General features: G+C 62.2%; 89 protein-coding genes, 1 tRNA gene and 7 pseudogenes (1 of these 97 running past the window's edge). 49 read left to right on the top strand and 48 right to left on the bottom strand.

The window, feature by feature from the left end; all coding sequences use genetic code 11:
* The 15 genes from DFO68_RS02410 to brxL (DFO68_RS02335) form a co-directional block, all read left to right on the top strand.
* Positions 1 to 902 carry the 3' portion of an MFS transporter gene (locus DFO68_RS02410; protein ID WP_133481674.1) on the top strand. The gene continues 691 nt to the left of window position 1, outside the view, so only the last 902 of its 1,593 coding nucleotides appear in the window; the start codon falls outside the window, past its left edge; the stop codon is at positions 900 to 902.
* Positions 903 to 1,085: 183 nt separating this feature from the next.
* Positions 1,086 to 2,438, top strand: coding sequence for an MFS transporter (locus tag DFO68_RS02405; protein WP_133481672.1), 1,353 nt, complete (start codon positions 1,086 to 1,088; stop codon positions 2,436 to 2,438).
* A gap of 146 nt (positions 2,439 to 2,584) precedes the next feature.
* Positions 2,585 to 3,025, top strand: coding sequence for a DUF4870 family protein (locus DFO68_RS02400; protein WP_133481670.1), 441 nt, complete (start codon positions 2,585 to 2,587; stop codon positions 3,023 to 3,025).
* 316 nt (positions 3,026 to 3,341) lie between these two features.
* Positions 3,342 to 4,193, top strand: a complete 852-nt coding sequence (locus DFO68_RS02390; protein ID WP_133481668.1) for a cyanophycinase — start codon at positions 3,342 to 3,344, stop codon at positions 4,191 to 4,193.
* Complete coding sequence (gene cphA / locus DFO68_RS02385) at positions 4,190 to 6,850, top strand: cyanophycin synthetase (RefSeq protein WP_133481665.1); 2,661 nt, start codon at positions 4,190 to 4,192, stop codon at positions 6,848 to 6,850. The genes DFO68_RS02390 and cphA overlap by 4 nt, the downstream gene beginning before the upstream one ends.
* Complete coding sequence (gene iadA, locus DFO68_RS02380; protein WP_243726390.1) at positions 6,850 to 8,022, top strand: beta-aspartyl-peptidase; 1,173 nt, start codon at positions 6,850 to 6,852, stop codon at positions 8,020 to 8,022. Before cphA ends, iadA begins: the two co-directional genes overlap by 1 nt.
* Positions 8,023 to 8,257: 235 nt before the next feature.
* Entirely contained in the window at positions 8,258 to 8,452 is a 195-nt protein-coding gene (locus tag DFO68_RS02375) for a helix-turn-helix domain-containing protein (protein ID WP_133481661.1), read from the top strand.
* On the top strand, positions 8,445 to 9,269 hold the full coding sequence (locus DFO68_RS02370) for a hypothetical protein (protein ID WP_208107343.1): 825 nt from the start codon (positions 8,445 to 8,447) through the stop codon (positions 9,267 to 9,269). Before DFO68_RS02375 ends, DFO68_RS02370 begins: the two co-directional genes overlap by 8 nt.
* The gene (locus tag DFO68_RS02365; protein WP_133481659.1) at positions 9,256 to 9,807 is read left to right on the top strand and encodes a BREX protein BrxB domain-containing protein; all 552 of its coding nucleotides are present in this window, start codon (positions 9,256 to 9,258) and stop codon (positions 9,805 to 9,807) included. The genes DFO68_RS02370 and DFO68_RS02365 overlap by 14 nt, the downstream gene beginning before the upstream one ends.
* Positions 9,808 to 9,862: 55 nt before the next feature.
* Complete coding sequence (gene brxC, locus DFO68_RS02360; RefSeq protein ID WP_133481656.1) at positions 9,863 to 13,297, top strand: BREX system P-loop protein BrxC; 3,435 nt, start codon at positions 9,863 to 9,865, stop codon at positions 13,295 to 13,297.
* Positions 13,298 to 13,306: 9 nt separating this feature from the next.
* Positions 13,307 to 15,025, top strand: coding sequence for an RNA-binding domain-containing protein (locus DFO68_RS02355; RefSeq protein WP_133481654.1), 1,719 nt, complete (start codon positions 13,307 to 13,309; stop codon positions 15,023 to 15,025).
* 71 nt (positions 15,026 to 15,096) lie between these two features.
* Entirely contained in the window at positions 15,097 to 18,627 is a 3,531-nt protein-coding gene (locus tag DFO68_RS02350; RefSeq protein ID WP_208107342.1) for an Eco57I restriction-modification methylase domain-containing protein, read from the top strand.
* Positions 18,624 to 20,306, top strand: coding sequence for an AIPR family protein (locus DFO68_RS02345; RefSeq protein WP_133481652.1), 1,683 nt, complete (start codon positions 18,624 to 18,626; stop codon positions 20,304 to 20,306). Before DFO68_RS02350 ends, DFO68_RS02345 begins: the two co-directional genes overlap by 4 nt.
* Complete coding sequence (pglZ, locus tag DFO68_RS02340; RefSeq protein WP_133481650.1) at positions 20,293 to 22,644, top strand: BREX-1 system phosphatase PglZ type B; 2,352 nt, start codon at positions 20,293 to 20,295, stop codon at positions 22,642 to 22,644. The genes DFO68_RS02345 and pglZ (DFO68_RS02340) overlap by 14 nt, the downstream gene beginning before the upstream one ends.
* A 44-nt stretch (positions 22,645 to 22,688) precedes the next feature.
* Positions 22,689 to 24,749, top strand: coding sequence for a BREX system Lon protease-like protein BrxL (brxL, locus tag DFO68_RS02335; RefSeq protein WP_133481648.1), 2,061 nt, complete (start codon positions 22,689 to 22,691; stop codon positions 24,747 to 24,749).
* Between the two features lie 60 nt (positions 24,750 to 24,809).
* On the opposite strand, the gene DFO68_RS02330 is transcribed toward brxL (DFO68_RS02335), so the two are convergent.
* The 15 genes and pseudogenes from DFO68_RS02330 to DFO68_RS15625 form a co-directional block, all read right to left on the bottom strand.
* Positions 24,810 to 25,028, bottom strand: coding sequence for a hypothetical protein (locus DFO68_RS02330; protein WP_243726389.1), 219 nt, complete (start codon positions 25,026 to 25,028; stop codon positions 24,810 to 24,812).
* Positions 25,029 to 25,069: 41 nt separating this feature from the next.
* Positions 25,070 to 27,016: a nitric oxide reductase activation protein NorD gene (locus DFO68_RS02325; protein ID WP_133481644.1), complete on the bottom strand. Its 1,947-nt coding sequence runs from the start codon at positions 27,014 to 27,016 to the stop codon at positions 25,070 to 25,072.
* A 163-nt stretch (positions 27,017 to 27,179) separates the two neighbouring features.
* Entirely contained in the window at positions 27,180 to 27,992 is an 813-nt protein-coding gene (locus DFO68_RS02320) for a CbbQ/NirQ/NorQ/GpvN family protein (RefSeq protein ID WP_133481642.1), read from the bottom strand.
* Between the two features lie 72 nt (positions 27,993 to 28,064).
* Positions 28,065 to 29,420, bottom strand: coding sequence for a cbb3-type cytochrome c oxidase subunit I (locus DFO68_RS02315; protein ID WP_133481641.1), 1,356 nt, complete (start codon positions 29,418 to 29,420; stop codon positions 28,065 to 28,067).
* 51 nt (positions 29,421 to 29,471) lie between these two features.
* On the bottom strand, positions 29,472 to 29,924 hold the full coding sequence (locus DFO68_RS02310; protein ID WP_133481639.1) for a c-type cytochrome: 453 nt from the start codon (positions 29,922 to 29,924) through the stop codon (positions 29,472 to 29,474).
* A 187-nt stretch (positions 29,925 to 30,111) separates the two neighbouring features.
* The gene (locus DFO68_RS02305) at positions 30,112 to 30,840 is read right to left on the bottom strand and encodes an amino acid ABC transporter ATP-binding protein (RefSeq protein ID WP_133481945.1); all 729 of its coding nucleotides are present in this window, start codon (positions 30,838 to 30,840) and stop codon (positions 30,112 to 30,114) included.
* Positions 30,841 to 30,898: 58 nt separating this feature from the next.
* Positions 30,899 to 32,008 (bottom strand): amino acid ABC transporter permease, encoded by a 1,110-nt coding sequence (locus DFO68_RS02300; protein ID WP_208107341.1) that lies wholly within the window; start codon positions 32,006 to 32,008, stop codon positions 30,899 to 30,901.
* Position 32,009: 1 nt separating this feature from the next.
* Positions 32,010 to 33,188 (bottom strand): amino acid ABC transporter permease, encoded by a 1,179-nt coding sequence (locus tag DFO68_RS02295; RefSeq protein WP_133481637.1) that lies wholly within the window; start codon positions 33,186 to 33,188, stop codon positions 32,010 to 32,012.
* Positions 33,189 to 33,269: 81 nt separating this feature from the next.
* Complete coding sequence (locus DFO68_RS02290; RefSeq protein WP_133481635.1) at positions 33,270 to 34,298, bottom strand: amino acid ABC transporter substrate-binding protein; 1,029 nt, start codon at positions 34,296 to 34,298, stop codon at positions 33,270 to 33,272.
* Between the two features lie 128 nt (positions 34,299 to 34,426).
* Positions 34,427 to 34,744 (bottom strand): carboxymuconolactone decarboxylase family protein, encoded by a 318-nt coding sequence (locus tag DFO68_RS02285; protein WP_133481633.1) that lies wholly within the window; start codon positions 34,742 to 34,744, stop codon positions 34,427 to 34,429.
* A gap of 73 nt (positions 34,745 to 34,817) precedes the next feature.
* On the bottom strand, positions 34,818 to 35,204 hold the full coding sequence (locus DFO68_RS02280; protein ID WP_133481940.1) for a SirB2 family protein: 387 nt from the start codon (positions 35,202 to 35,204) through the stop codon (positions 34,818 to 34,820).
* 87 nt (positions 35,205 to 35,291) lie between these two features.
* Positions 35,292 to 36,506, bottom strand: coding sequence for an NnrS family protein (locus tag DFO68_RS02275; RefSeq protein ID WP_133481631.1), 1,215 nt, complete (start codon positions 36,504 to 36,506; stop codon positions 35,292 to 35,294).
* Between the two features lie 72 nt (positions 36,507 to 36,578).
* A pseudogene (locus DFO68_RS02270) lies at positions 36,579 to 37,328 on the bottom strand (cytochrome D1 domain-containing protein); the annotation flags it as partial.
* A 131-nt stretch (positions 37,329 to 37,459) separates the two neighbouring features.
* Complete coding sequence (locus DFO68_RS15630) at positions 37,460 to 37,660, bottom strand: hypothetical protein (protein ID WP_208107340.1); 201 nt, start codon at positions 37,658 to 37,660, stop codon at positions 37,460 to 37,462.
* The gene (locus DFO68_RS15625) at positions 37,657 to 38,010 is read right to left on the bottom strand and encodes a hypothetical protein (RefSeq protein WP_208107339.1); all 354 of its coding nucleotides are present in this window, start codon (positions 38,008 to 38,010) and stop codon (positions 37,657 to 37,659) included. Before DFO68_RS15625 ends, DFO68_RS15630 begins: the two co-directional genes overlap by 4 nt.
* Before the next feature lie 53 nt (positions 38,011 to 38,063).
* Between DFO68_RS15625 and DFO68_RS02255 the strand changes: the two genes are divergently transcribed.
* Positions 38,064 to 38,705, top strand: a complete 642-nt coding sequence (locus DFO68_RS02255) for a cytochrome D1 domain-containing protein (protein ID WP_133481627.1) — start codon at positions 38,064 to 38,066, stop codon at positions 38,703 to 38,705.
* A 52-nt stretch (positions 38,706 to 38,757) separates the two neighbouring features.
* Here DFO68_RS02255 and DFO68_RS02250 read toward each other — a convergent pair whose 3' ends face one another.
* Complete coding sequence (locus DFO68_RS02250; protein WP_133481625.1) at positions 38,758 to 40,083, bottom strand: sensor histidine kinase; 1,326 nt, start codon at positions 40,081 to 40,083, stop codon at positions 38,758 to 38,760.
* Complete coding sequence (locus tag DFO68_RS02245) at positions 40,080 to 40,739, bottom strand: response regulator transcription factor (RefSeq protein WP_133481623.1); 660 nt, start codon at positions 40,737 to 40,739, stop codon at positions 40,080 to 40,082. The genes DFO68_RS02250 and DFO68_RS02245 overlap by 4 nt, the downstream gene beginning before the upstream one ends.
* 185 nt (positions 40,740 to 40,924) lie before the next feature.
* Between DFO68_RS02245 and DFO68_RS02240 the strand changes: the two genes are divergently transcribed.
* From DFO68_RS02240 to DFO68_RS02230, 3 genes are all read left to right on the top strand, one after another.
* Complete coding sequence (locus tag DFO68_RS02240; protein ID WP_133481620.1) at positions 40,925 to 41,332, top strand: PepSY domain-containing protein; 408 nt, start codon at positions 40,925 to 40,927, stop codon at positions 41,330 to 41,332.
* A 164-nt stretch (positions 41,333 to 41,496) separates the two neighbouring features.
* Positions 41,497 to 41,973: a DUF2271 domain-containing protein gene (locus DFO68_RS02235; protein ID WP_133481618.1), complete on the top strand. Its 477-nt coding sequence runs from the start codon at positions 41,497 to 41,499 to the stop codon at positions 41,971 to 41,973.
* 22 nt (positions 41,974 to 41,995) lie between these two features.
* Positions 41,996 to 44,224, top strand: a complete 2,229-nt coding sequence (locus DFO68_RS02230) for a PepSY domain-containing protein (protein WP_133481616.1) — start codon at positions 41,996 to 41,998, stop codon at positions 44,222 to 44,224.
* Between the two features lie 163 nt (positions 44,225 to 44,387).
* On the opposite strand, the gene DFO68_RS02225 is transcribed toward DFO68_RS02230, so the two are convergent.
* Together DFO68_RS02225 and DFO68_RS02220 are read right to left on the bottom strand one after the other, a co-directional pair.
* The gene (locus DFO68_RS02225) at positions 44,388 to 45,140 is read right to left on the bottom strand and encodes a ribonucleoside-diphosphate reductase (protein WP_133481613.1); all 753 of its coding nucleotides are present in this window, start codon (positions 45,138 to 45,140) and stop codon (positions 44,388 to 44,390) included.
* 174 nt (positions 45,141 to 45,314) lie between these two features.
* A complete protein-coding gene (locus DFO68_RS02220; protein ID WP_133481611.1) occupies positions 45,315 to 48,557 on the bottom strand; it encodes an LAGLIDADG family homing endonuclease in 3,243 nt (1,080 codons plus the stop codon).
* A gap of 660 nt (positions 48,558 to 49,217) precedes the next feature.
* On the opposite strand from DFO68_RS02220, the gene gdhA reads away from it, so the two are divergent.
* Positions 49,218 to 50,570 (top strand): NADP-specific glutamate dehydrogenase, encoded by a 1,353-nt coding sequence (gene gdhA / locus DFO68_RS02215; RefSeq protein WP_133481609.1) that lies wholly within the window; start codon positions 49,218 to 49,220, stop codon positions 50,568 to 50,570.
* A 79-nt stretch (positions 50,571 to 50,649) separates the two neighbouring features.
* On the opposite strand, the gene hemN is transcribed toward gdhA, so the two are convergent.
* Positions 50,650 to 52,035, bottom strand: coding sequence for an oxygen-independent coproporphyrinogen III oxidase (gene hemN, locus DFO68_RS02210; RefSeq protein ID WP_133481607.1), 1,386 nt, complete (start codon positions 52,033 to 52,035; stop codon positions 50,650 to 50,652).
* Between the two features lie 355 nt (positions 52,036 to 52,390).
* Here hemN and DFO68_RS02205 point away from each other — a divergent pair, with 355 nt between their 5' ends.
* From DFO68_RS02205 to DFO68_RS02195, 3 genes are all read left to right on the top strand, one after another.
* Positions 52,391 to 52,843 carry an Rrf2 family transcriptional regulator gene (locus DFO68_RS02205; RefSeq protein ID WP_133481605.1) on the top strand — a complete coding sequence of 151 codons (453 nt, stop codon included), beginning with the start codon at positions 52,391 to 52,393 and terminating at the stop codon, positions 52,841 to 52,843.
* Between the two features lie 74 nt (positions 52,844 to 52,917).
* Positions 52,918 to 53,124: a c-type cytochrome gene (locus tag DFO68_RS02200; protein WP_133481603.1), complete on the top strand. Its 207-nt coding sequence runs from the start codon at positions 52,918 to 52,920 to the stop codon at positions 53,122 to 53,124.
* Between the two features lie 110 nt (positions 53,125 to 53,234).
* Positions 53,235 to 53,789 (top strand): hypothetical protein, encoded by a 555-nt coding sequence (locus tag DFO68_RS02195; protein WP_133481601.1) that lies wholly within the window; start codon positions 53,235 to 53,237, stop codon positions 53,787 to 53,789.
* Between the two features lie 86 nt (positions 53,790 to 53,875).
* On the opposite strand, the gene DFO68_RS02190 is transcribed toward DFO68_RS02195, so the two are convergent.
* Positions 53,876 to 54,667, bottom strand: coding sequence for an EAL domain-containing protein (locus DFO68_RS02190; RefSeq protein ID WP_133481599.1), 792 nt, complete (start codon positions 54,665 to 54,667; stop codon positions 53,876 to 53,878).
* 198 nt (positions 54,668 to 54,865) lie between these two features.
* Here DFO68_RS02190 and DFO68_RS02185 point away from each other — a divergent pair, with 198 nt between their 5' ends.
* Positions 54,866 to 56,980 (top strand): sensor domain-containing diguanylate cyclase, encoded by a 2,115-nt coding sequence (locus DFO68_RS02185; protein ID WP_133481597.1) that lies wholly within the window; start codon positions 54,866 to 54,868, stop codon positions 56,978 to 56,980.
* Between the two features lie 85 nt (positions 56,981 to 57,065).
* On the opposite strand, the gene ahpF is transcribed toward DFO68_RS02185, so the two are convergent.
* Positions 57,066 to 58,619, bottom strand: coding sequence for an alkyl hydroperoxide reductase subunit F (gene ahpF / locus DFO68_RS02180; RefSeq protein ID WP_133481595.1), 1,554 nt, complete (start codon positions 58,617 to 58,619; stop codon positions 57,066 to 57,068).
* 166 nt (positions 58,620 to 58,785) lie between these two features.
* Positions 58,786 to 59,349 (bottom strand): alkyl hydroperoxide reductase subunit C, encoded by a 564-nt coding sequence (gene ahpC, locus DFO68_RS02175; protein WP_166637510.1) that lies wholly within the window; start codon positions 59,347 to 59,349, stop codon positions 58,786 to 58,788.
* Positions 59,350 to 59,743: 394 nt separating this feature from the next.
* Here ahpC and DFO68_RS02170 point away from each other — a divergent pair, with 394 nt between their 5' ends.
* The gene (locus tag DFO68_RS02170) at positions 59,744 to 60,319 is read left to right on the top strand and encodes a biliverdin-producing heme oxygenase (RefSeq protein ID WP_133481593.1); all 576 of its coding nucleotides are present in this window, start codon (positions 59,744 to 59,746) and stop codon (positions 60,317 to 60,319) included.
* 173 nt (positions 60,320 to 60,492) lie between these two features.
* Here the strand turns inward: DFO68_RS02170 and DFO68_RS02165 are convergent.
* Positions 60,493 to 60,723: pseudogene (locus DFO68_RS02165) on the bottom strand (2Fe-2S iron-sulfur cluster-binding protein); the annotation flags it as partial.
* A gap of 114 nt (positions 60,724 to 60,837) precedes the next feature.
* On the opposite strand from DFO68_RS02165, the pseudogene DFO68_RS02160 reads away from it, so the two are divergent.
* A pseudogene (locus tag DFO68_RS02160) lies at positions 60,838 to 61,335 on the top strand (SRPBCC family protein); the annotation flags it as partial.
* Between the two features lie 119 nt (positions 61,336 to 61,454).
* Here DFO68_RS02160 and DFO68_RS02155 read toward each other — a convergent pair.
* The 4 genes and pseudogenes from DFO68_RS02155 to DFO68_RS02140 all read right to left on the bottom strand — a co-directional run.
* Positions 61,455 to 61,838: a hypothetical protein gene (locus tag DFO68_RS02155; protein ID WP_133481592.1), complete on the bottom strand. Its 384-nt coding sequence runs from the start codon at positions 61,836 to 61,838 to the stop codon at positions 61,455 to 61,457.
* 396 nt (positions 61,839 to 62,234) lie between these two features.
* Positions 62,235 to 65,087, bottom strand: a complete 2,853-nt coding sequence (gene fdhF, locus DFO68_RS02150; RefSeq protein ID WP_208107338.1) for a formate dehydrogenase subunit alpha — start codon at positions 65,085 to 65,087, stop codon at positions 62,235 to 62,237.
* An 11-nt stretch (positions 65,088 to 65,098) separates the two neighbouring features.
* On the bottom strand, positions 65,099 to 66,814 hold the full coding sequence (locus tag DFO68_RS02145; protein ID WP_208107337.1) for an NADH-ubiquinone oxidoreductase-F iron-sulfur binding region domain-containing protein: 1,716 nt from the start codon (positions 66,812 to 66,814) through the stop codon (positions 65,099 to 65,101).
* 252 nt (positions 66,815 to 67,066) lie between these two features.
* Positions 67,067 to 67,631: pseudogene (locus DFO68_RS02140) on the bottom strand (formaldehyde dehydrogenase, glutathione-independent); the annotation flags it as partial.
* Positions 67,632 to 67,772: 141 nt separating this feature from the next.
* On the opposite strand from DFO68_RS02140, the gene DFO68_RS02135 reads away from it, so the two are divergent.
* A complete protein-coding gene (locus tag DFO68_RS02135; RefSeq protein WP_133481588.1) occupies positions 67,773 to 68,306 on the top strand; it encodes an invasion associated locus B family protein in 534 nt (177 codons plus the stop codon).
* A 63-nt stretch (positions 68,307 to 68,369) separates the two neighbouring features.
* Here DFO68_RS02135 and DFO68_RS15910 read toward each other — a convergent pair whose 3' ends face one another.
* On the bottom strand, positions 68,370 to 68,504 hold the full coding sequence (locus DFO68_RS15910; RefSeq protein WP_279512791.1) for a hypothetical protein: 135 nt from the start codon (positions 68,502 to 68,504) through the stop codon (positions 68,370 to 68,372).
* 456 nt (positions 68,505 to 68,960) lie between these two features.
* Positions 68,961 to 69,286 (bottom strand): annotated as a pseudogene (locus tag DFO68_RS15750) (helix-turn-helix domain-containing protein); the annotation flags it as partial.
* Positions 69,287 to 69,411: 125 nt separating this feature from the next.
* Here DFO68_RS15750 and putA point away from each other — a divergent pair.
* Positions 69,412 to 73,077 (top strand): bifunctional proline dehydrogenase/L-glutamate gamma-semialdehyde dehydrogenase PutA, encoded by a 3,666-nt coding sequence (putA, locus tag DFO68_RS02120; RefSeq protein WP_133481586.1) that lies wholly within the window; start codon positions 69,412 to 69,414, stop codon positions 73,075 to 73,077.
* Between the two features lie 140 nt (positions 73,078 to 73,217).
* Here putA and DFO68_RS02115 read toward each other — a convergent pair whose 3' ends face one another.
* Entirely contained in the window at positions 73,218 to 73,913 is a 696-nt protein-coding gene (locus tag DFO68_RS02115) for a hypothetical protein (RefSeq protein ID WP_133481584.1), read from the bottom strand.
* Between the two features lie 82 nt (positions 73,914 to 73,995).
* A complete protein-coding gene (locus DFO68_RS02110; protein ID WP_133481582.1) occupies positions 73,996 to 74,361 on the bottom strand; it encodes a hypothetical protein in 366 nt (121 codons plus the stop codon).
* Between the two features lie 194 nt (positions 74,362 to 74,555).
* On the opposite strand from DFO68_RS02110, the gene DFO68_RS02105 reads away from it, so the two are divergent.
* Together DFO68_RS02105 and DFO68_RS02100 are read left to right on the top strand one after the other, a co-directional pair.
* Positions 74,556 to 75,212, top strand: a complete 657-nt coding sequence (locus DFO68_RS02105; protein ID WP_133481580.1) for a response regulator — start codon at positions 74,556 to 74,558, stop codon at positions 75,210 to 75,212.
* Positions 75,212 to 76,654: an ATP-binding protein gene (locus DFO68_RS02100; protein ID WP_208107336.1), complete on the top strand. Its 1,443-nt coding sequence runs from the start codon at positions 75,212 to 75,214 to the stop codon at positions 76,652 to 76,654. The genes DFO68_RS02105 and DFO68_RS02100 overlap by 1 nt, the downstream gene beginning before the upstream one ends.
* 154 nt (positions 76,655 to 76,808) lie before the next feature.
* Here DFO68_RS02100 and DFO68_RS02095 read toward each other — a convergent pair whose 3' ends face one another.
* The 3 genes and pseudogenes from DFO68_RS02095 to glyA all read right to left on the bottom strand — a co-directional run.
* Positions 76,809 to 77,459 (bottom strand): sarcosine oxidase subunit gamma, encoded by a 651-nt coding sequence (locus tag DFO68_RS02095; RefSeq protein WP_133481576.1) that lies wholly within the window; start codon positions 77,457 to 77,459, stop codon positions 76,809 to 76,811.
* Positions 77,452 to 77,649: pseudogene (locus DFO68_RS02090) on the bottom strand (glycine cleavage T C-terminal barrel domain-containing protein); the annotation flags it as partial. The pseudogene DFO68_RS02090 and the gene DFO68_RS02095, both read right to left, overlap by 8 nt.
* A pseudogene (glyA, locus tag DFO68_RS02085) lies at positions 77,642 to 77,851 on the bottom strand (serine hydroxymethyltransferase); the annotation flags it as partial. The pseudogenes DFO68_RS02090 and glyA, both read right to left, overlap by 8 nt.
* 857 nt (positions 77,852 to 78,708) lie before the next feature.
* On the opposite strand from glyA, the gene DFO68_RS02075 reads away from it, so the two are divergent.
* Together DFO68_RS02075 and thpD are read left to right on the top strand one after the other, a co-directional pair.
* Entirely contained in the window at positions 78,709 to 79,185 is a 477-nt protein-coding gene (locus DFO68_RS02075; protein WP_133481574.1) for a hypothetical protein, read from the top strand.
* A 26-nt stretch (positions 79,186 to 79,211) separates the two neighbouring features.
* Entirely contained in the window at positions 79,212 to 80,195 is a 984-nt protein-coding gene (gene thpD, locus DFO68_RS02070) for an ectoine hydroxylase (RefSeq protein ID WP_133481572.1), read from the top strand.
* Between the two features lie 320 nt (positions 80,196 to 80,515).
* Here thpD and DFO68_RS02065 read toward each other — a convergent pair.
* A tRNA-Arg gene (locus tag DFO68_RS02065) sits at positions 80,516 to 80,592 on the bottom strand.
* Between the two features lie 224 nt (positions 80,593 to 80,816).
* Between DFO68_RS02065 and DFO68_RS02060 the strand changes: the two genes are divergently transcribed.
* Positions 80,817 to 81,260, top strand: a complete 444-nt coding sequence (locus tag DFO68_RS02060) for a c-type cytochrome (RefSeq protein ID WP_133481570.1) — start codon at positions 80,817 to 80,819, stop codon at positions 81,258 to 81,260.
* A gap of 143 nt (positions 81,261 to 81,403) precedes the next feature.
* Here the strand turns inward: DFO68_RS02060 and rep are convergent, their stop codons facing one another.
* The 3 genes from rep to pyrE form a co-directional block, all read right to left on the bottom strand.
* Positions 81,404 to 83,452: a DNA helicase Rep gene (gene rep / locus DFO68_RS02055; protein WP_133481568.1), complete on the bottom strand. Its 2,049-nt coding sequence runs from the start codon at positions 83,450 to 83,452 to the stop codon at positions 81,404 to 81,406.
* A complete protein-coding gene (gene trmL, locus DFO68_RS02050) occupies positions 83,452 to 83,970 on the bottom strand; it encodes a tRNA (uridine(34)/cytosine(34)/5-carboxymethylaminomethyluridine(34)-2'-O)-methyltransferase TrmL (protein WP_133481566.1) in 519 nt (172 codons plus the stop codon). The genes rep and trmL overlap by 1 nt, the downstream gene beginning before the upstream one ends.
* A gap of 97 nt (positions 83,971 to 84,067) precedes the next feature.
* Positions 84,068 to 84,730 carry an orotate phosphoribosyltransferase gene (gene pyrE, locus DFO68_RS02045; protein WP_133481934.1) on the bottom strand — a complete coding sequence of 221 codons (663 nt, stop codon included), beginning with the start codon at positions 84,728 to 84,730 and terminating at the stop codon, positions 84,068 to 84,070.
* A gap of 142 nt (positions 84,731 to 84,872) precedes the next feature.
* Here pyrE and DFO68_RS02040 point away from each other — a divergent pair, with 142 nt between their 5' ends.
* The gene (locus DFO68_RS02040; protein ID WP_133481564.1) at positions 84,873 to 85,640 is read left to right on the top strand and encodes an exodeoxyribonuclease III; all 768 of its coding nucleotides are present in this window, start codon (positions 84,873 to 84,875) and stop codon (positions 85,638 to 85,640) included.
* A 107-nt stretch (positions 85,641 to 85,747) separates the two neighbouring features.
* Here DFO68_RS02040 and rph read toward each other — a convergent pair whose 3' ends face one another.
* Positions 85,748 to 86,485, bottom strand: coding sequence for a ribonuclease PH (gene rph, locus DFO68_RS02035; protein ID WP_133481562.1), 738 nt, complete (start codon positions 86,483 to 86,485; stop codon positions 85,748 to 85,750).
* 146 nt (positions 86,486 to 86,631) lie between these two features.
* Here rph and DFO68_RS02030 point away from each other — a divergent pair, with 146 nt between their 5' ends.
* Positions 86,632 to 87,495: a YicC/YloC family endoribonuclease gene (locus tag DFO68_RS02030; RefSeq protein WP_133481560.1), complete on the top strand. Its 864-nt coding sequence runs from the start codon at positions 86,632 to 86,634 to the stop codon at positions 87,493 to 87,495.
* A 185-nt stretch (positions 87,496 to 87,680) separates the two neighbouring features.
* Positions 87,681 to 88,922, top strand: coding sequence for a tyrosine-type recombinase/integrase (locus tag DFO68_RS02025; RefSeq protein ID WP_133481558.1), 1,242 nt, complete (start codon positions 87,681 to 87,683; stop codon positions 88,920 to 88,922).
* Between the two features lie 9 nt (positions 88,923 to 88,931).
* Here the strand turns inward: DFO68_RS02025 and DFO68_RS02020 are convergent, their stop codons facing one another.
* Genes DFO68_RS02020 through DFO68_RS02010 form a run of 3 tightly spaced genes read right to left on the bottom strand, consistent with a single transcriptional unit; the run spans position 88,932 to position 91,103 of the window.
* Positions 88,932 to 89,174 carry a helix-turn-helix transcriptional regulator gene (locus tag DFO68_RS02020; protein WP_133481556.1) on the bottom strand — a complete coding sequence of 81 codons (243 nt, stop codon included), beginning with the start codon at positions 89,172 to 89,174 and terminating at the stop codon, positions 88,932 to 88,934.
* Positions 89,167 to 90,891, bottom strand: coding sequence for a DUF927 domain-containing protein (locus DFO68_RS02015; RefSeq protein ID WP_133481554.1), 1,725 nt, complete (start codon positions 90,889 to 90,891; stop codon positions 89,167 to 89,169). The genes DFO68_RS02020 and DFO68_RS02015 overlap by 8 nt, the downstream gene beginning before the upstream one ends.
* 11 nt (positions 90,892 to 90,902) lie before the next feature.
* Positions 90,903 to 91,103: a helix-turn-helix transcriptional regulator gene (locus DFO68_RS02010; RefSeq protein WP_133481552.1), complete on the bottom strand. Its 201-nt coding sequence runs from the start codon at positions 91,101 to 91,103 to the stop codon at positions 90,903 to 90,905.
* A gap of 737 nt (positions 91,104 to 91,840) precedes the next feature.
* On the opposite strand from DFO68_RS02010, the gene mobI reads away from it, so the two are divergent.
* The 13 genes from mobI to brxL (DFO68_RS01945) all read left to right on the top strand — a co-directional run bounded on the left by mobI (position 91,841) and on the right by brxL (DFO68_RS01945) (position 111,378).
* Complete coding sequence (gene mobI / locus DFO68_RS02005) at positions 91,841 to 92,443, top strand: conjugative transfer protein MobI(A/C) (RefSeq protein WP_133481550.1); 603 nt, start codon at positions 91,841 to 91,843, stop codon at positions 92,441 to 92,443.
* Between the two features lie 249 nt (positions 92,444 to 92,692).
* Entirely contained in the window at positions 92,693 to 92,902 is a 210-nt protein-coding gene (locus tag DFO68_RS02000; RefSeq protein WP_008174223.1) for a helix-turn-helix domain-containing protein, read from the top strand.
* A complete protein-coding gene (locus DFO68_RS01995) occupies positions 92,899 to 93,513 on the top strand; it encodes a DUF1819 family protein (protein WP_022988852.1) in 615 nt (204 codons plus the stop codon). The genes DFO68_RS02000 and DFO68_RS01995 overlap by 4 nt, the downstream gene beginning before the upstream one ends.
* On the top strand, positions 93,510 to 94,121 hold the full coding sequence (locus tag DFO68_RS01990) for a DUF1788 domain-containing protein (protein WP_022988851.1): 612 nt from the start codon (positions 93,510 to 93,512) through the stop codon (positions 94,119 to 94,121). Before DFO68_RS01995 ends, DFO68_RS01990 begins: the two co-directional genes overlap by 4 nt.
* A gap of 43 nt (positions 94,122 to 94,164) precedes the next feature.
* Complete coding sequence (brxC, locus tag DFO68_RS01985) at positions 94,165 to 97,746, top strand: BREX system P-loop protein BrxC (RefSeq protein ID WP_133481548.1); 3,582 nt, start codon at positions 94,165 to 94,167, stop codon at positions 97,744 to 97,746.
* Positions 97,747 to 97,786: 40 nt separating this feature from the next.
* The gene (locus tag DFO68_RS01980; RefSeq protein WP_133481546.1) at positions 97,787 to 99,460 is read left to right on the top strand and encodes an ATP-binding protein; all 1,674 of its coding nucleotides are present in this window, start codon (positions 97,787 to 97,789) and stop codon (positions 99,458 to 99,460) included.
* A gap of 84 nt (positions 99,461 to 99,544) precedes the next feature.
* Positions 99,545 to 103,042, top strand: a complete 3,498-nt coding sequence (pglX, locus tag DFO68_RS01975; protein ID WP_133481544.1) for a BREX-1 system adenine-specific DNA-methyltransferase PglX — start codon at positions 99,545 to 99,547, stop codon at positions 103,040 to 103,042.
* A gap of 10 nt (positions 103,043 to 103,052) precedes the next feature.
* Positions 103,053 to 104,333 carry an AAA family ATPase gene (locus DFO68_RS01970; protein WP_133481542.1) on the top strand — a complete coding sequence of 427 codons (1,281 nt, stop codon included), beginning with the start codon at positions 103,053 to 103,055 and terminating at the stop codon, positions 104,331 to 104,333.
* Entirely contained in the window at positions 104,330 to 104,971 is a 642-nt protein-coding gene (locus tag DFO68_RS01965) for a retron system putative HNH endonuclease (RefSeq protein ID WP_022988844.1), read from the top strand. Before DFO68_RS01970 ends, DFO68_RS01965 begins: the two co-directional genes overlap by 4 nt.
* A gap of 61 nt (positions 104,972 to 105,032) precedes the next feature.
* Positions 105,033 to 106,145 carry an AAA family ATPase gene (locus DFO68_RS01960; protein WP_022992172.1) on the top strand — a complete coding sequence of 371 codons (1,113 nt, stop codon included), beginning with the start codon at positions 105,033 to 105,035 and terminating at the stop codon, positions 106,143 to 106,145.
* Positions 106,142 to 106,819 (top strand): DUF4276 family protein, encoded by a 678-nt coding sequence (locus DFO68_RS01955; RefSeq protein ID WP_022988842.1) that lies wholly within the window; start codon positions 106,142 to 106,144, stop codon positions 106,817 to 106,819. Before DFO68_RS01960 ends, DFO68_RS01955 begins: the two co-directional genes overlap by 4 nt.
* On the top strand, positions 106,816 to 109,314 hold the full coding sequence (gene pglZ / locus DFO68_RS01950; RefSeq protein ID WP_133481540.1) for a BREX-1 system phosphatase PglZ type A: 2,499 nt from the start codon (positions 106,816 to 106,818) through the stop codon (positions 109,312 to 109,314). The genes DFO68_RS01955 and pglZ (DFO68_RS01950) overlap by 4 nt, the downstream gene beginning before the upstream one ends.
* A 12-nt stretch (positions 109,315 to 109,326) precedes the next feature.
* A complete protein-coding gene (gene brxL / locus DFO68_RS01945) occupies positions 109,327 to 111,378 on the top strand; it encodes a BREX system Lon protease-like protein BrxL (RefSeq protein ID WP_133481538.1) in 2,052 nt (683 codons plus the stop codon).
* Positions 111,379 to 111,410: 32 nt separating this feature from the next.
* Here the strand turns inward: brxL (DFO68_RS01945) and DFO68_RS01940 are convergent, their stop codons facing one another.
* From DFO68_RS01940 to DFO68_RS01920, 5 genes are all read right to left on the bottom strand, one after another.
* Complete coding sequence (locus DFO68_RS01940) at positions 111,411 to 111,761, bottom strand: DUF7673 family protein (protein ID WP_133481536.1); 351 nt, start codon at positions 111,759 to 111,761, stop codon at positions 111,411 to 111,413.
* 312 nt (positions 111,762 to 112,073) lie between these two features.
* Entirely contained in the window at positions 112,074 to 112,706 is a 633-nt protein-coding gene (locus tag DFO68_RS01935) for a recombinase family protein (protein WP_133481534.1), read from the bottom strand.
* 120 nt (positions 112,707 to 112,826) lie between these two features.
* Positions 112,827 to 113,216 (bottom strand): hypothetical protein, encoded by a 390-nt coding sequence (locus DFO68_RS01930; protein WP_133481532.1) that lies wholly within the window; start codon positions 113,214 to 113,216, stop codon positions 112,827 to 112,829.
* 69 nt (positions 113,217 to 113,285) lie between these two features.
* A complete protein-coding gene (locus DFO68_RS01925) occupies positions 113,286 to 113,699 on the bottom strand; it encodes a hypothetical protein (RefSeq protein WP_133481531.1) in 414 nt (137 codons plus the stop codon).
* Positions 113,692 to 114,540, bottom strand: a complete 849-nt coding sequence (locus DFO68_RS01920) for a hypothetical protein (protein ID WP_133481529.1) — start codon at positions 114,538 to 114,540, stop codon at positions 113,692 to 113,694. The genes DFO68_RS01925 and DFO68_RS01920 overlap by 8 nt, the downstream gene beginning before the upstream one ends.
* Positions 114,541 to 115,343 lie beyond the last annotated feature (803 nt).

Below are 115,343 nucleotides of genomic sequence, written 5' to 3'. Positions count from 1 at the left end.
CCTTCGCCGGCTGGTTCGGCATGAACAACATCCGCGCCATCACCCCCAACCCCGGCTCTCCCCTGCAGGCCTTCGGCAAGATCCTGGGCCTGTACGGGGTGGGGCTGCTGACCTCGATCCTCGGTGTGGTGGCGCTGGGCTGGCTCAACATGTGGCTCGCCCTGCCGCTGACCATCGTGCTGACCCTGTTCCTGCTGCGCCTGATCCCCGGTGACATCAAGCCCAACATCCACAAGCAGTTCGCCATCTTCTCCAACAAGCACACCTGGGCGATGACGGTGCTTTACATCGCCACCTTCGGCTCCTTCATCGGCTTCTCCGCGGCGCTGCCGCTCTCGATCAGCGTGATCTTCGGCAACATGATGGAAGTCGCCGCCGACGGCAGTATTTCCCGCGTCGCCAACCCGAATGCCCCCAGCGCCCTCACCTGGGCCTGGATGGGGCCCTTCGTCGGTGCGCTGATCCGCCCGGTGGGCGGCTGGATCTCCGACAAGGTCGGCGGCGCCATCGTCACCCAGGCGATCTCCGTGGTAATGGTGCTGGCCTCCGCCGCCGTGGGCTACGTGATGATGCTGGCCTACAACGCCACCGATCCCAACCAGTACTTCTGGATGTTCCTTACGCTGTTCATCGTGCTGTTCGCCGCCAGCGGCATCGGCAACGGCTCCACCTTCCGCAGCATCGGCTTCATCTTCGACCTGCAGCAGAAAGGCCCGGTGCTGGGCTGGACCTCCGCCGTGGCCGCCTACGGTGCCTTCATCGCCCCGCGAGTGATGGGCGAGCAGATCAAGGCCGGCACCCCGGAGCTGGCCATGTACGGCTTTGCCGTCTTCTACGCGCTCTGCCTGGTCGTCAACTGGTGGTTCTACCTGCGCAAGAACGCCTACGTGAAGAACCCCTGAGGAACCACACCACCGGGCCTCGGGGCCCGGTGGTGGCTAGCCACTCCCCACAGCTTGCCAGAAGGGGGTAAGGCTTAGCACAGCGGTGGTATCGGCGGCAGGTGCCTGATGCAAGTCAAGGTCTTCCGCCGGGTCTCCACCACACTGAACAGCACCATTCATGCTTCGTCTGAGGGGAATACCATGAAACATCTCGAGGGGGTCACCCGTCCCCAGCAGTACCGGGCACTGGGGCTCAGCACCCTGGCCTTTACCACCTGCTTCGCGGTGTGGACGATCTTTTCCATCATCGGCGTGCAGATCCAGCGCGACCTGGGGCTCAACGAGACCCAGTTCGGCATCCTGATCGCCACGCCGATACTGACTGGCTCGATCAGCCGCATCTTCCTGGGCATCTGGACCGAGCAGTTCGGCGGCCGACGCGTCTTCAGCCTGCTGATGCTGATCACCGCGGCCTGCGTCTTCATGCTCTCCTATGTCGAAACCTACGCCATGTTCCTGGTCGCGGCGCTCGGCGTGGGCCTGGCCGGGGGCTCCTTCATCGTCGGCATCGCCTACACCTCCTACTGGTTCGAGAAGGAGAAGCAGGGCACCGCACTGGGCATCTTCGGCGCCGGCAACGCGGGGGCAGCGGTGACCAACTTCGGCGCGCCTTTCCTGCTGCTGGCGCTGGGATGGGAGCAGACCGCGGTGGTCTACGCCATCGTGCTGACGGTGGTTGCCGTGGGCTTCTGGGTGTTCTCCAAGGAGGACCCGCTGACCCGCGCCCGGCGCGGCCAGGGCGGCAAGGGGTCCTCCACCCGGGAACAGCTGGAGCCACTCAGGCACCTGCAGGTATGGCGCTTCGCCCTCTACTACTTCTTCGTGTTCGGCGCCTTCGTCGCCCTGGCTTCCTACCTGCCACGCTACTATGTCGGTGCCTATGACGTCAGCATCGCCGTGGCCGGCTCGCTGGCGGCCCTCTATACCCTGCCGGCCAGCGTCTTCCGCGCCCTCGGCGGGTGGATGTCCGACCGCTATGGTGCCCGGGCGATCATGTACCTGACCTTCATCGCCTCGCTGGTGTGCCTGTTCTTCCTCGCCTATCCCGAGACCCGCTACGTCGTCCAGGGCAAGGAGGGCGAGATCGCCTTCACCCTGGCCATGCCGTTGTGGGGCGTGGTGATGCTCACCGTGCTGCTGGGCTTCTTCATGTCGCTGGGCAAGGCCGCCGTCTACAAGCATATCCCGGTCTACTATCCGGAGAACGTCGGCTCGGTGGGCGGCCTGGTCGGCATGATCGGCGGCCTGGGGGGCTTCTTCCTGCCGATCCTGTTCGGCGTGGTGCTCGATCTCACCGGCATCTGGACCAGCTCCTACATGGTGCTGTTCGTACTGGTGGCAATCTCACTGACCTGGATGCACGGAGCCATCCGCCGCATGGAGCGCCGCCGGGTTCCCGAACTCGGCGAGGAGCGCTATCGCTACCTGCCGGAGATCCAGGAACCGGCCGAAGCGTATGCCAAACACAAGCGGACACACCAGACCCAGGAGTGAGCCCGCGTCATGTTGAACGCGACGGCCACCTGCGGGTGGCCGTCGCGTTTTCGACCGGGGGTCTTGATCCAGGCCAGGAAAATTCGCTGCATCTGCCGCTATAGTGGTATCTTAAATACATTAATTAGCCGTATACGAGGTGTTCCATGTCCCACACCCTGGCCCACCAAGGGTCCGTCAACGCCGACAAGGCCGCCCGTGGCCGCGGTGCGGCGATCATCGTCTACATGCTCTTCCTGGGCAGCGTGCTCACCGTGGTCACCGCCCCCATCGGCGTGCTGATCGCCCACCTCAAGCGCTGCCATGCCGAGCCCTGGGTACAGAGCCACCTGCAGTTCCAGATCCGCACCTTCTGGCTGGGCGTGCTGGGCGGTGGGCTCTTCGTCGCCAGCTGGCAACTGTTGGGGCTGCTGGGAGTTCCCCCCATGGCTCCCTGGGCGCTGGGCTACGTCTACTTCACCGCCTGTTTGATCTGGATGGTGGCACGCTGCGGGGTGGGCATCACTCGCCTGACATCCAACCAGCCGGTGGCTAACCCGCGCAGCCTGACCTTCGGCGGTGCCCGGGTGACGCTGGCAGACGGATGAGCGAGCGCGATCTGCCCAACCCCGGCTGGGGGCCGCTCTCGGCACTCCCCGGCAACCCGCTGATGGGGGGTGCTGATCTTGAGCGAAAGTCGGGTCTTGAGCGCCTTCTTTGCCCTGTAGGGCGAACGGCATAGGGCGGCGATACTGTCGATCGTTGCAAGCGCGACAGCAAGCACGTGCCCCGTGCCGAGATGCCTGTTATAAGTGAAAGCCAAAGCGGCACGCAGCCTGCCATTCGGCGGATATTTCACGCAGAAGTGATTCTGCATCGGCGCCAAGGCGTCACTGCAAGGCGTCACTGGGAGACGAATAGGTTATGGATTCCCCACACTCCATGGCACCCGGCCACATCGTAGCCATCGGCGGCGCCGAGGACAGGACCTCCGATCTCGAGATACTGAGACGGGTCTTCGCCCTGGCCCCTGAAGGCCGTGACGAAGTCGCCGTTATCGCCACCGCGAGCGGCATTCCCGACGAAGTGCTGGCCGATTACGAAGGGGCCTTCTCGCGTCTGGGCGCCAGCCGCGTGCATTCACTGAGCATCCGCGATCGCCGCCAGGCGGCTGAAGCCGATACCCTTCGCCGCATCGAGCAGAGCGGCGTCATCTTCTTCACCGGCGGTGACCAGCTGCGCCTGACCAATGTGCTGGGTGGCTCCCCGGTGCTGAACACCATTCGCCAACGCCTGCAGGAGGGCGCCGTCGTGGCCGGAACCAGTGCCGGTGCCGCGGCCATGCCGGGTACCATGATCTACAACGGCGCCGCCGCCGATGCCCTGCGCAAGGGGGCCGTCAACATGACCTTTGGCCTGGGCTTCGTCGATGGCCTGGTCATCGACAGTCACTTCCTCGAGCGCGGACGCTTCACGCGACTGATGGAGGTCGGGGCGAGCAACCCCGAGTACCTGGGCGTGGGGCTGGGCGAGGATGCCGCGGTGATCATTCACCCGAACAGGGTGCTAGAAGCCATCGGCACCGGGCATGTCATCCTGGTCGACAGCCGCGACCTGGCGAGCTCGAACATCGCCGAGCTATCGATGGGCGAAGCGGTGGCCATCGAGCACCTGATCCTGCATGCGCTGGTCAGCGGCCATGGCTTCGACATCGAGGAGCGTCGTTATCTTGCCCCCGACACCCTCGCCGCCGCCACCCGGGGAGAATCCGCATGAAGATCCTCGAACACCGCGCCTTGCGTGGTCCCAACTACTACAGCCGCTACCGCGCCATCTTCATGCGCCTGGACATCGAAGAGCTGGAGGAGCGACCCAGCGACACCGTTCCCGGCATCGTCGGGCGCCTCACCACCCTGATCCCCAGCCTTCAAGAGCATCGCTGCTCGGTGGGCCGGCCCGGCGGCTTCCTGGAGCGCCTGGAGCGCGGCACCTGGGCCGGCCACGTGGTCGAGCACGTGGTCATCGAACTGCAGAACCTGATCGGCTTCTCGGTCGGTTACGGCAAGACCATCGACTCCTACGAGACCGGTATCTACAACGTCGTCTACCGTTACCGCGACGAGGCCTGCGGACTGGCGGCAGGGGTCGAGGCAGTGGACCTCGTCGCACGGCTGTTCAACGACGAGCCGATCGACATGGAGCCGATCCTCGAGCGCCTCAGGCAGGTGCGCGACGACCACATGCTGGGCCCCTCCACCGCCTCCATCGTCGACGCTGCCGTACGCCGCGACATCCCCTACACCCGGCTCAGCGAGGAGAGCAGCTACATCCAGCTGGGTCACGGCCACCGCCAGAAGCGCATCCAGGCCACGGTAACCTGCCAGACCGACCTGATCGGCTACAGCATCGCCGACGACAAGGACTGGACCAAGCAGATCCTCGGCGACGCCGGCATCCCGGTGCCCCAGGGCCAGGTGTGCGGCTCCTTCGAGGAGGCGCTGGAGGCGGCGCGCTACATCGGTTATCCGGTGGCGACCAAGCCCCTGATCGGCAACCACGGCCGCGGCGTGAGCACCAACATCGAGGATGACCACGCCCTGCGCGAGGCCTTCGAGATCGCCTCCCACCGCAACCCCTCGGTGATCGTCGAGCAGTATGTCCGCGGCGAGGACCATCGCCTGCTGGTCATCGACGGCAAGCTGGTGGCCGCCGCCCGGCGCCGTCCGGCCCATGTGATCGGCGACGGGGCCACCACCCTGCAGGCCCTCGTGGAAAGGGAGAACCGCGACCCGCGCCGCGGTGTCGGCCACGAGAACCTGCTCACCCAGATCGTGCTCGACGAGCAGTCCGAGCGGATGATCGACCAGCAGAACCTGACCCTGCAGAGCGTGATTCCCGCCGGCGAGATGGTCTACCTCAAGCCCACCGCCAACCTGAGCACGGGGGGCACGGCCACCGACGTGACCGACGACGTCCACCCCGAGGTGAAGTACGCGGCGGAGCGCATCGCGCGCCTGGTGGGCCTTGATATCATCGGCATCGACCTGCTCGCCGAGACCCTGAGCCGGCCGCTGGAGGAGCAATCCGCCGGCGTGGTGGAGGTCAATGCCGGCCCCGGCTTTCGCATGCATATCTCGCCCACCCACGGCAGCGGTCGCGATGTCGGCCACCATGTGGTCGACATGCTCTTCCCCGACCCCGAGAGCAATGCGCGCATTCCCATCGTCGCGGTCACCGGCACCAATGGCAAGACCACCACGGTGCGCCTGATCTCCCACCTGCTGCGCCATGCGGGACGCAACGTGGGCATGGCCTGTACCGGCGCCATCGAGATCGACAACCACGTCATCATGCGCGGCGACTACAGCGGCCCCCAGGCGGCGGCCATCGTGCTGCGCGAGCCCACCGTCGAGACCGCCGTCCTCGAGGTCGCCCGGGGCGGCATCATGCGCCGCGGGCTGGGCTTCGACGAATGCGACGTGGGGGTGCTGCTCAACATCGCAAGCGACCACCTTGGCGAGCACGAGATCCACACCCTCGACGAGCTGGCCCGCTGCAAGACGGTGGTGATCGACGCCGTGAGCAAGAGCGGCACCGCCGTGCTCAATGCCGACGACCCGCGGGTCCTGGCCGGCCAGGAGTGGGCGCGGGGCGAGACCATCTTCTTCACCATGGACCCCGACTCGCGGCCGGTCCGCCAGCATGTCCGCGAACACGGGATGGCCTTCACCGTCCACAACGAGCGCATCGTGATGCGCCAGGGGCATGTCGAGGCCGAGGTGATCCCGGTGGTGGACGTGCCGATCACCTTCGAGGGCCACGCCCGCTTCAACGTCGCCAATGCCCTGGCCGCCAGCGCCGCGGCCTATGCCCTGGGGCTCTCCATCGCCGACATCCAGATGGGCCTGCAGACCTTCCATCCCAGCCCGGGGCAGAACCCCGGCCGCACCAACCTTATCGAGGCCGAGGGCATGAAGGTGCTGATCGACTACGGCCACAACGTGCCGGCGCTGGAGGCATTGAGCGAACTGGTGAGCGCGATCCCGGCCGGGCGGCGCATCGGCGTGGCCAGCGCCCCGGGCAACCGCCGCGACGAGGACCTCGTCAGCCTGGGCACACTGCTCGCCCGCATGCACGACATCGTCTACATCTACGAGACCGATTCCCGCGGGCGCCCCCCCGGCGAGGCCGCCGGCCTGCTGCGCGACGGTGCCGAATCCGTGGCGGGCGCCTGCCGGGTGGAGATCATCATGGAGGAGGCCCAGGCCGTCGACAGGGCCTTCGACGAGGCGAGCCAGGGTGACCTGCTGGTGCTCTTGATCGATGACATCGCCGGCGCCATCGAGCGCTTCCGGGGCCGGCGCTTCTCGCCGCCAGCGCCGACTGCCTCCACTGATGCTGCCCCCATTGATCCCATTGATAAGGCGCCATGATGTCCCTCGATGATCCACATGCCCCCCTGCTGACCCTGCTGCGTGTCGGGCGCATCTTCGCCCCGGAACCTCTCGAGGCGACCGAGCTGCTGATCGCCGATGGACGAATCGCCGCCCTGGGGCGCGACCTCGAGGTTCCGGTAGGCTGGCCGGTCGAGGTAGTCGAGGCGCGCGAGCTGATCGCCGTGCCCGCCTTCATCGACCAGCACGTCCACGTGACGGGGGGTGGCGGCGAGGGCGGCTGCGGCAATCGCTGCCCCGAGATCACCGCCGAGGAGATCGCCGCCATGGGCATCGCCACCGTGGTAGGGGTGCTGGGCACCGACGGCATCAGCCGTTCCCCGGCGGACCTGCTCGCCAAGGTCCGCGGGCTCAGGGCCGAAGGTATCGCGGCCTACATGTACACGGGGTCGTATCGCGTGCCACCCCCGACCCTGACCGGCGACCTGCAGCGCGACCTGGCCTGGATCCCCGAGGTCATCGGCCTGGGCGAGCTGGCGATCTCGGACCACCGTTCGAGCCAGCCGCGCCAGGACGAGATCGAGCGACTGGTCAGCGAGGTACGCGTCGGTGCCATGCTGGCCGGCAAGCGCGGCATCTGCCACTTCCATGTCGGTGACGGCAGGCGCGGCCTGGAGCCGTTGCGCCGGCTGCTCGCCGAGACCGAGATCCCCGCCGACCAGGTGATCCCCACCCACGTCAATCGCCATCGCGCCCTGCTCGAGGAGGCCGCCGACTATGCACTGGGATTCGAGGCCTGCGTGGACGTCACCGCCTTCGACGAGGTCGGCGAGGAGGATATCTCCGCCTTCGAGGCGGTGTCGTACCTGCTCGAGCGAGGCGTGCCGGTCGAGTTCATCACCATGAGCTCCGACTGCAACGGCAGCCTGCCCGAGTTCGATGCCAAGGGCGCCTACCTGGGCATGCGGGTGGCCCGCAACACCGCCCTGATCGGCGACTGGCAGCGCCTGGTCCGCGAGCAGGTGCTGCCACTCGACCAGGCCCTGGGCCTGATCTCGGGCCATGTGGCCCGGGTGCTGGGACTGCAAGAGCGCAAGGGCCGCCTGGCCGTCGGTTTCGACGCCGATGTGACCCTGCTCGATGGCGAGCTCCAGCCACGACAGACCTTCGTGGCCGGGAAGCGACTCTATGCCAGCGATGGCTCGGCGTAGTCCCGCGGGCGCCTCACAGCGATACCTCAATCCGCTGATGAGTGGGCCCAGTTCCCTGGGGCCTGGTGATCCTGACGCTGGCGCTGATTGCCGACGGCTAGCCGATCACACGCTTTGCCTGGGATCTACCGCCCACCTTCCAAGAGCAAGATCGACTCCAACGGTTCGATAATCGACCAAGCTCGGCTAGACTCGCTTAAAATGGGTTTAATCTTATAGCCGGGACCACCCCACCATGGAAGACCGTTGGCTCTCCGTCGATGAGATCGGCGAGTACCTTGGCGTGAAGCGCGACACCGTCTATCGCTGGATCTCCGAGCGGGCAATGCCCGCCCACCGCATCGGGCGGCTGTGGAAGTTCAAGCGCGGCGAAGTGGATGACTGGGTCCGTAACGGCGGTGCCAGCGAGGGCAGCAAGACCGATGCGTGATCAGGCCACCCTCAAGCGGCTGGGGTTCATGACCCAGCAGGGCAGCACCCATACCGCTCGCACCATCATGCTCAGCGAGCTAAGCACCCTGTTCGACCATGTCCCCGAAGCAGCTGGCAAGGATGCATACCTGGCCGCCATCCGCGATGCCAACTGTCTGGCCAAGCGCTCCGGTCGCAGTCGCCAGCTGACGGCCAGCCACCTGGCCGATCTCTATGGCCTCGACCCCGCCAACCCGATCCACGCCGGCCTGCGCTATTTCTGGTCACGGGATGAAGATGCACGCCCCCAGCTCGCCCTGCTGGCAGCGGCTGCCCGAGACTCTCTGCTCAGAGACCTGGCCCCGGCCATTCTCGCCAAGCCGCTCGGTACCTCGATCACCCGTGAATCGGTCGAGTCGGCCATCGAGCAGCGTTGGCCGGGGCGCTTCAGTGATGTCACTCGGGAGTCCATCGCTCAGCGTGTCAACAGCAGCCTGGTCCAGGTGGGCTACTTACTTGGCCCCGTCAAGAAGGTGCGTGTTCATCTGGAACCTGCGACAGGCGCCGTCGCCTACGCCCTCTACCTTGCCTGGCTGCAGGGCGGTCGAGGTGAGCTGCTGCTGCAGAGCCCCTGGTGCAAGCTGCTGGACGCCAACCAGGAACGTCTGTTGGAACTGGCGGCACAGGCCTCAGCCAAGGGCTGGATGGTTCTGCGCCGGGTCGACAACGTGATCGATATCGACTTCCCGGCCCTGGCCCAGGTGGTCACCCAGGCCTTGAACCCCTCTGAACCCGCGACTGCCGCCCAGCAGGAGATCTTCCATGAGCAAGGTTAAGCGCCTGATCGACTCCTACGGCCGCTTCATCGCCCTCCCATGGCGCGACGATGCCGCGGCCGCCCAACGGGTGGTCTTTTGCATCTACCCGGAAACGGAAGAACTGCGCCTGCGTGCCAACCTGGGCGAGTTCGAGCTGATCACCCGTCAGAACGGCCACGAGTGGATGGCCTTCGACCTGACCGACACCTTCGCCCTGTGGATGGCCGAGCAGAAATATGCGAAGGGGTACTTCAGGTCGCCGGCCAAGCTGGCTACTGTGATACATCGCTACCTGGACTGGCTGGAAGCACGCTTCAAGGCAGAGCTGAACGCAAAAGAAGCAAGCAGCAACCATGTGGTAACGCTCTACGGCGTCGGCAGCCTGTTCGGCCTGCTGAAGGTCAAGGAGGTCGTAGACCGCCTCGCGCCCCATGTGCCGGGTAGGTTAGCGGTGCTGTTCCCGGGCAGCTTCGAGAATAACAACTATCGGCTGCTGGACGGCTACGACGGCTGGAACTACCTGGCCACGCCCATCACCGCCGACGGGGCTCGCTAAGCCGGCGCTATCACTCATTTCACGATAAAGATCGAAGCCGCACGGGAAAGGACGCATGCGCAACCGCGATATCTACGCCAAGGACCCAGCCGAGCAACGCCTGGAAAACCAAGGTGTTGCCTACGTCAACGACGACACCAGCAGCCGAGGCCAGAAGGTGCTGCGCTACGAGCTGGAGACCTTCGTCTGCGACGGCCAGTACGCCAGGGGCATGCAGGACATCCTGGACACCTACCTGCGCAACCTCGGCAGCGGTGCCTCCCAGCAGCCCGGCGTATGGATCAGCGGCTTCTTCGGCTCGGGCAAGTCACACATGGCCAAGATGCTGCGCAACCTGTGGGAAGACGTCAGTCTCGACGACGGCGCCACCGCACGCGGCCTCGCCCACCTGCCCCAGGAGATCCAGGACCTGTTCAAGGAGCTCTCCACTCAGGGCAAACGCCACGGCGGCCTGTTCGCCGCCTCCGGCACCCTGGGGGCGAGCTCCCGCGACAAGAGCGTGCGCCTGGCGCTGCTCTCGGTGATCTTCCGCGCCGCCGGTCTGCCCCAACACTATCCAGTAGCCCGCTTCGTGATGTGGCTGCGCGACGAGGGCATCCTCGACCAGGTACGTGACGACCTCATAAGCCGCGGCGACGACTGGCAGGAGGAGCTCGACAACTTCTATGTCGCCGAGTCGCTGCACGAGGCCCTGGTCCAGGCCAAGCCGAAGATCTTCAGCAGTGTCGAATCCTGCGCCGAGACCCTTAGCCACCTCTACCCCCACGTCAACGACATCAGCAGCGACGAGATGCTCAAGGCCATCCGCCAGGCGCTGAGCCATGACGGCAAGATGCCGCTGACCCTGGTGGTGCTGGACGAGGTGCAGCAGTACATCGGCACCGATGGCCAGCGCTCCATCGACGTCCAGGAAGCCGTGGAAGCCTGCTGCAAGGAGATCGGCAGCCGGCTGATGTTCATCGGTACCGGCCAGACCGCCATTACGGGCACCAGCAATCTGGCGCGCCTGCAGGGCCGCTTCACCACCCGCATCGAGCTCTCCGATGCCGACGTCGATGCCGTCATCCGCCAGGTGGTGCTGGCCAAGAAGCCAGAGGCCAAGGCGCCCGTCACCGAGGTGATGGAAAGCAACCTCGGCGAGATCTCCCGCCACCTGGCCGAGACCTCCATCGCCCACCGCCAGGAGGACACCCGCCACTTCGCCCAGGACTACCCCATCCTGCCGGTGCGCCGCCGCTTCTGGGATGCCGCCCTGCGCGTGCTTGACCAGACCGGTACCGACAGCCAGCTGCGCAACCAGCTCAGCATGATCCACAAGGCGATTCAGACCAATCTGGACGCGCCGCTGGGCAACATCATCCCCGGCGACTACCTCTACTTCGACGCCACCGACAAGCTGCTGCAGTTCCGCATGCTGCCGCGCAAGCTCCACGACGCTACCCAGCAGTGGCGCAGCGGCAGCGACGATGAGCGGCTGATGGCCCGCGCCTGCGCCGTGGTATTCCTGATCAACAAGGTAGCCAGCACCAACACCGAGCTGGGCCTGCACCCCACCCTGGCCAATATCGCCGACCTGCTGGTCGATGACCTCAAGGCCGGCAGCAGCTCGCTGCGCAGCCGCCTGCCAGGCCTTCTCGACGCGTGCGAGTTCATCATCAAGGTGGGTGACGAGTACCGCATCCAGACCGAGGAGAGCGCAGCCTGGAACGACGCCTTCCTCTCCCACAAGAGTATTCTGGGCAACGCCACGCACCAGATCGAGACCGAGCGCGACGATCTGATCCGCCAGCACTTCGCCAAGCAGGTCGGCAACCTCACGGTGAATCACGGCGAGTCCAAGGTCCCGCGCCCGCTCTCGCCGGTCTTCGACATGACGCTGCCCCGCGATGCCGCCGAGAGGCTCTATGTCTGGGTGCGTAATGGCTGGTCGGACGACATCAGCCAGGTGCGCGCCGATGCGCGCCAGGCGGGGTCGGAGTCCCCCACCCTGTTCGTGTTCATTCCCAAGCGCTCCGCCGATGAGCTACGCAACCAGCTGATCGAGTTCAAGGCCGCCAGCGCTACCCTGGAGACCCGCGGCACCCCCGGCACTCCCGAAGGGGAGGAGGCGCGAGCCGCCATGCAGACCACCCGCGACGCCGCCCAGCGGCGCATTCGCGAGCTTCTCGACGAGGCCTTCAACGGCGCCCAGGTGTTCCAGGGCGGCGGTAACGAGATCGTCGGTGCCACCCTGCGCGAGGCCATTCAGGAAGGCGCCGAGAATGCCCTGGCTCGCCTGCACCCCAAGTTCCACCTGGCCGATCATGCCGGCTGGGACAAGGTCTACGCCAAGGCCAAGCAGGGTGCTCCCGATGCCATCAAGGCCGTTGGCTACGACGGTGATCCGCAGAGCCACGCTGTCTGCAAGGCGATCCAGAGCTACCTGGGCAACGGCAAGAAGGGCAGCGAGATCCGCGACCACTTCGAGCATGGCGATTACGGCTGGCCCCAGGACGCCATCGATGGCGCCCTGCAGGTACTGCTGGTCGCCGGCCAGATCCGCACCACCGACGGCACCGCCCCCCAGGAGCTCGACCGCCGCGCCATCGGCAAGACCGAGTTCCGCGTCGAGGCCACCACCATCTCCGCGGGGGAGCGCATCAATATCCGCAAGGTGATGCAGAAGCTGGGCGTTCAGGCCAAGTCCGGCGAGGAGTCCGCCAAGGCCCCCGAATTCGCCGACAAGCTCCGAACCCTGGCGGAACAGGCGGGTGGCGAACCGCCAGCCCCGGAGGCTCCCCACCTGGATGCCCTGGAAGCCGTGCGCACCAGCAGCGGCAACGACCAGCTCAAGGCCATCGTCACCAATCAGGCAGAGTTGCTGACCGCCATTGACGAGTGGCAGGCCATCACCGACAAGATCGCCCAGCGCCGCCCCGCCTGGGGAACCCTCAAGCAACTGGCCGACCACGCCAAAAGCCTGCCCGACGCCGAGCCGCTGCTGGCCCAGGTCAGCCAGATTCGCGAGCACCGCTCGCTGCTGGATGACCCCGACCCCGTCCAGCCCCTGCTGGCCAATCTCACCCAGCAGTTCCGCGACACCTTCAATACGCTTCAGGAGCGCTATGCACAAGAACACCAGGCCGGAATGCAGCGCCTGGAGACCGACGACAACTGGCAGCAGCTCTCGCCGGAAGAGCGCCACGACCTGCTCGGGGCCAAGCGATTGACCGCCGCCGATGCGCCGGTGATTTCGCTCGGCGCGACAGACGAGGTGCTGGAGACCCTGAACCATGTACGCCCAGACGCCCTGGCCGACCGCATCGCCGCGCTTTCCAGCCGCTTCGACGACGTCTTGGTAGCCGCCGCCGAGGCCATGGAGCCTGGCATCCAGTTTGTTAGCCTGCCGCATCGTACCCTCAAGACCGAGGCCGATATCGACGCCTGGCTGGAGGACGTGCGCCGCGAGCTGCGCGAGGCGCTGCAGCAGGGGCCCGTAATCACCCAGTAGGAAATCGCCATGAGATCACGCCGTGAAGTCGAGGCGCTGCTGGATGAGCTGGAATACAGCACCGCCGACGAACTGGAAGACCAGGACCTGGACTTCAAGCAGTGGGATACCAAGAGCCGTGACAAGACGATGCAAAAGGTCGTCCACATGGCCATATGCATGGCCAATGGCGATGGCGGTACCGTGGTGTTCGGGGTGGCGGATCGCGTCTACGGCCGCGAGAACGCCGTGGTGGGCGTACCGCTGGAAATTGACATCAACCTGCTGAAGAAGGCGGTCTACGACCAGACCGACCCGCACATCACCCCGGTATTCGAGGAGCTCCACGTGCCGGAGGGCACCGGCCGGGTGCTGATCATGCAGGTGCATCCGGGCATGCCGCCCCACACCGACACCAAAGGCGGTGGCACCGTGCGCATCGGCAAAGATTGCCAGCCGCTCACCGGCACCCTGCGTCGCAAGATCGGCGTCGAGACCGGTGAGACCGACTATACCGCCGAAGCGGTCTGCCCCGTCGACGATGCCATGCTTTCTCCCGTGGCGATGGAAGCCCTGCGCAATTTGGCTCAGCGGGAAAGAGCACCCGATGAGCTCCTTCGACGCTCCGACAGAGAGCTACTCGACACCCTGGGCCTGATCCGCAAGGGTAAGCTGACCCGCGCGGCAATCCTCTTGGCCGGCACCGAAGCAGCGCTGCGTGAGCATGTGCCCGGCCACCAGTGGACCTTCCTGCAAATGCAGTCGGATACCGAATATGGCGTGCGCGACGACCGCGTATCCGCCCTGCCTCTATCCGTTCAACGCATCGAAGAACTGCTGGTTCCCTTCAACCCCATCACCACCGTCAAGCAGGGGATGTTTCACTTCGAGTACCACACTTGGCCCGAGGAGGCGGTGCGCGAGGCGCTGATGAACGCCTTTTGCCATGCTGACCTGCGCATTGCCGGTCCCGTGATGGCCAAGCTCTACCCGAATCGGCTGGAGATCAGCAACAACGGCGGCTTCATCGCCGGCATCAGCGAACGCAATATCCTTCACCACCAGCCAGCCGCGCGTAATCCGCTGCTGGTAGACGCGCTGGTCAAGCTGCGCCTGGTCAATCGCACCAACCTAGGGGTCAGCCGCATGTTCTCGGCCATGCTGATGGAGGGCAAGGCACCACCGGTGATTCGTGAGATCGGCGACTCGGTCGCGGTGATCTTCCACAAGCGCGAGCTCAATGCCGCGTTTCGGCAGTTCGTGGCCGAAGAGAGCGAGCGGGGCCACAGCCTCGGGGTCGATCAGCTGCTGCTATTGCAGCATTTCCTCCAGCACCCGGAGGTGGACACCGCCACGGCGGCGAGCCTCTGCCAGCGTAGCGAGTCGGAGACACGCGAGCTGCTCGCAGAGATGGAGCAACACGACTACGTGGAGCACGGCGGTAGCGGCCGTGGGGCCTACTGGAGCCTTCAGCCTGCCCTGTATGCACGCCTGACGTCAGATGGCAACGCCGACAAGCGCCGGCGCATCGACTGGGAAGCCGCCAAGACGCGAGTCTTTAGCGTACTCAAGGATAGAGCCCAGCGAGGAGAAGAAGGGCTAAGAAACGCTGAGATCCGCCACATGACGCGCTATACCCGCAACCAGGTCGGGCAACTCATGCAGGAGCTGGCAAACGAAACCCGACAGGTCGAGCAAAAGGGGCGCGGTGCAGGGTCTCGTTACCACTGGAAACCTCCAACATCTTAATGGCTCAAGTAATGGCCCATGCGCCATTACTGGGCCAATAATTCAAAAAATTGCACGCGAATTGCACCAGCGTGCAATTCCAGGCAAAACAACACAACACAGCACGGCACACACTCGCCGCCAAGGGACAGAGAAGACGCATCACCATGCAGCCACTCGACAAGACACTTCGCAACCGGCTCGACCGCACCGTGCGTAAGGCCCGCCCGGTGGCCGAACAGGCTGCCGAGGCTGACCTGGAGCAGCTCGGCGTTGGCGAGGAGGCCCCGCCCAGCTACCTGAGCGACGACCAGCGCGCCCTGCGCCGCCGGCTGCGCGCCCACGCCCGCAGCCTCGGCGACCCGCTCAAGGAGGGCGCCCAGGCGGTCACCCGGCTGATCGGCGAGATCGCCTACGAGCACTGGCACCGCATGCTGTTCGCCCGCTTCCTGGCCGAGAACGAGTTGCTGATGTACGACGGCGTGGCCGTCACCCTGGAGGAGTGCGAGGAGCTGGCCGAGGAGGAGGCAGAAACTGGCGAGCGAACCAGCGGCTGGGCTCTGGCCGCGCGGCTGGCCAGCACCATGCTGCCCCAGGTGTTCCGCGTCGACAGCCCGGTATTCGAGCTCACCCTGGCCGCCGAGTACCAGCGCGAGCTGGAGGAGCTCTTGGCCGGTCTGCCGGTGGAGGTCTTCCGCGCCAGCGACAGCCTGGGCTGGGTCTACCAGTTCTGGCAGACCGACAACAAGGAGCGCATCAACCGCTCCGAGGTGAAGATCGGCGCCGACGAGCTGCCCGCTGTCACCCAGCTCTTCACCGAGCCCTATATGGTCAGCTTTCTGCTGGATAACAGCCTGGGCGCCTGGTGGGCCGCCCGCCGCCTGTCGGAAACCGACCTGGTCAGCGCCGAAAGCGAGCAGGAGCTGCGCGACAAGGCCAGCCTGCCCGGCATGCCGCTGGCGTACCTGCGCTTCGTCAAGGAGGAGGAGACCGGAAACTGGACCCCCGCCGCCGGCACCTTCGACGCCTGGCCAGAAAGCCTCGCCGAGCTCAAGACCCTGGACCCCTGCTGCGGCAGCGGCCATTTCCTGGTCGCCGCCCTGCTGATGCTGGTGCCCATGCGCATGGAGCTGGAGGGCCTCAGCGCCCGCGACGCCGTGGATGCGGTACTGCGCGACAACCTGCACGGCTTGGAGATCGACCAGCGCTGCGTGGAGCTCGCCGCCTTTGCTCTGGCTCTCACCGCCTGGCGCTACCCCGATACCGGTGGCTATCGCAAGCTGCCTGAATTGCACCTGGCCTGCTCCGGCCTGCCGATCAATGCTAGAAAGGATGAATGGCTTACCCTCGCTGACAACAACACGGCTCTCAGGAGCACTCTGGAGGATCTCTATAACCAGTTCAAGAACGCCCCTTTGCTAGGCAGCCTAATTAGCCCAGAAATCAGCCTGAGAAAGGGCACACTGTTTGAGATTGACTGGGATGAAGTTGGACCACTAACAACCAAGGCTTTATCAGGCAACAATGACAACGAAAAGAATGAGCTAACTGTCATCGCACATGGCTTATCTCGTGCTGCCACGATACTTGCAGGCACATATCAATGGATAATCACGAATGTGCCTTACCTTACAAGAGGCAAGCAGTCAGAGGAACTGATGTCATTTATCGAGCAGCATTACTATGATGCACGAAAAGACTTGGCTGCAGTTATCACCGAGCGTGCCCTAAGACTTATCGAAAGCGGGACATTCTGCGCCATCGTTCCTCAAAACCTATTTCAACTTACAGGGTATACAGATTTTCGAAAGAACCTCCTCACCAAAAATACGCTAAGAACATTTGCCAGATTGGGCACGCGGGCTTTTGAAACAATATCAGGAGAAAATGTTTCGGTAGCATTAGTAACTATTGATACTACAGAACCGAAGCCAAATCACAAAATAAGTGCATTTGATCTCAGCAACGAGGATGACGCCAAAAAAAAAGACAACCTAATCTCAAAAATCGAACCCACGCAATTAAGTAATTCCCGGCAGGTATCCAACCCTGACTCTAGAGTTATTGTAAGCGACAACGACATTCAGCTCAGCATATTAAATAACTATGCTGACGGCATACATGGCTTAGGCACAAAAGACTCCCCCATGTTTATTAGAAATTTTTGGGAGTTCGGTAAAAAACAAAAAAAATGGGAGTTATTGCAGGCCTCCATTAATAGTAGCGACGACTGGTGCGGGATGGAAAGCGTAATTTATTGGCAGCAAGGTGCTGGTGAACTCCATGAGCGTGCAAAGGTAGGAAAGGCCATCCTTGCTGGGGGGGCAGCTCATAATAAGAGCGGGGTATTAATATCTCCTGTTGGAGATATGCGATGCGGAATCTACCATGGCGGCTTGTTTGATAAGAGCACAGCCGTTATCTCCCCGACAAATCAAAATTTAACTGCCAGCATTTACTGCTATACACAATCTGATGAATTTAAAAGTGAGATAAAACTCCTCGACAGCAAGGTTGCAGTTACAAATCAAACTTTAGTTAAGGTACCAGTTAACATCGATCATTGGATTAAGATCGCCGCAGAAAAATACCCCCACGGCTTGCCGCAGCCCTACACCAACGACCCCACTCAGTGGATCTTCCACGGCCACCCCTGCGGCTCGGTAATCTGGGACGAGGAGGCCAAATGGACCGCCCACGGCCCACTGCGCACCGACGATACCGTGCTGCAGGTCGCCGTGGCCCGGCTGCTGGGCTACCGCTGGCCGGCTGAGCTGGACCCGGAGATGGAGCTGGCCGAGGAGCAGCGTGAGTGGGTCAACCGCTGCGAGGCGCTGCTCGGCCATGCCGACCGCGATGGCATCGTCTGCCTGCCCGCGGTGCGCGGCGAGCGCCGCGCCGTGGATCGCCTGGAAGCGCTGCTGGCCGATGCCTATGGCGATCAGTGGTCTGCCACCACCCGCGGCAAGCTGCTGGAGAGCGTCGACCACGCCGGCAAGGACCTGGAGAGCTGGCTGCGCGACAAGTTCTTCGCCCAGCACTGCAAGCTGTTCCAGAACCGCCCCTTCATCTGGCATATCTGGGATGGACTCAAGGACGGGTTCTCGGCGCTGGTGAACTATCACAAGCTCGACTACAAGGCCCTGGAAACTCTCACCTACACCTACCTGGGCGACTGGATCACCCAGCAGAAGAAGCAGATCAATGACGGCATCGACGGCGCCGAAGCCCGCCTCGCCGCCGCCGAGGCCCTGCAGAAGAGACTGGAGCTGATCCTCGAAGGCGAAGGTCATCCAGATCAGGATCACGGCTACGATATCTTCGTGCGCTGGAAGCCATTGGAGGAACAGCCCATCGGCTGGCACCCGGACCTCAACGACGGCGTGCGCCTCAACATCCGGCCCTTCCTGTCCGTCCCCGACGTCAAGAAGAAAGGCGCCGGCGTGCTCGTCCACAAGCCCAACATCCACTGGAAGAAAGACCGCGGCAAGGACGTCGAATCCGCCCCCTGGTACCACCTAGGCCCCCAGCTTGGCGGCGCCAAGGGCGACCGGATCAACGACTACCACCTCACACTGGCGGCGAAGAAAGCAGCGCATGAACACTCAAGGAGTACGCCATGAACATTAATGCCTCGATTATCGATCAGCAACTGACGGGCGTGCAGGAAGAGATTCGTGAACGTGCTGCTGACGAGCTGAATATCCGTGATGACGGCCGTCTCCGGTCCTTGGCATTTGTTTACCTGTGCACCAGGACGATGCTGGACCTGGACCCCGAAGAGACATTCGACTGCCTGACCGAAGGTGGTGGTGATTTCGGGGTCGATGCCATGCACATCGCCGAGGAAATCGATGGTGAGTTCTTTGTCACCCTGATTCAAGGAAAGTACAAGACTAACCTGGAGGGAAACAGTAACTTCCCCGAGGAAGGGATCTCGTCGCTTATCAATGCCATCCGGCACCTATTCAACCCCTTGGCGCCCCTCAACAACATCAATGATCGTCTAAAAACCAAGGTAGAAGAGGCCAGGTCGCTGATTCGCGACGGCTATATCCCCAATGTGCGAGCCATTGCCTGTAACAATGGGTTGAAATGGAACAAGGCAGCCCAGGAGTCAATCGATCGAGCGAACTTTGGCGACCAGGTCGTCTGGGAGCATGTCAATCACGACGTGCTTATCAACATTCTCCAGCGTATAAAACCCGTTGATGAAACTCTGCGTCTTACGGGAAAAGCAATTGTAGAGGACATGAACTACAGCCGAGTCTGTGTCGGCAGGTTGCCTGTTACAGAGGTCGCCTCCATGATGCGACAGCATGGTGAGCGTCTGTTAGAACGCAATATTCGGCGCTATCTGGGGCTGCATGGCAACCGGGTCAACGAGGGCATACGCCGCACACTGAAATCGCAGAGCCCAGCAGATTTCTATTTTTTCAACAATGGCTTGACGCTGGTCTGCAATGATTTCTCCTATAACGCGCTTCAAGATAGCGACTACCAGCTCAAGGTAGAGAACCTCCAGATCGTCAATGGCGGTCAGACGTGTATGACTATTCTGAAAACCATTGATGAAATGGAGAAAGTGGGGGCTCCACTGCCCAAGGATGCCTCCGTACTGGTGCGTGTCTACAAGCTCCCCAAGGACAACGAAGACCTGGTACTACAAATCACTCATGCCACCAACAGCCAGAATCCCGTCGATCTAAAAGATCTGAGAGCCAACGATGAAAAACAGCGTCGGCTTGAAACCAGCATTGACGCCTTGGGATACACCTATCGCCGCAAGCGTATGGACCGCGCCGTCAAACCGACAGACATCACCGCCGGAGCCGCCGCCGAAGCAATTTTGGCTGTATGGCGACACGCTCCCCACCAGGCAAAGTTCCTGACACGAGAGCACTTCGGCAAACTGTATGAAACCATTTTCAGTGAAGATCTCAATGGGGCTCAAACTGTCACTGCCGTGCTCTTGTATCGTATTGCAGAAAACCACCGAAAACGGCCCGCTGAACAAGACCCCTTGCTCGTTCGCTACGGCTCGTGCTTCATCGCCATGCAGATGGGTAAGCGACTATTACAGACAATGAATGTTGAACTGGCTGGCCTTAGCCACCGAAACTTTACCCAATGCTTGGCGGTCATCGAAGCAGAAGGGGAGAACTTCTTCAACCAATCGGTTAACGACGTTGAAGAAGCGCTCAAATCCCTCTATGGCGCCCAGGAGATTTCCCTTCAGCAACTTTCTGCCACCTTCCGCCGAGGGGACTTGATCGAGCGGCTTAACAATGAAGCGCTGTAACACGGTGGACGTGCTGATCCAACTCCAAGCCGCCATCCGTAGCGCCGCCGCCTACAACCCCGATGTGCAGGCCCCTCCGGCCTGTATCCTGTGGCCGGACCGCGAGCGGCTCTGGGAGCCGGTGATCGCCCAGATCCAGGCCGAGCTGCCTGAACTGCTGGTGCTGGGCGACTATGCCCCCGAGCAGCGCCGCGGCCCGGCGATCTGGCTGCGCTGTGCCATTGCAGGAACGATAGACGACATCGAGCTGGACGAGGAGACACCGCCGATCCTCTATCTCCCTGGTGTAGGGCGGCAGGATCTGCGCGCCGTCAGCGAGTGTCCGGAAGCCTTGAAGCCGCTGGCGGAGCTCCAGTACCGCGGGGCGCTCTGGTCTCAGGTCAACGCCAAGGACTGGACGCCGCGAGCGCTCCTCTCATCACAGCAGGGTGGGCTCGGCCTTGAGATCGCCGGGGACGCTGCAACCCGCCAGGCGCTGCTGGCTGCCCTGCCCCGGTTGCTGAGGGAGTCAATCGCAGACTTGCAAGGCCGCCACCTGGATGCCGAGGCCTTCAATACCCTGCTCACCGGCGGCGACCCGGTGCGCGACCTGCTGGACTGGCTCAACCAGCCCGACGCCATGCGCTCCAGCTGGCCTGACCACGAATGGCAGGCCTTCTGCCAGGTGTGCCTCTCCCGCTACGGCGTACACCCGGAGAAGCAGAGCGTACTGGATGCGCTGGAACGCTTTACCCAGCGCCAGGGCAACTGGAAAACGGTCTGGGCGCGTTTCACCGAGGCCCCCCGCCGCTACCCACAGCTGATCGAGCAGCTTGCGCAGCTTACGCCACCGGATCTTGGGCTCTTCCCCGAGCCTGACGACATGGCCGTCTGGCCACAGCTCAACCGCCAGGAGGAGGAGCGGCTCTATCATGCGCTGTGCGCGCTGGGTCAGCTTCCAGCCCATGAGGCGAGAGAACGGCTGGGAGCCCTGGAGCAGGAACACGGTGTGCGCCGCGATTGGGTATGGGCGGAGCTGGGCGAAAGCCCCCTGGCCATGGCCTTGGCACCGCTGGCCGAGCTGGCAAGGGTGACGGCGCGCAGCCTGGCGGGTGGCCAGGCGGAAGATATGCGCCAGGCCTACCTGGACGAGGGCTGGAAGGCAGACGACGCCCTGCTCAGGGCATTGGATCAAGTGACTGGCCAGCGTGAACAAGAGGCGATCTTCACGGCAATACGCGCGATGTACCTACGCTGGGCCGACGAGGCCGCCCGCCACCTTCAGAAAGTATGGCAACCGGGTGTTGATGGCCTGAAGCGCGGTGAAGCATCGCCCCATGCCCAGCCAGGCGAGTGTGTGCTCTTCGTGGATGGCCTGCGCATGGATTGCGGCAAACGGCTATCCCAGCGCCTTGTCGACCAAGGGCTGGAGGTCGCCGAACACAGCACCTGGTCGGCACTGCCCAGCGTGACCGGCACCGGTAAGTACGCGGTCGCACCGATCCTGGGTAGCAACGCCATCCAGGAGGAGCCGGACGGCTATCAGTTCACCCCCATCACCCGCCACATCTTCCAGAAGCTGCTGCGCGACAACGGCTGGCAGGTGCTGGAACGCCGCCAGGTGGAACAGCTGCACAAGGAGACCCTGGACACTTCCCGACCGGCCTGGTGCGAGTTCGGCGATATCGATCATGCCGGCCATGAGCGCGGCTGGAAGCTGGCCCAGCACGTGGATGACATGCTGGCGGAGGTGGCAGAGCGCATCCAGGCGCTGCTGGCCCAGGGTTGGTCACAGATTCGCATAGTCACCGATCACGGCTGGCTGTTGCTGCCGGGCGAGCTGCCCAAGACCGAGCTGCCGGCGAGCCTGGCGGAAACCAAGTGGGGGCGCTGTGCCGCGCTCAAGCCGGGAGCCCATACAGACGCAGCGCGCTTCCCCTGGTACTGGAACGAACAGGTACACTTCGCCCTGGCGGAGAGCATTCACTGCTTCAAGGCGGGCGAGACCTACACCCATGGTGGCCTCAGCCTGCAAGAGTGCGTCACACCGGAACTGGTGGTGACCGGCAGCGCCGGCGCCAAGCCCTCGGTGCTGATCGATGACCTGGTGTGGAAAGGGCTGCGCTGTACCCTTGTAGTGGAAGGCGACAGCGACGGGCTGACGCTGGATGTTCGCCGTCATGCCGGTGACCCGACCAGCAGCCTGGTGCTCTCGCCCAAGCCATTCAAGGCCGGTGGCAAGGCCTCGGTGGTGGTCGAGGACGACGACCTCGAAGGAGAGACCGCCTACGCCGTGGTGCTGGACGACGGTGGCCAGGTGATCGCCCAGCGCTCCACCACCATCGGCGGCAGTGAATAGCCTTTGATAACAGACGCCCTTGAGAACAGACATACGGAGACGTCATGGAACTCGATGAACTGGATCGCAAGGCGGCTGAGCTGCTGGATGGGTACCTGGTGCGCAAGGACCTGGTGCGCACCTTCGCTCGGCAGTTTCCGGTTCCCACCTACGTGGTGGAGTTCCTGCTCGGCCGCTACTGTGCCAGCACCGATCCGGACGAGATCGAGGAGGGCCTGGAGGTGGTGCAGCGGCAGCTCAAGTCGCGCACCATCAAGGCCGGCGAGGAGGAGCTGTTCAAGGCCCGCGCCCGCGAGAAGGGCGAAATCAAGATCATCGATCTGATCCAGGCCCGCCTGGACACCAAGAACGACACCTACATGGCCAGCCTGCCCAGCCTGCGCCTGACCGACGTGCGGATCCCGGATGACCTGGTCAGCGAGCACGAGCGCATGCTGACCGGCGGCTTCTACGCCGAGCTGACCCTGGAATATGACGCCAGCATCGCCCAGGAACAGGGCGGGCGCCCCTTCGGCATCCGCGCCCTGCGCGAGATTCAGCTCTCCAAGCGCGACGTGCTCGACGAGCTGGCCGCTGCCCGCCGTCATTTCACCACCGAAGAGTGGAAGGCCTTCCTGCTGCGCTCCACCGGCATCGAGCCAGCAGGCCTCAGCGAGCGCCAGAAGGACGCCCTGCTGCTGCGCATGGTGCCCTTCGTGGAGCGCAACTTTAACGTCGTCGAGCTGGGGCCACGCGGCACCGGCAAGAGTCACCTGTTCCAGCAGGTCTCGCCCTATGCCCACCTGATCTCCGGCGGCAAGGCCACCGTGGCCAAGATGTTCGTCAACAACGCCAACGGCCAGCGCGGCCTGGTGTGCCAGTACGACGTGGTCTGCTTCGACGAGGTTTCCGGCATCTCGTTCGACAACAAGGACGGCGTCAACATCATGAAGGGCTACATGGAGAGCGGCGAGTTCTCCCGCGGTAAGGAGAGCATCCGCGCCGATGGCTCCATCGTGCTGGTGGGCAACTTCGACGTGGATGTGGAACACCAGCAGCGCATCGGCCACCTGTTCGGCCCACTGCCGGAGGAGATGCGCCACGATACCGCCTTCATGGATCGCATCCACGCCTTCCTGCCCGGCTGGGATGTGCCCAAGGTCAGCAAGGAGCTGCTCACCGACCACTTCGGCCTGGTCAGCGACTTCCTCTCGGAGTGCTGGAGCCAGCTGCGCAGCCAGAGCCGCGTCTCGCAGTGGCAAGGGCGGGTCTTCTTCGGCGGCGCCCTCTCCGGCCGCGACACCAACACCGTCAACAAGACCGCCAGCGGCCTGCTCAAGCTGCTCTATCCCGGCGATGACCTATCACCCAGCGACGATGACCTGGAGTGGGCCATCCATATCGCCATGGAGGCGCGCCGACGGGTCAAGGAGCAGCAGAAGCGCATCGGTGCCGCCGAGTTCCGCAACACCCACTTCAGCTACACCATGGGCGAGGATGGCGTGGAGACGTTTGTCGCCACCCCAGAGCTGCAGAGCGACAACAGCATCGGCAGCGATCCACTGGAGCCCGGCCAGGTATGGAGCATCAGCCCCGGTGGCCAGGCCAGCAACGGCCAGGAGGAGCATCCGGGCCTGTACCGCATCGAGGTCAACGAGGGCCCGGGCACCGGCGTGAAGATCCTCAACAAGCCGGTGCCCTCCGCCTTCAAGGAAAGCATCGGCTACGCCGAACAGAACCTTTACACCCGCGCCGGCCAGCTGGTCGGCGACAAGGAACCCCGACAGCATGAGTTCACCGTGCAACTGCGCGCCTTCGATGCCGCCAAGGCCGGCACCAAGTTGGGAGTCGCGGCGCTGATCGCCATGAGTTCGGCATTGCTCAAGCGCAGCCTGCGCGGGGGGCTGATCGTGGTCGGCGAGATCAACCTGGGCGGCTCCATCGAACCCATCCACAACCCGGTCACCCTGGTGGAAATTGCCGTGGAGAAAGGCGCCACCGCGATCCTGATGCCTGTGACCTGCCGCAAGCTGCTGTTCGATCTCTCCGACGAGATGGCCACCAAGGTCGACATCCAGTTCTACCTGGCTGCCCGGGACGCGCTGCTCAAATCGATCGGAGATTAGACTCGGGAATACCAAAGTTATCATCGTACCAAGCTGGAGATTTCTGCCCGTGCCACAGCGTCAAGCCTTGCGATTTGAACCTGGCGGCTCGCTCGCCCGAGCCCAGCTTTCCAGGGCACGCCCCAGGCGCATGAGAGCGTAGACGACGAAGGGCACGGCGAGCATCAGCGCCACGCCCCAGTCGCGGTTGTTGATCAACCACACCAGCGGCAGCACCAGCGCCACGGCGGCCAGGCACCAGGCCGCCACGGCGAGGATGAGTCGGGTTTGTGTGGTCATGGCGGAACTCCTCATGGATCGGGGTCTCGACGGTCGCTGGTTCAGCTGGCGATGATCTGGCGATAGATGCCCGGCAGTGCCAGGGAGAGGTGCTCGGGACGCTGCACGATGGCGTAGCCGCCGCGGCCGAAGAGATGCGGGATATAGCGCCCTGCCTCGCGGTCGATGGTCACCCCGAACACCCGTATCTCTTGGCGGCGCGCCTCGAGCACCGCCTTGCGGGTGTCCTCGATGCCGTAGCGCCCCTCGTAGTAGTCGTTGTCGTTGGGCTTGCCGTCGGTCAGCAGCAGCAGCAGACGATGGCGATTGGGTCGCTCGGCCAGCTGCCCGGTCAGGTGGCGGATCGCCGGCCCCATGCGGGTATAGCTGCCCGGCTTGAGCGCGGCGATACGCCGCGCAACCCGCTCGCCCATGGGTTCGTCGAAGGCCTTGAGGGTCTTGACCCACACCTTGTGGCGGCGCTGGGAGGTGAAGCTGTGGATCGAATAATCATCGCCGCAGCCGGCCAGGCCATGGCCCAGCACTAGCAGCGCCTCCTTGGCCACGTCCAGCACTCGGCGATCCTGCAGCCAGGCCTCGGTGGAGAGCGAGACGTCCACCAGGATCGATACCACCAGGTCGCGGGCCTGGGTGCGGGTGTCCACGTAGAGCCGGTCGCTGGATTCGCCCGTGGCGGCCAGGTCGCAGCGAGCGCGGATCACCGCGTCCATGTCCAGCTCACTGCCGTCCAGCTGGCCACGCAGGAGCTCGCGCCGCGGTCGCAGGGCCTCGAACTCGCGGCGCACCCGGCGGATGCGCCGACGTGTCGCCTCGTCGGGGGTCCAGTTTTCTCCCTCCTCGCTCTGCACGTCGCTGAGCACCACGCAGTGATCGGGCAGGTAGGCCTGCTTGCGGTGATTCCACTCGGGATAGGTATGGCGCCCCGTCAGCCGACCACCAGCGACCTCATCCGGGGCCAGGTCGAGGTCGAGCTTTAGTCGGGTGGCTGCCTTCTTGCGGTTGGGCGTCAGCACGATCTCGTCGATCTGGTCGGCGGCCTTCTTGGCCTCTTCCTCTTCATCGTCGTCCACGAGGCGGTTGAGGTTCACCATCTCGGCCCAGGAGAGCATCTTCTCCAGGTTGTTGAGCATCAGCGGGTCGTCGCGGTCGGCCTGGTCCTGCTCGCGGCGGTCGGCCTTGCGCTTGCCCTGGTCATCCTCGGGGGAGTCACCGGCAGCCGCCATGTCGTCATCGTCGTCGACGGTGGCTTCGCGGGCGCCGTCGCGGGTGCCCAGGGTCACGGCCTGGCCCCACAGCGGCACCGGCAATGGCGGGCGGTAGCCGCGCGGGGCATAGAACTCCTCCAGCGGGAAGTCCGACTCGCGGATGGCGCGCTGCATGGCCGCTGCCCAGGCGTCTTCTGGATCGGGGGCACCCAGCTCGGCGCAGAGTACCGCCTCCAGGGCCGCCTCCCTGGGCGGCAGGCGCTTGCGCTGCGGGCGAATGGCGAGCAACTCGCCGCACAGGCGTACATAGCGATCCGTCAGTCCCGGGAAGCGGGCCAGGGCGGCCCGTGCGGTGCGGCGTGCCTCGCGCAGGCGCGCCAGATCGGCCTGCAGCGGGTCCGCGGGAAGCGTCACCGGCCGGGCCTCGGCCAGGAAGGCGGTGAGCCACAGGTAGAGGTCGCGGTTGAGGGCGGCCTCGGGGAAGAGCGCCAGGCGCGGCGGCAGCAGCAGGTGCTCCTCGTCGCGGCGAGCCTGGTCGAGGTCCTCCTCGTCGAGGCCCAGGCGCTGGCGCAGGCTCAGCCGGTGGGCGGAACCACGCCGGGCGATGGCGGCCACCTCGAGGCCGGCCTCGCCGCCGCCGGCACGAAAGAAGACGCCGAGCATGGGGCGCAGGCTCTCGAGGGTCACCGCCGCCTCGGGGTGGTCGGGGTAGCTCGCCGCGCCGGAGGCCCAGCGGTGCCAGAAGCGGCCGACGGTCTCCTCGACCTCAAGAAAGTCCAGCATATTCAAGCTCCCGGGTATCGAAAGGGGCTAATTCGGGTACAAGCCTGCGAGGAGGCGCTGTGAATACCTCCCTGTACGCTACCGACGCCATCCATGGCGTAGGACCTCCTCTTCGGCTTGTCCCCGATGCCCCCTTTCTCCCTCTGTTCCATGTGATACCTGATTAACCGAAGGTGGCGTGAATGGCTTCCATCAGCCCCTCCTGGACGTCGGCATCGTCGGAGAGCGGCTCCACCAGGGTGGCGCGGGCGGCATCGAGGATCGGCATGCCGGTGCCGATCAGGGTCGCGCAGTAGACCAGCAGGCGGGTGGAGACGCCCTCCTCCAGATCCTGGCCCTTCATGGCGCGCAGGCTGGCCGCCAGGTTGACCAGCGCCGCGCAGCGCTCCGGCGCGAGGCCGCTCTCGCGGGCGACGATGTCACGCTCCACCGCCGGCGGCGGGAAGTCGAAGGACATCGCCACGAAGCGCTGGCGGGTGCTGGGTTTCAGGGACTTGAGGATGTGCTGGTAGCCGGGGTTATAGGAGACCACCAGCATGAAGTCGTCGGGGGCCTCGAGCAGCTCGCCGGTGCGCTCCAGCGGCAGCATTCGCCGGTCGTCGGTGAGCGGGTGCAGCACCACGGTGACGTCCTTGCGCGCCTCCACCACCTCGTCGAGGTAACAGATGCCGCCCTCGCGCACCGCACGGGTCAGCGGGCCGTCGACCCAGCGCGTCTCGCCGCCCTGCAGCAGGTAGCGCCCGGTGAGGTCGGCGGCGGTCAGGTCATCGTGACAGGAGACGGTGAACAGCGGCTTGCCGAGCTTCGCCGCCATATGACTGACGAAGCGGGTCTTGCCGCAGCCGGTCGGTCCCTTGAGTAGCAGCGGCAGGCGCTGCTGGAACGCCTGCTCGAACATCGCGCACTCGTTGCCCACGCTCTGGTAATAGGGAATCTCTTGCTCGCTGGCGTTGGCGGCCACGGAAGAAAGGGGCATGAAGATCACTCCTGTCAGGGTAATTTACGAAGAACCGAACGAAAGAGGGCCCCGAGCGGGGCCCTCGGGTGATCAGGCGCGCTCAGGGCCTGCGGTCAGCTGGGTGCCACCAGCCGGCACCTGCTCGCGGGCCGGACCGAAGAAGGCGTAGAGCAGCATGATCGCCCCCACGGCCACCGCGACACCGGCGCCCAGGCGCATCATGTAGAAGAGTCCGAGCTGGTCCTGCACCTCCATGTAGTTCATGCCCAGCACGCGCTGCAGATGGGTCTGGACGACACCGGCGAAGGTCAGCGTGAAGGTCATGAAGGCCATGGCGCTAGTCATGATCCAGAAGCCCCACATGTTCAGCACCTGGTTGTAGGGCTGAACGCGGCGCAGCTGCGGCATGGCGAAGGTGATCACGCCGAGGATCAGCATCACGTAGGCCCCATAGAAGGCCAGGTGGCCGTGGGCGGCCGTGACCTGGGTGCCATGGCTGTAGTAGTTGATCCAGCTCAGGGTATGCATGAAGCCCCACACGCCGGCGCCGAAGAAGGCCATGGCCGGACATCCCAGGCTCCACAGCATGGCGGCCTTGTTGGGATGGTTGCGGCTGCCCTTCCAGAACATGGTGAAGGCGAACACCACCATGACGAAGAAGGGGACTACCTCCAGGGCGGAGAAGATGCTACCGATGGGCTGCCAGTAGCCCGGTGCGCCGATCCAGTAGTAATGGTGGCCGGTGCCCAGCAGGCCTGAGAACAGCGACAGGCCGACGATGATGTAGAGCCACTTCTCGATCACCTCGCGGTCGACGCCGGTCATCTTGATCAACAGGTAGCCGAGCAGCGAGGCCATGATCAACTCCCACACGCCCTCGACCCAGAGGTGAACCACCCACCACCAGTAGAGCTTGTCCACCGCCAGATTGGAGGGGTTGTAGAAGGCGAACAGCCAGAACACCGCGGCCAGCCACAGGCCCAGCATCAGCACCATGTTGATGGCAGTCTTGCGGCCCTTGAGCAGGGTCATGCTGGTGTTGAACAAGAACATCAGGAAGGAGATGGTGATCAGCAGCTTGACCCAGAACGGCTGCTCCAGGAACTCGCGTCCCTCGTGGATCCCGAACTGATAGCCGACCAGCGCCGCGGCGCCGGCGAAGGCAAACAGCGCCAACTGGATATAAGCGATGGTGGGGCTGTGGATCTCCTGCTCGGCCTCTTCCGGCATCAGGTAGTAGGTGCAGCCCATGAAGCCAATCAGCAGCCAGACGATCAGCAGGTTGGTGTGGCTGACCCGCATGATGTTGAAGGGCATGATCTCGGCCATGAAATTTGGCCAGACATAGACGGAGGCAGCCAGCAGCCCGAAGACGATCTGCAACGCGAACAGCGCCATGGCCACCATGAAGAAGGGCAGGGCCACCTTCTGGGTTTCGTATTTCATCGGTGTCGTTCTCCTTGATTGATCCGCGGTCCGGCGGTCCAGCGAGCCGGCTCAGCCGGCGGAATTCGGCGGCCAGCCCTGGGCGTCGATGCCGTCGGTCCACTCCAGGAAGTCGATCAGCGATTGCATCTCCTCCTCGCTGAGGTCGAAGGCCGGCATCTGGCGGCGCCCTTGGGCGCCCAGCGGCTGGGCGCGGATCCACGCGGCAAGCCCCGCGCGGGCCGCCTCCGGGTTCTTGTGCCCGCCGTAGCGTTCCCAGACATTGCCCAGCTCCGGCGCGAAGTAGGCGCCCTCGCCCATGATGGTGTGGCAGTTGATGCACATGTTCTTTTCCCACACTTCCTTGCCGTGCTTGACGGACTCGGTGAGCCCTGCGCTGTCGGTGGATGTGTGGACCATGTACCAGTGACTGTGCGCCGTCAGTGCGGCAAACAGCAGAAAGAAGAACAGCGACCCGCCGTAGAAGATGTTGCGGGCCGCCGACTTGGTGAGACCATCGGCCATGGACCATACCCCCTTGCTCGTATGGCAGGGCCACCACCCTCACGGCAAGCGGCCCTGCGCCCCTTTAAGATGTATCATGGATACATGTTAAGCCTAGCAGCAGAACAGGGGATGGAACTTTGACATCGGTCAATGTCCGGGGAAGGAAGGCAGGCGATAGCCGAATCGGCCATCGCCTGCAAGGGGCTCAGTGGCCGAGGATCTGGCTCAGGAACAGCTGCGTGCGCTCGGATTCGGGATGATTGAAGAATGTCTCGGGCGGGGCCTGCTCGATGATCTGCCCCTGGTCCATGAAGATGACTCGGTCGGCCACGGTCTTGGCGAAGCCCATCTCGTGGGTCACGCAGAGCATGGTCATGCCGTCGCGGGCCAGCTCGACCATGACATCGAGTACCTCCTTGATCATCTCGGGGTCCAGCGCCGAGGTCGGCTCATCGAACAGCATCACCTCCGGCTGCATGCACAGCGCCCGGGCGATGGCCACCCGCTGCTGCTGGCCGCCGGAGAGCTGCCCCGGGTACTTCAGGGCCTGGTCGGCGATCTGTACCCGTTCGAGGATCTCCCTGGCCGTGCGCTCGGCCTCGGCGCGCGGCTTCTTCTGCACCCAGGTCTGGGAGATGCAGCAGTTGTCCAGCACGCTCAGATGGGGAAAGAGGTTGAAGTGCTGGAACACCATGCCGACGTTGCGGCGGATCTGCTCGATGCGCTTGACGTCGCGGGTCATGGTCATGCCATTGACCACGATGCGTCCCTCCTGGTGCTCCTCGAGGTGGTTGATGCAACGGATCAGTGTCGACTTGCCCGAACCCGAGGGGCCACAGATAACGATGCGTTCGCCGCGCGCGACGGTCAGGTCGATGTCGCGCAGCACGTGGAAGTCGCCGTACCACTTGTTGAGCCCGGCGATCTCGATCATGGGCGAGTCGGCCCGGGCGGCGGTTGCCTGGTTCATGAGAAGATCCCGTTCGTGGTTGTCAGTTGCGGTGACCGGTGTGCAGGCGCCGCTCGATGTGCTGGCTGTAGCGCGACATGCTGAAGCAGAACACCCAGAACACCAGCGCGGCGAAGACATAGCCCTCGGTAGCAAACCCCAGCCAGTCGCTGTCGGTCAGCCCCGAGCGAATGATCGCCAGCAGGTCGAAGAGCCCGATGATCAGCACCAGCGAGGTGTCCTTGAACAGCGCAATGAAGGTATTGACGATGCCGGGGATGACCAGCTTGAGCGCCTGGGGCAGCACGATCAGCCCCATGCGTTGCCAATAGCCCATGCCCATCGCCTTGGCCGCCTCTTCCTGCCCGCTGGGGATGGCCTGCAACCCGCCGCGCACGACTTCCGCCATGTAGGCGCTCCAGAAGAACATGATGCCCACCAGGGCACGCAGCAGCTTGTCGAACTCGACCTGAGAAGGCACGAACAGCGGCAGCATCACCGAGGCCATGAACAGCACGGTGATCAGCGGCACGCCGCGCCAGAACTCGATGAACACCACACAGAAGCCGCGCACCAGCGGCATCTGCGAACGCCGCCCCAGCGCCAGCACGATACCGATGGGCAGCGAACCGACGATGCCCACCGTGGCGATGGTCAGGGTCAGCATCACCCCGCCCCAGTTGCCGGTTGGCACTTGTTCCAGGCCAAACACACCCCCTACCAGCAGGAAGAAGGCGATGACGGGAAAGGCGACCATGGCGAACAGACCCACCCAGCGCTTGGCGGGCAGGCGCGGGATGGCCAGCCAGGCGATCAGGATCGCCAGCGCGGCGAAGACCAGGTCCACCCGCCAGCGCTCGGCACCCGGGTAGAAGCCGTAGACAATCGACTCGAAGCGCGCGCTGATGAATACCCAGCAGGCTCCCTCGCCACTGCACGCCTCGCGGGAGTTGCCGAGCCAGTCGGCCTGGAACACCGCCCACTGCAAGACGGGCCAGAGCACCATGGCCAGCAGCGCCACGGTCACCAGGGTCACCGCTCCGTTGAGCAGGGTATTGAAGAGGTTGGCTTGCAGCCAGCCGAGCAGGCCACGGCGCAGGTCGGGCGGCCGGCGCTCGGCGACCATCTCGGTCACGGTCGTGGTATCCACCATCTCAGCGCTCCTTGAGCAGCGTGCGCGCGTTGTAGAGGTTCATCAGCGCGGACACTATCAGGTTGATCAGCAGGTAGACGGCCATGGTCATGGCGACGATCTCGATGGCCTGACCCGTCACGTTCAGCGCCGTGCCGGAGAACACCGCCACCAGGTCCGGATAGCCGATCGCCGTGGCCAGCGAGGAGTTCTTGATCAGGTTGAGGTGCTGGCTGGTCAGCTGCGGCACGATCACCCGCATCGCCTGGGGAATCACCACCTTGCGCAGGATGATCCCACCGGGCAGGCTCAGCGCCTGGGCCGCTTCCACCTGCCCCTGGGGCACCGACTGGATGCCCGAGCGCACGATCTCGGCGATGAAGGAGGCGGTGTAGATGGAGAGCGCCAGCCACAGGGCGATCAGCTCGGGGAGCACCGTCACGCCACCCTGGAAGTTGAAGCCCTTGAACGCCGGGAGGGACCACTCCAGCGGCATGCCGGTGACGACGAAGACCACCGACGGCAGGCCGATCAACAGCAGGGCGCCCAGCTTGAACACCGGTAGCGGCCGGCCGGTCTTCGCCTGGCGTTGCTTGGCGTGACGCGCCAGCCACCAGGTGGCGATCACCGCGACCAGCAGTGCCCAGGGGGTGGCGGCGAATCCGGCCAGCGGCTGGGGGTCGGGCAGCACCAGGCCGCGCACGTTGAGGAAGATCACCTCGAACAGCGAATGACTGTTCTGTGGGCTGGGCAGGGCCTGCAGCACGGCGAAGTACCAGAACAGGATCTGCACCAGCAGCGGGATGTTGCGGAAGATCTCCACATAGGCGGTGGCCAGCCGGGCCAGCAGCCAATTGGGCGACAGTCGGGCGATGCCCACGGCGAAGCCGATCAGGGTCGCCGCCACGATGCCCATGGCGGAGACCAGCAGGGTATTGAGCAGCCCCACCACGAAGGTGCGGGCATAGGTGCTGTCGCCGGAATAGTCGATCAGGGTCTGGGGGATGGAGAAGCCGGCCCGGTCCTGGAGGAAGCCGAAGCCGGTGGAGATGCCCCGGGCCTCGAGGTTGGCCATGGTGTTCGACACCACCATGGCGATGAACGCCCCCAGCGCCAGCAGCAGGATGCCCTGCACCAGCAGGGCGCGGAAGGTGGGGTCACGCCATAGCGGCCCCCGCTCCCGTGAGGAAGAACGCAGCATATCGAGCCTCGCAGACGTACCCGAAACGGCACCACGCATGTTGCCATGCGTGGTGCCCGGTCATTGGACGATCAGGGTGGGTCAGCGGACCGGCGGTGCGTAGAGGATGCCGCCCTCGTTCCACAGCGCATTCACGCCGCGGCTGATCTGCATGGGGGAGTCCTCGCCCACGGTGCTGGCGAATACCTCGCCGTAGTTGCCGACGTGGGCGATCAGCTGATAGGCCCAGTCGTTCGCGAGCCCCAGCTGCTCGCCATAATCGCCATCCACGCCCAGCAGGCGCGCCACCTGGGGATTGGGCGGGTCGGCCTTCATCTCGTCGACGTTGTCGCTGTTCACCCCGAGCTCCTCGGCATTGACCATGGCAAAGACCGACCACTTGACGATGTCCAGCCACTGGTCATCGCCCTGGCGGACCACGGGCCCGAGCGGCTCCTTGGAGATCAGCGTCTCGAGGATCTCGACGCTGCCCGGCTCCGGCAGCTGCAGGCGCAGAGCGCTGAGCTGGGAGGTGTCGGAGGTCAGGATGTCACAGCGGCCGCTGGCGAAGCCCTGGGCGGTCTGGTCGGGGGTGTCGAAGGTGACCGTCTGGATATCGATGCCGCGGGAGGGAAAGTAGTCGGCCAGGTTGAGCTCGTGGGTGGTGCCGGACTGGATGCAGATCGAGGCGCCGTCGAACTGCTCAGGCCCCTCAATACCCAGGTCCTTGGCCACCATGAAGCCCTGACCGTCGTAGAAGGTGGTGGCGGTGAAGTTCAGACCCAGCGAGTTATCTCGAGTCGCCGTCCAGGTGGTATTGCGCGAGAGGACGTCGATCTCGCCGGATTGCAGGGCGGTGAAGCGTTCCTTGGCGGTCAGCGGCGTGAAGGAGACCGCCTCGGGGTCATCGAAGATGGCGGCGGCGATGCCGCGGCAGGTCTCCACGTCCAGCCCCTGCCAGGTCCCATCCTGATCGGGCGAGGAGAAGCCGGAGAGGCCGACGTTGACGCCACAGCGCAGCTCGCCCCGCTCCTTCACCTCGTCCAGGGTGGCCGCCGAGGCAGAGGAGATCATACCGACGCAGAGAGCAGCGGCAGAAAGGGATAGCAGTGTCTTGTTGTTGTACCGCATGAAAAGACTCCAGATTCTGTTAGGTCGAGTAGTGCTGATGCAGCAGCCTCGAAACTAACAGACCCGGGAGCCTCGTCGCCAACCGGCGATTAAACGCTTGTCCCAGCCGCTCCCGGGCCTACCGGGGGTCAGGACTCGGTGATGTCCTCGATCCAGGTCAACGCCGCGACGCCGCTGGGCAGGCCCAGGGTGGGAATGGCCAGCATGGCTACCTGCTTGAGCGCCGCGGCGGACTCGCCCTCCTCCAGGCCACGCCGTACATGGGAGTGCACGGCACCCTCGGAACGCGCGCCCACCGCCAGCGCCAGCTTGACCAGGCGCCGCGTGCGCGCGTCCAGCGGGCCGGACTCGGCACAGGCCCGGCCCAACTCAGCGTAGGCTTCCCAGATCTCGGGATACTGCTCGGCTACCTGGCCGGCGCCGGCGGGAAGTTCCTGTTTCGACATGAGATCGTCCTTCTGAACAAGAGTGGCCGGGACAGTATAGGCCAGCCATGGTCCAGCACGCTCATCCCTTGCGTCAGGCCAGCCAGGAAAGCGCGCTATGACGGATCGCCGCGCCCAGCATGTAGGCGAAGGTGAGTACCGCCGCCAGGGCGGCAATGGCTCTTGCCCGCGGTGTCCGGCCGCGCTTGATCGCCACCGTGCCCAGGCCGATGTAGGCCAGCAGGGCGATCAGCTTGGCGGCCAGCCAGGGATGCTGGTGGGGCCATAGCGAGAGCATCACCATCAGTGTCACGCCCAGCGCCAGCAAGGTGCTATCGATGAGGTGGGGCAGCACCTTCACCCAGCGACGCTGCAGCAGGGGGATCTCCCGCACCGACCACCAGGCCCGGAGCATGAAGAACAGGATGCTCAGGCTGGCCGCCGTGACATGCAGCTGCTTGATCAGGACATAGTGTTCCAGCAAGTCTGCCTCCTTGCGTCGGGTAACGGCGGAATCATCGGTGCGAGGCGCGACGCCTGCGGCGCGCCGCTGGCATGAGGCGTCCGGCTAGCCAACCTTGCCGTCGGGCCGGGCCGAGAGCAGCGGCCCCGTGTAGTGGAACAGGAAGATGCCATAGGCCAGGCACCAGAAGATGATGCCCAGGTTGTAGGTCCAGTGGGTGATCTGCGGGAAGAGCGCCAACACGGGTGAGCGCAGCAGCGCCGCGGCGCCCATCAGCCCCAGGGCCACGCCGATGCCCGGCAGGGTGCGGATGGGGCGCGCGGTATGGCCCAGCGAGACCCGCGACATCATCGCCAGCATCATGGTGCCCATGCCGCCGATGGTCAGGGCGTGTACCGCCAACTCGGCCCGAAAGGCCCCCAGCAGCGCCAAGGCCCACATGGCCAGGCCCACGGGAATGAAGGCGTAGCTCAGATGCAGTGCCCAGAGCAACGGCTCGCGCCAGCTGTGAAGGCCTCGCCAGCGCGACAGCCGAATGGCGTTGACCAGGGCGGCCAGTCCCATCAGCACGGCCAGCAGTACGGCGGGGAGCGCCACGCCGAGCATCACCAGCAACTGGGCAACCACCACCGCCATCACGCTGCCGAGGCTCAGGGTCTCCAGGGCCGGGATCGGCGGCCTGAGGGTCAGCCCCAGGCGATTGGCGGTGAACATGGCGATCACCCGGCCGCCCACCACCACCATCAGCAGGGTGAACAGCAGCACCGCCAGGTAGGCGGCCTGGCGAATCAGCTCGGCGTCGCCGGTCAACGCCCCCAGGTGCATGGCCAGGTTGGCCAGGGTCAGCAGCGCCAGGGCCGGCAGGAAGACCAGGTTGCGCCAGCGCTTCGCCTCGATCACCAGCATGGCCATGACCCCCGCCACCACTGGCAGGAAGGCCAGGTCGACCAGCATCGGCAGCCAGGCCGGCAGGCCCAGGGGAAAGGCCATTAACACCCGCCCGGCCAGCCAGAGCCCGACCAGCGCCAGCAGCCGCCCCCCCTTGAGGCTGGGCAGCCCGGTCCAGTTCTGCACCGCGGTGAGCAAAAAACCCGCCACCACGGCGGCGGCGAAACCGAATAGCATCTCGTGCTGGTGCCAGAAGATCAGGCCACCGACGGGACGCAGCAGGATGTCGCCATGCCAGAAGGCCAACCATACCCCCATGGCGATCACGCTGAACAGCGCGGCCAGCAGGAAGAAGGGGCGGAAGGCCAGGCGCGCCACCGGCAGGCGCGACAGCGTGGTGGAGCGGACGGATGAGGAAGAGGTCGATTGCATGGCGCATACCCGACTAAAACGCTTGGTTATGGCTATTGTGCCCCACTCCCGGCGCGCCTTCCATGACAAGTATCAATAATACTTCTTATAACAAAAGCCGCTCAATCCTGTCGCGAGCGAAGAGAGGCTGACCGCCGCCTTGGTGAGGTGCGGCAGCGCCATGACGCGACGCCCCTGATACTCCCAGGTGATGCCCGAGCCGAGGTGGGGCATTCCCTCCAGCGGCAGGTCGGCCACCTTTGCGCCGCTATCCAGGTTGATCACCATGCCACCCTGGCCGTCACTCTCCCCACCTCGGGAGGCGCCGATGACGTGTTCATATTCGAGATCGAAGAAGAAGTCGTCCAAGTAGTCGGGCACCGGGATGCGCCGCACCTGGAAGGTGGGCGTGTCGTGGCGGCGCTGCGGCTCGAGCGGAGTGGCCATGTGACCGGTGGCGACCACCGGCTCGGCGGGCAACGGCCAGGGAATCTCCCACACCTCCTTGAGATCCTTGAGGGCAGCAATGAAGCTGCCCCGCGGCGGAGCGGCATAGACGGCACTGACCCGGGAGCTCTCGCCATCCTCGCCCACCACCGGGTAGACCTTCATCAGATCGAGGTTGTGGGCGTCGAACAGTACCAGGCTATGGGGCAGGTAGTTGGCGGCCATCACATAGCGGCCATCGGCGGAGACGGCGATATTGCGCATGTTGATGCCGGCGCGCACCTCGGCCACTACCGTCAGGTTGTAGAGGTCGACCTTGGTGATCCAACCATCCCGCGAGCCGAAGAAAACATGGCGCCCATCGGGGCTGAACTTGGGCCCGCCGTGCAGGGCGTAGCGGGTCTTGAATCAGCAGCCCCGGGTCGCCGGGCCCGGCACCGACGATGGCCACCTCGCCGGGCGCCAGAGGAGACTCGGCGAGGTCATAGGAAACGCGACGTGACGGCATGGCGGAATTCCTCGCAAGCCTACGGAAGTTCGACGGCCTGGATGGCCTCATAGGGGGCAAAGATACGGCGCTCGCCGGCGCCCTCGACCCCGATCTCGCCGTTGGTCAGGTAGCAGCCGGGATCCTCTTCCCAGGGGTCACCGGAGACCTTCCAGGCCCGCACTCGGGTATTGCCGTTGCAGATCGCCAGATAGCGGCACTCACCGCAGCGCCCCTTCACGGCCGCGGTCGCTGGCGAAAACCCAGCATCAAGGGGTCCCGGGTGTCGCGCCAGATCTCGGAGAAGGGTCGCTCGCGTACATTGCCCAGGTCGTGGTCCCACCAGAAGGTGTCGGGGTGGACGTGGCCCAGGTTGTCGATGTTGGCGATATGCTCGCCGGAGGCGTTGCCGCCCCAGTTGAGCAGCTGCCGTTCCAGGGCCTCGGCCTGCTCGGGGAAGTGCTGGCGAGCCCACATCAGCAGGAAGGGGCCGTCGGCGTCGTTGTTGCCGGTGACGTACTCGCGCGCCACGCCGCGCTCGAGTTCGTCACGACAGTGGTCGAACAACCGGGTCATGGCGTCGCGGGTCATGCGGTACCAGGCGTCCTGCTTGCTGTAGCGCCGGCCAGATCCAGCTGGTCGACATGCACGGCGACACTCCCGAGGTGACCCGCTTCACCGCTATCGGCGAGGAACCCTACGACGCCCTGATCGACCCCAGCGGGCGCTACTACATCGCCGGGCTGTTCGGCGAAGATGGCCTGACGCTGCTCGACCTGTGGCACCCGGAGCAGGGTGTGAAACGCATCCTGCCGAACTACGGCCACGGCGAGGAGCGCCTGCAGGTCTACAAGATGCCCCATCTGGAGGGCTGGGCGCTGGCCGATGACGCGGCCTGGCTACCGGCGGTGGGCCGCCACGAGGTGCTGGTCGCCGACGCCGATGACTGGTCGTTGATCGACCGTATCCCGGTTCATGGCCAGCCGGTCTTCGTGATGACCCGTCCCGACGAGCGCCAGGTGTGGGTCAACTTCGCCCACCCCGACAACGACGTGGTGCAGGTGATCGACACCGAGCGCCGCGAGATCGTGGCCAGCCTGGAACCGGGCGAGGCGGTACTGCATATGGAGTTCACCCCGCGGGGCGAGCAGGTGTGGATCTCGGCCCGCGACAGCGACCGGGTGGTGGTCTACGACACCCGCACCCTGGAGGAAGTGGCGCGGCTGCCGGCCGAGTCGCCCAGCGGCATCTTCTTTACCGACCGGGCGCACCGTATCGGGCTGTGAGCAGGGCTATGCGAGTTTAGCGGCGGGTCGGGCGCCTAGCGGCACCAATCGCTCAAGAGGGGAGGCGAAGGCGCGCCTCGAAGCCATCCAGCCTGTCCGTCGCGGGGGAGGCCAGCGTGAGGGTAGCCCCTACCCCGGCCGCAATCGCTTGAGCGATGGCGAGACCCAGGCCGGAGCCACTGGCCCGGGTATTGCCCCGGGAGAAGCGATCCGTCAGCCGAGCGAGAACCTCTGCCGGAATCACCGGCCCCGCGTTGACCACACGCAGCATCCCCTCCGCTGTCAGATTGACTTCCACGGGCTTATCCTCGGCACCATGTTTCAAGGCATTCTCGATCAGATTGCGGAGCAAGATCGCGAAGGCATCTGGATCAATCGAGGAAAGCACCGGCGCCTTCTCGGGCAGAAAGACGTCGAGGCGCGTCTCGGGCACACGACAAAAATCATCCACGACGTGGGTAATGATCGGCCTGACGTCCTGGGGCTTCTCGGTCAAAAGACCACTGCCCTCCGCCTTGGCCAGCTGCATCAGCTTCTCCGATAGCCGCGAAAGCTCACGCAGCGACGCCTCGATGCGGGCCGCCCGCTCCTGCAGCCGCCCCGGCGGCGCTTCGTGGCGCAGACGCTGCACCTGAGCCAGGGTCGCCGCCAGGGGGGTGCGCAGCTCATGGGCGCTGTTCGCCGTGAAGCTGCGTTCAGACTCCAATGCGCGGCGCAATCGCTCCAGCAGATGGTTCACCGCCTCGGCGATGGGCACGAGTTCCGCCGGCAGGCGCATCTCCTCCACCCGAGACAGATCCCCCGCCCCGCGAGCCGCGAGCGCATGCTGGTACGCTCTCACTCCATTCAAGCTATGACGCACCAGCCACCAGACGCCAATAAGGCTCATGGGTATCAGACCCGTCAACGGCAGGAGCAGCATTGCCATCGCCTGCCATTTTGTCTGGCGGCGAGAAGCCAACGGCTCGGCAACCTCGATGAAAAAGGTGTCGCTGACCGCGGTGGTGCCGTAGAGACGATGTGTCGCCGTGCTGCGCAGCCCTACCTGCGGCGTCTGTGGAAAAGTGGACAGCTCCACATCATGCGAGGCAAGCAATGGCGTGCCATCCCTTTCCCGAATCAAGTAGGTGATGTACTCGTCGTGAGGGCGCAGTGCGGCCACCTGCTGAAGCATGCCGTCATCTTCGCGGCTGTAGATCTCGACGACGGCCAGCGACAGGATGCGTTGCGCGGTCTCTTCCAGGGAACTATCCAGGGTCCTGTCGATAGTATGTTCAACGATCAGCGCCGTGACCGTGGTGGCGATCAGCCAGAGCAGCGTCACCCCCAGCGTCAAGCCAAGGCTGAGGCGATACTGCAGACTAACCGGCCGGCTCATCTTCGCCCCAGTCGATAGCCCATGCCACGCACGGTTTCGATGCTGCCACGTCCCAGCTTCTTGCGTATGCGGCTGATATGCACCTCGACAGTGTTGCTCTCGATCTCCGCACCAAAGGCATATAGCCGATCCTCGAGCTGAGACCGCGACAGCAGCGTATCTGGATGTTGCACGAGCACTTCAAACAAGGCCCACTCGCGCGCTGTGAGTTCGATGCTGCATCCTGCCCGGCGAAGCGAATGACTGACCAGATCAATCTCCAGCTCGCCCACACGAATCAGCGGATTGGGGTTGCCCGCATAGCGCCGCGCCACGGCGGCGATACGTGCCGAGAGCTCCGCCAGGTCGAAGGGCTTGACCAGGTAGTCGTCCGCGCCGGCATTCAATCCTTCGATGCGATCGGAAATCTGGTCCCGCGCGGTCAAAATGATGACTGGTGTGGTATCGCCCGCCTTGCGACGGCGTTTTAAGAATTCGATCCCCCGACCGTCGGGCAGCATCAGGTCGAGCAGAATCAGGTCGTAGGAAGTTGTCGCGACACTCGCTTCAGCATGCTTGAGGCACTGCATCCAGTCCACCGCATGGCCATCCTCGGTGACCTGATCATGCACCGCCTCGCCCAGGGGGAGAGCATCCTCGATCAATAATATCCGCACGCCTTGACCTCCTTGCTTCACCCGGCTCTCTTGATCGTGACGCTAGCAGATCTGTCTGACGGCGGCCTGAACGAAGCTGGTGTCACCTGCGGGCAGACGTGTGGTAGTGCCCTTTTCAGGTTGCTGTCAGAAGACTGGCTTAGCATAACAGCGTAACCATCAACTGGACTCACCAGGAGAAGACCATGAAAACGCCACTGCTTGTCACTACCACCCTGGCCGCCACCCTGGCGAGCGCCATGACCTTCGCCGATGACGATTGTGGTGATCCAGTCTCCGACTGGCAGCCTCGTGAAGTCCTGCGCCAGAAACTCGAGGCCGAAGGCTGGGAGGTACGTCGTATCGTCATCGATGACGGCTGCTATGAGGTCAAGGGTTTTGATCAGGATGGCAACAAGGTCGAGGCGGAGTATGCCCCGGCATCGCTGCGCTTGCGCGAGTTGGAAATCGAAGACGACGAAGACGACGAAGACGACGACGAAGACGATGACGATGACGACGATGACGGAAACAATACCCGTCAGCGCTCTGATACCCGTCCCGCTCCCAACAGCAGCATCATCAGTGGCCGCCCGTCCGTTCGCATCCAGTGAATTCGTCACTCCACAGCGGCGCTTTATCGCCTTGCACGTTTCCGCGGGGCGCTTCAGCCCCCTATCCAACATCGGTGCGAACCGCGAATGTTGCCTCTCACTTCAGGCCGCTGTCAGCGAGCGACGCTAGGTTGCTCGTATCGACATGTCACGGAGAACAGACGATGAAAAAACTCAACCTTGCTCTGGCCCTCGGCCTTGCCGCCGCCATCACCTTGCCGGCTCTAGCCCAGGCACGCGAGGTGACCTTCACCACCGAGCTCAAAGAGTATCGCGGCGATGGCGCCTATATGGCGCTCTATCTCACTGATGCTAACGGCCAATATGCAGGAACGCTCTGGATCGCCGGCGAGAAGTCGAAATACTACAAGCACCTGCGGGGCTGGGCGCGAGGCAGCGGCCAGCGCAGGAGTGAATATGACGGACTGAGCGGGGCCAGCGTCGGCAGCGGACGCTCCCTGACCCTCACCCTGGATCTTGCCGATGAGCTGTTCGACGCGGGGTATGAGGTGCGAGTGGACACCGCCGTCGAGGACCGGCGTGACAATCGTTACGACGTCGTCGCCCCGCTGACCACCGAGGGCGCAGGCAAGCCGGTCTCGGGCCGCGGCTACGTGCAGTCGTTCCGCTACGCCTTCTGATTGATCGAGGAGCACAGCTACCATGCTACGCCAGTTTCATTCGCTGCCCGGCCTGATCGCGGCGCTGTTCGTCATCGTTCTCTCGGTGACCGGGGCGATCCTGTCGCTCAACCCGGCGCTCGAGCGGGCGGGGTCCGTTGTAGTTCCCGCCACCGGGCAGATCAGCGTCGCCGAATTGGCAGGCAAGGTGGCGGAGCATTACCCGGGGGTCAATCAGATCGAGCGCACGCCCTTGGGCACCCTGATCGTCTATTACACCCGAGACGGCCAGATGGGGGCCGATCGGGTGGATCCGCGCACCGGGCAATCCATCGCCGCCTATGAACCGTCATCATTCTCGGCCTGGGTAAAGAACCTGCACCGCTCACTGCTGCTCGATATGCCCGGTCGCGCGGTGGCAGGCATCATGGCGCTGGCGATGGTGGTGCTGGCGATCTCCGGTGCGCTGCTGCTGGCCGCTCGCCTGGGTGGATGGCGCCAGCTGTTGCGTCCGGTGCGCGGCACCCTGATCCAGCGACTGCACATCGAGCTCGGTAGAGCAGCGATGCTCGGCCTGCTTCTGTCGGGGCTGACCGCATCCTACCTCTCTGCCACCACCTTCGGCCTGGCTCCGGAGGGCGTGGCGGCCGAGCCCGAATTCCCGATGGAGGTGAGCGGGGGCCCCCCCGCCGCCGTCGACACCCTGTCGGCCTTGAAGGCAACCGACCTCAACGACCTGCGGGAGTTGGTCTACCCCTATCCGAACGATCCCACGGACATGTACTCACTGAGTACCGATCAAGGCGCCGGTTATATCGACCAGGCCAGCGGCGAGTGGCTCTCCTACCAACCCCATGATGCGACCCACAGGCTCTATGAGTTCATCTATATGCTTCACACCGGCGAAGGTCTCTGGTGGCTTGGCGTCATCCTCGGCCTGGCCTCCCTGACGGTGCCGGTGATGGCCGTGACAGGTCCGATAATCTGGTGGAAGCGCCAGCAGTCGAAACCCAAGCTCGCCGCCAACAGCGGGCCAAACGCCGCGGACAGCATCATCCTCGTCGGCAGCGAAGGCAACACGACCTGGGGCTTCGCCAGGACGCTGCACGACAGCCTGGCGCGGAAGGGCCACCGCGTGCATACCGCTCCCATGAACCAGCTGGCCTCCGGCTATCGCGGCGCGAAACGGCTGTTCATCCTCACTGCGACCTACGGGGATGGCGATGCGCCGGCCTCGGCCAGCCGGTTCCTGGCACGGCTCGAGAAGATGTCCAACACGCCCGACCTCCCGGTTGCCGTGCTGGGCTTCGGTGACCGGCAATTCCCCCGGTTCTGTGGGTTCGCGAAAGAGGTCGAGGCGGCGCTCGCCGCCAAGGGTTGGCCACAGCTGCTGCCGCTCGACACCATCAACCAGCAATCACCGCAGGCGTTCACCCGCTGGGGAGACGCGGTGAGCAAGGCGATCAGTACCGAGCTGACACTGATCCACACCCCCACCCGTCCCCACACCACCACCCTGAAACTCGGCGAGCGGGTGGATTACGGCGCCGACGTGCAGGCTCCCACCGCCGTGTTGCGCTTCAGGGCGCCCGAGAACGGCAGCCAGCCCAGCCTGCTGAACCGTTTGCTGGGGCGAACCGGCCTGCCGCCTTTCGAGGCCGGCGACCTGGTCGGCATCCTGCCGCCGGACAGCCACGTGCCGCGCTTCTATTCGCTGGCTTCCGCCTCGAAGGATGGCACCCTGGAGATCTGCGTGCGTCATCATCCTGGTGGCCTGTGTTCGAGCTTCCTCCATGCGCTGCCGGTAGGCGGTACGATCGAGGCCTTCATCCAGCCCAACCCGGACTTTCGCCCTGCCGCCGGCAAGGCGCCGGTGGTGCTGATCGGCGCGGGCACCGGGATCGGGCCGCTGATCGGCTTCATACGCCACAACAAGGCGCATCGCTCCATGCACCTCTATTGGGGCGGCCGTAGTCCACAGTCCGACTTCCTCTATGAACCTGAACTGAACACCTATATGGAGGACAAGCGGCTGACAGAGCTGAATGCCGTCTTCTCCCGCGTCAGCGATAGCGCCTATGTTCAGGACAAGATCTCCGTGGATGCGGTGCAACTACGCCGATTGATCGAGAAGGGCGCACAGATCCTGGTCTGCGGCGGCCGGGATATGGCGGCAAGCGTCATGGCGGCGATGGACGAGGTCATTGCACCGCTTGGCATGGACGTCGCAACGCTCAAGGCCCAGGGGCGCTATCGTGAAGACGTCTATTGACACCATGCCCCTGAGCCACCATGGCGGCTTGCCCCAACGCAGACGCCCCAGGACGCGCAAGCGACCCGGGGCATCTCCATGGCCATAAGGGCGGGGTCAGCTCGGCCGGCCTGACTTACCCACAGCGCCTTGCTCGAGTCCGTAGCACCTTGCTCGAGCTCTCTTATCCACACTTGGACCAGCCGCAGCCGGAATAGCAGGTGGGGCAGCCATCCATCATGATCAGCTCGCCGTTGCACTCGGGGCAGTGGCCCACCACGGTGGGGCCGTCACTCTTGGCGTGATCAGCATGCTGCGCCTTGCGCTCGATCTGCTCGATCTCCTCGTTGGTGGGCGGCTGCCAGGGATGCCCGCTGGCCAGGCGCTGGGCATAGCGGCTGACCAGCTCCTCCACCGGCACCTGATTGCCGTCCTGGTCGAGGAAGCCGCGACGAAAGAGAATCTGCTGGATCGACCAGGCGATGGCCGCGACCTCGGAGTCGTGGAACATCGGCTTGCCCCAGCGGTTCATGCCGCAGCGCACCAGGCCCTTGTCCCAGGCCACCTTGCGCAGGTCGGCCACCGCCTGGGTGACGTAGCCGCCCCGGGCGGCCAGCGACAGGCTGCGCATGGTGGCGGTGATCCACTGGTGCTCGCTGGAGAGCTGGCCGGAGGGGAAGAAGAACTCCACCGGACGCTCGATCACCACCCGCTTGCCGCCCAGCACGCCCTCCACCGGCATGAACGACACCAGCAGGTAGACCTTCTTGCGACCCTCGGCGCCGACGTAGGAGATCTTCTCCGACACGGCCTCCAGGGTACCCTCGGGACGTGAGGGGATACGCACCGTGAGCGGGTTCTCCTCGGCCAGGGGCGGCTCTTCCACCGCCTTCTTGACGCTGTAGGACACGATCTTGGAATTGATCTCGACGGCCATCAGGCGGCTCCTCTGGAAAGTTGTGCGTTGACGCTCGAGTGACGGCCACTTACGACCGTCACGAGCGAAGGCGAGGCAAGGCGCAGGATTTCGAGGAAGCGGAGTTTACGAGCCGTAAATGTGCATTCCGAGAAAGACTGCAACACCGCCTCGGCGAGCGCAGTAGGTCGTGGCTTACCACTTGCCATAGGTGCCTTCCTTCAGCGCATCATAAAGGTTTGCCGCATTGTGCTCCTCGCCGTCGTAGATGACCTTCTCGTCGCCGGCCAGCTCCACGGTCTCGCCGTTCTCCAGCTCGAAGACGTAGGTGGTGTTCTTGAGGTCATCCTCGCGCACCAGCACGCCCTGGAAGGCCTCCGGGTTGAAGCGGAAGGTGGTGCAGCCCTTGAGCTTGCTGGCGTAGGCGTCGAGGTAGAGATCCTTGAACGCCTCGAAGGGGAACTCGGTGGGCACGTTCACCGTCTTGGAAATGGCCGAATCCACCCACCCCTGGGCCGCCGCCTGCACCGCCACGTGCTGCTTGGGGCTCACCGCGTCGGCGGTGATGAAGTAGTCAGGTAGCTCACTCTCCACGGCGTCGGCGGCGATGAAGTGACGATAGGCCGCCAGCTCGAAGGAGACCACCTCGACCTGCTCCTTGGTCTTCTTGCCCGACTGGATGACGTTGCGGAAATAGCGGTGCGAGAAGGAGGGCTCGATGCCGTTGGAGGCGTTGTTGCCCAGCGACAGCGAAATGGTGCCGGTGGGGGCGATGGAGCTGTGGTGGGTGAAGCGCGCGCCGTGCTCGGCGAGCTGCGCCACGAGCTCCGGTTCCACCTCGGCGACCTTCTGCATGTAGCGGCTGTAGCGGGCATGCAGGATGCGACCGGGGACCTTGTCACCCACCTCGTAGCCATCCTGCTTGAGCTCGGGGCGCTCGCGCATCATCCGCGGAGTGATCGCGTAGTCCTCGGCGAGCGCCGGGGCCATGCCCTTCTCGCGGGCGAGCTCGAGGGCCTGCTTCCAGCCCTCCAGGGCCAGGTTGCGGCTCACCTCCTCGGTGAAAGCCAGCGACTCGGGCGAGCCGTAGGGAACCTTGAGCATCGTCAGGGTCGAGCCCAGGCCCAGAAAGCCCATGCCGTGGCGGCGCTTGGCCTCGATCTCGCGGCGCTGGCCGGGCAACGGTAGCCCGCTGATCTCCACCACGTTGTCGAGCATGCGGGTGAAGATTGCCACCACCTGGCGGTAGCGCTCCCAGTCGAAGCGCGGCGCCTTGCCGAAGGGGTCGATGACGAAGCGGGTCAGGTTCACCGAGCCGAGCAGGCAGGCGCCCTCGGGCGGCAATGGTTGCTCACCACAATTATGAGCATGAAAAGCGTTAGCATCAAAGGTATTGATGCCGGGTACCTGAACATCATAAACCTCTTCGACACCCGCATCTTCATGACCCACGACCCGGGCCACGAAGCGCTCGCGATTCAGTTGGCGCTGGTACCCGTCCAGCAGGGTGTCAAGGTGATCCTGCTTGTCACTGTCTCCGAAGCCAATACGCGCAGAAAAACGCTCAAGGTTGGCACCACTGATCACCAACTCGTGCTGAGGTAGCGTCTCGTATCCACGATGACCGCCCTTGCCATCGGGCAGGTCGCGCTTGGTGGCATTGCGCCTGTCCTGATAAAGCATGGAGATGATGCCGAAACGCTGCAACATGCGCTGTACGGCTTCGAGGCGAGGCAGGTCAGACTGCGCCAGACGCACACTGACGCCTTTCACTTGACTCCCCTGAACAGAACCATCCGCATCGAAGAAGCCACGCAGGAAACCGACATAACCGCTCGAAGACGCCTGCTCTAGCTCAGGTGTGATCGCCTTGTTACCAGGCTGCATCCCCATCTCGCGCGCCAGATTTCGCAGTGAGGCCGTGGACAGACGGTACTCGTCGCGACCACTGACCTTCTGCCAGCCTGAGAAGGCTGCACGATGCGGCAGACTCCTGGCCGCCTTTTCTGCCAGGGCCATGACGGCACGCACACCCTCGTTCATTGCACCGTCGCTGCCATTGGCCACGGCGGCCTGTGGCCAAACAGAAAGGATGGCCTTGTCGTCCTTGAGCGTGCCATCGCCGACCAGCAGTCCCAGGAGGTAGCCCTTGGCCTCATCGAGCTTGCCGTCCCAATCTGAGGCATCACGATGGTCGTTGAGCAACACCCGATCACCTGCCTGGAGTTCTCCCGCGGCACACCATTCTGTCTCGGTGCGATAACGCGTAAAGGCCGATACCCGCCGGACGCGATGATCAGCAGTCAGTTTGAGGTTGTAGCCTTCGGCCGTGTACAGCCGAATCACCGGCTTGGTCGCAGTCTGGAAGAACCCCTCCGGCCCGCTGGGGTAGGCCTTGCCATCGATCACGGCGTCAAAGGAGCGGCCAATAAGCTGCGCAACCTGGCGCGGTCCTTCCGTGGTCTGCACCCACGTATCCGCCGTCACGCACGGGTTGGTGGCGCGGATCTCCTCGCAGAACCAGTTGTTGTTCATGCGGTTGACCTGGTCGATCAGGATGAAGCCCGGCTCGGCGAAGTCGTAGGTGGAGGCCATGATGGTGTCCCACAGCTCGCGGGCCTTGATCACCTCGACGATCCGACAGGCCACACGTCCCTCGTCATCAACGGTATAGCCCTCCTCGATCACCGGCCAGTCGCGGTAGATCAGCTCGCTCTCTTCAACATCATTTTTCTCGCCTTCATGAAGCGGGAAGGCCAGCGGCCAGTCAGCGTCGTGCTTGACCGCCTCCATGAACTCGTCGGTGATCAGCAGGCTAAGATTGAACTGGCGCAGGCGGCCCGCCTCGCGCTTGGCCTCGATGAACTGGCGCACGTCGGGATGGCCGACGTCGAAGGTGCCCATCTGGGCGCCACGGCGCCCGCCCGCCGAGGCCACCGTGAAGCACATCTTGTCGTAGATATCCATGAACGCCAGCGGGCCATTCGTGCCGGCGCCAGCGCCGAACACGAAGGCCCCCTTGTGGCGCAGGGTGGAGAACTCGTAGCCGATGCCGCAGCCCGCCTTGAGGGTCATGCCGGCATCCACCACCGAGTCGAGGATGTCGTGCATGGAGTCGCGAATGGTGCGCGAGACGGTGCAGTTGATCAGGCTCACCGCCGGCTTGTAGGCCTCGGCGCCGGCATTGGACATGATCCGCCCGGCCGGGATGGCACCATTCTCCAGCGCCCAGCGGAACTTGGGCAGCCACGCCTCGGCCTGGTCGCCCTCCACCGCCGCCAGAGCCCTCGCCACGCGATCCCAGGTGGCGGTGACGTCCTTATCCACGGGATGGCCGTGACGGTCCTTGAGGCGGTACTTGGCATCCCAGATGTCGCGGGAAGGCACCTGCAGCGGCACCTCGTTGGAGGTCTTGACGGCCTTGGCGGATGCACTCATTCGGGGTCTCCGGAAGTGTCTCGAGATAAAGTCGTTGAATGGTTCTGGCTCGCGAAGCGTACTACTGAAAAACTTCCTTCCGGCAAGCTCATGGTGCTGGAGAGGGAGCAGGGATTTGAGGGTATGACAGGGGCGAGCAGAGCCGAGATTCACACTGCCTGGATACCATATATAGCCGAAATAGCCTTCGCAACCACAAGATAGCGGATATCTCCCTTTCAACGAAGCAAAGCCCTCCGGACCTGGATTGATGGGTTTCAGCGTTGAATGAGAGGGGTTGCATAAAGCCTCGAGCAGCAAGGGAAGGCATCGTGCCGGATCGAGAAGGCGACTATGCTTCGAGCCATTATACGGTGAGAGAAACCAGCCGAGACAGCACCGAGGTAGCAATAAGCTCAACCTCCTCCAGCGTGTGATAAAGGTGCGGTTGAGCACTGGCTCCACCAGCCGGCGCTTGACGGCTAGGAGCACGCCGGGGTCTAGGGTGTGGATCCGACGGCTCACATTCATGCATCAACCTGGCGCATAAATTCTCTCGATTTTCAAGTGCATTAGTCTCAATGTTGATGCCTGCTCCCCGCATGGGCCATGCAGTTGCTGCATAATGGTGCGTTGACTTATAGTGCTGCTGATCCATTTCGACCGCACAGGAATCTTCCCATGCCCTACGTCCACGACACCCTCGAGGCCCTGCGCAAGAGCAGCCCCGCCCAGACCGAATTCTACCAGGCCGCCGAGGAAGTGCTGGAGTGCCTGCGCCCGCTCTTCGAGCACAGCCCTCACTACCTTGACCACAACATCATCGAACGCATCGTCGAGCCGGAACGCCAGATCATGTTCCGCGTCTGCTGGACCGACGACGCTGGCAAGGTGCAGGTCAACAAGGGCTACCGCATCCAGTTCAACTCCGCCCTCGGCCCCTACAAGGGTGGGCTGCGTTTCCACCCTAGCGTCACCTCGGGCACCATCAAGTTCCTGGGCTTCGAGCAGATCTTCAAGAATGCCCTCACCGGGCTGCCCATCGGCGGCGGCAAGGGTGGGTCGGACTTCGAGCCCAAGGGCCGGTCGGATGGCGAGATCATGCGCTTCTGCCAGGCCTTCATGAGTGAGCTCTATCGCCACATCGGCCCGACCACCGACGTGCCGGCCGGCGACATCGGCGTGGGGGCTCGCGAGATCGGTTTCCTCTATGGCCAGTACAAGCGCCTGACCGGCCGTTACGAGGGCGTGCTGACCGGTAAGAGCCTCAACTGGGGCGGCTCCATCGGGCGCAAGGAGGCCACCGGCTACGGCGCCGTCTACTTCGCCGAGAACATGCTCGAGGCCCGCGGCGAGACCCTCGAGGGCAAGACCTGCCTGGTCTCCGGTGCCGGCAACGTGGCCATCTACACCATCGAGAAGCTCTATGAGCTCGGCGCGATCCCCGTCACCTGCTCGGACTCCCGGGGCACTATCCATCACGCCCGCGGCATCGATCTCGACCTGCTCAAGGAGCTCAAGGAGGTCAAGCGCGTCTCGCTGGAGGCCTACCTGGAAAAGCATCCCGAGGCGCGCTACCTGCCGGCCGGCGACTACCCGGAAGACGGCCATGCGGTCTGGCGTATCGAGGGCGACGTGGCCTTTCCCTGCGCTACCCAGAATGAACTGACCGAGACCGATGCCGAAGCCCTGCTGGGCAATGGCGTGACCTGCATCAGCGAAGGGGCCAACATGCCCTCCACTGCCGCGGCCGTGGACCGCTTCCTGGCCGCGAAGGCCGCCTACGGCCCCGGCAAGGCGGCCAATGCCGGTGGCGTTGCTACCAGCCAGCTGGAGATGGCCCAGAACAGCAGCATGGAGAAGTGGCCGCTGGAGAAGGTGGATACCAAACTCAAGGAGATCATGGCCAATATCCACCGCCAGTGCGCCGAGACCGCCGAGGAGTTTGACGACCCCACCAACCTGGTGCTGGGCGCCAACATCGCCGGCTTCCGCAAGGTAGCTGATGCCATGATCGAGCAGGGCGTCGTCTGAGCCCGCCGCCGCTCGACTTCCATCTAATGCGACACGGCGCCCCGCGGGGCGCCGTGTCGTGTCGGCAGGTGATCGGGGCTTAGACGGTGCGCGAGTAGCGTCCCGGGCCGTGGTTCAGATAGGCATCGAAGGCCATGGCGGCATTGCGCATCATCAGCCGCCCGGCCGGCAGCACCGCGATGCTCCCCTCATCGATCGCCAGCAGGCCATCGTCCGCCATCTCTTCCAGCTCGGCGAGTGCGTCGGCAAAATAGTTGCGAAAGTCGATATCGTGGTCCGCCTCGATCGCGGCGAAGTCGATGCGGCCATGGCACATCAGGGCGTTGATCACATCGCGTCGCAGCAGGTCATCGGCGTTCAGGCGGTAACCGCGCATCACCGGCAACCGTCCCGCCTCGAGGCGCGCCTGGTACTGAGCCGTCTCCTTGACGTTCTGGCTGTAGCTGTCGCCCACCTTGCCAATGGCGGTATTCCCCAGGCCGATCAGGTCGCAGTCGGCATGAGTCGAGTAGCCCTGGAAGTTGCGCTGCAGGGTGCCGTTCTCCTTCGCCAGCGAGAGCTCGTCCTCGGGCAAGGCGAAATGGTCCATGCCGATATAGGCATAGCCGGCCTCGGTGAGGCGGCGGATGGTCAGCTCGAGCAGCTCGATCTTGCGCTCCGGCGGCGGCATGTCCTCGGGGCGGATCAGGCGCTGGGCCTTGAACAGCGCCGGCAGGTGGGCATAGCTGTAGGCGGCGATGCGGTCCGGACGCAGTCTGATGATCTTGTCCAGGGTGGCATCGAAGCTCGCTACGGTCTGCAGCGGCAGGCCGTAGATCAGGTCGACGCTCACCGACTGGAAGCCGGCCTCACGGGCCGCCCTTACCAGTTCCACCACCTGGGCCTCGCTCTGGACGCGGTTGACCGCCTCCTGGACCCTGGCGTCGAAGTCCTGCACGCCGAAGCTCAGGCGGTTGAACCCCAGGGCATGGAGCTCGTGGATCTGCTCGGGGGTCACGGTGCGCGGGTCCACCTCCAGGGAGAATTCCCGCGCCTCAGGCGCGGCGAAGTGGAAGGCGGCATCCAGCGCCGTCATCAGCTCGCCGAGCTGGTCATTGCTCAAGTAGGTGGGGGTGCCACCGCCCAGATGCAGCTGGGTCATGCGCCGCGAATCATCGAACAGCGCCCCCTGGAGCTCGACCTCGCGCTTGAGCCAGGCGAGGTACTCCGCGGCCCGCTCGCGGTTGTGGGTAATGATCTTATTGCAGGCGCAGTAGTAGCAGAGGCTCTCGCAGAACGGGATATGCACGTAGGCCGACAGCGGCTTGGGTATTGCTGCCCGATTGCTGCGGGAGGCCTCGGCACGGTAGTCGTCCTCGGCGAAGGCCGCCTGGAACTGCGGTGCCGTGGGATAGGAGGTGTAGCGCGGCCCCGGGCGGTCGTATTTCTCGACCAGGGGGCGAATGAACGGCAGGGTGTCTTGCATGATCGAATCGAGCCTCTGGAACCGTAAGGCGGCGGTCGGGGCCACCACCGCATGGGCGAATTATGCCAGCCATGACCAGGCACGTCGGTACCCTTCAAGGGGTAGCTGACCCAGATCAAGTCGAGGAAGCGGGCAGCCAGTCGACGGGGCGGCAGCATCTCCCAACAGGTACTCCCCCTCCCTGCCGACGCGAAGTCGAACAGCCACTCGCCACCATGGGCTACCCGGCGCCAACAACGTCATCGCCCCCATGCGACCGAATGCCACGCAGACCAATCACAGCCAATAGGCCGGATGCTAGTATCGTCCGCTTTCCCTCTACGCCTTGCGAGGCCTCCGACACGCCGGAACTCATATGCACCTGACCCGATTCACCGACTATTCGCTGCGAGTACTGATCTTTTTGGCCACCAAGGGCGAGCAACGCTCGACCATCACCGAGATCGCCGAACGCTTCGATATCTCCCGCAATCACCTGATGAAGGTGGTGCAGGATCTCAATCACCATGGCTACATCACCGCCATCCGGGGCAAGAATGGCGGCCTGCTGCTCAAGCGCGCCCCGCAGACAATCATCCTGGGGGAACTGGTCCGCGACACCGAGCGAGACCTGAAGCTAGTGGAATGCTTCGACGATGACAGCCCCTGCATCATCACTCCCGCCTGTCGGCTCAGCCCGGTCCTCGCCGAGGCGCTCGCGGCCTTCCTCGCCGTGCTCGATCGCTACACCCTGGCCGACCTGGTGGGCCCTCAGCGCAGCGAACTGATCCAGCTGCTGCAGCTCGACGCCGCCTCATCCGATGCCTGAGCTACTCCGGTATGGCTGACGTGGCCGGCCCTTTTGTCTTTTGTGCCTTCCGGACCAGGGCCTGTTGACGTTTCATGCATGGCCGCGCCGGCAAGGCTACTGTACCCATCTATCCCCACCTGGCCGGCCAGAACGCCCCCTACCTGGAGAGCGCCCTCAAAGCCTACCGGGCTGGTGAGCGGGGCGGTGGCATGTCCATGATGATGACCCCGCAGGCGCAGGCACTGTCCGATCAGGACATTGCCGACATCGCCGCCTACTACGCCAGCCTCAAGCCCTGATTCTGCGCCGGCGCGCTCTATCGTCGAGATGTCTGGCAAGAATGTTGGCAGGACAGTCCTTGGCCAGCATGCTAACCTCGGCGTATCGCTGCCCATGGAAGCGCTACGCCATGCCCCGCCTGTTACGGCTCTTCCCTGCCCTGCTGCTGCCGCTCTGCCTGGCCTTGGCCGGAACGGTGTCGGCCACCGACTACAACACCAGCGACGTCCAGGTCCATGGCGGCTGGCACTCCCTGGTGCTGTCGCTGGGCGAGGAGCGTCACGTCCGCGCCATCGACCAGCAGAGCTACAGCGATGCCATCCTCAGCGTCAACGCCAGCGCCTGGGCCTGTGACCTGCCGTGGCTGGAACTGCGGGTGGCGCTCGCCAAGAACCAGGCCGAAAGCGCTACCGTGAACCGTGTGCCCGCTGATCTGCGCGTTGATCACCAAACCATCCACAGCGGCAGTGCCACCTTCGTCACCGAACGTGGCGACAACGGTTTCTACGTGCGCTTCGCGCTCTCCGAGCTTTCGCTGCTGCTCGAGGAGATGGGAGAGGGTGAGCTACTGCGGCTGCGCATCATGCGTAGCGAGGACGATCCCTGGTTCATGGCTTTCGGCCTGGAGGGGGCCGGCGAGGCGATCCAGCGCATGCGCCGCCTCTGCGCGGCGGCAGAGGGCTAGCACGCCGTGCCGTATGGATATTCGTATTTATTATAGTGCAGCGAAATCGGCAGCTTAGGCGAGCCCATTGGCCAGACAAGTTCGTCTCAGGCGCCCTGGCGACGGCTCGCGTCGCGCAGTGCCGCCAGGGCGGGCCCCAGGTCCGGGGCCAGCGCGCCCACCGCCGGACGAGCATGGAAGTAGCCCTGCTGGCGGGTAATGCCCGCACGCGCCAGCCACAGCGCCTCCTCCCGGGTCTCCACGCCCTCCGCAATCAGCTGGATATCGAGTTCATCGCCCAATCGCTTGACCGCCTTCAGCAGGATCTGGCGGCGAGAATCGCCATCACAGCCCATGATCAGCTCGCGGTCGACCTTGAGGCGATCGGGCGTGAGATCGGTGAGCAGATCCAGGTTGGCGTAACCGTTGCCGAAGTCATCCAACGCCGTCGCAAAGCCCATGGTACGGTAGGCGTCGATGATGTTGCGCAGGTGCTGGCGATCACTGACTCGCTCGGTCTCGGTGATCTCGAAGATGATGCGCTCGATGGGCCAGCCGACCCGAGTTGAGACATCCAGGGTCGCCTGGATGCACGCCTTGGGATCATAGACCGCATTGGGCAGGAAGTTGATCGATAGATTTTCGCGCATACCCAGCGCGCTTGCCATCTCGATCGCCTTCACGCGACAGGCCTGATCGAAGCGATAGAGCAGGTCGTCGGAGAGCTGGGACAGCACACTCCAGGCTGACTCGCCCGCCGGACCTCGCACCAGCGCCTCATAGGTAGTGATTCGCGCAGCCTCCACGTCGACGATCGGCTGAAAGGCCATGGTAAAGTCAAAGGGCAGTTCCCCTTCACAGCGGCCGCAGTGCCCCGCGACTCGCGCACAGCTCGACATCGACGACTCCTTAATCGGTACTTGTCGGAATGTTCCACGGCACAGGGCTCGAAGAAATGTCTGCATGGCCGAGGACTGCCACCAGCGACTTACTATCCCAAGCTCGGGAAGGCAGCGCAATATGGCAGCCGCAATATTGGCCCGGTAAGGCTGGCGATTACGCGATAGTTCACGCCGTTCCGTCCAGGGTGTAGGCTCATGGCCAGCACCCACGAGGATCCGTCAGCCTTGAACGCCCCGACACGCTACAGCGCGGCCCAGGTCGCCGCCGCCCTTGAGGCCTGTGCCCGTGAACCGGTGCATATTCCCGGTGCCATCCAGCCAGTAGGCTGCCTGGTCAGCCTGGATGCCGACCTGAAGCGGGTTCGCCAGATCAGCGCCAATAGCGAGACCTTCCTGGGTATCAGCGTGGCGGCAGCACTGGCCGGCGAGCCGCGGGAGGTGCTGGGCGACGAGCTGCTGAACCTTCTGGACACTGAACTGGTGAAGAAGCAGCACAGCTCGGCTTGTGTTCTCACCACCCTACGCGAGGTACGGGGCGAACAACGACGTTTCCACGCGGTGGTTTATCACAGCGGCGACGCTGTCGTGGTAGAACTGGAACACTTGATGTGCCCAGACGGGCATCGTCTTCTGGATACGGTGAACAACTGGCTGGTCGAGGTGGGGCAACTCGACGACATCGATGTCCTTCTCGATACCTTGACGCAACGGGTGCAGGAGCTCACTGGCCACGAGCGAGTCATGGTCTACCGTTTCGACGAGAAGTGGAACGGCCGGGTGATCGCCGAGACCCGTCTGCCTGAGGCGAAGAGCTTCCTCGATCACTATTTTCCAGCCAGTGACATTCCTGCTCAGGTACGTCGGCTCTATGACATCAACCGGGTGCGCAGCATCCCCGATGCCTCGGCGCCGGCAGTCCCCCTGGTGCCGCCCTGTGGTCCTAGCGAGGCGGTGCCACTGGACATGTCGCAGGGCGTGCTGCGTGCCGTCGCACCGATTCACCAGGAGTACCTCACCAACATGGGCGTTGGCGCCTCGCTGTCGGTGGCCATGCATGAGGAGGGAAGGCTATGGGGCCTGCTGGCCTGTCACGGCCTGAAATCCAGGCCGCTGGAAGCCGATCTGCGTGATGCCCTGTGTGCCATGGTTCAGAGCACCATGCCGCGGATGATGCTGCTGCATGCACGAGCCGACACCCGGCTTCTTCAGCACATCCACGACAGCAACGACATTCTCTCCGATGAGAGCGGACGCCTTCTTGGGCCGGATGGCCTGGTCCAGCGTCACGGCGCGCAATGGCTTGAACTCCTTGATGCCGAAGGCATCGCCCTCGTCATCGGGAAAGCGAGCTGTGGCCTGGGAACCCTGCCGGCCGAGGAGAATCTGGTCGCCATGGCCGACTGGCTGAGCCGTTTCCAGCAACACGACTCACCCTGGCACACCCAGGCGCTAGAGAAGACGCCTTTGGCGCCGTGGCAGGAGGGTGACCTCTGCGGGCTTCTCGCTGTGGCCCTGCCTACCGAGTCGACCCACTGGCTGATGCTGTTTCGCCGTGAGCAGCGACACAGCAGACGCTGGGCCGGCAAGCCTGAAGATACCCCCATGATCCGCGACGGACAGCTGATCCTCACGCCACGCCGCTCCTTTGCCCAGTGGCAGGATGAGGTCAGGGGGCAAAGTCGTGCCTGGCGCAACATCGAGTGCCGCGCCGTCGGGGACCTGGCCAAGAACCTGGCCGTCCTGACCTCCAACCACGAGATCGCTCAACTCAATGAAAGGCTTCATCGTGCCAATCGCAAGCTCAAGAACCTGGCCTTCAGCGACAGCCTGACTGGTTGCTGGAACCGCTATCGCATGGAGCAGGGCATCGACGCAGCGCTGAATGCCGCCGAACGCTACTACCACCCCTTCGCATTACTGCTGTTCGACGTGGACCATTTCAAGCAGTTCAACGATACCCACGGCCACGAGGCCGGGGATCAGGTGCTGGTCGAGATCACCCGCGCCCTGCAGGATAGCCTGCGCGAGAGTGACGCCCTAGGACGCTGGGGTGGCGAGGAGTTCCTGGTGCTGGCCAACCACTGCGAGACACAGGAGGCGACCCGCCTGGCAGAACGCCTGCGCCAGTGCGTCGCGAGTATCGACCTTGGAAAACTGGGCCGGGTGACCATCAGCATCGGCGTGACCAGTTGGCACCCTGGCGATACCCGCAAGCGGTTGGTCGCGCGAGCCGACGAGGCGATGTATCAGGCCAAGGAGAACGGCCGCAACCGTGTGGAGACGGTAGAAGCAAGTCCCGCGCAGGTGTGAGCCGGCCAAGACCGAATCCGCCCCCGTGGCGTCACCCACGAGGGCCGGGCATACGCTGACGGGCGTCGACGACGCCCGGCGCGAGTTACTGGCGGATCAGAAAGTCGAAGGCGCCCAGGGCGGCCTTGGAGCCCTCGCCCATGGCGATGACGATCTGCTTGTAGGGCACGGTGGTCACGTCGCCGGCGGCGAAGATGCCCGGCACGCTGGTCATGCCGTGGGCATCGACCACGATCTCGCCACGCTCGGAGAGCTCGATGGGCGAGTCCTGCAGCCACTCGGTATTGGGTACCAGGCCGATCTGCACGAAGACACCCTCCAGCTCGAGCTGGCGGATCTCGCCGCTGGCGCGCTCTTCATAGGTCAGGCCGTTGACTCGCGTGCCGTCGCCGTTCACCTCGGTGGTGCGAGCGCCGAGGATGATCTCCACGTTGGGCAGGCTGCGCAGCTTCTTCTGCAGCACCGCGTCGGCGCGCATCTCGTCCATGAACTCGATCAGGGTGACGTGGCCGACGATACCGGCCAGATCGATGGCCGCCTCGACGCCGGAGTTGCCGCCACCGATCACCGCCACACGTTTGCCCTTGAACAGCGGGCCATCGCAGTGGGGGCAGTAGGCCACGCCCTTGTTGCGATACTCGGCCTCGCCGGGCACGCCCATCTCGCGCCAGCGGGCGCCAGTGGCCAGCACCAGGGTCCGGCTCTTGAGACTGGCGCCGGATTCAAACTGCACCTCGTGCGCCTCACCGGGCCGGCCGGGCACCAGCGCGACCGCCCGCTGCAGGTTCATGATGTCGACCTCGTACTCCTTGACGTGCTCCTCCAGCGCCGCGGCCAGCTTGGGGCCCTCGGTGTAGGGCACGGAGATAAGGTTTTCGATGCTCAGGGTATCGAGCACCTGGCCGCCGAAGCGCTCGGCGGCCACCCCGGTGCGAATGCCCTTGCGCGCCGCATAGACCGCCGCCGCGGCGCCGGCCGGGCCGCCGCCGATCATCAGGGTGTCGAAGGTCGGCTTCTCGCTGAGCTTGGCAGCCTCGCGCTCGGCGGCGCCGGTATCCACCTTGGCGAGTATCTGCTCCAGGCTCATGCGACCCTGGCCGAAAGGCTCGCCATTGAGGTAGACGCTGGGCACCGACATGATCTCGCGCTGTTTCACCTCATCCTGGAACAGTGCGCCGTCAATGGCGACGTGATGCACGTTCGGGTTGAGGATCGCCATCAGGTTGAGCGCCTGGACCACGTCCGGGCAGTTCTGGCAGGAGAGCGAGAAATAGGTCTCGAAGCGCATCTCGCCCTCGAGGCTCCTGATCTGCTCGACCACCTCATCGCTGGCCTTGGGCGGATGGCCGCCCACCTGCAGCAGCGCCAGCACCAGCGAGGTGAACTCGTGGCCCATGGGCAGGCCGGCGAAGACGACGCCGGTCTCCTCGCCGGGGCGATTGAGCGCGAACGACGGGCGGCGCGCGTCCTGGCCATCGAGCGTCAGGGTGATCTTGTCGGTCAGGCCGACGATATCGGTCAGCAGACCGTGCAGTTCCTGCGACTTGGCGCCGTCATCGAGGGACGCGACGATCTCGAAGGGCTGGGTGACCTTTTCCAGATAAGCTTTGAGCTGGCTTTTCAGCTTGTCGTCCAACATGACAGCGTCATTCCTTCATGTTCGGGTATCAGGAAGGAGGCATGAGAGGATCAGGACGTCCCATTCGGGGAGGCCCAGTTCGCTCATGCTTCCGAAATCAGAGCCCGGGCAGGGGATACCCGGGCGAGGCAGGCAAGGGCGGAGAGGGCCTCGCCGGCGGAGCCGCTTATATCTTGCCGACCAGGTCCAGGGACGGAGACAGGGTCTCATCGCCTTCTTCCCACTTGGCCGGGCAGACTTCGTTCGGGTTGGCGCGCACGTACTGGGCAGCTTTGACCTTGCGCAGCAGCTCCTCGGCATTGCGGCCAATATTGCCGGCATTCAGCTCGACGATCTGGATCTTGCCGTCAGGGTCGATCACAAAGGTGCCACGCTCGGCGACGCCATCTTCCTCGATCAGCACCTCGAAGTTGCGTGAGATGGCGTGGGTCGGGTCGGCCAGCATCGGGTAGGTCAGCTTGCCGATGGTCTCGGAGCTGTCGTGCCAGGCCTTGTGGGTGAAGTGCGTATCGGTGGAGACGCTGTAGATCTCGACACCCAGCTTCTTGAATTCCTCGTAGTTGTCCTGCAGGTCACCCAGTTCGGTGGGGCAGACGAAGGTGAAGTCGGCCGGATAGAAGAAGAAGATGCTCCACTGGCCCTCCAGGCTCTCCTCGGTGACATCGATGAACTCGCCATTGTGATAGGCGGTGGCCTTGAACGGCTTGACTTCGGTGTTCAGCAGCGACATTTGGTAGTGCTCCTTTCGACTTTCGTTGAATACATAGCGGCGATACAAGGGCATGGTAGCCCCCGACTGCTGATAGCGTAAATTGAATGGTGTCATCAAGCTGATCATTCAACCCTATGGAGATGACGATTCGGCGTCAGTTGATATGTAGCGCCTCGCCTTGGCGATCGAAAGCCAGGAACTGTGCGATGTTGCCTATCTTCAGCGATTCGACCATGCGGTTGAGGTGCTGGCTGGGCACGCGCCTCGTCCAGCAGGTCGGCATAACAGGAAATGGTCAAGGAGACGCCTCCGGATCGGGATGATATCGTGACAGGCAGCGTAACGGGCCGACTGTGCTTCGAAAAGAGGGATTTGTGGCCCACGCGACCCCCGGTCATGTTGCGGAGCGTCGATGAGCCCTCCTACCCCACCGCTAGCCCGTCAGCTGCGCGATGCCACGCGCGACGCCCACCGCGCCCTGGACCGACACCCGGCCCTGCAGTGCCTGCTCGCCCCCACCCTGACCCGAGAGGCCTACGGTGCCTCGCTGCTGGCCCTGTATCCCGCCCATGCAGAGCTGGAGAACCGGATCTTGCGCGAGATCGCACGTCTCGGCCTGCGGCTTCGGGTGCCACGGCGGCTGCCGCGCCTCATTGATGACCTCGGCAGCCTCGGCCTGACACCGAGGACGCTCGCCTCACAGGCCGCGACTTCCTCGGCCTCCCCCGCCATCCTGGCGGGGGAGCTCTACGTGCTGGAGGGGTCCCGCCTGGGCGGGCAGATGATTGGCGGCCGGCTGCGCCGAACCCTGGGCTCCGGGGCACCGCACACCTTTTTCTGCCTGGAAATGGCTCCCGAGGAGTGGCCACGGCGACTGCTCGAGCTCGAGGCACTCTGCCCGCCCGGCGAGCGAGGGGCCGCCGTGGCAGGCGCCCGCGCGGCCTTTGACCGCTTCCGCGAGCAGCTGGACAGGCGCTTTCCCGGCTAGCCGACCGGAACTCAGCGAGAGGGTGTGGCCGCGCGCAGGTGCAGCTCCAGGCGCGCCAGGAGGACATGACATTCCGACGCCGGTCTACGGCTCGCAGGAGGTCCACTACCTTTCCTGATCCCCGCAACGGTCCGGCACGCCGAGCGCCGGCCATGGGGACATGGCCGGTGCGGTCAATACTCCACCACCACGTCGCCCAGCGGCCTGCTGCAGCAGGAGAGGATATAGCGGTCCGCCACCTCCTCGTCGGTGATGCCGCCGTTATGGTCTATCTCTACCTGACCTGAACTCAGAGGAACCCGACAGGTTCCGCAGATGCCCATGCCGCAGGCCTTGGGGATGTGCAGGCCAAGCTTGGCGGCGGCGGAGTGCATCGTTTCGCCAGGCTGGATGCGCACGCTCTTCCTGAACAACCCCGAGGCCGCCCGAGCGGCCCAGCAAGAGGACAGACCATCATGGACTCTCCCGCTCGCCTGGATGACTCCCTGGCCACGGCACGCGAGGCCACCCTCGAGATGCTCAAGCATCTCGGCAAGCGCAATCGCCTGACCCGTACTCCGTTGCTCGACGGCGTGGTCTCCATGACCATGGATGGCAAGCCGGGCTGCAACAAGCTGATGGGCAGGATCACCAGTGCCGACATGGGCTCGCTGCGCATCCTCCACCTGCCCAACTCCTGGAACCACTTCATGGGGGATCACGCCGTGGTGTTCAGGGTGCTGCCGCTGGGACCCCAGCAGACGCTGGTGACCACCAAATGGCTGGTACACAAGGATGCCGTGGAAGAGGTCGACTACCAGCCCCACGAGATACGCAAGGTATGGGATGCCTCCAACGAGGAGGATCTACGCCTGGTCGAGGAGAACCAGCGCGGCATCAACTTCGTGGCCTACCAGCCGGGACCCTACTCCGAAACTGCCGAGTTCGGGGTGATCGATTTCATCGACTGGTACAGCGAGAGCCTGCTGGAGAACCTCGGCCATACCGCCCCGCATCTCAAGTTGGCGGAAGGCTGACCACTAGCTTGTCATGCGGCTCCGGCCATACCCTATACGAAGGACGCCCCCGATTTCGGGGGCGTGCGACTTTCACTGATGTGAACCAGCAATTCCAGGTATCAAGAATCAGCAATCTCTCACTGATTTTCCAACGGGTTAGCCGCAGAATCCGTAGCCTTGACCCGGGGAGGTACTTCGTCTTTGCTCACTGTTTCGCCTTCAGGTCCTCCTAACGCCTTGTCGAGATCACCTTCTTTCACCGGGTTGGCCGCCGACTCCGTGGACTTGACGCGGTCCGGCACCTTGTCTTCGCTCACCGTTTCGCCTTCGGCTCCTCCTAACGCCTTGTCCAGATTGCCCTCTTCCATGGGATTGGCCGCAGAATCCGTAGCCTTTGCTGCTGGCTCGTCTAGTGCTGGTTCTGCTGCTGACTCATCGGCAGCGAAGGCCTGTGGACCAAGCACCAGGCCAAATGCGACACCGAGAATACCGACCTTCTTGAGTACGTCCTGTGGAATCATCTATATGAGCTCCTTTGGTTTCGGAAAATGCGCCTCGATGGGCGAATGCAACATCCAATCTTGCTAATCATGTTAGACCCCCTTGGCGCAAAATGTTGCAAGTCATGCACAACGCGCATATAACGGAGGAAGTCTAATTCAGCTTCGGGGAAGGTGCACCTCGATGACGCACACGCCTCAGGCAGCAGGACCTCGTGCCTTGCCTCGAAATCATCGCTCCATCGGCCAGCTTTCTTACCCCCGCAAGACTCGACAAATCCTCGCCAAACGGGTACTCCACTGGGGAACAGGCGCCCTCGGGGGAAGACCCAGAGGCCAGCCGGCGATCCCGGAAATCGTCACCGTCGATCGGCACGAGGATCCCCACATCGGCCAGCCTTCTGGATCTCAGTCGCCTTATGCCAATGCTGATGCCGCATGAGCCAAGCGGCAGGCGGCATACTTGAATTCGGGAATCTTGCCGTCGGGATCGAGCGCCGGGTTGGTCAGGATGTTGGCCGCTGCCTCCACGTAGCAGAAGGGCACGAACACCATCCCCTCGGCCATCAGCGGGTCGACCCGCGCCTTGAGGGTGATGGCGCCCCGCCGGGTGGTGATGGTGATCGGCTCGCCCGGCGTCATGCGCAGGCGCACCAGCTCGGCGGGCGCGAGACTCGCCACGGCCTCGGGCTCAAGCTCGTCGAGCACCCGGCTGCGACGGGTCATGGAGCCGGTATGCCAGTGCTCCAGCTGGCGCCCGGTGATCAGCACCGTGGGGTAGTCGCCGTCGATGGGCTCGTCCGGCGGCAGCGGGCGGGTCGGGGTGAAGGTCGCTCGCCCGCTCGCAGTGGGGAAGGCATCACTGAACACCACGTCCGCCCCGAGGGCGTCGTCGGCGGGACAGGGATAGGTCACCGAGCTCTCGCGCTCGAGGCGCTCCCAGGAGAGGTGGTCGAGGGAGGCCATGCCCTGCTTCATCTCGGCGAACACCTCACGCGGGTGCGTATAGTCCCAGCCCAGGCCCAGGCGGTTGGCGATCTGCTGGATGATCCACCAGTCGGGCTTGGCCTCGCCGGGCAGCGGCACGGCGGCGCGGCCCAGCTGCACCTGGCGATTGGTGTTGGTGACGCTGCCGTCCTTCTCCGGCCAGCTTGAGGCCGGCAGGATGACGTCGGCGAACTGGGCGGTCTCGGTGACGAACAGGTCCTGCACCACCAGGTGCTCGAGCCTGGCCAGCGCCGCCCGGGCATGGTCGAGGTCCGGGTCGGACATCGCCGGGTTCTCGCCGAGGATGTACATCCCCTTGATAGTCCCGGCCGCGATGGCGTCCATGATTTCCACCACGGTGAGCCCTGGCGTGGCGTCGAGCGGGGTGTTCCACAGCTCCTCGAAGGCGGCGCGCACCTGGGCGTCGCTCACCGGCTGATAGTCGGGCAGCACCATGGGGATCATGCCGGCGTCGGAGGCGCCCTGGACGTTGTTCTGGCCGCGCAGCGGATGCAGGCCGGTGCCGGGGCGGCCGGTGTGGCCGCAGGCCAGCGCCAGCGAGATCAGGCAGCGGGCGTTGTCGGTGCCGTGGACATGCTGGGAGATGCCCATGCCCCAGAAGATCATCGCCTTGTCGGCGGTCGCATAGAGCCGGGCGAGCTCGCGGATCTGTTCGGGGGCGACGCCACAGGCCGACGACATCGCCTCGGGGGTGAGATCCTGCACATGGGCCTTGAGCGCCTCGAAGCCCTCGGTGTGGGCATCGATATAGGCCTGATCAAAGAGCCCTTCGCTGACGATGACGTGGAGCATGGCGTTGTAGAGCGAGACGTCGCCGCCGGGGGTGAAGCGCACGCTGCGATGGGCATAGGCATCCAGCGCCTGGCCTCGGGGGTCGAGGATGATCAGCTTGGTGCCATTGCGCGCCGCCTGCTTGAAGTAGGTGGCCGCCACCGGGTGGTTGATCGCCGGGTTGCAGCCGGTGAGGATCACCACCTCGGCCTCGAGGGCCTGCATGAAGGAGGCAGTCACCCCACCGGAGCCGATGCACTCCATCAGCGCCGCCACCGAGCTGGCGTGACACAGCCGGGTGCAGTGGTCGACATGGTTGGAGCCGAAGCCTACGCGCACCAGCTTCTGGAACAGCCAGGCCTCCTCGTTGGAGCACTTGGCGCTGCCGAAACCGGCCAGGGCGTCGGGACCATGGGCCGCCTTGAGCGCGCCGAGCCCCCGGGCGGCGAGATCCAGCGCCTCCTCCCAGCTCGCCTCGCGGAAATAGGTCAGCGGGTCGACGGGGTCGAAGTCGGGATCGAGCCCCTTGGGCACGCCTGGCCGGCGGATCAGCGGCCGAGTGAGGCGTGCGGGATGATAAGGGTAGTCGAAGCCGAAGCGTCCCTTGACGCACAACCGGTTCTGGTTCGATGGCCCATCGCGACCCTCGACGAAGAGGATCTTGTCGTCCTTGATATGGTAGGTGAGCTGGCAGCCCACCCCGCAGTAGGGGCAGACCGAATCCACGCTGCGATCGGCCGCCTGCGAATCGCCACGCCCCGTGGCGTCGACCAGGCTCGCCGGCATCAGCGCCCCGGTGGGGCAGGCCTGGACGCACTCGCCGCAGGCCACGCAGGTGCTCGTGCCCATGGGGTCGTCGAAGTCGAAGACGATCTTGGCGGCGGCGCCACGATGGGCCAGGCCAATGACGTCGTTACCCTGTACCTCGCGGCAGGCGCGCACGCAGAGGTTGCACTCGATGCAGGCATCGAGGTTGACGTTCATCGCCGAATGGCTGGCGTCATGGCCGTGGGCATGGGGAAGCGCGGCGGAGCGTTCGGCGACATGATGCACCGTGGGCGAGCCGCGCTCGGCACGCGCCGGCAGGCGCTCGCGCACCGCGCTGGCGTCGATGGCCATCGCCTCGGCCATGGCCCAGAAGTGGCTCGAGCGGTCGGGGCTGTCGTCGCGCTCGGGCTGGTCGACCATCAGCAGCTCCATGACGCCCTCGCGGGACACCCGCGCACGCTCAGAGGTGGCGCTTTTCACTACCATCCCGGGGGCGGCCTCGCGCAGGCAGCTCGCCGCCAGCACCCGTTCGCCCTCGATCTCCACCATGCAGGCGCGACAGTTGCCATCGCTGCGGTAGCCGGGGGCATCCTTGAAGCACAGGTGCGGAATGGTCTCGCCGGCGCGCTTGGCCACCTGCCATAGCGTCTCGCCGGGCTGTGCCGTGACCTCGGCGCCATCCAGGGTCAGGGTGAAGCCGTTGTTGACGCTCGGTTCGTTCATGCTCATCTCCCCTACCCCTTGACGATCACGTGCTGGGCGGCGAGCTCGCCGCGAAAGTCCCGCAGCAGCCCCAGCACCGGATTGGGCGCTGCCTGACCCAGGCCACAGATGGAGGCGTCCATCATCACCCGGGACAGCCGTTCGAGTTGCTCGACGTGCCACTTCTCGCGCTCGGGCAGGGTCAGCATCTTCTCGGTGCCCACCCGGCACGGCGTACACTGGCCACAGGACTCGTCGGCGAAGAAGGCCAGCAGATTGGTGGCCACGGCGCGCAGATCGTCCTGATCGGAGAGTACGATAATCGCCGCCGAACCGATAAAGCATCCCTCGGCCTGCAACGTATCGAAGTCGAGGGGAAGGTCCGCCTTGCTCGCCGGGAGGATTCCCCCGGAGGCACCACCGGGAAGGTAACCGGCCAGGCGATGCCCCTCGGCCATGCCGCCGCCATATTCCTCGAGCAGTTCCTTCAAGGTAATGCCGGCCGGGGCCAGGTGGACCCCGGGGCGCCGCACCCGGCCGGAAAGCGAGAAGCTGCGCAGGCCCGTGCGGCCGTGACGGCCGTGACCGGCGAACCAATCGGCGCCCTTCTGCCAGATCAGCGGGATCCAGGTGACGGTCTCGACGTTGTTGACCAGCGTCGGACGGTCGAAGAGCCCCTGCTGGGCGACGAAGGGCGGGCGATGGCGCGGCTTGCCGGGCTTGCCCTCCAGCGACTCGATCATCGCCGACTCCTCGCCGCAGATGTAGGCCCCGGCTCCGCGGCGCAGAACGATATAGCCCGGCGGCACCAGACCGGCCGCCTCGAGTTCGGCGATGGCCGCGTGCAGCACCCGATGCAGGCCGGGATACTCGTCGCGCAGGTAGATATAGAGCGCGCAGGCCTCCACCGCCCAGGCACTGACCAGGGCCCCCTCGAGGAAGCGGTGCGGCGAGCGCTCCAGGTAATAGCGATCCTTGAAGGTGCCGGGCTCGCCCTCGTCGGCGTTGATCGCGCAATAGCGAGGCCCCGGCTCCTGGCGCACGGAGCGCCACTTCTTGAAGGTGGGGAAGCCCGCGCCGCCCAGGCCGCGCAGGTTGGCCCGCTCGAGCGTCTCCATCAGCGCCTCGACGGTGACGCGTCCCTCGCGGCAGTCGGCGAGCAGCCCATAGCCCCCTTCGGCACGGTAGTCCGCCAGGCGCTGCCAGACGATCGCCTCGGGATGGAAGTGGCCGGTATCCACCACCGCCTCCACGCCCTCGAGGGTGGCGAACTGCACGTGGTGGTGTCCCACCTCGACCACCGGCGCGGTCTCGCAGCGCCCCATGCAGGGCGCCCGCACTACCCGCACCGCCTGGGGGTCGACACCCTCCTCGAGCTCGGCCCTGAGCGTCGCCGCACCGGCCAGCTGACAGGAGAGCGAATCGCAGACCCGCACCGTCACCGCCGGCGGCGGCGCCTGGTCGTCATGCACCACGTCGAAGTGCGCATAGAAGGTGGCCGTCTCGTACACCGCCGCCATGGGAAGGTTCATGTAGGTGGCCAGTGCGCGCAGCGCCACCAGCGGCAGGTGTCCCTGGTCATCCTGGATGACGTGCAGATGCTCGATGAGCAGGTCGCGGCGCCGCAGGGTCGGATCGCTGCGCTCGTCGCCGAGCAGCTGACGCAAGGCGGCCAGGGCGACGGGGGGCAGGTCTCGGCCACGCGGCCGGCCGCGAAAGCGGCGCTGGGGGAGGGTCTCGACGGGCATGGGTGGGCTCGTGGTTATCGGTGGGGGCTTGCCCAGGAGCCATCTATCGGGCGGGCTGTCTGGCGGGACCGACCGCCATGAACACCGGCTCCCGGATATCGGCCGGCCTGTCCTGCGACAGGCCCCTCGTTTCATGTTGGCACCGGTGCCGGGGCGGGGCAATGTCGGGCAGACCATGGCGTCATTCCCTGGGATAGGCGGAGGTCATTTCGGGAATGGCCCCGGCCTCGTGCCGGGGCGAGTCAGTGCTGCTCAAGTGGCGACACTGCCGTGGGGATCAATGACGAATTTCTTGGCGGCACCTCCATCTAAGGCGGCGTAGCCACGGGGCGCCTCATCCAGCGAGATGACCTCGACATTAACCGCCTCGGCGATCCGGGTCTTGCCAAACAGGATCGCCTGCATCAGCGGGCGGTGGTACTTCATCACCGGGCACGGGCCGGTATGGAAGGAGTGGGACTTAGCCCAGCCCAGCCCAGCCCAGCCCCAGGCGCATGGAGAAGTTGCCGTGCCTTGCCTCGCTGCTCTCGGCGCCCGAATCCTCGGTGACATAGAGGCCGGGAATGCCGATCTGACCGCCGGCCCGAGTGACATCCATGCAGGCGTTGAGCACCGTAGCAAGCTGCTCGTGGCTATGGTCGTGCCCGTGGCAGCGTGCCTAGAAGCCCACCGCATCCACGGCGGCGTCCTCCACCTCGCGTGCTCCCAGTATCGGCTCGAGCATGTCGGCCATGGGCGTATCCTGGCGAATATCCAGGGCCTCGCAGCCGAAGCTCCTGGCCTGTTCCAGGCGTTCCGGGATCATGTCGCCGACGATTCCGTATGCCTGTTCGAGACATCCTTGCCACGCCTGTGTGGAAAGCCGCCTCTACACCATAGGGGTCGACCTCGCCACGCCAAACAGGCATGGTTGTGCTATCTGTCCCCTCATGCCCCTGAGACCAAGGAGGAACTACCGATGTCGAACCGTCTCGCAAGACGCCTAGGCATGACCGCCCTGCTATCGCTGATGGCCGTGGCGTCCCAAAGCATCGCCCAGCAGGCGTCACCGGGAAGCGCCGGCGCCAATATCGAAGCCGAGCAGTTCCAGGACTGGGAGGTGATCTGCCCGCCGTCGCCAAGTCAGGGGGTCTGCACCATGAGTCAGTTGGTCAACAACCCGAACAGCAACGATCCGCTGATGCGCGTGATCGTGGGCTATCCACCCGAGCTCGAGGGGCGGCCGGCCATGACCTTCCTGGTGCCATTGGGGGTGCGCCTCGCGCCAGGCCTGCAGCTGAGCGTGGGCGGTGGCGAGCCGGTGCAGTTTCCCTACCAGGTCTGCATGGAGCAGAGCTGCCGCGCCGACCTGCCGCTCGATCCGGCGCTGCTGCAGGCGCTGCGTACCGGCAGCAGCGCGACCCTCAGCCTGATCGGGCCACGCGGCAACCGCATGGACCTGGACATCTCGCTGATGGGCTTCACCAATGCCAATCAACGCATCGCTCCCTGACCGACGAGCCTGCCCCGCTCGCCCGTCCCGGCACCTGCCGGGGCGGGGCTTCGCCGATAAGCGTCAGGGCGGTAACACGCCCTCATCACGCAGCAGCTTGAGGATCGCCTCGGCGCCCTGTGCCGGGGTGACATCGTCAAGCAGCTGCCCGCCCTCGGCCTTGGCCGCGCGCAGCACCTTCACCAGCGCACGCAGCATGCGCCAGGGGGGAAGCCGCCGGGATTGTCGGTGGCGATCAGGCCATCGATGACAATGGCATCGTCGTGCAGCTCTCTTGGGGGCATGTGGGGTGCTCCAGGGGTGTATTCGACTCGACGGCAGCATAGCGCCGACCCACGCCGGCTCGGCGCCTGGAAGCGACGGCGAGAATCCCAAAAATGGCATCACTATCGCGCCTGCGACGCACGACGAAACCCTGCCGGCCCGGGGAGGGCGGCAGGGCGAAGGGTTAGGCAGAACGTCTCGGCAGGCGCCGCTCAGGTAGTGCAGCATGACGCTGGCGTAAGTTGGCTCTCCCCGTGCCTGGTCGAGGGCCTTGAGGGCCGATGAGACCGGCTCGGCGGGACAAGGCTTGAAGGTGAGCGGTTCCAGGGTGACCCCTTGCTGCTGCTGATCAGAGGAGGTCACCGGCATCCTTGCCGGGGCCGTTCCCTACCGCTCGTCTCGCGGCGGGTGGCCGAAGAATTCACGATAGCACTTCGAGAAATGCGGGGTGGACACGAAACCGCAGGCCGATGCCACCTCGATGATCGAGATCGAGGTCTGCTTGAGCAGCTGGTGAGCCCGGGGGTCAGCCGCAACTTGAGGTAGTAATGCGACGGCGAGCAGAGCAGGTATTTCTGGAACAGCCGCTCGAGCCCGATGGGCTCCTCCAGGTTGGCCTCCATGAGCGCCACGATTTCCAGCAGCTTGGGTTGGGTAGTACCCAATATATGCTTAAGCGGCACGCGCTGCTGGTCCTGCTCCCCGCGCACGCGATCACAGGAGCCCATTTTCGGCCAGGAGGCCTACGCTTGAGGAGTGGCTTTCGACAAATCCCCGACAATCCCCCTTGGCCTCCATGTGAGCATAGGCGATGCATTTCGAGTAGAAAAAGGTAACAATAATGAATGAAGCAAACTTTCCTCTGGATAGTGACGTGAGTGAACATCGCTTGCGCATTCGCGCCAATTATGCAGCCGCCGAGGCCGATGTGCTGCATGCTCTGGTAGGACAACTCAAGCTCTCGGAGGAGGAGCGCCGCAAGATCGCCGCTGTCGGCGCCCACTACGTGGATCGGGTGCGCAAGGAGAGATCACCCTCGATGATGGAGGCGTTCCTGGCCGAGTACGGGCTTTCGACCGCCGAGGGGGTCGGCCTGATGTGCCTGGCCGAGGCGCTGCTGCGCGTGCCCGACGCGGAAACCATCGATGAGCTGATCCACGACAAGATCGAGCCATCCGACTGGGGGGCGCACCTGGGCAAGTCCTCGTCGTCGATGGTCAACGCCTCGACCTGGGCGTTGATGCTGACCGGCAAGGTACTGGACGACGACCCCAAGGGGCCAACACGGGCGCTGCGCGGGCTGGTACGCCGAATGGGCGAGCCGGTGGTGCGTAAAGCAGTTGGCCAGTCAATGAAGATTCTTGGCCATCAGTTCGTGCTCGGCCAGACCATCGAGGAGGGCAAGAAGAATGCCCGTGAACTCGAGAAGCAGGGTTATACCTACTCCTATGACATGCTGGGCGAGGCGGCGCGTACCGACGAGGATGCCGTCCGCTACCACCAGGCCTATGCCAAGGCGATCACTGCGATCGCCAAGCAGGCCAAAGGTGACGTGCGGGGAAGCCCCGGCATTTCGGTGAAGCTCTCGGCACTGCATCCCCGCTATGAATACAGCCACCGCGACACGGTGATGGCCGAACTCTTGCCGCGTGCCCAGGCGCTGGTAAGGCAGGCGGCCAAGGCCAATATCGGCTTCAATATTGATGCCGAGGAGCAGGACCGGCTGGACCTGTCGCTGGATGTGATCGAGGCGCTGATGTCCGACTCCAGCCTCGCCGACTGGGACGGCTTCGGGGTGGTGGTGCAGGCTTACGGGCGCCGCGCCGCGCCGATGATCGAGACGCTCTACGACCTTGCAAAGCGATACAACCGCAAGATCATGGTGCGACTGGTGAAAGGTGCCTACTGGGATACCGAGATCAAGCTGGCCCAGGAGATGGGTGTCGACACCTTCCCGGTGTTTACCCGCAAGGTGAATACCGATGTCAGCTACATGGCCTGCGCCCAGCTGCTGCTTGATCGGCGCGACCGCATCTATCCGCAGTTCGCCACCCACAATGCGCATACCTGTGCCGCTGTCGTGGCTATGGCCGGCGACGACAAGGACAGCTACGAGTTCCAGCGCCTGCATGGCATGGGCGAGTCACTGCACCACATCGTCAAGCAGTCAGAAGGCACGCACTGCCGCATCTATGCTCCGGTCGGCGCGCACCGTGACCTGCTGGCCTACCTGGTTCGTCGCCTGCTGGAGAACGGGGCGAACTCCTCGTTCGTCAACCAGGTGGTGGATACCACCATCCCCTCGAGCGAGATATCGCGTGACCCGGTGGAAGAAATGCAGCGCCTGGGTGACGCCATCCCCAGCCCCTGGATCCGCCAGCCTCCTGACCTCTTCGTCCCCGAGCGCAAGAACTCGCGCGGCTACCGCATCAACGAACCCGCCTCGATCCTGCCGCTGCTGAAGGCGCGCGAGGGCTTCGCCGACGCCACCTGGAGCGCCGGGCCCATGCTGGCAGGGAACCCGGCGCCCAAGGGTGAAACGCGGGATGTGGTCTCGCCGGCCGACGCCTCGCGTCTGGTCGGCCAGGTGCATGAGGCGACGCCGGAGGAGGTCGCGACCGCCCTCGACGCCGCCGAGGAGGGCTTGCGCGAGTGGTCGGCGCGGCCAGTGGCCGAGCGCACGGAAGTGCTGCGGCGAACCGCCGATCGCTACGAGGAACACATCGCCGAGCTGACCGTGATCGCGACCCGCGAGGCCGGCAAGATGATATTCGATGGCATCGCCGAGGTACGCGAGGCGGTGGATTTCCTGCGCTACTACGCCAACGAGAGCGAGCGGCTGGAAGAGGAGGAGCCCGGCAGCGCCCGCGGTATCTTCGTCTGCATCAGCCCGTGGAACTTCCCGCTGGCCATCTTCACCGGCCAGATCGCGGCCGCCCTGGGGGCCGGCAACGCCGTGCTCGCCAAGCCCGCCGAGCAGACACCCTTGATCGCCGCACGGGCCGTGGCGCTGATGCGCGAGGCCGGTCTGCCGGAGGCCGCGCTGCAGCTGCTGCCCGGTGACGGGCCCACGGTGGGCGGGCCACTGACCAGCGATCCGCGCATCGCCGGGGTCTGCTTCACCGGCTCCACCGAGGTGGCGCAGATCATCCACAAAGCGCTGGCCCAGAACGCCGGGGCCGATGCCATACTGATCGCCGAGACCGGCGGGCTCAATGCCATGATCGTGGACTCCAGCGCGCTGACCGAGCAGGCGGTACGCGACATTCTGATCTCCTCCTTCCAGTCTGCCGGCCAGCGCTGTTCAGCGCTGCGCATGTTGTACGTCCAGGAGGAGGCACGCGAGCGGCTGCTCACCATGCTCGACGGGGCCATGGATGCCCTGACCATCGGTGATCCGTGGAGTATCGCCACCGACGTCTCGCCGGTGATCGACGCCGAGGCCCAGGCCGATATCAGCGCCTATGTGGCGGCGCAGAAAAAGGCTGGCAAGGTGCTCAAGACACTGCCCGCGCCGGAGATCGGCACCTTCGTCACCCCGGCCGTAGTCGAGGTAGGAGGCATCGAGGATCTCGAGCGCGAGATCTTCGGCCCGGTGCTGCACGTGGCTACGTTCAAGGCGCGCGATATCGACAAGGTAGTGGATGCGATCAATGACCGGGGCTACGGGCTGACCTTCGGTTTGCATACCCGCATCGACGACCGCGTGCAGCAGATCGTCGAGCGCCTCCATGTCGGCAACGTCTACGTCAACCGCAACCAGATTGGCGCCATCGTCGGCTCCCAGCCCTTCGGCGGCGAAGGCCTTTCCGGCACCGGACCCAAGGCCGGCGGCCCCCTCTATGTCAACCGCTTCCGCCGCACCGCGGCCACCGGGCAGTACGACGCTCCCCAGGGCAATACCGTGACCCTCAAGGACCTGCAGTCGGCCCTCGATGGACTGGATCCGCGTAACTGGGCGGCGCGCCCCGATCGCGTCGAGGTACTGCGCAAGGCGCTCTCCGGCAAGGGCTGCGTGGTTCGCCGGGCGCTCAACGAGGCCGCGGCCTTGGACATGACGCCGCAGACGCTTCCCGGGCCGACGGGGGAAAGCAACCGCCTGGCGATGTATCCCAAGGGTCCGGTGCTGTGTCTCGGGCCGACACTAGAGATCGCCATGGCTCAGGCCGCCCAGGCCCTGGGTGCCGGCTGTGCCGTGGTACTTGTCGTCCCGGGCGCGGCCCAGGCCGTGTCGCAGCTGAAAAGTGCCGGGACGCCCCTCGCGGCGCTGGACGGCAGCGTCGCGGCCGAGACGCTTACCTCGGTCAAGGGGATTTCGGCGGTCGCCGCCACCGGCGACAGCGACTGGACCCGAGAGCTGCGCCTTGCCCTCGCCAAGCGTGACGACGCCATCATCCCGCTCGAGACCCAAACCATCGCGCCGGAACGCTACGTGGTGGAGCGTCACTTGTGCATCGACACCACCGCCGCGGGGGGAAACGCCAGCCTGCTGGCGACCGCCGAATAGACCCTTGGCGCGAGCGGGCGACCCGTAGAGACAGGTGATGCCATCCTCGCGATGAATGCCGAGTATCCAGGGGGGTGACCCACGAGATAAAGCGGTCCTACCAAAGGCAGGACCGCTCAAGATTCTTCCCTGAGAGCAAATCAGCTTTCGCTATCTTCCTGACTCTCATCTTCCTGACTCTCATCTTCCTGACTGTCATCGAGGATGACGATGGAGTCAGCCACCAACTCCATGCTCTCGGACAGGTCGGCCTCCAGATCACCGGTTACCGTGACCAGATCACCTTCATCGATCTGCTGATAACCTTTCTCATCAAGCGGATTGTAGTCGAGCAATGACGTATCGACCGTCATCTGCTGTACGCCCGAGTCGATGGTGAACTCAAACGCACTGGTGCTGGTGACGGTTCCGGTCAGCTCTGTATAGCCTGCCACGATGGGCGTCACTACGCTGTAATTCAGCGTTTCTTCGTCGGCACTGTCAGCATAGAAGTAGGTGCCGAGACTCTCGACATAGACACTGCTGGCCTCGATCGTATTGGCCTCGGCAATGTCATCATCTACCTTGCCATAGACCGTGACCTTGTCACCCTCTATGAGCCCATAGCCTTCCTTATCGTACCAGCTCCAATCATCCATCTCGACCGTGATGGTCCCTTGGCCATAGTCGAGGACAAAGGAGTTGGGACCCGTATCCACCGCCGTACCGCTCAAGTTGATCCAGGTATCATCGGGTTTCGTATAGGGTGATTCAGCCGCAAATGCCAGCGCCGGTAACAGGGTGGCTGAAGCGGTGAAGGTCAGCATTACAGCCATCTTGGGCTTGAATATTGACATCACAGAACCTCCATACAGTATGCCGCATACAGTGATAGCGAATCGTCGTGGGGCCACCTAAGAAGCGGCCCGCATGACCATCTTAGACATCGAACAAGCCAGCCTCACCGGCATCATCCCACTCGAGTTCATCCCAATGGCCATCCTCGTTGGTATCGTAGGTAGAATAAATGCCATCATAGAATTCACCCGAGTCGACATAGGCATCGTCATTCACATCCCAGGTGTCGTAATCCCAGTCGTAATCCAGCGCGTTGAACTCCTCCTCATCCAGCAGACCATCATCGTTGAGGTCCCAGTCGGAATAGGTTCCGAGATCGGCCACGGAACCATAGAACTCATCCCTGCTCAGTTGACCATCGTCATTGACATCCTGGCTGTTGAATGAAGCGAAGGCTCCCGTTGAACCCAGTGCCAGTACAATTCCCAGCATCACTTCTTTACGCATGACGTTCTCCCTTCGTGGTTGAACAAGTTTCTGCGTGCCGGCCGCAGGGCAGGTCGCCCTCGCCGACACTCTGACGTTCGGCCACCAGGATTAACTGAACCTTAGCGCTGAGCATAAAAGGCATCCTGGTCAAGTGCTAAGGTAGTAGCCGCCGCCCTGCCGGGCAGGCAGACTACGGCCTGGAGGAGAACCGATTGCGTATCCTGTTGGTGGAAGACGATGAAATCCTTGGCGATGGGCTATGTGCAGGACTTCGGCTGGACGGCCATACCGTGGACTGGCTGACGGATGGCAGTACCGCCGAAGGCGCCCTGGACGCCGACGATTTCGATAGCGTGGTGCTCGACCTGGCCCTGCCCGGCCGCTCCGGCTTGCAGCTGCTGAGCCACTGGCGACGCTCACGGCGGAGCGAACCGGTACTGGTACTGACGGCCTACGGCAGCACGCAGGACTGCATTACCGCCCTGGACCTCGGCGCCGACGATTATGTAGTCAAGCCCGTCGATCTGAAAGAGCTGGAGGCGCGTCTGCGGGCCCTGCAGCGTCGCGCCCACGGACACACCGACAACCGCCTGCGCTGTGGCGAGCTCAGCTTGGAGCGTGCCGACAAGATGGTGTGGAGTGGCGACACGGTCGTTGATCTCTCAGCCTATGAGTTTGCCGTGCTGGAGGCCTTGCTGGAGCGGCCCGGCCGCGTCGTCAGCCGTGAGCAGCTGGAGTCGCGCCTCTATGGCTGGGACGAGGGGCCGGAGAGCAACAGCCTGCATGTGTTGATTCACAAGCTACGCTCGCATGTCGGCGCGTCGCATATCGAGACGGTACGCGGCCTTGGCTATCGGATCGTGCCATGATGAACCGACCTGTTTTCCTGAAACGACTCGCAACCAGCTTGCATGCCCGTCTGGTCCTGTGGTTGCTGGCATTGCTGGGCACCGTCTGGATAGCGCTGTGGACAAATACCTGGAGCACCGCGGTGGATACCGCGGCCCGCGATATCGACCAGCGTCTGCGGATCACCGCCAGCCTGCTGGTGACTCTCTATACGGCACAGTCGCCGAGGGATGCCTTCGGCGATCTGCCCAGGGTATTCCCACCGGTCGGCAGCACCTTGCTGGAGATGCCCGCTGAACGGGGGTGGGAAGGGCCCGTCAACTTCGAGATTGTCTCCCTTGAATACGGCTTGCTGGCACGCACGGCCGATTTCCCGACAGCGGCCCGGCAGGCCTCTGCGGGTTTCATGGACCAACAGGACGGGGACAGGCGTTGGCGAATCTTCACCCTGGACGCCCCGCGACACCAGCTGGTCACTCGAGTCGCAGTCCAGCAGTCAGTCGGCTCGGCCCGGGCCGAGACCCTGAGGAATGATTTCGCCTGGCCACTGATCTGGCTGCTCCCGGTCTTCGCCGTGCTGGCGCTGTTCTCGGTATGGCGGGGCCTGGCGCCCCTGAGGCGCATCGAGCAAGCCATCGCGTCCCAGGATCCCCTCGCGCCCAGGCCACTGGGTATCGACCCTCTCCGCGTCCCCCTGGAACTTCGCCGCCTGGTGGAGACGCTGGATCAACTGATGCAGCGCGTCGCTGAGGTAGTGATCCGGCAACGCGCCTTCACGGCGGGCGCCGGCCATGAACTGCGCACCCCGCTCGCCGGCTGCCGCAGCCAGTTGCAGGTCGCCCAACGCAGCCGTGAGGAGCAGCCCCGACAGCGGGCGTTGCACAAGGCCCTGCACTCGCTGGACCGCATGTCCCGGCTGGTCGATCAATTGCTGCTGCTGGCACGTCTCGACCCTGCCGCGCCGGCACTCGAGACCGAGCCCCTGGCATTCGGCCCGCTGGTGCATCGCCTGGTCGCAGAGCGACACGAGGCTGCCATCTCGGATGGCATCGGAGTCGAACTGGCGGTAAAGGCGCCCGAGGACACCAGCATGATGATCGACGCTAACCCGCCGCTGATGGAAACCCTGATCGGTAACCTGCTGGACAACGCCATTCGCTTCTCGCCGAACGGCGCCACGGTACAGGTCCAGCTGGAGCATCAGGGCGAGCGCGTCTGCCTGCGGGTGAGCGACCAGGGGCCCGGCATTCCCGCCGACGAGCTCGACAAGCTGTTCGACCCCTTCTTCCGCAGCCGGAGCCAGGGCAAGGGCAGCAATGGCCTGGGACTGGCGATCGTCCAGGCGGTTGCCAAGGCGCATGGCGGCGAGGCGCAGGCCTTGCAACCCGAGCATGGCGGTGCCGAGATCATCGTCTACCTGCCGCTGACGAGGCGGCGGCCTGCTGAAAGGCCGGCAAGATGAACACGGCTAAGTCGAGCCGAGGGCAGATAGTGACTCTGGCGCTTAGGCTTGCTCCTTCATCCTCCATCTGGGCCGCCAGGATCCAGCGATTATTGTTGTCCTGCATGTAAAGATCCTCTCGAAGCGGGACCGACAGCTGCCGGCCCCGAGTCTGTCAATCCACGATACCGATGGCGTATTCGGCGCCGGCGTCCAGCAGCCAGCGATAGAAGTAGTCGGCGAAGCTTCTGCGCAGCACCAGCTCCCAGCGGGTTTCCGTCGACCTGCGAAGGATCAGATTGGCCTTGGCGAACACCGTGATCACCCCCTTGCCCGCTGGAAAGGCCTCCGGGTGGACGTCGTAGGGCGTCGACTTCATCAACAGCTCCCGGGCCTTGTCGCCCGAGAGCTCGAGCAGTGTCTGGCCGCCACTGACATTGACGATGGCATAGTGGCCATCGCCCAAAGCCTCGCGCAGCTGCTTCTCCAGGGCGAACTCCTCGCCACCGGGCACGATCAGAAGCCACTCGTCCGGGGACAGCCACTGCACGGAGCGCTCCTCCGCGGCGTTGACGGCCAGGCCCTGGGGCTCACCCGGCAGCGAGATGCCGAGCACCTCGCGGACCGCCTCGTCCAGCACGATAGCGCCGCCACGCAGGATCAGGTGTCCGAGCAGGGGCCGCTCGCGCAGCACCAGCCGGCCCTGGCCAGTGGGGGCCACAGCCCCCGAACGCTGGTAGGAATAAGCCAGCGACGACTCGCCGGACACCGATACCTCGGTACGGGTGTCGAAGGTCCGGACGTTCTGGGCAACCGAATTAGACATGCTGACGCTGCCCCTTGGGATCGTAGAAGACACTGTTGACGATCTCGGCCTCATGGATCTGGCCGTCGTCCATGGGCAGATACACCGTCTGCCCCATCCGCTCCTGCCCGCCCTTGACCACCGCCAGGGCAATACCGTGACCGAGAATCGCGCTGGAGTAGCTGGAGGTCACATGGCCCACCATGGGCATGAGCAATCGGGCTCGGGTAGAGGCCGGCGGCCACCAGGCCGGCGACGTGGGCCATGTCGACCATCAGCCAGGCACCTACCTCGTCGGCGATGGTGCGGAAACGCCGCCAGTTGACCACCCGGGAGTAGGCCGAGAAGCCGGCAATGATCAGCTTGGGCTTGTGGCTACGTGCCAGGCGCTCGACCTCGGCGTAATCGATCTCGGCGTACGGTCACCGGCTCGATGGCGGGAAAACGCTGCATCATGTCGCGATGGTGGTACCAGCTGACACAGCAGCGACGGCCGTTCATCAGACCGGCCTGAATTAGGGCAAAGACACCCGTGCATAGTCCCACCAGCGGCACCCCGGTGCCACCGCCTGGCGCAGGTAGGCGAGCGCGGTGGAATCCATCCGGCCCCGTTCACCCTGGACACCGCCGATAACCACGAGATAGTCGAACGCCTCGGGGTTTCGGAAGGTTTCGCAGGGGGTGATGGCCGCGCCGCAGCTGGCGAGCGCCGCCTGCCCCCCACCCCCCACTACTCATGAAGGTCCAGTGGCAACGCACCTGGCGAGAACGACCTCCCTCGTCGGCCGCCAGACGCAGGCAATCGAGGAAGGCGACGAAAGGCAGCAGCGTGAAGCAGTGCAGCAGGACGAAGTCCACCGCGAGAGGTTCACCCTTGGCTAGAGGACTGGCAGTCGTTGTCGGTATCATGGCGCTAACTCATGCCTCCCTCGACATACCCTCAGTATCTCCACCCTATCCGCTCGGCCGTTTCAGCACCACTACTTCGATATCCAGCTTGGCCATGCGGTCACCTACCCGCCAGCCACCTCGGCATTTCACCGTCCGAGAAGGTCGGCAATCCCTTTTCGCTTTTGGAAATCTCGATATGACCGTCTTCCCTCTTCCTGGCGTTATTTAACTGGATTAACAATTCGCTCCATTGCCGTGAGCGGCAATGGGTAATTAATGGGTCATTAACGTATGTTATCGCGTCTCATATATGAGAGCGCTAGGCTCCCCTAACAGGCCTCGTTCAAAGTTCAACGCGCCATCAGGGATGCAGAACCAAATGCCGAATGTCGTGCCAAAAGGCCCAACTCGCTATCTGTTGCCAGAAGACCAGCTGATGCTCTCTTGTGATAAACAGATCCAGGAGAAGCATCACTATCGAGGTTTCATGTTGAGCTTTCTGACAGTCGATCTCGCCATCAGCCACATTATGGGAGAACTGAGCAGGGAGTGCGAGAAGCGCCTGGCCAGCCTGATCGACACGGCCAAGAAGCTGCAATTGGCCGAAGATCTGTATACAAGTGAAGCTTATCGCAACATCCCTGCGGACATACGTCGGCAACATACTTTCGTGGTCGACGATAACAACGCCCAGCAGGCACTTTCGCACGCCTTGGCCGTTGCCGATCACTCTCTGTGTTTCCACGAATTGCTGCTGGAATCCACCAGGACACCGGAGCTACGTGAGTTGCTGGAGCAACTTGTCGATCAGAAGCGCAATGCCTGTCGCATCATAGAAGAGATACGCGAGGCCTGACCCAAGCCGAAGAGGAGACCATCCAGATGTCCAATACACGATCATCCCTCGATTCTTCCACTCGCAAGCAACTCACGGAAACGTCAGAACTTCCGGGTGCAACGGGGTGGGATGTCGAGTCACAGGATCCCTATCCCACCCGCACCGCTTGTCCACCGCAACAGAAGTGGATCGAGCGTCAGGAGGCGGTCGTCAAGGGTCGCGACTACCCCGGCCCGCTGAGTCAGGATAAACTCGATGAATTCGAAGAAAAGGGGTTCATTTTTCTTCCCCACTTCGTCGAGGGTGAAGAACTCAAGGCCCTGCAGAACGAGATACGCGAACTCACGAGCAGGGAGGAATATCTGGGTCGCGATTTCAGCATTACCGAACCACAAGGGGAGGAAATTCGCTCCCTTTTCGCCGTGCATTTCCTTTCCGAGCGATTGAATGCTTTGGCAAATGATGAACGCCTGACCCAGCGAGTACGACAGATTCTTGGCGGTGATGCCTATATTCACCAGTCGCGGATCAATTACAAACCCGGCTTTGTCGGCAAGGGTTTCAACTGGCATTCCGACTTCGAGACATGGCATGCGGAAGATGGCATGCCGCGTATGCATGCAGTCAGTGCATCATTGATCCTCACCGACAACCACCACTTCAATGGCCCCTTGATGCTGGTACCCGGCTCCCAGAATGCTTTCGTGCCTTGCGTGGGTGAAACGCCGGAAGACAACTACCGTAACTCCCTCAAGAGTCAGGAAATTGGCGTGCCGAGTCAGGAGGTGCTGGCAGAACTCATCGCCAAGGGTGGCGGCATCGAGGCGGCAACCGGGGATGCTGGGGGCCTGCTGCTCTTCGACTGCAACGTGCTGCATGCCTCCAACGCCAACATGTCACCGGATCCGCGAAGCAATGTCTTCTTCGTCTACAATCGGCTCGACAACCGTTGCCAGGCGCCGTTTGCCGCACCCAAGCCACGTCCCCGCTTTTTGGCCCATGAGCCCGGCGAAGACTGGACACCCTGAGCGGCCAAATGTTGCTCCGGCTGCCAGCTCGTCACCTGCTCGAAGACACGCTCGCGGATCGGCGCCGGTCAGATGACCGATGGCTTCCACGCGATGCGCCTGCTGAAGCTACGCTTCGAGACGTTTCTGTTCGGTGGTGACGGTGCAAAATACACCGACAAGCCTTCTTCACAGGGGGAGGCATTGACTTACCGGGCGGCTGATACGCTGCAGTACGATAGGCGAGGGTATTGTTCTAGAAAAAGCGCGAACAGCCGAAGGACTGAGCCAATAGCTCGGTCTATTAGATGGGGACGGGATAGCAGCGTTCTTTTAATTCGTGGCGCGCCCGGCAGGATTCGAACCTGCGACCCTCGGCTTCGGAGGCCGATACTCTATCCAACTGAGCTACGGGCGCACATGCCGGGCGGTAGGTGCCAGGCGGACGATATCGTACCCGCCAGCCCTGCCGCTGTCCAGCGGCCATCCCGCTTGCCATGGGATGGGATGGGATGGGGCATTTTCCTGGCGTTGGTGATGCCGGTATACTGCAAGCACTATATGTATGTGCGCCGTGGCGTCCAGCGGCTGACGTGATGCCGAGCGTGATCCCGAAGACAGGACCGTCGAGAGGTGGTGAGAGTGAAATCCAGCAAGCTGATCATAGGGTGTCTGGCCACCCTGGGCCTGAGCGCAGATGTCGCCGTTGCGCAGAACGACATGGAACGCGCGGCGATCGCAAAACGCCTAGAGCCCGTCGGAGAGCTCTGCGTGCAGGGCGAGGACTGCGGCACCGCCATGGCAGCCAGTAGTGGCAGCGGTAGCGCTTCTTCCTCCGGTGGCAGCATCGACGGCGCGGCGATCTACAACAATGTCTGCATGGCCTGCCACGAGACCGGCGCCGCCGGTGCCCCGGTGCGCGGCAACGCCGAGCAGTGGAGCGCCCGCCTAGAGAAGGGCACCGACATGCTCTATAATCATGCCCTCAATGGCTTCAACGCCATGCCCGCCAAGGGCGGCAACCCCAGCCTCTCCGATGCTGAGGTGAAGGCGGCGGTCGATCACCTGATTGCCCCCGTCAAGTAGCAACGGCTGTCGGTTTCCATGACAAGCGGGGCGCCTTCAGGCGCCCCGCTTTGTGTATGGCGACTACTTTCAAGCCGGAGATAGCGACCCTATCGCGCAGCAAGCTGCGCTCCCACAAGTCCTCGCCGCAGCCCGCAGCGGGATCATCCCAGCAAGGAGCGCAGTCCCGCGATGGCGTCCTGGCCGCGTGCCTGCTTTTTCTCCGGGTCCTCGCGGTCGGCGCGACCTTCCCACTCGAGCTCGCCCAGCTCGTCGAGGAAGCGGCTGGGCGTGCAGTCCATCAGCTCGCCATAGGTCTTGCGCTGGCGTGCCAGCGTCAGGGTCAGAGTGCGGCGTGCCCGGGTGATACCCACATAGGCCAGGCGACGCTCCTCCTCCACGGTGCCCGCCTCGATGGCGTTGCGGTGGGGCAGCAGCGCCTCCTCCAGGCCCATCAGGTAGACGTGAGGAAACTCCAGGCCCTTGGAGGCATGCATGGTCAGCAGCTGCACGCGGTCGGAGTCATCATCCTCGGCCTGCTGCTCGAGGATGTCGCGCAGCACCAGCCGCGAGATGGCCGCCTCGACGTCATCGGTCTCGGTCTCGGTACTCACCGTGTCCTCGGGGTCACGATTCATGGACTTCTCGAGCTGATCGACCAGCACCCAGACATTGGCCATGCGCCGCTCGGCGATGGTCGGGGCGCTGGCGTTCTGGTAGAGCCAGGCCTCGTAGTCTATCTCGTGCAGCATGCCGCGGATGGCCTCGATGGCGTCGCCCTGGTCCATGCGCCGCCGCACCCCGTCGATGAAGTGGCTAAACCTGCCTAGCCGCTCCACGGCCCGCAGCGGCAGTTGCTGCTCCAGGCCCAGCTCGTGGCAGGCAGCGAACAACGAGCTGCCCCTATCGCTTGCGTAGTTAGCGAGCTTCTCCAGGGTACCGGGACCGATCTCGCGCCGCGGCACGTTGACGATACGCAGGAAGGCGTTGTCGTCGGCCGGGTTGATCAGCAGCCGCAGGTAGGCCATGGCGTCCTTGATCTCGTTGCGCGAGAAGAAGGAGGTGCCACCGGAGAGCTTGTAGGGGATCTGGTAGTGCTGGAGCTTGAGTTCCAGCAGCCGAGCCTGGAAGTTGCCACGGTAGAGCACCGCGAAGTCGCGCCACTCGGCGGACTCCTTGATGCGCCGGGTGAGGATCTCGCTGGCCACGCGCTCGGCCTCGGCCTCCTCGTGGCGGTTGACCACCGCGCGGATCGCCGCTCCTTCGCCCATCTGCGACCACAGGGTCTTGTCGTAGACGTGCGGGTTGTTGCTGATCAGGCTGTTGGCTGCACGCAGGATGGTGCCGGTGGAGCGGTAGTTCTGCTCCAGCTTGATCACCTTGAGACGCGGGAAGTCTTCACCCAGAGTCACCAGGTTCTCGGGGCGCGCACCCCGCCAGGCGTAGATCGACTGGTCGTCGTCGCCGACCACGGTGAAGGTCGAGCGCTCGCCCATCAGCAGCTTCACCAGCAGATACTGGCTGATGTTGGTGTCCTGATACTCATCCACCAGCATGTAGTGGATCTTGCGCCGCCAGCGAGCCAGCGCCTCAGGATCGTCGCGCAACAGTACCACCGGCAGCAGGATCAGGTCGTCGAAGTCCACGGCGTTGTAGGCCTTGAGGTGGCGCACATAGGCCTCGAACACCCGGGCGGCATACTGCGCGTCGTCGTCCGCGGCATGCGAGAGCGCCTGGCCGGGCAGCACCAGGTCGTTCTTCCACTGGGAGATCTGGTGCTGCACGGCGTTGATCTGGTCGGCGTCGACCTGAGCGTCCTTGTTCATCAGATCGCGCAGCAGCGCCTTGGCATCCTCCGGGTCGAACAGCGAGAAGCCCGGCCGATAGCCCAGCGCCTTGAGCTCGCTGCGGATGATGTTGAGCCCCAGGGTATGGAAGGTGGAGACGGTCAGCCCATGCCCCTCCTTGCCCTTGAGCATGCTGCCCACGCGCTCCTTCATCTCGCGGGCGGCCTTGTTGGTGAAGGTCACCGCGGCGATGCGCCGAGCGCTCATGCCGCACTCCTGCACCAGGTAGGCGATCTTGGTGGTGATCACGCTGGTCTTGCCGGAGCCCGCCCCGGCCAGCACCAGGCAGGGGCCATCGATGTAGCGCACGGCCTGTTGCTGGCGGGGATTGAGGCCGGCGAGCCGGCTGGCGATGGACGTGGACATCAAGGGTTCCTCGCAGGCGCGGACATGACATCGTCCGGATAACCGGCCCCCGGGAGGCCGGACCCCACGAAGCCCAGCTGGCGCCAGGCCTCATAAACCACCACCGCACAGGCGTTGGAGAGGTTCAGGCTGCGGCTCGCCGCCAGCATGGGAATGCGCAGGCGCCGGGGTTCGGGCAGGGCATCGAGCAGCGCCTGGGGCAGCCCCCGGGTCTCGGGGCCGAACACCAGGGCATCCCCCTCGCGATAGGCCGGTGCATCATAGCCGGTGCGTCCGCGGGTTGAGACGGCGAAGACCCGCTCCGGGGCCACCGCTGCCAGGAAGGCCGCCCAGTCGGCATGGACCCGGACCCGCGCCCACTCGTGGTAGTCGAGCCCGGCGCGGCGCAGGCGCTTGTCGTCCAGCGCGAAGCCCAGCGGCTCGATCAGGTGCAGGCGAAAGCCGGTGTTGGCGCACAGCCGGATCAGGTTGCCGGTGTTGGGGGGAATCTCGGGCTGGTAGAGCACCACGTCGAGCATCAACGACTCCTGATATGAAGGGCGCGCAATGCACTCGGGCCCCGTGTGCGGGGCCCGAGGGTCGGTCGCCAAGCGCCTACCGCACGCCGCGTGACGCTCAGCCTCCCACGCCATAGCGCGCGCGGTAGGCGCGGATCGCCTCGGCATGGGGCTGCATCGCCTCGCCGGCGTGTTCTTCGAGGTAGGCGAGCACCAGATCGAGGGTGACGATGCTGACCACCGGCATGCCGTAGGCGGCCTCGACCTCCTGGATGGCGCTGCGCGGGTCGTTCTCGTTGCGGCCGCGCTCCTGGCGATCCAGGGCGATCAGCACGCCGGCCGCCCGGGCGCCCGCACCCTCGATCAAGCCCATCACCTCGCGGATGGCGGTGCCGGCGGTGATCACGTCGTCGATGATCAGGATGCGTCCCTCGAGCGCGGCCCCGACGATGTTACCCCCCTCGCCGTGATCCTTGGCCTCCTTGCGATTGAAGGCATAGGGCAGGTCGCGGTCATGGTGGTCGGCCATCGCCACGGCGGTGGTGGCCGCCAGCGGGATGCCCTTGTAGGCCGGGCCGAACAGCACATCGACCTCGAGGCCGCTGGCCTGGATGGCGCGGGCATAGAAACGCCCCAGCCGCGCCAGGGCGCCCCCGGTACGGAACAGGCCGGCATTGAAGAAGTAGGGGCTGACCCGACCGGACTTCAGGGTGAACTCGCCGAAGCTCAACACACCCTGCTCGATGGCGAACTCGATGAACTCCCGCTGGTAGTCGTGCATGCGCTGCGCGCCGGGCTGGTTCGCCACGGGGCCTCCTCTTTCTCCATGCCAAAGGGCCTATATCACGTCTATCGACCGGGGCCATTTACCCAAACGTCGAAACGTCGGGTATCATACACGCGCGACGCAAAAGGGACCATGTATGAAAATCGCCACCATCAATGTCAACGGCATCCGCGAGGCCGTCGGTCGAGGCTTTCTCGACTGGCTGGCCGGCCAGGACGCCGATGTCGTCTGCGTGCAAAACCTCAAGGCCAAAAGCTTCGAGCTGGACGACAGCATCCTCTATCCGGAAGGCTACGAGGGCTACTTCCTGGATGCCGAACAGGACGGCTTTTCGGGGGTCGGCCTCTACTGCCGCAAGATCCCCAAGGCGATCATGTACGGCCTGGGTTTTCCTCAGTGCGACCATGAGGCGCGCTTCCTGCAGGCCGACTACGACCGCTTCAGCATCGCCAGCTTCCTGATGCCCGACGGCAGCGACGTTGCCGCCAAGCAGGCCTTCATGGCCCAGTACCAGGACTACCTGGCGAAGATGGCCCGCAAGCGGCGCGAGTACATCATCTGCGGCACCTGGCACATCGCCCACAAGACCATCGACCTGGAGAACTGGGCCGACCACCAGGCCACCCCCGGCTTCAAGCCCGAGGAGCGCGCCTGGATGGACCAGGTGTTCGGCCCCACCGGCTTCATCGACACCTTCCGCGAGATCAACCGCGACGCCGGCGAGTACACCTGGTGGCCGAAACTCGACCAGGAGGTGCCACGCTCTCGCCAGGAGGGCTGGCGCATCGACTATCAGGTGGTGGGCCCCGAGTTCCGGCGCCACGTGGTGGACGCCTGGATCGACGTTGATGCCACCTTCTCGGAGTTCGCCCCACTGATCGTCGAGTATGACCTGACGCTCTGAGCCCACCCCCTTCGTCGCCGTTCCCGCACCCGGAACGCATCACGCCGGCCACGATGGCCGGCGTGATGTGTTGAGGTACCCCACTGAGTGCTGATCCGCCGTCAGGCTCAGCCGCGAATGCCCAAGGCCGCGCGCTGATGCTCGAACAGCTCGTTGCCGGCCTTCTCAGCCAGGTCGAGCATGGCATCGAGCTGGGCACGGCTGAAGGTACCGGCCTCGGCGGTGCCCTGCACCTCGATCAGCCCACCGCCCTCGGCCATCACCACGTTCATGTCGGTATCGGCGCTGGAGTCCTCGGGGTAGTCCAGATCGACCACCGGCAGTCCCTTGAATAGCCCCACCGAGACCGAGCTCACCAGCTGGTGGAAGGGGTCGCCCTTGATCAGCTTCTCGCGCTGCAGGTGGCGGATGGCGTCGATCAGCGCCACGCAGCCGCCGGTGATGGACGCGGTACGGGTGCCGCCATCGGCCTGGATGACATCGCAATCTACGGTGATGGTGAACTCGCCAAGCTTCTTGAGGTTCACCGCCGCGCGCAGCGAGCGGCCGATCAACCGCTGGATCTCCAGGGTCCGGCCGCCCTGCTTGCCGCGGGTCGCCTCGCGGCTGCCGCGGGTGTGGGTGGCCCGCGGCAGCATGCCGTACTCGGCGGTCACCCAGCCCTGCCTCTTTCCGCGCAGCCAGCGCGGCACGCCGACCTCGACGCTGGCGTTGCACAGCACCTTGGTGTCGCCGAACTCCACCAGCACCGAGCCCTCGGCATGGCGGGTATAGTCGCGGGTGAGACGGATCTCGCGGGACTGGTCGGGGGCGCGTCCGCTGGGACGCCGGATCTGTGAAGACATGGCACCTCTCTTGAACCGGAAATCAAAGAGTGACAGGACGTCACGCTGAAGGATGGCGGCCATTCTACACGCTCTGGTCTACACGGTCTGGCCGGGGAATCGGTTACACTGCGTCCCCTGCACACTACGCGTCATCGGGAGGCTCCATGGCCCACAGCATGACCGCCTTTTCACGCCAGGATCGCGACACCGCGGCCGGCATCCTGCAGCTCGAGCTGCGCTCCGTGAACCAGCGCCACCTGGAGCCCCACTTCCGCCTGCCGGAGGCGCTGCGCAACCTGGAGCCGATGTTCCGTGAGGCGCTGCGCGCGCGACTGGCCCGCGGCAAGGTCGAGTGCACCCTGCGCTTCGAGCCCGCCGGCGACGAAGCCGCCCCGACCGTCAACCGCCGATGCCTGGCGGCATTGGCCAAGGCCCTGGAGGAAATCCGCGAAAGCGTCCCCGGAACGGCCATGCCCGATGCCCTGAGCCTGCTCACACATCCCGGGGTACTGGAGAATCGCGGCCCCGACATGGAAGCCGTCAAGCAAGAGGCGCTGGCGCTGTTCCAGGCTGCCCTGGACGACCTGGTTGCCGGCCGCGCCCGGGAGGGCGAGAAGCTCGCCGCACTGATCCGTGAACGGCTAGCGGCGGTGAACGCGCAGGTGGCCGAGGTGCGACAACTGATGCCCCTGATCCTCGAGCGTCAGCGGGCCCAGCTGCTGGAGCGACTGGGGGCGATCCGCGCCGAGCTGGACCCGCAGCGGCTCGAGGCCGAGTTGGTGCTGCTCGCCCACAAGGCCGACGTCGACGAAGAGCTCGACCGCCTGGCCACCCATGTCGCCGAGGTGGAGCGTCAGCTCGGCCAGCCCGGCCCGGTAGGGCGCCGCCTGGACTTTTTGATGCAGGAGCTCAACCGAGAGGCCAACACCCTGTCATCCAAGTCGGTGGTGGCCGCCACCACCCGCTGCGCCGTGGAGCTCAAGGTACTGATCGAACAGATGCGCGAGCAGATCCAGAATATCGAGTGATGTTCTTGGGTGTTCATCGTTGTTCTTTAGTCCATTAAAAATCAGAGGTTTATTTAATTTTAACGGTCACCTCGTTCGTGTAAGTTCTGCCAAGTTTGGGTAGTGATGGGTAGTAGATTGGGGAGTGTTTTCTCGCTATATTGTATCGGCGAGATTGTACTCCCCAATTTTTTTAAGGCAGGAAAGTGGGCAAGCTACACGACAAGACCGTCAAGAAACTGATCAAAGAGAAGCCATCCGTGCGGCATGCCGATGGCAATGGCCTCTACCTCATGACCCCGAAGCGCGGCGACGCTTACTGGATGCTGCGCTACACCACCCCAGCTACCAAGCTCCGGCGCGAATACACCATCGGCAAGGTGGACGACTGGTCATTGGCCGACGCCCGCGATGAGGCGGCGAAGCTGAGGTTGGCGATCAAGCGCGAGGGTGCTGACCCGGTTCAGGAGCGGCAGAAGGTCAACCAAAACCCCTTCAAAACGCTCAATGACCTGTACGCCGACTACTACGAGCTTCGCAAACGAGAAATCGCTTCCCACCATAAAGAGAAGAGCCTGTACGAGCGTGAGGTCGCCTGGCGCATCGGAAAGGTGGAACTTGAAAAGATCCGACCAGTGGATATCAGTGAAATCCTGCGGGACGTGGCCACTGGCTATGACGACAATAAGCCCCGCCCGACCCTCTCAAATGATTTGATGCGCCTGCTGAGGAACCTGTTTGATCATGGCATCAAATTGGACGTCACCAGGTTCAATCCAGCCTCGCCATTCCGTCCCAGGGACGCCGGCGGGGAGGAGAAGGCCGCCAACTACCCAATGAATGAAGACGAAGTCACCGAGTTCTTCACCAAACTCCGGGTGATTCCGGCGCAGTTCAGCCGTGAAAACTACCTGGCCTGTGCTTTGTTGATTGCGACCTGTACGAGAAAAATGGAGCTTCTGGCAGCGCCTTGGTCGGAATTCGATCTGGAGAACCGTATCTGGTACCTGCCCGAGGAAAGGACCAAAAAGAGAAGGGCCATCGATATCCCTCTGGCAGCGCCCGCAGTGGAATGGCTGAATGAACTGAAGGTACGTTCTTGCGGTAGTGAGTGGGTATTTCCAGCTCGCAGGATTAGTAAAAAAGCGCGGACTCCGCATGTGTGTGAAAACACGCTGAACCATGCGCTCAAGAAGCTCTTTGAGAAAAAACTCTTCTCATTCGACAAGCGCCGCGTCCACGATCTACGGGGTACGGCCAGAACCAAGCTGGGAAAACTCGGCTTTGATGACAATCTGGCCCAACGCTGCCTGAATCAGTTGCCTGGGAACCGGACGGACCGGGTGTATAACAAGCATGGGTATTTTGAAGAGCGAAGAGAGGCCCACGAGGCGCTCTGCGAATGGCTCGCTCCCATCGTGAGGGGTGAAGTCAACTCTGGAGAGTAAGGGGCCAGATCAGGCCCCTTGTTGCTCAATCCAGGCCAACAGATCCGACAGGCGCCAGGCCACTGAATTGCATCCCAGTTTGAGTCGTACCGGAGCCACTCGCTTTCGTTCCAACGTCCACCACTGCGTACGGCTGACGCCCGTAATCGCTCGACGGTCGGACTCCCGAACCAGCCGCTCACACTGTCCAGAACGAGCCAGCAGCTTGGTGCGCACCTCCTCCGAAGGCGGACTGAAGGTTTTGTCACTCATTCTCCGCTGCCTCCGAATCAACACTGGGAAAAGTGGGAAACTGGGATAGCCCATCTCCGTCCGGTAACGAATCCCAATAGGCCCTGATCCGATCAGGCCACAGGGCGAAAAAGCGCTCGGACCGATCCCGCAGCTTGATCTTCATGGTGCCACGGCTCTGTTCATTGGTTTCCAGGAAATCTCTCTGGATCAGCGGCTCAATTTCCCGGGTGTATCGACTTCGAAGGCCAAGCTCCTTGATAAGAGTATTTTTGGGTATCAGCCACTGCGTCTCACCGGCCACTTTTCGTCGCAGACCAATTGCTCTTCCGTAATCGCCCCGTTCTATGTCAACGAGACGGTGATTCCATTTGTAAATGGCATCGCGAAGGCGAGCCAAAATGCGGTGCTCCTCCGAATTGAAGATGTGACCTCGGCTCCGAAGCCAAGCTCCAACTACTTGGTGTACTGCTCGAACCGACTCCGCTTCCGTCCAAGGAAGGAGATAGTTCCGACAGGCCAGGCACAGTGCAGCGGTGATAAGTGCGAACCGTCTGATCACCCGGACAACTTGCGAGGCCATATGAGGGGTCTTCCACTGCTCCGTCAACCGGGCAACCTCACTCTGGATGTAGTCGGGCAAGTCATCCACATCTTCTGTAAGACGCTCGAGCCAATGCCGGAACAGTGTGCCGTGGTAGTGCCTGGTGCGGCTTTTCAACGCGTCCACGAACTCTTGGGCACTTTTGGATCCGTGCAAATCATCAAAGGCTCCAAATTTTCCAAAAATCGGGATCTCGACAAGTCGGTTCTCCTGGCCGGCTTTAACCGACTTCCCTATTTCCTGAAACACTTCCGACAGCCATACCTCACCGGTACTTAACGCTAGCGTTCGCCAGTGCGTTTGTGCAGCAAGGTCCCCTGATATATTCGCACGCAGCTTACTAGCGCCAGTCATTATATGATACGTCGCCACATCCACATCTTGCGGACGAGCCAGGCCAATTTCGTCCAACGCTAACAACATGTCGTTGTGCTCAGCAGCGACGGCTGCCAAGCCATTGGCTGTCGCTACCCAGTTCCTCACGAACGTTGGAGCTCCACAAACACTCGCGGCCACCTGCAGCAACGTCGTTTTCCCCGTGGAGCTATTACCAACCAAGTGAAAGGCCCCATTTTCAAGCTCCGCATGCTTTAGCAGGGGTGCCGCGAGTGCCACCCCGACGCTGAGGATCGCCAGCGGATTGCCGTCACACAGTTTCCCCACTTGGGTTTGCCAATCCTGGAGAGAGCCGTTTTCCTGAAGTAGAGGTGAGGTTGATAGCTGCCCAACGAAGTAATGCTGCTCATCCGCCTGACCAGCCGTCCAACTACTCGTTGCGAAAATGGGGCCATGCCAGCCGGTGCGGTCGACGGTGGTCGCCGGCGGCGCTTTCGCCATTTCCTCAAGCAGATAGCGTTGTAGTCGTGCCCAACTGATATTGCCGGGTTCGAGCGGGTAGCCGGTGTCCACCAACAGCTCTCGTATCTGCCGGGCGTTATCGCCGTTCAGGTTACGTGCGTATACCACCTCGCGGAGGAGGACGTTGTCCATATTTTTCCACTGCAGCAGCGCACCGTGTCCATGCTTCTTGTTGGAAAGTCGGGTTCTCGCAATAACCTCAATCCACCCGCCAACCCTCTGCCATTCTTCAGAGCTATAGCAATACAGGCCAGAGTCTCTCAACTGAAATTTCATTCGCGCCTCCGTTACAGCCGGTCCAGCCAATCTCTAACATCCTGGATCCGGAACCTGACGGCTCGGCCACTGGGGTTGGGCTTTATGGGAGCAGGAAAGCGCCCCGACTGGACATACCGTCGCAGCGTGGCTTGGGAAAGCTGAGTGACGGCGCAAACTTCTTCGTAGGTGAGCAAGCGCTCGTTGGTCTCGCTGTAATACTGGCGTTTCATTCGGTACTCCTGATGCGTTGTGTCATGTCAGGAGTAATTGTGAGTAATCGAGGACCTGGGGCAGAACTCTGTAATTGGCCATTTTGGGCGCAAGAGGGAAAATTCATAAGCCTTTGAATATAAAGAAAATTTTTAGATTGCTGGGGCTCGTCATCATAAATATCGACGGTTTTTGAAGAAATTCTGGTTGAAATATGAACAGCCGCCGGTACCTGTCACCATCACAGCATCATTTCATGGAGCGGTAATGCCGGCTGACTTTCACATGTGAAAGTCAGCAATGTGCGTGATCAAGACAGCCTCCTAAAGGCTCATTTCGAGGCCCTGTTATTTCACGGGTTATCCCAATACCACACCGGGGCTCCAAAAGGTCTCTTTCAAGCCCCTTGTAAGTGCCTCGAGGAAGCAGCGGGAATTGTTGTAGCGACGACAGTCAGCCCGGTTACATCAAACCACCGGATACCGGTGTTGTCACTGAGGTGGGAAGCCAGGGTCCCAAATAAATAATGGAGCGCGGACCCTTCAGCCCATGCGAGCTATTTCATGGCGCGTGGGAGCGCAGCGGCAAAGTCCCAAATCAGGTAGTCACGTGGACAGGAATTGGAAAGGTCCCATGGCTTGGAGGAAGGAATCTACCTCCGCCCCCGCCTTTGTGTCCAAAAAGGACAAAAGCACATGGCAGTTCAAAGCACTCGACTGATTACGATTGTTGGCAAATCCATAGCGAGGAGCCAGCCATGAGCAAACGAATGACTCACCAGGAAATCTGCGCAGAGTGGGAGTCGGTCAGCCGAGCCCAAAATGTGAACCACCAACGTGGTATCAAAGCCGCCATCACGCAATGCCGTCAGTTTCTGACGGCGATTCACCAGCAAGCAGACGTGGAGCAAGCGAGGTACCGCTATCTGGCGCAGCGAATCTGTGACCACTTCTGGTCCCACAACGTCGCGCATCGCACTGACAGTACACCCGGGTATCCCGGGCACTTCGGCTGCCGCGTTCGGCTCCGGAAAAGAAAGCTGGAGTTGTCCTGGTACTACAATCGCTTCGTCCCGAAGAAGAGCGGCGAGGGCCGATCAGTGTTCAGTGAGTACATCCGCAAAGAAGGTCGGTTCCGCTATTACAAACCGGCCTTCACGCGGGCACAGGATTGGGAGAAACCGCTCATCATAGAGACTGAGACTGGTTTTGAGATGTTGCGAAGGCTCAATGCCAACCAGGCGGAGCTTTGTCGAATCGTGCGGAAAAGCGAGCGCCTCCTGAAAGATCTGGAGGAGCACCTAGGTGGACTAAAGGAGGCTGCTAGCGGGAGTTCAAGCCCCTCCAACGAGGAGGAATGAGGGCTGTTGGCGGTAAAAGGCATGCCGCTCACACCGCAGGTGTTGATTGCGTGGGGCTATTGATGGGATCGCCCAGATTTCAGGTGGCTATATATGCCGTTCTTTGCTGGTCTATCCGGGTCAAATCGGTTGAATGCAGCGTGGTACCTCTATATATTGATCAGTCAATGTAGTGTAGGGCTGTTCCGCCCATGAGACCGTGCCGCCTCAGATAAGGTGGCAACACCATCGCCCATAGGAAGCGAAAACATGGCCGAGATGGAAGATCGCTGGTTATCCGTAGACGAAATTGGCAAGCACCTCGGTGTCAGCAATGACACCGTGTACCGCTGGATCGACAAGCACGCAATGCCCGCCCACCGCATGGGGCGATTTTGGAAGTTCAAAAAAGTCGAAGTGGATGAGTGGGTCAAGGGCGGTGGAGCCGCTGAGACGAGCAAAGGTGAGCGTTCCGAATGACCCAAGGCCGGTATCGCATCTCCTTCACGTCCGGCAGCCTGTATCACCGCGAATCGGTGAAGTTGGCCGAGCTGTACCTGTCGCTCCGTGACTGGGAAGATGTGCGGACTCAAGCTCTACATGACAACCTGCTACAGGCCAGAACAGAAAGCACGGCAAAGCGCACCTGTAGAGAGGCGATTGCACGCCTGAAGACGTTGACCGAAAGCGAACTGACTTTCCTGGCCGAGGCAAACCACCAGGACCAGGCTCACCTTCTGTGGGTTGCCGTGTGCCGCCTGTACCGCTTTATCGCGGACTTTGCGGTGGAAGTGCTACACGAACGGTTTGTCGCGATGAAGCTGGATCTCAGTTTTGAGGATTTCGATGCCTTCTATAACCGTAAATCGGAATGGCATGACGAACTGGATAATGCCAGCGCCTCAACGCGCGATAAATTGCGGCAGGTCCTGTTCAGAATGCTGCGGGAGGCAGGGTTGTTAGCTAAGGACAAAACCATAAACGCAGTTCTGCTCAGCCCCAGGCTGGTTGAGTTGCTGCGTCAGAACAATCCTGACGAGTTTTTCTACTTCCCAGTCTATGAATCCGATATCAGGGGGATGTCAGCTTGAAAAAGGACATTGCCAAAATGCCGATGCAGGAGCGACTACAGCACCTGTTTAGCGTGGTTTCCGGCCAGCGGTTCCTGAACAAACAGGGACTGGGTAATGAAGTGCCTTTCTTCATCTGTCCCTACCGGCCTGAAGAAGCGGTCGAGATGGAGCGTCTTCAGCGGCAGTTGGTTAACCGGCTGGAGCAGGCGGGCATCCGGATCCTGAGTATCAATCTGTACGACCTGGCCGTCGATATTTTGAAAGAAAGAGACATCTGGGAGCAGGTGTTGGAGCTCGAGCCCACGGTCTCAAAGGATCAGCTGAAAGAACTGCTACAGGGAGTGCTGGACCCGGAAGCCCATTTGGTGCCCGCTATTGCGGCAAAACTCCAGTCCGTTGAGTTTGACGTGCTGTTTCTCTCAGGGGTGGGCGAGGTTTTCCCCTACATACGCTCCCATAACGTGCTCAACAACTTGCAGAGCACCGCCAAAGACCAGCCAACGGTGATGTTCTTTCCGGGGTCCTATACCCACTCGCTGGAAACCGGTGCATCGCTGGATCTGTTCGGCAGGCTGCATGACGACAAGTACTACCGTGCGTTCAACATCTTTCATTACGAAGCCTGAGCGGACGATACGATTCGAGGCGTAATCATTAAGGGAAAGTACAATGACATTGAAGAATATTTTTCTAAAGCCCGTTGACCGCCCCATTGAAGGCGTTATCAAAGCCGACGATGAAGCCAGTCTTCGCCTCGAAATTGAAGAATACGTACTGACCAACGAAGTCGAGAAACGCCTCGAAGAGTTCCTGGACGCCTACAATAACTACGAAGGGGCGAACGGGGTCTGGGTATCCGGCTTCTTCGGCTCAGGTAAGTCGCACCTCCTCAAGATGCTGGCCCTTCTGCTTGAAAACCGGGAGATGGACGGTGCTACTACCCTGGACCTGTTCCTTCCCAAGTGCAGTGAGAATGAAATTCTCCGGGGCGACCTGAAGCGAGCTGTCTCAATTCCGGCGAAGAGCATTCTGTTCAACATCGACCAGAAAGCCGATGTCATCAGCAAAACCCAAATCGATGCGCTTCTGGCCGTGTTCGTTAAAGTCTTCGACGAAATGTGCGGCTACTACGGCAAACAAGGGCACATTGCCCAGTTTGAGCGCGATCTGGACGGCCGTGGCCTGTACGAACAATTCAAAGCCGAGTACGAGACCATCGCCGGCCGCCCCTGGCAGAAAGGCCGGGAGCAGGCCCTCCTGGAAGGCGCGAATATCGCCAAAGCCTACGCCGCTGTGACCGGTGGCGACCCGCAGTCGGCAGCGGGCATTCTGGACAAGTACCGCAGCGAATACCGAGTTTCGATAGAGGACTTCGCGGACAATGTGAACACCTATATCGAGAAGCAGGCAAAAGAGGGTGGCCACAAAGAGTTCCGCCTGAACTTCTTTGTGGACGAGGTTGGCCAGTACATTGCCGGCAACACCAAGCTGATGACCAACCTGCAAACCATTGCCGAGAGCCTCGCCACCAAGTGTCGTGGGCGGGCCTGGATTATCGTCACCGCCCAGGAAGAAATGAAAAACGTGGTTGGCGAAATGGGCAAGCAGCAAGGCAACGATTTCTCGAAAATTCAGGCACGGTTCAATAACCGTATGAAGCTGTCCAGTGCGGACGTGGCGGAGGTCATCCAGAAGCGCCTGCTAACCAAGACCGAAGAAGGCGTCAATCAGCTGTCGGACGTCTATCACGCGCAGGCAAACAACTTCAAAACCCTGTTTGACTTCGCGGATGGATCGGCCACCTACCGGAACTTCCGGGACAGGGACCACTTCATCCACAGCTACCCCTTCGTCCCCTACCAGTTCGCGCTGTTTCAATCGGCGATCCAGAATCTGTCGCAGCACAACGCCTTCGAGGGTAAACACAGTTCTGTCGGTGAACGCTCCATGCTGGGGGTTTTCCAGCAGGTGGCCATCCACATCGGCAACCATGAGGTGGGCCAGCTGGCCACCTTTGACCTGATGTTTGAAGGCATCCGCTCTGCACTGAAATCACAAATACAGCGGGCGATTATTCAGGCCGAGAACCACCTTGATAATGCCTTCGCTATCCGGCTGCTGAAGGCCCTGTTCCTGGTCAAATACGTCAAGGAATTCAAGCCCACGGTGCGCAATCTCTGCGTGTTGATGCTGGATGCCTTCGATCAGGACCTGCCGGCGCTTCGCACCAAGGTTGAGGAAGCCCTGAGCCTTCTGGAGCAACAGACCTACATACAGCGCAACGGCGACCAGTACGAGTACCTGACGGACGAGGAAAAGGACGTCGAGCAGGAGATCAAGAACACAGAGGTTGAGTCATCGGACGTTGCGGACGAGCTGGAAAAGATCGTTTTCGACTTTGTTATAAAACAGCGCAAAATCCGCTATGACGCCGGTTCCTCCCAAAACCAGGGGCAGGACTACTCCTATTCGCGCAAACTGGATGATCGTCTGCATGGGCGTGAATACGAGCTCTCGATCAATGTCATCAGCCCGTTCCACGAGCATACTGACAACGAGCAGATGCTACGCACAGCCTCGACCTACAAGGCGGACGAGCTGTTTGTGCTCATGCCGTCGGACGAGCGCCTGGTGCGCGATCTGCTCATGTTCAAGCGCACCGAGAAGTACATCAAGCAGAACATTTCCGTTACCCAGCAGGAAGCCGTCAAGCGGATCCTGAATGACAAGGGCTTTCAGAACCGTGAGCGCGAGGCCAGGCTCCGGCAGCAGGTTCAGACCCTCATTGGCAAGTCCAGGCTGCTCATTGGCGGCGCTGATGTGGAAGTGGCGAATGAGGACCCCCAGACCCGCATTATCCGGGGCTTCCATGAGCTGATTTCGCGGGCTTACCCCAACCTCCGCATGTTGCGCGGCGTTCCCTACACGGAAAGCGACATCAGCAATTGCCTCAACCGCACAGACGATGGCCTTTTCGGTAACGACGCCACGGCCCTGGCGGAATCCGAGCAGGAAGTGCTGGCGTTCATTCAGAGCAACAACCGGGGCGGTGTCCGCACCACCCTCAAGGGCCTGCTGGAAAAGTTCGAACGCAAACCCTACGGCTGGTATTACGCCGCAATTCTCTGCACCCTGGCCAACCTTTGTGCCCGTGGCAAGGTGGAGGTTCGTCTCAACGGGAATATCCTGGAGGACAGCGAGCTGGAGCGCGCCCTGCGTAACACTCACGGCCACGGCAACGTGGTGCTGGAACCACAGATTGAGTTCACCGCCTCTCAGGTCCGAGCCCTCAAGTCGTTCTACGAGGACTTCTTCGACAGCCCACCCCGTAGCAGCGAAGCCAGGGCCCTGGGTAAAGAGGCCGGCGAAGCCTTCCAGGACATGGTCCACGATCTGGATCGGCGGATAGCGCAGGTCGACCAGTACCCGTTTCTCAATGCCTTGAAACCTGTCCTGGAGACGCTGAAAGAAGTCGCCGGAAAGCCCTACACCTGGCACCTGACGGAATTGGGCAAGCAGGAAGACCAGCTGCTGGACCTGAAAGAGGATGTCATCGACCCCATCCGCAAGTTTATGGGCGGTTCACAAAAAGACATCTATAACCAGGCTCGGTCCTTCCTGCAGAACCAGGAGCCCAACTTCATCTATGTGCCCGGGGACGAGATCGAGCAGATCCGCACCATCCTGAACGACCCCAACTGCTACAAAGGGAATCGCATTCAGCAGCTCAAGGGCCAACTGGATAGCCTGCAAGAGCGCATTGACGAGAAAGTGCAGCAAACCCGAGCTCAGGCAGAAACGTCCCTGAAGACCATGCAGGAACGCATGCAAAGCATGGGCGAATATCAGTCCTTGCCGGAGCCCCGTCAGGAGGAACTCAATAAACCGTTCCGGGATCTGGTCGATTACCTCGGGCGGGAGCGCCTGATTGCCGTGATCAAGGAGCGGACCCGGTACTTTGAAGAAGACGGCTACCAGAAGCTGCTGGGCAAAATGGTGGCGCTGGCCAATCAGAAATCAGCACCGGCAGACGACTCCCAGCAGCCTCCGGGTAGTCAGGATGAGGACGAGAATAGGGGGCAGTCTCACGAGGTCAAGGAATCGGCAGCCGACTACGTTCACACTCGCAACCTCCGTGTCGCGTTCGACAAGGCCTGGTTGGCCAACGAGGGCGATGTGGACCGGTACCTGAGTGCCCTGCGCGAGGCCCTGCTGGTTGAAGTCCAGCAAGGCCGCAAGGTCCAGATCTAAGCGTGCCGAACCGTCTAACCGGTCGATGTTGGGGATAGCCATGCACGAAGCTGAACAGGAAATCCGGGCGCTCGTTCACGGCGGCGAGAGCCTCGCCGTCGAGTTCAAGAGCGACGTCAAAAGCCTGCCGGACCGGGATCTGGTAGCCGCGGTGGTGGCCCTGGCCAATACGGAGGGCGGCGACCTGTTCCTGGGCGTTGAAGACGATGGCACCCCGACTGGGCTGCATGCCAATCACCGCAACCTCGCTGGCCTGCCCGCTCTGATTGCCAACAAGACCATTCCCTCGCTGGCTGTGCGCGTTGAGGCCCTGGAGCTGGAAGGGCAACCTATTGCCAGGATCCAGGTACCTAAGTCCCGGCAGCTGGTGTCCACCTCGGATGGCCTGCTGCAACGTCGGCGCCTGAGAATGGACGGCACTCCGGAGGCCGTGCCCTTCTACCCCCATGAGTTTGTTCAGCGCCAGTCCAGCCTGGGGGTAACCGACCCCTCGGCCTTGCCGTTGGAAAACCTGGCGGTTGAGGACCTGGACCCGATTCAGCGCATCCGAATCCGCAACGCCATCAAGAAATACGGCGGCGACCAGAGCCTGATGCCCCTGGCGGACGATGAGCTGGACGGCGCCCTGGGGCTGACTGTGAGCGTGGGTGGCATGCGCCGCCCCACGGTTGCAGGCCTGTTGTTGCTGGGGAACGAAATGCAGCTCCGGCAACACCTACCCTCCCACGAGGTAGCCTTCCAGGTGCTGCGTGGTACCGATGTCCTGGTCAATGAGTTCTACCGCAAACCGCTCCTAGAGACCTTCGAAGAGGTCGAAGTGCTGTTTCGTGCCCGGGTGGAAGAAGAGGAGATTCAGGTCGGGCTGTTTCGTGTGCCCATCCCCAACTTCGACCGACGGGCCTTCCGGGAAGCCTTTGTGAACGCCCTGGTTCATCGCGACTACAGCGCCCTGGGCGCCGTACACGTCAAACTGGACGACGACGGCCTGAGCATCAGCAATCCCGGTGGTTTTGTGGAGGGCGTTAATCTGGACAACCTGCTGGTGGCTGACCCTCGCTCCCGTAACCCCTTGCTGGCAGACATCATCAAGCGCATCGGCCTGGCCGAACGCACTGGCCGAGGCATCGACCGGATCTTCGAGGGTATGCTCCGCTACGGGCGCACCGCTCCCGACTACTCCATGTCGTCTGCTCACACCGTCTCCGTGCGCATGAGCGCAGCGGACGCGGACGCCGAGTTCCTGCGCATGATCGTCGAGCGCGAGGAGCAGACCGGCGCCGCCATGCCCATTGACAGCCTGATCATCCTGTCACGGCTGCGCAATGAGCGGCGTTTAAGAACGGCAGACCTGGCCAAGTCGGTGCAGAAGCCGGAAACCGTGGTGCGGGGCTCCCTGGAGAAACTGGTGGAAGCCGGCATGGTGGAAGCCCACGGCACCGGCAAGGGCCGCACCTACACCTTGAGCGCCAAGGTATATCAAGGGGCGGGGCAAAAGGCCGCCTATGTGCGCCAGGCGGGGTTTGATCCTATCCAGCAAGAGCAGATGGTCATGAGCTTTATTGATACGCACGGCAGCATCAAACGTGCTGACGTGGTTGAGCTGTGCCATATCAGCCCGGATCAAGCCTATAAGTTGTTGGCCAGATTGAAGAAAAGGGGAGAAATCGAGCAAATAGGCGAGCGTAAAGGGGCTATTTACAAGCGCGCGCGTTAATTTATGCGCTCAGCGTAAATATATACGCTCATTTATGCGTCAGCGTATATCGCTCGGTCACGATCAAAACCAAGGCATGAATCGATGGAAACCGCAAAACTCAGAAAATTCGCCCAGTTCGCCCGCCGCAGCCTGATTGAACAGGTCGGCGCCAAGCTAAAACTGGTATTGGCCGAAGAAAGCCCCGCCCGGCGGGAAAGCCCATCGGCCATCAAAAAGCTGGAAGAGGCGATAGCCGAGCAGGGTAAAGAGCAGGTTGTCGAGCGGGTGGCGTATATCTGGTTCAACCGGCTCGTAGCCCTGCGGTTTATGGACGTGAACCGATATAACCGCATCGGCGTGGTCTCGCCCGCCGAGGAGCAGTTCCAACCAGAGATCCTGGCGGATGCCAAGATGGGCCATATCGATGAAGAGATGGTCGTGGAAAATACCCGAAAACGGGCCTTCGCCCTGCTCGATGGCAAAATGCCCAGCCAGGATCCCCAAGGGGAAGCCTATCGCTTACTGGTCGTAGCCGCCTGTAACTATTGGTACAGCGCCATGCCGTTCCTGTTCGAGCGTATCGACGATTACACCGAGCTTTTGATGCCGGATGATCTTCTATCGGGTAACTCGATTCTGGCCTATACCCGCGAAGCCATGACGCCGGATGTCTGTAAAGATGTTGAGGTAATCGGTTGGCTGTATCAGTTCTATATCTCCGAGAAGAAAGACCAGGTATTTGCTGATCTCAAGAAGAACAAGAAGGTTACTCCCGAGAATATCCCGGCGGCGACTCAGCTGTTCACGCCGCACTGGATTGTTCGGTATCTGGTGGAGAACTCTCTGGGGCGCCTCTGGATGCTCAACCGCCCTGATTCTGGCTTGATCGAGCAGATGGATTACTACATCAAGCCGGAAGAGCCCGAGACGGATTTCCTACGCATCAGCAGCCCGGAGGAAATCCAGATCTGCGATCCAGCCTGCGGCTCGGGCCATATGCTGACGTATGCATTCGATCTTCTTTATGCCATTTACGAGGAGGAAGGCTACGAACCTGCCGATATTTCGGCCAAGATCCTGACTCATAACCTGTATGGCATTGAAATCGATGAGCGTGCCGGTGAGTTGGCCGCTTTTGCTCTAACCATGAAGGCACGTGCCAAGCAGCGTCGGTTCTTTCGTAAGCCAGTTCAGCCCAATATTTGTGTGCTGGAAAATATACGTTTCGACGAAGGCGAGCTGAAGGAATACATGGAGTTTGTCGGGTGCGACCTCTTTACCGCGCCGCTGCAAACTACCCTTCGTCAGTTTGAAGAGTCCGATAACTTCGGCTCCCTCATTCGCCCTGGCCTGACGGATGTGGAAGACATGTTGGCCATACTGGCAGCCAAGGACGTGGCGGGACAGTTGTTCCTGAGTCAGACACACCAGAAGGTGTTGCAGGCACTGAGACAGGCTAAATATCTGAGCCCAACATACCACGTGGTAGTGGCTAACCCTCCCTATGCGAACGCAACAGGCCTGAACCCCAAACTTGTCAGATTTGTAAAGGCGAATTACCCAGATAGTAAAGCTGACCTTATGACCTGCTTCATGGAGAGAGCGGGCCACCTCGCCCGGCCAAATGGACTTTGGGGAATGATAAACCTCCCCTCATGGATGTTCATATCGTCGTTTGAAAAGCTGCGAATTAAGCTTCTTGAAAATTATACTATTCAGTCTCTGGTCCATCTCGGACGTGGTATCTTCGGCTCCGACTTTGGGACTGTCAGCTTCGTAATACATAACAAGAAACCTGACGTCAGAACGACCGGAACTTACAGACGTCTTTTCGATCGTCATGTTCAGGTTCGCTCTCCCGAACAGATCGAAAACCTCTTCTTGAATCAAGAGCTCGGGAAGTATTCAATTCCTCAGAATCAACTCCGAAAGATCCCGGGTAATCCGATTGCTTATTGGGCAACAGACAATATCGTTGATCTCTTCGACGATGAGAGTGCTTATCTTGGTCAGAAGTTAAACCTGAGAGAAGGCATTAATACTGGCGATAACGAAAGATTTTTAAGGCTTTGGCATGAAGTCGGCGATGCCTCATTTGATAGGAACGTATCAGAAAAGCCGACTGCCTTAAAATGGAAAAAACATCGTAAAGGTGGCCCTTTCAGAAAATGGTATGGAAACGGTGAGTATGCGCTTAACTGGGGTGAGGTAGGTCAAGAAATACACTCTTATCACGGCCTTCCACTTGAGTATCGGGGCGCCCCAATGCGTGGGAAGCAGTTCTTTCTAAAAGAAGCCGCATCGTGGACACGTGTAAGCTCAGGGGACTTTGCTATCCGACACTCGCCCCCAGGCGAGACGTTTGACTCGACGGCTCCTTCCATTTTTGGAAGTTCAGATGAATTACTTGTTGCTGAAGCTTTCCTAAACGGCCCCATTTCACGTTTTCTACTCGGAATGCTCAGTCAGACAATCGACTTTCGCCTTACTGGGTTGGGGAGGCTGCCGCTAAAGCTCCCCGAGGCATCACATCGCGCAATAAAGTCTTCCGTCGGACAGATTATCCAAATTGCGAAATCCGACTGGGACGCTTACGAAACCTCGTGGGATTTCACCGCGCTCCCGCTGCTCTCACCTGATCAACGGGCCGAGACTCTGGAGGCCACCTATGCCGCTGTCCGCGCCCATTGGCAGGGTATGACGAATGAGATGCAGCGACTTGAACAAGAGAACAACCGCATCTTCATCGAAGCCTATGGTCTGCAAGATGAGCTGTCCCCCGAGGTTCCGATTGAAGAGATTACACTCACCTGCAACCCGGCCTATCGCTATGGGGTGAAAGGGTCTGAGGAAGAACGCGAAACCCGCCTGCTCGCGGACACTATGGCTGAACTTATCTCCTACGCAGTGGGTTGCGTGTTCGGCCGCTACGCGCTGGACAAACCGGGGCTGATCCTGGCCAACCAGGGAGAGACCATCGAGGACTACCTTCAGCAGATCCCAGAGCCGAGCTTCCCGGCGGATGAGGATAATGTCATCCCCATGCTCGATGGCGACTGGTTCACCGATGACATCACCGAGCGCTTCCGTGAATTCCTGCGCATCGCCTTTGGCGAAGAGCACTATGACAAAAACCTCCGCTTTGTCGAGCAGGCGCTGGGCAAGGACATCCGCAAGTACTTCCTGAAGGACTTCTACAACGACCACGTGCGTCGTTACAAGAAACGGCCCATCTACTGGCTGTTCTCCTCACCCAAAGGCTCATTCAACGCGCTGATCTACATGCACCGCTACCAGCCTCACACCGTGGGCACGGTGCTGGAGTATCTGCGGGATTTCAAAGACGAGAAGCTAAAAGCCCGGAAGAACCACCTGGAAGCCGTCAGTATCAGCTCCAGCGCCTCTCAGGGTGAGAAAACCAAGGCTCTGAAAGAGATCGAAAAAATCAACAAGATTCTTGCCGAGCTGGATGATTACGAGCGGGAGGTGCTCTACCCTCTGGCCACCGAACAGGTAGAAATCGATCTCGATGACGGGGTAAAAGCCAACTACCCGAAGTTTGGCAGCGCCTTGAAGAAGATTACCGGCCTCTCTGGCTAGGAGCACAGGCATGCATATCAGCAAACTAACCTTGCAGCGCTTTCGTGGCGCTCAAGATCTACCGCTGGATCTGGACGACAAGCTCAATGTGTTTGTCGGTATGAATGGCGCGGGCAAATCCAGCATTCTGGATGCTTCGGCCATCATGCTGTCCTGGCTGGCGAACCGGATTAAGCATGCGGGTGCATCTGGGCGTCCGATTGCAGAATCCGATATCAGAAATGGTGAATCCTCCGCCAATCTGGCCATTCAGCTATGTGATGAGGGTACTTCCTTCGGCTGGAACTTGGCGAAGGTGCGTAAGGGGTACAGCAAAAAGGACCTGGCCTCTGTTCTGATTTCTGCATCCGAAACGGCCAAGGGTATTCAGGCCGGCATCACCGAACACAACGGGAAGGTAAACATCCCCTTGTTTGCTTACTACCCGGTGAATCGCGCTGTGTTGGATATTCCACTGCGTATCCGAGAAAAGCATCAGTTCGGGCTTCTTTCTGCTTACGAGGAGTCGCTAACCAGTGGCGCCAACTTCCGTACTTTCTTTGAATGGTTCCGGGAGCGTGAAGACCTTGAGAACGAGAACCGCAAATACATAGATGATCTGATCAAGCCGGACGATTTCGAGTTCCCGGATTCGCAGCTAACGGCGGTGCGGCGGGCCCTTGAGATTTTCATGCCGGACTTCCAAAACCTGACCGTAAGGCGCCAACCGCTGCGGATGGAGGTAACGAAGAAAGGCCAGCGGCTGACGGTAAACCAGCTTTCCGATGGCGAAAAATGCTTGATGGCCATGGTTGGCGACCTTGCCAGGCGCATGGCCATAGCCAACCCGGAGCGAGAAGATCCGCTGCTGGGAGATGGCATTGTGATGATCGATGAAATTGATCTGCACCTGCATCCGAAATGGCAGCGCCTGGTGGTGCCCAGTTTGAGGGCGGTTTTCCCGAACTGTCAGTTTTTTATCTCCACTCATTCACCGCATGTAATTACCCATGTGAAACCGGAGAATCTGTTCCTTATGAACATGACAGATGCCGGGGAATTGGAGATTGTTCGCCCGAATGAGTCCTACGGGAAGACGGTGGACAGGGTACTTGAAGATCTGATGGGCCTTGAGACCACACGCCCTGACCAAGTGGAAGATGCTCTTCGAGCTATTTACGGGCAAATCAATGATGGCGAGCTTGATACTGCCAGAAAAGGCATTGCTGAATTGGAACGAGACATTGGCGAAGATCCGGAACTGGTAAAAGCCAAGGTGCTGATCAAACGCAAGGAGCTGATTGGCCGATGAAGTATGTGGAGAAGCGCCACGAACCTGAAGTTTTTACGCAATGGAAGGCTCTGGCCAATGTCAATGAAGACTGGCAGCCTACCTATGGCGACCTGAGGGGTGAGCCCAAAGCCTCGGTAAAGAGATCATTGATGCGGGAGCAGGGTTACATCTGCTGCTATTGTGAACGCCGGTTAACCGAGGGCGATTCCCACATAGAACACTTTCAGCCTCAGAGTGACCCGACTGTGGATCCGCTGGATTACGGCAATCTTTTGTGCTCCTGCCAGAATCAGATCAGAAAGGGTGAGCCCCGTCACTGCGGTAACCTGAAAGGCGACTGGTTTGACCCCGAGCTGTTGATATCTCCGCTGGATGCGAATTGTGAGCCCCGGTTTGGTTTTGAAGGTGATGGTTGGATTAAACCTGCTGACAATAACGACCGGGCGGCCTGTGAAACCATTACCCGACTGGGCCTCGACCTGCCCAAGTTGAATGAGTTGAGAGCTGGAGCAATTGAGCCTTTCCTGGATGATAGCTTGAGCCATGATGAGCTGGGTCAGTTCGTGTCGGGCTACTTAACCATGGGAGCAGACGGCCGTTTCGGTGAGTTCTGGACCACCATCAAATACCTGTTTGGGGACTATGCCGCCGCATGAGTAATCGAATTTCCCAGGCCTCTCATGAATATCCCAGGTCGCTCATGAAGGAGGGCTACCTATGAAATTGAAAGAAATTGCCGTTAAAGGCTTTAAATCCATCAGCAATCACGACTACGAGCGTATTGCCTTTAACGATGTCACGGTGCTGTTGGGGGCGAATGGCTCCGGGAAAAGTAACCTGATTTCACTGTTCCGGCTGTTGGGATTTATGACCACTGGTGCTCTGCAGCAGTACGTTGGCAGGCAGGGCGTCAGCCAGCTTCTGTTTTATGGCCCAAAGGTGACCGAATCGCTGAGTTTCAGCGTGAAACTGGAAGATGACAGCACCACGGACTCCTACGATGTAAAGCTATCGTATGGGTTGCCGGACCGGCTGTTCGTCAGCGGTGAACAGGTAAGCTATCACAAGGCCGGTCACCCCAGACCGCAGGAATACTTTCTGTCCAGTGGTGGCCCCGAAGCGGATCTGGGGCAGGATGATCGGCCCACCAGTAAAGTGCTTACCGGTCTGCTCAGAGGCATACAAACCTTCCAGTTTCACGACACATCCGACACCGCCCGAATCAAGGACCGGGTGTACGTTGATGATGTGTCCTACCTGCGCAGCGATGGGGGCAACCTCGCGGCCTTCCTCAAGATGTTGAAGGAGTCGGACAGCTATCGTCCTTACTACGAACGAATTGTCCGGCATATTCGCAAGATTATGCCGCAGTTCAACGACTTCGTACTGGATACCCTTCCTGGCAATGACCGTTTCGTGCGACTGAACTGGTCTGATACCTACCGCCAGGATTATCTTTTTGGTCCGGATCAGATTTCCGACGGGTCTCTTCGCTTCATGGCGCTGACCACACTACTGTTGCAGCCACCGGCGTTGCTTCCAAAAGTGATCGTTCTGGATGAGCCGGAGTTGGGTCTGCATCCGGCTGCCACGCTTGAGCTTGCCGGTATGATCAAACGTGCATCCCAGAAAACGCAGGTGGTCCTGGCCACCCAGTCCACACGGCTGGTGGATGAATTCCTGCCGGAGCAGATTGTGATTGTGGAGCGCGATTCAAAGACCGGCGCCAGCTCGTTCCACCGTCTGGAAGCGGAGGCGCTGGGTGAATGGTTGCAACGGTACAGCCTCTCGGAGCTTTGGGAGAAAAATGTGTTGGGAGGGCAGCCGTGATTCGACTGCACATAACCGCAGAGGGCCAGACCGAGAAAGCCTTCGTCGACCAGGTTTTGACACCCCATCTGGCGCACTTTGATGTCTACACCGACGCGCGCTGTGTGTTAACGAGCAAGGACAAACGGGCAGCCAAAGAATACCGGGGTGGCTTGATCAGTTACCAGAAGGCAAAAGCAGACATCGAAACCTGGATGAAGGAAGACGCCAACCAGGAATGCTGGTTTACCAGCATGTTCGATTTATATGCCTTGCCAGACGATTTCCCAGGATTTGACGAGGCGGAACGGCTGGAGCCTTATCAAAGGATCGAACGGCTCGAAGCTGCTTTTGGCAATGAAATGAACAAGCCAAACTTTATTCCCTATATCCAGTTGCATGAATTTGAAAGCCTGATTCTGGCTGACCCGGCCAAGCTGGATTGGGAGTACCTGGAGCACGACCAGCCAATTGGAAATCTAGTGAAGATGGTCGGCTCCCAAAATCCGGAGCTCATCAATGACGGTCGAGAAACAGCGCCATCAAAACGAATTCTCAAAGAGATACCGGAGTACGACAAGGTGACATCAGGGGTATCGGTTGCGGCTCACATCGGCCTCGGTGCTCTGCGGGCCTCATGCAAACACTTTGATGAGTGGGTGTCGCGCTTGGAGAAGCTCGGGGGCAAAGAATGAGCCAGCAAATCAATTATGCGCTGGGCAGGCTTTTCGATAAGCACCGGGTTGTGTTCTGGTACGACACCAAGCAAGAGCTGCGCAGTGACTTCGAGGCGGTTTCCATTCCGGACGTGGAGAAGCTGGAGATCGCCAACAACGAGTACGGCCTGAAACATCGCATCCTGCGGGAGGCACCGGAACAGAAATTCTTGCTGTACAAAGAAGGGCCACAACCGGAGGATCTGGACAACTGGTTGCTGGACGTACAGCTGGCCCACGGCGAGTTCCGGACCGACCAGGTGGCCATCTGGCTGTCCGAGTTGGAGTTGGGCCTGGAGTTCGCCGAGATAGCTCAGGCCCATACGGAGTTCTTTCAGGCGATCAAGCGCAAGGAGGCACTGAAGAAGTTGCTGAAGCCGGACGATACCGCCGGCCAGCTGCGCCTGAAGATGCTGGCCGTGTGTGCCGGTAGCGAGCCCCGTATGGACTCGGTGGTGGAAACCCTGCTGCAGCAACTGGCTGAAGACCGTGATGATGGCATCCGGCTGATTGAGCGCTGTGGTCTGGGCAGCTTCCTGTGGGAGCAACTGACCCGTTTCTACGGCTACGAGGCCAGTGAACCCAGCCTGCGCGATTTCGTGATCGAGCTGTTCAAGTCCTGCTACGCCATGGGTACCGATGGCGATGTCAAACTGACCGGCGACGCCCTGGTGTTCCTCAAGCGCTGGAAAGACAGCCGGCAGTTCGAGCAGGGGTTTGAAACCCTGTCTGCCGAGTGTGCCGAGGTGCTGGGCATTGAGCAGGATCTGGGTAAGCGGGACTTCCGGGACCTGGTTGAGCTGGATTACTTCCGGCTAATCGACCAGAAGATTATCAGTGACCTGGTGCGGGCGGTGGTAGGCCGCACGGTCACTAGTGGCGATGTGGCATTGTGGGTACGGCAGCGGCGCCAGGGCCACTGGTACGGGGAGTTCCGCCACCTGTATGAAGCCATTGAGTTTGCGGCCCGTTTTGTCCAGATGCTCGGTGAGGCTCGTCTCACCATGGACAGCCTCTCCGACGGCGTTCAGCGATACAGCCGTTCCTGGTTCCAGTTGGATCAGCTCTACCGCAAATTTACCTACCATGTGCGCATGTCCGGCCAGGCATCGTTAATGGGCGATCTCAGTGAGCAGGTGGAGAATTTGTATTCCAACAACTACCTGCTCAAGCTGGGCGACGGCTTCCAGGTTCACGTGGATGCCGCGCCGCGCTGGGAGGCCTATCCGGTCGTTCAGCAAACAGCCTTTTTCGAGCACTGGGTTCGCCCGTACCTGTGCAAGGACAAACGGATCTGCGTGATCATTTCCGACGCCATGCGCTATGAGATTGGTGATGAGCTGCTGGGCCTTATCCGGCAGGAAGATCGCTACAGCGCGGAGCTTGAACCGGCACTCTCGACCCTTCCCAGCTATACCCAGCTCGGTATGGCGGCGCTACTGCCCAACAAGTCCCTGGCAATCGCCGACAACGATACCGGTACGGTACTGGTGGATGGCCAAAGCTCACAGGGCACGGTCAACCGTACCAAAATCCTGCAGGCCGCCTTGGATGGTCGGGGCCAGGCCGTCAAGGCGGAGGATTTTATGCAGCTCAACCGGGAAGACAGCCGTGAGCTGCTCAAGGGTAATGATGTGCTGTACATCTACCACAACCGCATCGATCACACCGGCGACAAGATGCATTCAGAGGGGCAGGCCTTTGAAGCCGCAGAACAAACCCTGGATGACCTGATTCGACTGATCAAGAAGCTCACGGCTGCCAACGCCAATAACCTGCTGATCACCGCTGACCATGGCTTTATTTACCAGAACCGTGAGCTGGATGAGAGTGACTTCCTGGGTGACGTCGTTTGTGGCGATGATATTCGCTACCGGGACCGTCGGTTCGTGCTGGGTAAGGGGCTGTCCGCCTCTCCGGCCTTCCATCACTTCTCGTCTGAGCAGCTTGGGCTGGATGGCGATATGGAAGTGCAGATTCCCAAGTCCATCAACCGACTGCGCCTTAAAGGCTCTGGCAGCCGCTTTGTGCATGGCGGCGCATCCCTTCAGGAGGTTGTGATTCCGGTCCTGAAGGTTAACAAGAAGCGCCAGAGTGATGTCAGCGCCGTTGAGGTGGACATCCTGCGTGGGGCCAGCTCGGTGATCACTTCCGGCCAACTGGCCGTCACCTTGTATCAGTCCGGACCGGTTACCGAGAAAGTACAGCCTCGCCACCTGCGGGCTGGGATTTATACCCAGTCAGGGGAGTTGATTTCGGACAGTCACGAACTGTCGTTTGACCTGACCTCGGAGAACCCCCGCGAGCGGGAGCTTCAGGTGCGCTTTGTGCTCAGCCGCAAGGCGGACGAGGCCAACGGCCAGGAGGTTTTCCTGAAGCTGGAAGAACAGCACGCCGGCACCTCCCACTACAAGGAATACAAGTCGCTCAGGTATTTGATGCGGCGGTCCTTTACCAGCGATTTTGATTTCTGAGGGTTATAGCCAATGAGTACGCTTGACCAAAAGATCAACGAACACTTCCCCGGGTTGGTGGTGCGCAAAGACCTGGTGAAAACGGTCAAGGGCAACGCCATCGTTCCCTCATACGTGCTGGAGTATCTGCTCGGCCAATACTGCGCCACTAACGACGAGGCCACGATTAAAACAGGGATTGAAACGGTCAAGGAGATTCTGGCCAAGCACTATGTCCACCGGAACGAGGCCGGACTGGTGCGCTCGAATATCAAGGAAAAGGGGCGCTACAAGGTTATCGACAAGATCAGTGTGGCCCTGAATGAGAAGACGGATGCCTACGAGGCGCAGTTTTCCAACCTGGGAATCAAGAAGGTATTGGTGGATTCTGGGACCGTCAAGGCCCACCCCAAACTGCTGGTAAGCGGCGTATGGTGCATTGCGGACATCGAATACGTATTTTCTGAAGACCAGAACGTCAGCCCCTGGATTCTGTCCACCCTCAAGCCGATTCAGCTATCGCACTTCGACTACGACGCCTACGTTGCCGCGCGGCAGCAGTTCAGCACCGATGAGTGGATTGACCTGCTGATCCAGAGTATCGGCTTTAACCCGGAGATGTTCGGACGGCGCAGCAAGCTGACGCAACTGGTCCGATTGATTCCGTTCTGCGAGCGGAACTACAACCTTATCGAACTTGGCCCCAAGGGGACGGGTAAATCCCACGTTTACTCCGAATTCTCGCCCCATGGGATCCTGGTTTCCGGTGGTGAAGTCACCGTACCCAAGCTGTTTGTGAATAACTCCAGCGGCAAAATCGGCCTGGTGGGCTACTGGGATTGCGTGGCCTTTGACGAATTCGCCGGTAAACAGAAGCGAGTCGACAAGGCCCTGGTCGACATCATGAAGAACTACATGGCCAACAAGTCCTTCTCCCGTGGCGTGGAAACCCTGGGCGCCGAGGCGTCCATGGTGTTCGTGGGGAACACCCGGCACACTGTTCCTTACATGCTGAAGCATTCAGACCTGTTCGATGAACTGCCGGACAAGTTCTACGATTCTGCCTTTCTGGACCGGATCCACTTCTATATTCCGGGATGGGAGGTCGACATCATCCGGGGCGAGATGTTCTCCGACGGCTATGGCTTCGTGGTGGACTACCTTGCAGAAATCCTGCGCTCGATGCGGAACTACGATTACTCCGACCAGTATAAGGAGCACTTTACCCTTTCTTCGGATATCTCGACCCGTGATCGGGACGGTATTAACAAGACCTTTTCCGGCTTGATGAAGATCCTGTTCCCCCAGGGGGGAGCGACCAGGGAAGAGGTTGAAGAAGTGCTGCGCTTTGCCATTGAGGGGCGCAAGCGGGTCAAGGACCAGTTACAGCGGATTGATACCACCTACGGCGAAGTACGCTTTTCCTATCAGGATCAACAAGGCCAGGAAATACTGGTCACGACACTTGAGGAGGAAGAGTACCCAGGCTACTACCACCAGACGGTCTCGACTCCTGATGACGAGGGAGTAGAACCCGAGCCAACAGCGGACGTTAAAGGTGTCGAGCCAGAAGAGCTGAATGCCCCCGAGCCAGTACTGGAAGAAAAGCACCTGACCTTCCAGGAAAATCAGAAGGGCATCTCATTCGACGGCTTGTTTGGCGCATACCTGAAAGGAGCCAGCAAGATCACCGTCACAGACCCCTACATCCGGCTTTTCTACCAGATCCGCAATTTCATGGAGTTTCTCGAAGCCATCGTGAAGAACAAGGCCGAAGAAGATGAAGTGGAGGTTCACCTCGTCACCGTCAGGGACGAGTTCAAGGGTGACCTGCAAGACGAGAGTTTTGAAAAAATCCAGGAATCCGCTCGCACCGTGGGCATCGACTTCACCTGGGCGTTTGACGAAAGCGGCACCATTCACGCCCGTCATATCGTTACGGACCACGGCTGGAAGATATCGCTGGATCGAGGGTTGGACATCTTCCAGCACTACGAGATGAATGAAGCCTTCGCCTTTGCCAACCGGTTACAGCAGTTTCGGTCTAGCAAAGCCTTCGAAGTTACCTTCATCAAACAGCCATAGATCCACTCGGGAGTGCAATGGGATGCGGGGTGTCAGGTACCCACTTCCCACTCCCACCAAGCCTGAAACAACTCATCACCACCCGGCACATAGGTGTGAACTTCCCGGCCATTCCAATCCAGCGCCAGAACCTGCAAGGCTGCCTGTTGCAGTTCGGTATCCAAGGCCCTCAACCGGTTCAACTCGAATGGCCAGTGGCTCGCGTTATAAAGGCCAAGCAGGAATCGCCGGATATGCCGGGCCTGGCCGCTCCCACTATGAGCGGCGTCGATCAGCATTGTGAGAACCGGAAGCCCCGCGTCCTCCCGCTGTTGCCTCCGCTTTTCTTCCTGTCCCAGCAAAAATAGAAAGCTTTCGGGAAGCATGGCTGTTCTGTCCGTCATGTGCATAACCTCATATCGACTTCACGATTATGCTGCCATGGACGACGCAGTAGGCACGGCTCTCGAACTGTCCGTTTTGGGCAAGAACACCAGTTTGCCCCGAATTTATTTCAGATCGCTGTTAGGACGGTGCGCCTTCCTCCGGAACTTGCGCTCTACGTACGCTTCCAGACGGTCCGCGTTTCGGTAGGCCACAACGCAGATAAAAAGTACAACTGCGACAAAGCTCAGGAATGCAATCAGTGTGGCAGATAGATTCAGCATATTCAGGTCTCCAATGGTTGATGGCCCTTTGAGGGCAGTTTGTTGGTTTCAGGCCACAGCATCGGCCTGTCTTTGTTCTTTGGCGACAGACGCAATCAAGTGCCGCGAGCAACTCAGCATCTCCTGGATCTCGCTGTAGCTGTGACCACTGCGTAGTAGGCTGGCGATGTGCTGTCTGCGCTTCAGGTCTGGTTGCCGCCCCTGGTACTTGCCCTCCGTTTTTGCTTTATGAATGCCATGGAACTGCCGGCGCCGACGGTCTTCGTAATCTTTGCGGGCCACGGCAGCCAGCATGTCGAGCATCATGGCGTTGACCGCTCGTAGAATGGAGTCGGTGAAACCGGTGTCGTCCTTCTTTTCCAGGGCGAGCCAACTGGTCGGTAATTCCGGGGAGACGATGGCTAACCGCTTGGCGGCCAGTTTTTGTTTGAGAGAGTCCCAATCATTCTGTTTGAGGCGAGCCAGCCGGTCGATCTGTTCGACCAGCACAATGTCGCTCTCGCCGGAATCTGCAATCGGCTTCATCAGCTCGGGGCGGTGTAAGGTGGCGCCGGACACGTTCTCCACATAGAAAGCCGCAATGCGCTGACCGTGGTTGGCTGCGAACTGTACCAGTGACTCCCGGGCTCGCTCCGCGTTCTGTTCCTGCGTGGATGCCCGAAGGTAGGCTCGAATAAACATCGTCGGTTCCTCAGTCTGTTATAAGTGGTTCTCTCTGGCTGGTCTGGATTAGGTGGTTCTGGTGGCCGTTACCGGGTTCGAACCTCTGGTTCTCCTGATCTGTACCCATAAGGAACCACCTCAAGAGTCGAGAAACTCCCCGAACGGATCGTCCGCTCGATAAATCTGGTTGATTCTGTCGTCATCGAAGAAACCATCTGTACCGCCATTGCTCCCGTTGCCGGAAGTTGCCTTGTTGCCCGCGCCGGTTGCCTCCTCATCACTGCCTCGACTGAACGACGCCATCTTTTGTTCGAATTCAGGAAACGTCATTTCCCCATCGGGTCCCTTGGCGAAAAACGTCTTGTAAGCACCGACTACGGCCAGTGCGAAGCGAATGAACAGTACGACCACCCACAGCACGAACAATAGATACCATGCGTAAAGGGCTGCCTCGGTACCCCTAAAGGCGAGCTCCACAACGCCGATCCCGGTGAGCCCCACTGCTGCGATTTTTGCCACTCTCACCATGGCTTTGTCCTCGATAGTTCTTTACATTGAAGCTACCAGAACCTGAGAAAATGCAAGTTTTGCCCGGCGTCAGGCGGCTACGGATTGCCCGGCCAGCCACGGCAGTTTCACCTTGCTGTAGGCATCGTTCGTCATCGCCCTCAAATCTTCCACGTCCAGGTGTGGAACCACCAACGCAGTGCCTTGGTATCGAGCTCGCGGGTAGTTGGTTGGCTGGAATACGCCATGAGGGAGGTCGTCCTCATCGCCCAGCCACTGTCTGAGCCGGAGATCGATACACCAGCCCTGTTCGAGCTCGACCCAGCAATGGGGAGCGGTGGTCATTCGGCTCAGTCGGTCCTCCGCGGATCCGATCCGGCACTGATGGAAGATGCCTCGCTCGCTCAGGGCATTGCTGATCACAAAAGTCATGTAGACGCTATCGACTCTCAGGTCCTCCAGCGGCAGCAGTGCCAACTCAAGTTCATCGTGCCAGTCACTCATGGCCGGGCTCCCTGAACATCAGCTGTTGACCCTGTTCATACAACACCGGATAGGGGAGCGGCTCGCCGTCCTGGATCACGGTGTTCGGTGGAAAGTACATCACTATCCAGGGAGGCATGTCAGCGCTGACAGCGCCGTAGAACTCATCTACTGGAAAGGTACGTTCATGGCCGGACTGCCGAAATACCAGTCGGGAGTATTTCTCGGGGTGGTTGGCAGCGATGTTGTAACTGGCAGCTTCACCACCGATGACATAGCGTGGTGTCTTCCAGTGATTCGGCTGTTGGATGTTGTAGGCGATAATGCAGTTGCTATCGGCACAGCCATATCGCTCGGCTGTTACCGACCACAGCATGAGCGGGTGCCCGTCAATCTCCGGCGCCTTCACGTCTGTGAGTTTCGTTGCAGTAATTGCCATCGATTCGGCGGCCTGGGTGATGGCCTCATCTACGACTGCAACATAGTGGTCATAGGCGTCATCCTCGTTCGCCGCCAGTGATTCCGGCATCCAGCCCATCAGGCTGGGTCGCGCCGAAGGGTTGTCCGGCGTCATCATGATATCGGTGGCGTTAAATAGCAGTGTCTGGGTGCCGGTAAGATGACGAAGCGGTGCATCTAATGAGGTGGCCAGACTGGCCAGGTTGAGGGCGCTCAACAACAAACCCTTTCGATACGAGCGCGTCCCGTCTGGTGAATCTCGCAGGTCCTGATCGTAGAGGCCGCCGGCACGGGCCAGATTCAGTGCGCGGGATGATTCGTCGTCATAGTGTCGAGGCATGGCAGCGCAACCCGCGAGCGCGGCTGTAGTTACAGCAAAACAAATGGTCTTCAACTTGGTCATTTTGAACTCCTGCGTTTTCTAAAATACTCGCACGAAGTTTCAAATATGCAAGAGGAAAATCAAAAATATCTAATAAAATCAAAGGTTTGTTCTGTCAGTACAAACTTCGGTGTATCCGCAGTGGTGCATCGGGAGTGCCGCTCTTGCTAGACTTGCCAACAGGTTTTTTTCGGTTGAGACAAGGTGTTGGTAAATCGGAAAAGGATCAGAGATTCCCAGTTTCCCACTTATCCCAGTTTATAATCATGGGTAGTAACCGATTGGGCCAATCAGAGATAAAGTTTCTATCCATGGGTAGTAAAATGGGTAGTATTGGGCGAATATCGATACAAAAACTAAGGCAAGAATCTGGTTTTTAAGGATTTTAAATTATTATTCTTCGAGCAGATCCAGAATATCGAGTGATGGCCACTCCCCAGCGTCAGGATCAAGGCCCTGGCCTTTTTTCCAAGGACCCCTCCGCGCGGCCCACGTGTTGTGCGGCAGCTACAGAGCCCGCACCCGCCAGTCCTCGACGATGTCCACGCCCGCTTCACGCAGCACGCGCGATACCGGGCAGCGTTTGTGCAACTCGGTCTTGAGGGCGTCTAGCGCTTCTAAAGTGGACCCCACGGTCAAGACAGAATCTGTCTGGATTTAAGCTAATGCCTCGGCCATGTTCGCAGCTGCACAGCGCTGCCCTGTTGCTTCGTTCTGCGATGTCGCCCTTCGGCCCCCGAAGTGATCGGGTATGGAGGCACCACCACCCACGCCGCTCAGGTAGACCTCATCGGGTGCTCGGTAACCCATGGACTGGTGGGGTC

Origin of the sequence: Halomonas ventosae (assembly GCF_004361885.1) — a bacterium.
Classification (GTDB): Bacteria; Pseudomonadota; Gammaproteobacteria; order Pseudomonadales; family Halomonadaceae; genus Halomonas; species Halomonas ventosae_C.
The sequence above is the reverse complement of the archived record's forward strand: the minus strand, read 5'-3'. Positions and strand labels throughout refer to the sequence as shown.

Excerpts from the sequence above, each read along its gene's own strand:
- DFO68_RS02405 (WP_133481672.1), top strand. The coding sequence starts at position 1,086 with ATGAAACATCTCGAGGGGGTCACCCGTCCCCAGCAGTACCGGGCACTG.
- DFO68_RS02400 (WP_133481670.1), top strand. The coding sequence starts at position 2,585 with ATGTCCCACACCCTGGCCCACCAAGGGTCCGTCAACGCCGACAAGGCC.
- DFO68_RS02390 (WP_133481668.1), top strand. The coding sequence starts at position 3,342 with ATGGATTCCCCACACTCCATGGCACCCGGCCACATCGTAGCCATCGGC.
- cphA (WP_133481665.1), top strand. The coding sequence starts at position 4,190 with ATGAAGATCCTCGAACACCGCGCCTTGCGTGGTCCCAACTACTACAGC.
- iadA (WP_243726390.1), top strand. The coding sequence starts at position 6,850 with ATGTCCCTCGATGATCCACATGCCCCCCTGCTGACCCTGCTGCGTGTC.
- DFO68_RS02375 (WP_133481661.1), top strand. The coding sequence starts at position 8,258 with ATGGAAGACCGTTGGCTCTCCGTCGATGAGATCGGCGAGTACCTTGGC.
- DFO68_RS02370 (WP_208107343.1), top strand. The coding sequence starts at position 8,445 with ATGCGTGATCAGGCCACCCTCAAGCGGCTGGGGTTCATGACCCAGCAG.
- DFO68_RS02365 (WP_133481659.1), top strand. The coding sequence starts at position 9,256 with ATGAGCAAGGTTAAGCGCCTGATCGACTCCTACGGCCGCTTCATCGCC.
- brxC (WP_133481656.1), top strand. The coding sequence starts at position 9,863 with ATGCGCAACCGCGATATCTACGCCAAGGACCCAGCCGAGCAACGCCTG.
- DFO68_RS02355 (WP_133481654.1), top strand. The coding sequence starts at position 13,307 with ATGAGATCACGCCGTGAAGTCGAGGCGCTGCTGGATGAGCTGGAATAC.
- DFO68_RS02345 (WP_133481652.1), top strand. The coding sequence starts at position 18,624 with ATGAACATTAATGCCTCGATTATCGATCAGCAACTGACGGGCGTGCAG.
- pglZ (WP_133481650.1), top strand. The coding sequence starts at position 20,293 with ATGAAGCGCTGTAACACGGTGGACGTGCTGATCCAACTCCAAGCCGCC.
- brxL (WP_133481648.1), top strand. The coding sequence starts at position 22,689 with ATGGAACTCGATGAACTGGATCGCAAGGCGGCTGAGCTGCTGGATGGG.
- DFO68_RS02330 (WP_243726389.1), bottom strand. The coding sequence starts at position 25,028 with ATGACCACACAAACCCGACTCATCCTCGCCGTGGCGGCCTGGTGCCTG.
- DFO68_RS02325 (WP_133481644.1), bottom strand. The coding sequence starts at position 27,016 with ATGCTGGACTTTCTTGAGGTCGAGGAGACCGTCGGCCGCTTCTGGCAC.
- DFO68_RS02320 (WP_133481642.1), bottom strand. The coding sequence starts at position 27,992 with ATGCCCCTTTCTTCCGTGGCCGCCAACGCCAGCGAGCAAGAGATTCCC.
- DFO68_RS02315 (WP_133481641.1), bottom strand. The coding sequence starts at position 29,420 with ATGAAATACGAAACCCAGAAGGTGGCCCTGCCCTTCTTCATGGTGGCC.
- DFO68_RS02310 (WP_133481639.1), bottom strand. The coding sequence starts at position 29,924 with ATGGCCGATGGTCTCACCAAGTCGGCGGCCCGCAACATCTTCTACGGC.
- DFO68_RS02305 (WP_133481945.1), bottom strand. The coding sequence starts at position 30,840 with ATGATCGAGATCGCCGGGCTCAACAAGTGGTACGGCGACTTCCACGTG.
- DFO68_RS02300 (WP_208107341.1), bottom strand. The coding sequence starts at position 32,008 with ATGGTGGATACCACGACCGTGACCGAGATGGTCGCCGAGCGCCGGCCG.
- DFO68_RS02295 (WP_133481637.1), bottom strand. The coding sequence starts at position 33,188 with ATGCTGCGTTCTTCCTCACGGGAGCGGGGGCCGCTATGGCGTGACCCC.
- DFO68_RS02290 (WP_133481635.1), bottom strand. The coding sequence starts at position 34,298 with ATGCGGTACAACAACAAGACACTGCTATCCCTTTCTGCCGCTGCTCTC.
- DFO68_RS02285 (WP_133481633.1), bottom strand. The coding sequence starts at position 34,744 with ATGTCGAAACAGGAACTTCCCGCCGGCGCCGGCCAGGTAGCCGAGCAG.
- DFO68_RS02275 (WP_133481631.1), bottom strand. The coding sequence starts at position 36,506 with ATGCAATCGACCTCTTCCTCATCCGTCCGCTCCACCACGCTGTCGCGC.
- DFO68_RS15625 (WP_208107339.1), bottom strand. The coding sequence starts at position 38,010 with ATGACCCGCGACGCCATGACCCGGTTGTTCGACCACTGTCGTGACGAA.
- DFO68_RS02255 (WP_133481627.1), top strand. The coding sequence starts at position 38,064 with ATGCACGGCGACACTCCCGAGGTGACCCGCTTCACCGCTATCGGCGAG.
- DFO68_RS02250 (WP_133481625.1), bottom strand. The coding sequence starts at position 40,083 with ATGAGCCGGCCGGTTAGTCTGCAGTATCGCCTCAGCCTTGGCTTGACG.
- DFO68_RS02240 (WP_133481620.1), top strand. The coding sequence starts at position 40,925 with ATGAAAACGCCACTGCTTGTCACTACCACCCTGGCCGCCACCCTGGCG.
- DFO68_RS02235 (WP_133481618.1), top strand. The coding sequence starts at position 41,497 with ATGAAAAAACTCAACCTTGCTCTGGCCCTCGGCCTTGCCGCCGCCATC.
- DFO68_RS02230 (WP_133481616.1), top strand. The coding sequence starts at position 41,996 with ATGCTACGCCAGTTTCATTCGCTGCCCGGCCTGATCGCGGCGCTGTTC.
- DFO68_RS02225 (WP_133481613.1), bottom strand. The coding sequence starts at position 45,140 with ATGGCCGTCGAGATCAATTCCAAGATCGTGTCCTACAGCGTCAAGAAG.
- DFO68_RS02220 (WP_133481611.1), bottom strand. The coding sequence starts at position 48,557 with ATGAGTGCATCCGCCAAGGCCGTCAAGACCTCCAACGAGGTGCCGCTG.
- gdhA (WP_133481609.1), top strand. The coding sequence starts at position 49,218 with ATGCCCTACGTCCACGACACCCTCGAGGCCCTGCGCAAGAGCAGCCCC.
- hemN (WP_133481607.1), bottom strand. The coding sequence starts at position 52,035 with ATGCAAGACACCCTGCCGTTCATTCGCCCCCTGGTCGAGAAATACGAC.
- DFO68_RS02205 (WP_133481605.1), top strand. The coding sequence starts at position 52,391 with ATGCACCTGACCCGATTCACCGACTATTCGCTGCGAGTACTGATCTTT.
- DFO68_RS02200 (WP_133481603.1), top strand. The coding sequence starts at position 52,918 with ATGCATGGCCGCGCCGGCAAGGCTACTGTACCCATCTATCCCCACCTG.
- DFO68_RS02195 (WP_133481601.1), top strand. The coding sequence starts at position 53,235 with ATGCCCCGCCTGTTACGGCTCTTCCCTGCCCTGCTGCTGCCGCTCTGC.
- DFO68_RS02190 (WP_133481599.1), bottom strand. The coding sequence starts at position 54,667 with ATGTCGAGCTGTGCGCGAGTCGCGGGGCACTGCGGCCGCTGTGAAGGG.
- DFO68_RS02185 (WP_133481597.1), top strand. The coding sequence starts at position 54,866 with ATGGCCAGCACCCACGAGGATCCGTCAGCCTTGAACGCCCCGACACGC.
- ahpF (WP_133481595.1), bottom strand. The coding sequence starts at position 58,619 with ATGTTGGACGACAAGCTGAAAAGCCAGCTCAAAGCTTATCTGGAAAAG.
- ahpC (WP_166637510.1), bottom strand. The coding sequence starts at position 59,349 with ATGTCGCTGCTGAACACCGAAGTCAAGCCGTTCAAGGCCACCGCCTAT.
- DFO68_RS02170 (WP_133481593.1), top strand. The coding sequence starts at position 59,744 with ATGAGCCCTCCTACCCCACCGCTAGCCCGTCAGCTGCGCGATGCCACG.
- DFO68_RS02155 (WP_133481592.1), bottom strand. The coding sequence starts at position 61,838 with ATGATTCCACAGGACGTACTCAAGAAGGTCGGTATTCTCGGTGTCGCA.
- fdhF (WP_208107338.1), bottom strand. The coding sequence starts at position 65,087 with ATGAACGAACCGAGCGTCAACAACGGCTTCACCCTGACCCTGGATGGC.
- DFO68_RS02145 (WP_208107337.1), bottom strand. The coding sequence starts at position 66,814 with ATGCCCGTCGAGACCCTCCCCCAGCGCCGCTTTCGCGGCCGGCCGCGT.
- DFO68_RS02135 (WP_133481588.1), top strand. The coding sequence starts at position 67,773 with ATGTCGAACCGTCTCGCAAGACGCCTAGGCATGACCGCCCTGCTATCG.
- DFO68_RS15910 (WP_279512791.1), bottom strand. The coding sequence starts at position 68,504 with ATGCTGCGTGCGCTGGTGAAGGTGCTGCGCGCGGCCAAGGCCGAGGGC.
- putA (WP_133481586.1), top strand. The coding sequence starts at position 69,412 with ATGAATGAAGCAAACTTTCCTCTGGATAGTGACGTGAGTGAACATCGC.
- DFO68_RS02115 (WP_133481584.1), bottom strand. The coding sequence starts at position 73,913 with ATGTCAATATTCAAGCCCAAGATGGCTGTAATGCTGACCTTCACCGCT.
- DFO68_RS02110 (WP_133481582.1), bottom strand. The coding sequence starts at position 74,361 with ATGCGTAAAGAAGTGATGCTGGGAATTGTACTGGCACTGGGTTCAACG.
- DFO68_RS02100 (WP_208107336.1), top strand. The coding sequence starts at position 75,212 with ATGAACCGACCTGTTTTCCTGAAACGACTCGCAACCAGCTTGCATGCC.
- DFO68_RS02095 (WP_133481576.1), bottom strand. The coding sequence starts at position 77,459 with ATGTCTAATTCGGTTGCCCAGAACGTCCGGACCTTCGACACCCGTACC.
- DFO68_RS02075 (WP_133481574.1), top strand. The coding sequence starts at position 78,709 with ATGCCGAATGTCGTGCCAAAAGGCCCAACTCGCTATCTGTTGCCAGAA.
- thpD (WP_133481572.1), top strand. The coding sequence starts at position 79,212 with ATGTCCAATACACGATCATCCCTCGATTCTTCCACTCGCAAGCAACTC.
- rep (WP_133481568.1), bottom strand. The coding sequence starts at position 83,452 with ATGTCCACGTCCATCGCCAGCCGGCTCGCCGGCCTCAATCCCCGCCAG.
- trmL (WP_133481566.1), bottom strand. The coding sequence starts at position 83,970 with ATGCTCGACGTGGTGCTCTACCAGCCCGAGATTCCCCCCAACACCGGC.
- pyrE (WP_133481934.1), bottom strand. The coding sequence starts at position 84,730 with ATGCACGACTACCAGCGGGAGTTCATCGAGTTCGCCATCGAGCAGGGT.
- DFO68_RS02040 (WP_133481564.1), top strand. The coding sequence starts at position 84,873 with ATGAAAATCGCCACCATCAATGTCAACGGCATCCGCGAGGCCGTCGGT.
- rph (WP_133481562.1), bottom strand. The coding sequence starts at position 86,485 with ATGTCTTCACAGATCCGGCGTCCCAGCGGACGCGCCCCCGACCAGTCC.
- DFO68_RS02030 (WP_133481560.1), top strand. The coding sequence starts at position 86,632 with ATGGCCCACAGCATGACCGCCTTTTCACGCCAGGATCGCGACACCGCG.
- DFO68_RS02020 (WP_133481556.1), bottom strand. The coding sequence starts at position 89,174 with ATGAGTGACAAAACCTTCAGTCCGCCTTCGGAGGAGGTGCGCACCAAG.
- DFO68_RS02015 (WP_133481554.1), bottom strand. The coding sequence starts at position 90,891 with ATGAAATTTCAGTTGAGAGACTCTGGCCTGTATTGCTATAGCTCTGAA.
- DFO68_RS02010 (WP_133481552.1), bottom strand. The coding sequence starts at position 91,103 with ATGAAACGCCAGTATTACAGCGAGACCAACGAGCGCTTGCTCACCTAC.
- mobI (WP_133481550.1), top strand. The coding sequence starts at position 91,841 with ATGAGCAAACGAATGACTCACCAGGAAATCTGCGCAGAGTGGGAGTCG.
- DFO68_RS02000 (WP_008174223.1), top strand. The coding sequence starts at position 92,693 with ATGGCCGAGATGGAAGATCGCTGGTTATCCGTAGACGAAATTGGCAAG.
- DFO68_RS01995 (WP_022988852.1), top strand. The coding sequence starts at position 92,899 with ATGACCCAAGGCCGGTATCGCATCTCCTTCACGTCCGGCAGCCTGTAT.
- brxC (WP_133481548.1), top strand. The coding sequence starts at position 94,165 with ATGACATTGAAGAATATTTTTCTAAAGCCCGTTGACCGCCCCATTGAA.
- DFO68_RS01980 (WP_133481546.1), top strand. The coding sequence starts at position 97,787 with ATGCACGAAGCTGAACAGGAAATCCGGGCGCTCGTTCACGGCGGCGAG.
- pglX (WP_133481544.1), top strand. The coding sequence starts at position 99,545 with ATGGAAACCGCAAAACTCAGAAAATTCGCCCAGTTCGCCCGCCGCAGC.
- DFO68_RS01970 (WP_133481542.1), top strand. The coding sequence starts at position 103,053 with ATGCATATCAGCAAACTAACCTTGCAGCGCTTTCGTGGCGCTCAAGAT.
- DFO68_RS01965 (WP_022988844.1), top strand. The coding sequence starts at position 104,330 with ATGAAGTATGTGGAGAAGCGCCACGAACCTGAAGTTTTTACGCAATGG.
- DFO68_RS01960 (WP_022992172.1), top strand. The coding sequence starts at position 105,033 with ATGAAATTGAAAGAAATTGCCGTTAAAGGCTTTAAATCCATCAGCAAT.
- pglZ (WP_133481540.1), top strand. The coding sequence starts at position 106,816 with ATGAGCCAGCAAATCAATTATGCGCTGGGCAGGCTTTTCGATAAGCAC.
- brxL (WP_133481538.1), top strand. The coding sequence starts at position 109,327 with ATGAGTACGCTTGACCAAAAGATCAACGAACACTTCCCCGGGTTGGTG.
- DFO68_RS01940 (WP_133481536.1), bottom strand. The coding sequence starts at position 111,761 with ATGACGGACAGAACAGCCATGCTTCCCGAAAGCTTTCTATTTTTGCTG.
- DFO68_RS01935 (WP_133481534.1), bottom strand. The coding sequence starts at position 112,706 with ATGTTTATTCGAGCCTACCTTCGGGCATCCACGCAGGAACAGAACGCG.
- DFO68_RS01930 (WP_133481532.1), bottom strand. The coding sequence starts at position 113,216 with ATGGTGAGAGTGGCAAAAATCGCAGCAGTGGGGCTCACCGGGATCGGC.
- DFO68_RS01925 (WP_133481531.1), bottom strand. The coding sequence starts at position 113,699 with ATGAGTGACTGGCACGATGAACTTGAGTTGGCACTGCTGCCGCTGGAG.
- DFO68_RS01920 (WP_133481529.1), bottom strand. The coding sequence starts at position 114,540 with ATGACCAAGTTGAAGACCATTTGTTTTGCTGTAACTACAGCCGCGCTC.